This is a genomic window from Pseudarthrobacter sp. HLT1-7 (genome assembly GCF_059383435.1).
Window position 1 is genome coordinate 1 of the sequence record NZ_JBWZCH010000017.1, and the last position, 100,009, is coordinate 100,009.

At 64.2% G+C, this 100,009-nt stretch carries 74 protein-coding genes, 3 tRNA genes and 3 pseudogenes; 58 read left to right on the forward strand and 22 right to left on the reverse strand.

What is annotated here, in order from left to right; translation table 11 throughout:
* Positions 1 to 172: 172 nt before the first annotated feature.
* From AC50X6_RS14960 to AC50X6_RS14970, 3 genes are all read left to right on the forward strand, one after another.
* Positions 173 to 1,843 carry a phosphodiester glycosidase family protein gene (locus AC50X6_RS14960; protein ID WP_494966985.1) on the forward strand — a complete coding sequence of 557 codons (1,671 nt, stop codon included), beginning with the start codon at positions 173 to 175 and terminating at the stop codon, positions 1,841 to 1,843.
* A 36-nt stretch (positions 1,844 to 1,879) separates the two neighbouring features.
* Positions 1,880 to 3,247: an alpha/beta hydrolase family protein gene (locus tag AC50X6_RS14965; RefSeq protein ID WP_494966986.1), complete on the forward strand. Its 1,368-nt coding sequence runs from the start codon at positions 1,880 to 1,882 to the stop codon at positions 3,245 to 3,247.
* A gap of 365 nt (positions 3,248 to 3,612) precedes the next feature.
* Positions 3,613 to 3,750, forward strand: coding sequence for a hypothetical protein (locus AC50X6_RS14970; RefSeq protein ID WP_494966987.1), 138 nt, complete (start codon positions 3,613 to 3,615; stop codon positions 3,748 to 3,750).
* Between the two features lie 548 nt (positions 3,751 to 4,298).
* Here the strand turns inward: AC50X6_RS14970 and AC50X6_RS14975 are convergent.
* A complete protein-coding gene (locus AC50X6_RS14975; RefSeq protein WP_494966988.1) occupies positions 4,299 to 4,778 on the reverse strand; it encodes a MarR family winged helix-turn-helix transcriptional regulator in 480 nt (159 codons plus the stop codon).
* A gap of 64 nt (positions 4,779 to 4,842) precedes the next feature.
* Here AC50X6_RS14975 and AC50X6_RS14980 point away from each other — a divergent pair, with 64 nt between their 5' ends.
* Entirely contained in the window at positions 4,843 to 5,757 is a 915-nt protein-coding gene (locus AC50X6_RS14980; RefSeq protein WP_494967045.1) for an EamA family transporter, read from the forward strand.
* Positions 5,758 to 6,277: 520 nt separating this feature from the next.
* Here AC50X6_RS14980 and AC50X6_RS14985 read toward each other — a convergent pair.
* On the reverse strand, positions 6,278 to 6,436 hold the full coding sequence (locus tag AC50X6_RS14985; protein ID WP_494966989.1) for a hypothetical protein: 159 nt from the start codon (positions 6,434 to 6,436) through the stop codon (positions 6,278 to 6,280).
* A gap of 172 nt (positions 6,437 to 6,608) precedes the next feature.
* Between AC50X6_RS14985 and AC50X6_RS14990 the strand changes: the two genes are divergently transcribed.
* From AC50X6_RS14990 to AC50X6_RS15010, 5 genes are all read left to right on the forward strand, one after another.
* Positions 6,609 to 6,857, forward strand: coding sequence for a hypothetical protein (locus tag AC50X6_RS14990; RefSeq protein WP_494966990.1), 249 nt, complete (start codon positions 6,609 to 6,611; stop codon positions 6,855 to 6,857).
* 166 nt (positions 6,858 to 7,023) lie between these two features.
* Positions 7,024 to 7,368 carry a hypothetical protein gene (locus tag AC50X6_RS14995; protein ID WP_326965546.1) on the forward strand — a complete coding sequence of 115 codons (345 nt, stop codon included), beginning with the start codon at positions 7,024 to 7,026 and terminating at the stop codon, positions 7,366 to 7,368.
* Positions 7,368 to 7,922, forward strand: coding sequence for an RES family NAD+ phosphorylase (locus AC50X6_RS15000; RefSeq protein ID WP_494966991.1), 555 nt, complete (start codon positions 7,368 to 7,370; stop codon positions 7,920 to 7,922). Before AC50X6_RS14995 ends, AC50X6_RS15000 begins: the two co-directional genes overlap by 1 nt.
* A gap of 99 nt (positions 7,923 to 8,021) precedes the next feature.
* On the forward strand, positions 8,022 to 8,150 hold the full coding sequence (locus AC50X6_RS15005; RefSeq protein ID WP_494966992.1) for a hypothetical protein: 129 nt from the start codon (positions 8,022 to 8,024) through the stop codon (positions 8,148 to 8,150).
* 37 nt (positions 8,151 to 8,187) lie between these two features.
* Complete coding sequence (locus AC50X6_RS15010; RefSeq protein ID WP_494966993.1) at positions 8,188 to 8,367, forward strand: hypothetical protein; 180 nt, start codon at positions 8,188 to 8,190, stop codon at positions 8,365 to 8,367.
* A 491-nt stretch (positions 8,368 to 8,858) separates the two neighbouring features.
* Here the strand turns inward: AC50X6_RS15010 and AC50X6_RS15015 are convergent.
* From AC50X6_RS15015 to AC50X6_RS15025, 3 genes are all read right to left on the reverse strand, one after another.
* Positions 8,859 to 8,934 (reverse strand) — tRNA-Lys (locus AC50X6_RS15015).
* A 116-nt stretch (positions 8,935 to 9,050) separates the two neighbouring features.
* The gene (locus AC50X6_RS15020) at positions 9,051 to 10,214 is read right to left on the reverse strand and encodes a PQQ-dependent sugar dehydrogenase (RefSeq protein ID WP_494967046.1); all 1,164 of its coding nucleotides are present in this window, start codon (positions 10,212 to 10,214) and stop codon (positions 9,051 to 9,053) included.
* A 102-nt stretch (positions 10,215 to 10,316) separates the two neighbouring features.
* On the reverse strand, positions 10,317 to 11,378 hold the full coding sequence (locus tag AC50X6_RS15025; RefSeq protein WP_494966994.1) for a sunset domain-containing protein: 1,062 nt from the start codon (positions 11,376 to 11,378) through the stop codon (positions 10,317 to 10,319).
* Between the two features lie 117 nt (positions 11,379 to 11,495).
* Here AC50X6_RS15025 and AC50X6_RS15030 point away from each other — a divergent pair, with 117 nt between their 5' ends.
* Together AC50X6_RS15030 and ilvD are read left to right on the forward strand one after the other, a co-directional pair.
* On the forward strand, positions 11,496 to 12,434 hold the full coding sequence (locus AC50X6_RS15030; RefSeq protein WP_326965541.1) for a LysR family transcriptional regulator: 939 nt from the start codon (positions 11,496 to 11,498) through the stop codon (positions 12,432 to 12,434).
* A 129-nt stretch (positions 12,435 to 12,563) separates the two neighbouring features.
* Positions 12,564 to 14,285 carry a dihydroxy-acid dehydratase gene (gene ilvD / locus AC50X6_RS15035; RefSeq protein ID WP_494966995.1) on the forward strand — a complete coding sequence of 574 codons (1,722 nt, stop codon included), beginning with the start codon at positions 12,564 to 12,566 and terminating at the stop codon, positions 14,283 to 14,285.
* 89 nt (positions 14,286 to 14,374) lie between these two features.
* On the opposite strand, the gene AC50X6_RS15040 is transcribed toward ilvD, so the two are convergent.
* The gene (locus AC50X6_RS15040; protein ID WP_326965539.1) at positions 14,375 to 14,626 is read right to left on the reverse strand and encodes a hypothetical protein; all 252 of its coding nucleotides are present in this window, start codon (positions 14,624 to 14,626) and stop codon (positions 14,375 to 14,377) included.
* A 14-nt stretch (positions 14,627 to 14,640) separates the two neighbouring features.
* On the opposite strand from AC50X6_RS15040, the gene AC50X6_RS15045 reads away from it, so the two are divergent.
* From AC50X6_RS15045 to AC50X6_RS15065, 5 genes and pseudogenes are all read left to right on the forward strand, one after another.
* Entirely contained in the window at positions 14,641 to 16,542 is a 1,902-nt protein-coding gene (locus tag AC50X6_RS15045) for an acetolactate synthase large subunit (RefSeq protein ID WP_494966996.1), read from the forward strand.
* Between the two features lie 2 nt (positions 16,543 to 16,544).
* Positions 16,545 to 17,060 (forward strand): acetolactate synthase small subunit, encoded by a 516-nt coding sequence (gene ilvN / locus AC50X6_RS15050; protein WP_326965537.1) that lies wholly within the window; start codon positions 16,545 to 16,547, stop codon positions 17,058 to 17,060.
* A gap of 75 nt (positions 17,061 to 17,135) precedes the next feature.
* Entirely contained in the window at positions 17,136 to 18,161 is a 1,026-nt protein-coding gene (gene ilvC, locus AC50X6_RS15055; protein ID WP_326965536.1) for a ketol-acid reductoisomerase, read from the forward strand.
* Between the two features lie 128 nt (positions 18,162 to 18,289).
* Positions 18,290 to 19,885: a phosphoglycerate dehydrogenase gene (serA, locus tag AC50X6_RS15060; protein ID WP_494966997.1), complete on the forward strand. Its 1,596-nt coding sequence runs from the start codon at positions 18,290 to 18,292 to the stop codon at positions 19,883 to 19,885.
* Between the two features lie 374 nt (positions 19,886 to 20,259).
* Positions 20,260 to 20,490 (forward strand): annotated as a pseudogene (locus tag AC50X6_RS15065) (IS1380 family transposase); the annotation flags it as partial.
* 180 nt (positions 20,491 to 20,670) lie between these two features.
* Here AC50X6_RS15065 and AC50X6_RS15070 read toward each other — a convergent pair.
* The gene (locus AC50X6_RS15070) at positions 20,671 to 20,904 is read right to left on the reverse strand and encodes a hypothetical protein (protein ID WP_494966998.1); all 234 of its coding nucleotides are present in this window, start codon (positions 20,902 to 20,904) and stop codon (positions 20,671 to 20,673) included.
* 127 nt (positions 20,905 to 21,031) lie between these two features.
* Positions 21,032 to 22,003 carry an NAD(P)-dependent alcohol dehydrogenase gene (locus AC50X6_RS15075; RefSeq protein WP_494966999.1) on the reverse strand — a complete coding sequence of 324 codons (972 nt, stop codon included), beginning with the start codon at positions 22,001 to 22,003 and terminating at the stop codon, positions 21,032 to 21,034.
* A gap of 127 nt (positions 22,004 to 22,130) precedes the next feature.
* On the opposite strand from AC50X6_RS15075, the pseudogene AC50X6_RS15080 reads away from it, so the two are divergent.
* Positions 22,131 to 22,259: pseudogene (locus tag AC50X6_RS15080) on the forward strand (ATP-binding cassette domain-containing protein); the annotation flags it as partial.
* Here the strand turns inward: AC50X6_RS15080 and AC50X6_RS15085 are convergent.
* Positions 22,260 to 22,934 (reverse strand): TetR/AcrR family transcriptional regulator, encoded by a 675-nt coding sequence (locus tag AC50X6_RS15085; RefSeq protein WP_494967000.1) that lies wholly within the window; start codon positions 22,932 to 22,934, stop codon positions 22,260 to 22,262.
* 124 nt (positions 22,935 to 23,058) lie between these two features.
* Between AC50X6_RS15085 and AC50X6_RS15090 the strand changes: the two genes are divergently transcribed.
* The 8 genes from AC50X6_RS15090 to AC50X6_RS15125 all read left to right on the forward strand — a co-directional run bounded on the left by AC50X6_RS15090 (position 23,059) and on the right by AC50X6_RS15125 (position 33,957).
* A complete protein-coding gene (locus tag AC50X6_RS15090) occupies positions 23,059 to 23,823 on the forward strand; it encodes a hypothetical protein (protein WP_494967001.1) in 765 nt (254 codons plus the stop codon).
* A 254-nt stretch (positions 23,824 to 24,077) separates the two neighbouring features.
* Entirely contained in the window at positions 24,078 to 24,569 is a 492-nt protein-coding gene (locus AC50X6_RS15095) for a DUF6326 family protein (protein ID WP_494967002.1), read from the forward strand.
* Between the two features lie 439 nt (positions 24,570 to 25,008).
* Positions 25,009 to 25,812, forward strand: a complete 804-nt coding sequence (locus AC50X6_RS15100) for a CPBP family intramembrane glutamic endopeptidase (RefSeq protein ID WP_494967003.1) — start codon at positions 25,009 to 25,011, stop codon at positions 25,810 to 25,812.
* 557 nt (positions 25,813 to 26,369) lie between these two features.
* Positions 26,370 to 29,159, forward strand: a complete 2,790-nt coding sequence (locus AC50X6_RS15105; protein ID WP_494967004.1) for an ABC transporter permease — start codon at positions 26,370 to 26,372, stop codon at positions 29,157 to 29,159.
* Positions 29,156 to 29,923: an ABC transporter ATP-binding protein gene (locus AC50X6_RS15110; protein WP_442784752.1), complete on the forward strand. Its 768-nt coding sequence runs from the start codon at positions 29,156 to 29,158 to the stop codon at positions 29,921 to 29,923. The genes AC50X6_RS15105 and AC50X6_RS15110 overlap by 4 nt, the downstream gene beginning before the upstream one ends.
* A gap of 9 nt (positions 29,924 to 29,932) precedes the next feature.
* Positions 29,933 to 31,492: a methionine--tRNA ligase gene (metG, locus tag AC50X6_RS15115; protein WP_494967005.1), complete on the forward strand. Its 1,560-nt coding sequence runs from the start codon at positions 29,933 to 29,935 to the stop codon at positions 31,490 to 31,492.
* Positions 31,493 to 31,663: 171 nt separating this feature from the next.
* A complete protein-coding gene (locus AC50X6_RS15120; protein ID WP_494967006.1) occupies positions 31,664 to 32,716 on the forward strand; it encodes a 3-isopropylmalate dehydrogenase in 1,053 nt (350 codons plus the stop codon).
* A 128-nt stretch (positions 32,717 to 32,844) separates the two neighbouring features.
* Positions 32,845 to 33,957, forward strand: coding sequence for a branched-chain amino acid aminotransferase (locus tag AC50X6_RS15125; protein ID WP_494967007.1), 1,113 nt, complete (start codon positions 32,845 to 32,847; stop codon positions 33,955 to 33,957).
* Between the two features lie 70 nt (positions 33,958 to 34,027).
* Here AC50X6_RS15125 and AC50X6_RS15130 read toward each other — a convergent pair whose 3' ends face one another.
* Positions 34,028 to 35,551, reverse strand: a complete 1,524-nt coding sequence (locus tag AC50X6_RS15130) for a SulP family inorganic anion transporter (protein WP_494967008.1) — start codon at positions 35,549 to 35,551, stop codon at positions 34,028 to 34,030.
* A 179-nt stretch (positions 35,552 to 35,730) separates the two neighbouring features.
* Between AC50X6_RS15130 and AC50X6_RS15135 the strand changes: the two genes are divergently transcribed.
* The 7 genes from AC50X6_RS15135 to AC50X6_RS15165 all read left to right on the forward strand — a co-directional run bounded on the left by AC50X6_RS15135 (position 35,731) and on the right by AC50X6_RS15165 (position 41,872).
* Complete coding sequence (locus AC50X6_RS15135; protein ID WP_494967009.1) at positions 35,731 to 36,117, forward strand: helix-turn-helix domain-containing protein; 387 nt, start codon at positions 35,731 to 35,733, stop codon at positions 36,115 to 36,117.
* 126 nt (positions 36,118 to 36,243) lie between these two features.
* Positions 36,244 to 37,626, forward strand: a complete 1,383-nt coding sequence (locus tag AC50X6_RS15140; protein ID WP_494967010.1) for a polysaccharide deacetylase family protein — start codon at positions 36,244 to 36,246, stop codon at positions 37,624 to 37,626.
* A 63-nt stretch (positions 37,627 to 37,689) separates the two neighbouring features.
* Positions 37,690 to 38,481, forward strand: a complete 792-nt coding sequence (locus tag AC50X6_RS15145; protein WP_494967011.1) for an MBL fold metallo-hydrolase — start codon at positions 37,690 to 37,692, stop codon at positions 38,479 to 38,481.
* 32 nt (positions 38,482 to 38,513) lie between these two features.
* Entirely contained in the window at positions 38,514 to 39,290 is a 777-nt protein-coding gene (locus tag AC50X6_RS15150) for a fumarylacetoacetate hydrolase family protein (RefSeq protein WP_494967012.1), read from the forward strand.
* A gap of 22 nt (positions 39,291 to 39,312) precedes the next feature.
* Entirely contained in the window at positions 39,313 to 39,546 is a 234-nt protein-coding gene (locus AC50X6_RS15155; RefSeq protein WP_326965520.1) for a hypothetical protein, read from the forward strand.
* A 35-nt stretch (positions 39,547 to 39,581) separates the two neighbouring features.
* Positions 39,582 to 41,126, forward strand: a complete 1,545-nt coding sequence (gene gltX / locus AC50X6_RS15160; protein ID WP_494967013.1) for a glutamate--tRNA ligase — start codon at positions 39,582 to 39,584, stop codon at positions 41,124 to 41,126.
* On the forward strand, positions 41,126 to 41,872 hold the full coding sequence (locus tag AC50X6_RS15165) for an HAD family hydrolase (RefSeq protein ID WP_494967014.1): 747 nt from the start codon (positions 41,126 to 41,128) through the stop codon (positions 41,870 to 41,872). Before gltX ends, AC50X6_RS15165 begins: the two co-directional genes overlap by 1 nt.
* A gap of 39 nt (positions 41,873 to 41,911) precedes the next feature.
* On the opposite strand, the gene AC50X6_RS15170 is transcribed toward AC50X6_RS15165, so the two are convergent.
* Positions 41,912 to 43,171, reverse strand: a complete 1,260-nt coding sequence (locus AC50X6_RS15170; RefSeq protein ID WP_494967015.1) for a hypothetical protein — start codon at positions 43,169 to 43,171, stop codon at positions 41,912 to 41,914.
* 437 nt (positions 43,172 to 43,608) lie between these two features.
* On the opposite strand from AC50X6_RS15170, the gene AC50X6_RS15175 reads away from it, so the two are divergent.
* The 4 genes from AC50X6_RS15175 to AC50X6_RS15190 all read left to right on the forward strand — a co-directional run bounded on the left by AC50X6_RS15175 (position 43,609) and on the right by AC50X6_RS15190 (position 49,127).
* Positions 43,609 to 43,680 (forward strand) — tRNA-Gln (locus AC50X6_RS15175).
* Between the two features lie 64 nt (positions 43,681 to 43,744).
* A tRNA-Glu gene (locus AC50X6_RS15180) sits at positions 43,745 to 43,817 on the forward strand.
* A 272-nt stretch (positions 43,818 to 44,089) separates the two neighbouring features.
* The gene (locus tag AC50X6_RS15185) at positions 44,090 to 44,677 is read left to right on the forward strand and encodes a hypothetical protein (protein ID WP_494967016.1); all 588 of its coding nucleotides are present in this window, start codon (positions 44,090 to 44,092) and stop codon (positions 44,675 to 44,677) included.
* Between the two features lie 22 nt (positions 44,678 to 44,699).
* Positions 44,700 to 49,127: a glycosyltransferase family protein gene (locus AC50X6_RS15190; RefSeq protein WP_494967017.1), complete on the forward strand. Its 4,428-nt coding sequence runs from the start codon at positions 44,700 to 44,702 to the stop codon at positions 49,125 to 49,127.
* 1,657 nt (positions 49,128 to 50,784) lie between these two features.
* Here the strand turns inward: AC50X6_RS15190 and AC50X6_RS15195 are convergent.
* The 3 genes from AC50X6_RS15195 to AC50X6_RS15205 all read right to left on the reverse strand — a co-directional run bounded on the left by AC50X6_RS15195 (position 50,785) and on the right by AC50X6_RS15205 (position 54,739).
* Positions 50,785 to 52,884: a DUF6270 domain-containing protein gene (locus AC50X6_RS15195; RefSeq protein WP_494967018.1), complete on the reverse strand. Its 2,100-nt coding sequence runs from the start codon at positions 52,882 to 52,884 to the stop codon at positions 50,785 to 50,787.
* A gap of 636 nt (positions 52,885 to 53,520) precedes the next feature.
* Positions 53,521 to 53,910: an ATP-binding protein gene (locus tag AC50X6_RS15200; RefSeq protein ID WP_494967047.1), complete on the reverse strand. Its 390-nt coding sequence runs from the start codon at positions 53,908 to 53,910 to the stop codon at positions 53,521 to 53,523.
* A 145-nt stretch (positions 53,911 to 54,055) separates the two neighbouring features.
* Positions 54,056 to 54,739: a hypothetical protein gene (locus AC50X6_RS15205; protein WP_494967019.1), complete on the reverse strand. Its 684-nt coding sequence runs from the start codon at positions 54,737 to 54,739 to the stop codon at positions 54,056 to 54,058.
* Between the two features lie 881 nt (positions 54,740 to 55,620).
* Between AC50X6_RS15205 and AC50X6_RS15210 the strand changes: the two genes are divergently transcribed.
* On the forward strand, positions 55,621 to 58,404 hold the full coding sequence (locus AC50X6_RS15210) for an FG-GAP-like repeat-containing protein (RefSeq protein ID WP_494967020.1): 2,784 nt from the start codon (positions 55,621 to 55,623) through the stop codon (positions 58,402 to 58,404).
* Positions 58,405 to 58,433: 29 nt separating this feature from the next.
* Here the strand turns inward: AC50X6_RS15210 and AC50X6_RS15215 are convergent, their stop codons facing one another.
* Together AC50X6_RS15215 and AC50X6_RS15220 are read right to left on the reverse strand one after the other, a co-directional pair.
* Complete coding sequence (locus AC50X6_RS15215) at positions 58,434 to 58,970, reverse strand: DUF1697 domain-containing protein (RefSeq protein ID WP_494967021.1); 537 nt, start codon at positions 58,968 to 58,970, stop codon at positions 58,434 to 58,436.
* Between the two features lie 17 nt (positions 58,971 to 58,987).
* The gene (locus AC50X6_RS15220) at positions 58,988 to 59,707 is read right to left on the reverse strand and encodes an IclR family transcriptional regulator (protein ID WP_326965507.1); all 720 of its coding nucleotides are present in this window, start codon (positions 59,705 to 59,707) and stop codon (positions 58,988 to 58,990) included.
* Positions 59,708 to 59,831: 124 nt separating this feature from the next.
* Between AC50X6_RS15220 and leuC the strand changes: the two genes are divergently transcribed.
* The 7 genes from leuC to AC50X6_RS15255 all read left to right on the forward strand — a co-directional run bounded on the left by leuC (position 59,832) and on the right by AC50X6_RS15255 (position 69,197).
* Entirely contained in the window at positions 59,832 to 61,286 is a 1,455-nt protein-coding gene (gene leuC, locus AC50X6_RS15225) for a 3-isopropylmalate dehydratase large subunit (RefSeq protein WP_326965506.1), read from the forward strand.
* A gap of 12 nt (positions 61,287 to 61,298) precedes the next feature.
* Positions 61,299 to 61,901 carry a 3-isopropylmalate dehydratase small subunit gene (gene leuD / locus AC50X6_RS15230; protein ID WP_494967022.1) on the forward strand — a complete coding sequence of 201 codons (603 nt, stop codon included), beginning with the start codon at positions 61,299 to 61,301 and terminating at the stop codon, positions 61,899 to 61,901.
* A 216-nt stretch (positions 61,902 to 62,117) separates the two neighbouring features.
* A complete protein-coding gene (locus AC50X6_RS15235) occupies positions 62,118 to 64,685 on the forward strand; it encodes an AMP-binding protein (protein WP_494967023.1) in 2,568 nt (855 codons plus the stop codon).
* A gap of 150 nt (positions 64,686 to 64,835) precedes the next feature.
* Positions 64,836 to 66,161 (forward strand): UDP-N-acetylglucosamine 1-carboxyvinyltransferase, encoded by a 1,326-nt coding sequence (murA, locus tag AC50X6_RS15240; RefSeq protein ID WP_494967024.1) that lies wholly within the window; start codon positions 64,836 to 64,838, stop codon positions 66,159 to 66,161.
* Between the two features lie 11 nt (positions 66,162 to 66,172).
* The gene (locus AC50X6_RS15245) at positions 66,173 to 66,997 is read left to right on the forward strand and encodes a lysophospholipid acyltransferase family protein (protein ID WP_494967025.1); all 825 of its coding nucleotides are present in this window, start codon (positions 66,173 to 66,175) and stop codon (positions 66,995 to 66,997) included.
* The gene (locus tag AC50X6_RS15250; protein ID WP_494967026.1) at positions 66,994 to 68,046 is read left to right on the forward strand and encodes an NAD(P)H-dependent glycerol-3-phosphate dehydrogenase; all 1,053 of its coding nucleotides are present in this window, start codon (positions 66,994 to 66,996) and stop codon (positions 68,044 to 68,046) included. The genes AC50X6_RS15245 and AC50X6_RS15250 overlap by 4 nt, the downstream gene beginning before the upstream one ends.
* Before the next feature lie 2 nt (positions 68,047 to 68,048).
* A complete protein-coding gene (locus AC50X6_RS15255; RefSeq protein ID WP_494967027.1) occupies positions 68,049 to 69,197 on the forward strand; it encodes a D-alanine--D-alanine ligase family protein in 1,149 nt (382 codons plus the stop codon).
* A gap of 3 nt (positions 69,198 to 69,200) precedes the next feature.
* Here the strand turns inward: AC50X6_RS15255 and AC50X6_RS15260 are convergent, their stop codons facing one another.
* Positions 69,201 to 69,704, reverse strand: coding sequence for a DUF3515 family protein (locus tag AC50X6_RS15260; protein ID WP_494967028.1), 504 nt, complete (start codon positions 69,702 to 69,704; stop codon positions 69,201 to 69,203).
* 1,005 nt (positions 69,705 to 70,709) lie between these two features.
* Here AC50X6_RS15260 and AC50X6_RS15265 point away from each other — a divergent pair.
* From AC50X6_RS15265 to AC50X6_RS15300, 8 genes are all read left to right on the forward strand, one after another.
* Complete coding sequence (locus tag AC50X6_RS15265; RefSeq protein WP_494967029.1) at positions 70,710 to 72,431, forward strand: glycosyltransferase family 4 protein; 1,722 nt, start codon at positions 70,710 to 70,712, stop codon at positions 72,429 to 72,431.
* Positions 72,428 to 73,324, forward strand: a complete 897-nt coding sequence (locus AC50X6_RS15270) for an ABC transporter permease (protein WP_494967030.1) — start codon at positions 72,428 to 72,430, stop codon at positions 73,322 to 73,324. The genes AC50X6_RS15265 and AC50X6_RS15270 overlap by 4 nt, the downstream gene beginning before the upstream one ends.
* 127 nt (positions 73,325 to 73,451) lie before the next feature.
* Entirely contained in the window at positions 73,452 to 74,201 is a 750-nt protein-coding gene (locus AC50X6_RS15275; protein ID WP_494967048.1) for an ABC transporter ATP-binding protein, read from the forward strand.
* 212 nt (positions 74,202 to 74,413) lie between these two features.
* Entirely contained in the window at positions 74,414 to 76,114 is a 1,701-nt protein-coding gene (locus AC50X6_RS15280) for a CgeB family protein (protein ID WP_494967031.1), read from the forward strand.
* Between the two features lie 13 nt (positions 76,115 to 76,127).
* Positions 76,128 to 77,375, forward strand: coding sequence for a UDP-N-acetyl-D-mannosamine dehydrogenase (gene wecC / locus AC50X6_RS15285; protein WP_494967032.1), 1,248 nt, complete (start codon positions 76,128 to 76,130; stop codon positions 77,373 to 77,375).
* A gap of 34 nt (positions 77,376 to 77,409) precedes the next feature.
* Positions 77,410 to 81,810 carry a glycosyltransferase gene (locus AC50X6_RS15290; RefSeq protein WP_494967033.1) on the forward strand — a complete coding sequence of 1,467 codons (4,401 nt, stop codon included), beginning with the start codon at positions 77,410 to 77,412 and terminating at the stop codon, positions 81,808 to 81,810.
* A gap of 148 nt (positions 81,811 to 81,958) precedes the next feature.
* Positions 81,959 to 83,191, forward strand: coding sequence for a hypothetical protein (locus tag AC50X6_RS15295; protein WP_494967034.1), 1,233 nt, complete (start codon positions 81,959 to 81,961; stop codon positions 83,189 to 83,191).
* A gap of 190 nt (positions 83,192 to 83,381) precedes the next feature.
* Complete coding sequence (locus AC50X6_RS15300; protein ID WP_494967035.1) at positions 83,382 to 86,231, forward strand: FG-GAP repeat domain-containing protein; 2,850 nt, start codon at positions 83,382 to 83,384, stop codon at positions 86,229 to 86,231.
* Positions 86,232 to 86,759: 528 nt separating this feature from the next.
* Here AC50X6_RS15300 and AC50X6_RS15305 read toward each other — a convergent pair.
* The 3 genes from AC50X6_RS15305 to AC50X6_RS15315 all read right to left on the reverse strand — a co-directional run bounded on the left by AC50X6_RS15305 (position 86,760) and on the right by AC50X6_RS15315 (position 90,089).
* Entirely contained in the window at positions 86,760 to 88,487 is a 1,728-nt protein-coding gene (locus AC50X6_RS15305) for a DUF6270 domain-containing protein (RefSeq protein ID WP_494967036.1), read from the reverse strand.
* A gap of 3 nt (positions 88,488 to 88,490) precedes the next feature.
* A complete protein-coding gene (gene wecB / locus AC50X6_RS15310; RefSeq protein WP_494967037.1) occupies positions 88,491 to 89,663 on the reverse strand; it encodes a non-hydrolyzing UDP-N-acetylglucosamine 2-epimerase in 1,173 nt (390 codons plus the stop codon).
* A gap of 150 nt (positions 89,664 to 89,813) precedes the next feature.
* Complete coding sequence (locus tag AC50X6_RS15315; protein WP_494967038.1) at positions 89,814 to 90,089, reverse strand: hypothetical protein; 276 nt, start codon at positions 90,087 to 90,089, stop codon at positions 89,814 to 89,816.
* Positions 90,090 to 90,436: 347 nt separating this feature from the next.
* Between AC50X6_RS15315 and AC50X6_RS15320 the strand changes: the two genes are divergently transcribed.
* Positions 90,437 to 91,483 (forward strand): LCP family protein, encoded by a 1,047-nt coding sequence (locus AC50X6_RS15320; RefSeq protein ID WP_494967039.1) that lies wholly within the window; start codon positions 90,437 to 90,439, stop codon positions 91,481 to 91,483.
* Positions 91,484 to 91,695: 212 nt separating this feature from the next.
* Positions 91,696 to 92,892 carry a glycosyltransferase family 4 protein gene (locus AC50X6_RS15325; protein WP_494967040.1) on the forward strand — a complete coding sequence of 399 codons (1,197 nt, stop codon included), beginning with the start codon at positions 91,696 to 91,698 and terminating at the stop codon, positions 92,890 to 92,892.
* Positions 92,893 to 92,919: 27 nt separating this feature from the next.
* On the opposite strand, the gene AC50X6_RS15330 is transcribed toward AC50X6_RS15325, so the two are convergent.
* Positions 92,920 to 93,447, reverse strand: a complete 528-nt coding sequence (locus AC50X6_RS15330; RefSeq protein WP_494967041.1) for a YdcF family protein — start codon at positions 93,445 to 93,447, stop codon at positions 92,920 to 92,922.
* Positions 93,448 to 93,622: 175 nt separating this feature from the next.
* Here AC50X6_RS15330 and AC50X6_RS15335 point away from each other — a divergent pair, with 175 nt between their 5' ends.
* The 4 genes from AC50X6_RS15335 to rsmD are packed head-to-tail and all read left to right on the forward strand — an operon-like array spanning position 93,623 to position 98,796.
* A complete protein-coding gene (locus AC50X6_RS15335) occupies positions 93,623 to 94,672 on the forward strand; it encodes a thiamine-phosphate kinase (protein WP_494967042.1) in 1,050 nt (349 codons plus the stop codon).
* A gap of 22 nt (positions 94,673 to 94,694) precedes the next feature.
* A complete protein-coding gene (locus AC50X6_RS15340; RefSeq protein ID WP_494967049.1) occupies positions 94,695 to 95,762 on the forward strand; it encodes a DAK2 domain-containing protein in 1,068 nt (355 codons plus the stop codon).
* A complete protein-coding gene (locus tag AC50X6_RS15345) occupies positions 95,752 to 98,112 on the forward strand; it encodes an ATP-dependent DNA helicase RecG (RefSeq protein ID WP_494967043.1) in 2,361 nt (786 codons plus the stop codon). Before AC50X6_RS15340 ends, AC50X6_RS15345 begins: the two co-directional genes overlap by 11 nt.
* A gap of 60 nt (positions 98,113 to 98,172) precedes the next feature.
* On the forward strand, positions 98,173 to 98,796 hold the full coding sequence (rsmD, locus tag AC50X6_RS15350) for a 16S rRNA (guanine(966)-N(2))-methyltransferase RsmD (protein ID WP_494967044.1): 624 nt from the start codon (positions 98,173 to 98,175) through the stop codon (positions 98,794 to 98,796).
* Between the two features lie 257 nt (positions 98,797 to 99,053).
* Here rsmD and AC50X6_RS15355 read toward each other — a convergent pair.
* Positions 99,054 to 100,009 (reverse strand): annotated as a pseudogene (locus tag AC50X6_RS15355) (HNH endonuclease signature motif containing protein); the annotation flags it as partial.

Sequence of the window (100,009 nt, forward strand, 5' to 3'; positions counted from 1 at the left end):
GGGGGGGGGGGGGGGGGGGGAGGGCCGGTAAACAGCAGTGAACGGCTACGCCGAGCCCGTAGCTTGGCTGCCCGTTCGGGCCGTGAAACGCCGTGTGAACAGTCGGCAAAGGCCTTCCGAATTGGGGCGCGTGCGTGGCCGGGGCCGGTGCCGGGGAGGGTAGTTTCAAACCATGACAACTCCCTCTTTACGATGGGGCAGGGCTGCGATCGCCGCCGTTGCCCTGGGACTCCCTGCCGCCTTTCTTACCCCGGCAGGCGTGTCCTTTGCAGGCGCCGCAGCGCCGGCATCCCAGCAGGACGGACAGCAGGACGGCCGGAAGCTGGAGCTTGGCGCCCCGGATCTTCCCGAGACGCGCACCGTCACCACGTTGGCCCCTGGACTGACACGGACCTCCATCACCCGCGGCGCTCCGGATGCTTCCCTGTTCTGGACCGCCGAAGTGGCCATCCCGTCCACATCTGCCGATCCTGGCGCCCCGGCCTCTGCGCTGTCCGATGAAGCAACGGCCCAGGCGGTAGCGCTCAAACTCCGGGCCGCCGGAGTCCAGGTCCGGGTTGAGCACGTCCAGTCCCCTCAACTCGCCGACGCCGGCGGAGACCTTGGCTACCGCGTCCGGGCCGGAGCATTTCAATCCAAGGCCGACGGCACAGCCACGATCAGCCAGACCAGGGCAGCAGGCTATAACGCCTCCGCCGTGTACACCGGCTGGGACGGCGACGCCGGGACCACAGGCACAACCCGCGGTCAATGGAAGCTCGAAGTCCTCACCCTCGATCCGAAGCTGTTCCGGGGAGAACTCACCTCAGGCTTTGGCCCGGACCTGCAGGACCGGGAAACCACAAGCGAGCTCGCGACGGCCGAAGATGCCCTGGCGGCGGTGAACGGCGGATACTTCGTCCTGGACCCGAAGGCCGGGGCGCCGGGCGACCCGGCCGGGACCGCCGTCGTCGATGGCAAACTGCTCAGCGAACCGGTCGGCGACCGGCCATCTCTCGTCATCAATGGCAGGAAGAACGAATCTTCAATCAAGCGGCTGACATGGACCGGACGTATCTCGTCGCCTGGCCACGGCACGTCTGTGACCCTTGACGGCCTCAACCGGGTACCGGGGCTGATCCGCAACTGCGGAGGTACCGGTGATCTCCCCACCAATCTGCCGCGCCATGACGCCACCTGCACGGACCCTGACGAGACCGTCGCCTTTAGCGGCGAGTTCGGTCCCGCCACGCCGTCCGGTCCAGGACTGGAAGTTCTCCTGGATCAACACGGCGCGGTGACAGCCATCAACGCCGCCCGGGGTACAGCCGTACCGGCCGGCGGCAGGACCGTGCAGGCCACCGGAGCGGACGCGGCGAAGCTCAAGGACGTGGCAACCCTCGGCAAACGCCTCGATGTCGAGTCCCACCTGACCAATGAAGCCGGCAAGGCAGAGAAGACGGGTGGGGACACATCCGTCGTCAACGGCGGGCCGATGCTCGTGTCCGGCGGCGCCGAGAACATCACGGCCCGACGCGACGGCATGGTCCATTCCGGCGACAGCAACAGCTTCTATTACGGCTGGGTCCACAAACGCAACCCCCGGACCATCGCTGGCGTCGACGCCCGGGGGCGCACCCTCCTGGTCACTGCCGACGGACGTCAAACCACATCGCTAGGGCTGAGCATCAAAGAAGCAGCAGACGTCGCCCGGTCACTGGGGATGGTGGACGCCATCAACCTCGACGGCGGAGGCTCCACCACCATGGTCGCAGACGGCCAGGTGGTCAACGCGCCCTCCGATGCGGCAGGTCAGCGTCCGGTGGGCGACGCGCTGCTGGTCCTCCCGCGCCGCAGGGACTGACGTGACCGCCCGTCCCGCTCGCCACGGATCCTACAAATGCAACTGACAAGTTTCCTGGGCGCTGCGCTGCCAGTGGCTGCTGCCGCGGGGATCGCGGTGAGTGCCGCGTGTGTGCTGGTCCCTGCGCTGCGAGGGAATCTCCATCTCCGCTACGTCCCGCTGGTCGCCCTCCTGGCTTCGCTGCTGGCGCTGCCCACGCCCGGAGCCAGTGCCGCTACGGTGGCCCTTGTCTTCGTGGCGGGCGTGATCGTCGTCGTCCGGGGGCTCGTCCCGCCGGTACGGTTTCCGCGCCCCACAGGACCGTACGGCGTCGGCACGGTTGTCCATCGATGGAGCGACCCGGACCGTCCCGAGATTCTCTCCGAGGACCCGGATGAGATCCGCGAGATTGTTGCGCAGATCTGGTATCCCTCTCGTGCCACGTCGGGGCCGCGGTCCCGGTACATAGAAGATGCGGGCGCCGTCTTCAGCTCCCTGCTCTCGGCGCTCAAAGACGTGACGGGCGGTCGGACTGCCCTGCCCGCGTGTCTGCTCGGGCATCTCGGCCACACAGCCACAAACGCGATCCTCGATGCCAGTATCGCGCCCGAAGAGACCCCATACCCGGTGGTTGTGTACCTGTCGGGCCTTGGTGGCTTTCGCACTTCCAACACGGTGCAGGTCGAGGAACTCGCCTCACACGGCTACGTCGTCGTCGGTATCGACCAGCCGTATATCTCGGCCAGCACGGCCGCCACGTCAGGCGGCCGTCGCATCCCGATGCTTCCGCGCACGCGACTGTATGCCCGCCACGATCCCGGCGTGGTCATCGCGCACTTGGCTGCGGATGTCGATCTCGTGCTCGCGAGACTCGATGACCTGCACGGGGCCGGACAGGACGAGGTGGCGCTCAACGTCGACCTGCGACGCGTCGGCGTGTTCGGAATCTCGCTCGGGGGGAAGATCGCGGCCGAGGCGTGCCGGCGGAACGAGCGCATCGGCGCGTGTCTGATGTACGACGCAGCGATGCCCGCGAGCGTGGTCGCCTCCGGGCTGCGCGCGCCTGCCATGTGGTTGACCCGTCCGGTCGCCGATATGCGGCGGGAGCACCGACGCTCGGGCGGGTGGGACGACGACGTCATCGAAGAGACGATCACCAGCACAGCGCAGACGCTGGCGAAACAGCCGCAGGGCACCGGGTTCCACATCGCGATCTCGGGAATGTCACACATCGACTTCACCGACGCCCCCTCATGGGCGCCGCTCCTCGCCAGAATGGGCCCATCGGGATCGATCGGCGTACGGCGAGCCCGCACGATCGTCAACGCATTCACGCTCGCCTTCTTCGACGCGACCTTGCGGGGCATCGGGGTTCCGCTGCCAGACAACACCCGATTTCCCGAGGTCGAGTGCACCGTGTATTGAGTGCGCAGTTAATTGACTGCACCGGCATTCAATAACTTCCTGACCGCCTGCAGCACACCAACAACCGGCGTTAAGGCCTCAGGCCAACGGGGCGGCCTGCCGTCAACATCGTGTCGGTATCGCCAGATGGGTCAAGTCGTCGTCTTGCCCTGGAGTCCGCCAGGGCCACATCCGACGTCACAACACTGGAGTGCAAATATTCCGAAGCCGTTGGGTGCCCCGTCAAAGTGGAATTAGGGGACGTTGTATCTGCCGGTCCCTGACGGTGACGGCCCCCGGAGTCTTTCCGGTTCGACGGCGGCGGCACCCTCATCGAGTCCGTGTCCCTCACCTGCCCGGCCGACGGCGGCACATAGGCTCGATTCATGGACGCGAACCCGCTGGCGGAACTGAAAGGGCAGACCTCGATTAACGAACTGCTCGAGGAACCCGTCGGAGTCCGCCCGGTCCGGCTGCCGCTACCGATCCAGTTCCAGTTGGTGGCAGTCCGGCGCGTGTCCTGAGACCTTGGCGCATCCCGGGCCCAACGCCTCCGGACGGCAGGCTGGCGAGTAGTCGTGCGCTGGAAACGAGTAGCGGCTACGGTGTTCGAAGCGGCGGCCGTCAGAGGAACATAGGCTTATGACCACCTACATCGTTGAAGCCGCGGCCTTGGATCATCGCTGTCAGTGTTGCGGTGACATTGCGGAAGATCTGTTTTGTGGAGACTGCGACCCTCATCCGGATACGTCCACTGCAGTAGCGGTATCCGCAGCAGAATAGGCACCAAGGTCCGGGGACCAACAGCAGATTCACTCATTTCTGCCGCACAGACCCTCCCGGTCAGTCTCCCAGCGTGCCTACTGGGCAACCCAGCCGAACTTCCGCTGGCTCTCACAGCAGCAGGTCAGGCCATTGGCGGCGCCCGTACCGGGTTTCTTTACAAAACTCGGGGTGCGGCATCAAGGTTCGGCCAACGGGAGACGAGCACGGCCTAGACTGCGAACCGCCTGGTCATCCGGTTGACGCGCCGGTCCTGCTGCGAGCAAATGAGTGCTGCCGTGAGGTCCCCTCAGCTGTTGTCGAGTTTGGTCAAAAGTGATGCAAGAATCTGACGTTCCGTGCTGTCAAGGCCTTGCAGCAGTTCGTGTTCCGTTTGCACGTGGGCGGACAGGGCGCCGTCGACGATGTCCTTGCCGCGGTCGGTGAGCAGGACTTGTTTTCCCCGCCCGTCGACGGTGCTGGGGGTGCGGGAGACGAGGCCCTGGCTTTCCAGCCTGTTCAGCCGCTGGGCGGTGGCACTCGAGGTAACCATTGAACTCGCGGCCAGGTCTTTCGGTGTCAGGACAAACGGGGTTCCCGTGCGGCGCAACGTCGCCAGGACATCGAAACCGGCCGCGTCCAGACCGTGTTCGGCGAAGGTGTGTGCCAGGCGCTCCTCGAAACGCCGGGCAACGCGGGACAGGCGCCCCACGACTGCCATGGGGGACACATCGAGATCCGGCCGTTCTCGGTCCCATTGTTCGAGGATCAAATCCACCTGATCGGTCATAGGATCCACACTAGCAATTAGCTAAGTGCTGAGCTATCTTAGCTAAGTGCTTAGCAATAAATGGATGGTCCTTCTTGTGACCGCTCTCGCGCCCTGTGTGTGGGGGACGACGTATATAGTGACCGCGGAGCTACTGCCTCCTGGCCGGCCCCTCCTGGCAGCAGTGCTGCGTTCGCTCCCTGCTGGACTGGTGCTGCTTGTGATGGTCCGGCGACTGCCCCGGGGGAGCTGGTGGTGGAAGGCGCTGCTATTGGGTGCCTTGAACATCGGGGTCTTCTTTGCGTTGCTGTTTATTGCGGCGTACCGGCTGCCGGGTGGGGTGGCGGCCACGATCGGTGCCGTGCAGCCACTGCTCGTGACAGTATTCGCCTCCCGGTGGATCGGCGAAAAACTCACGACGAAGAAAATTGTCCTGGGCCTTGTCGGAGTGGCGGGGGTCGCTCTCCTGGTCCTGCAGGCTCAGGCGCGGCTGGACACCGTAGGAGTTGCCGCTGCACTGGGCGGTGCGCTGGCGATGGCTGCCGGTGTGGTGTTGAGCAAGAAATGGGGACGGCCCGGCACTCTCCTAACCACCACGTCATGGCAGCTCATCGGCGGTGGCATCGTCCTGACACCCCTGGCTCTGATCATCGAAGGGCCGCCACCGGAATCCTTCACCGCTGCGAACGTCTCCGGCTACCTGTACCTGGGCATCATCGGCACGGCTGTCGCCTACACGCTCTGGTTCCGCGGGATCCATCTCATGCCGGCATCCACCACGGCATTCCTCGGCCTCCTCAGCCCGTTGGTCGCGACACTGTGCGGATGGATCGTCCTCCATGAAACCCTTACCCCCGGGCAGCTCGCCGGAGCAGCCATCATCCTCGCCACGCTCATCACCACCGGGGCAAGCTTCGGGACGGGAAAGAACCGGCCCGAGCCATCCGCGCTCCGGGCCACCGCAACCGGACGGCGCCGGTTCCCGTATATCCGAAGTTGAATATCCCGCAGCTGCCGCTGACGAATGAACTGGCCCATAGTTGACGATCTCCCGCACCGTTCAGTCCACGGAGCTGTCCCGGAATCCGGCAAACGTGTTCAAGGCGGACGAGGAGGGCCTTATCACGATCACCCGCCGGGACGGGGAGCGGCTCACGCTTCTAACGACCAGCGAGTTCGATCGGGAGCATGAGTGCATGGAACCTGCCGCGCATCTGGTGACGGCCTCGCCGGGTAAAGCCCCACGTTCCCCTCGCTGACAGAGTCCATGGACTCTCCCCGTGGGTGGCCTTCCTGAGCGACGAAGATCGAGGCTTTCGCCCTGGAGATTGTGGTCATCATCCGCGTTGCCGCGGATCTTCGGGCCGATCCGCAGGGCGTGCAGCACCAGCAGGTCCCGCGCGGCTCCGTGCCCGCCCCAGGCGTCGGGTCCGGGCGTCTGATGGTCAGTACCCGGCAACGTTGGCGAGCTCCTGATCGACGGCGTCCAGGGTGCCGAGCAAGTCTCTATGCATTGCCCACTACGGCGATGCTGGTCCCGAACCGCTTCCGCTGTCGTTCCGCCGGGCCCAGCGCAGCGTCCGGCGGACGATGAGCGTTGCGACGATGACGACGATGACGACCATCACCATCACCATAATCGCCAGGAGCACCATGACGTGCCATCCTTCGAGTCTCATCGGTTCCCATTCCCCTTCGGATGATTTGAGCCGACTCTACCCCCTGGACGGGTTACCTGGCTGTATGGCCTGCACGACGGCGGCCGGGGCCTTCGACGGCGCGGGTGCACCGCGGCCTGGGCCCGGGTAAGCTGCCCGGCGTCCGGCCGGCGGCGGCACATAGGCTCGATTCATGGACGCGAACCCGCTGGCGGAACCGTTTCCCGCCGCAAACCTATCAACGACCGATTCAGCGGCGGCGTGGCCAGGGGGCCTGGCCGCGGGAGAGGACCTGACCGACTGCTTCCCGCCTGCGTGGGTCGATGTGGTCTACAACGTGGCGCTCCGACACCTGGACCGTGCACCGCTAGGCCGCATCTCTTCCGACTTCGGTGCCCAACAGATAGTGTTGGTTCATGGAGACGAAAAGGACTACCACTGAACAGACGGTCATCCTGAAAAGCGGCGGCCGGGAGTTTACAGTCAAGGTCCGGAACGGGGTCGGGCTGATTCCCAAAGGCCTGGCCCAGGTGCACACGCGCCGGCCGGCGAGTTCCAAAGCGCGCGCGAAGGCGCCGGTAGAGACGATCACAATTAACCTGGGCGGTTTGAAAAAGGACGCTCCGGACTACGGACCGGGCGCCATGACGCAGCGACTCGTCAACGCCCTCGGGAACAACACCGTTGCCGCACTCCTGGGCGTCAACAAGGATCGTCCGAGCCGGTGGGCGTCCGGCAAAGATGCACCGAACGATGAGAACCGTGCCCAGCTGGCCGACCTGGACGCCCTGGTGGGCCATCTCCACAGCGCATTCACCCCGGCCCAAGCCATCTTGTGGCTGGAGGGCCACAACTCCCACCTCGGTGCCCGGCCCATCGATGTCTACCGGCTCGAAGGTGCAGCACCGGTGATCGAGGCGATCCGCGCCCACGAGCAGGGAGCCTTCGCCTAGTGGAATTCTGGCGCGTGCTGAACTATCACCCGGCGGCCGCTGACACCTCCGCGAACGGGCATCCCCTCTACATCTGGCCCAGACAGGGTTCCGGGCGGGTCGATGACCCTGACCGGGACTATCTGGTGCTCTATGTCGGCGATTCTCCGGAGGGTGCCATTGCTGAAGCCCTCGGCGACTACTCGGTCTGGAAGCCGGAAGTCCTGGATCCGTCGCCGGGGACGCCTGCCGGGACGGTAAAAGCCCTTGTGAAGTACGAGGGGGACCCGTCCATCCTGGATCTTGATGATCCGCAGGCGCTGCAGGACTGGTCGCTGCGGCCCAGCAGCGTTGTCTCCAAAGACCGGGCCTCCACCCAGCAGTGGGCGCGGTCCATGTACGACACCGGCGACTACGCCGGCCTGTCCTGGTGCTCCTTCTACGAGCCGCGCTGGGCAAGCTACGGAGTGTGGGACGTTTCAGGGCTCAGTGTGGCCGGTGCCCCGGAGGCGCTCACCCTCAGCCACCCTGCAGTGCAGGACGCGGCGGCCCTGATCCGACGGGTGATCAGCTGACCCGGCAAGACCCGAGGGCCGGTGAGAGGGTTTCCTGACTTCGCACACATGAGCGGTAAGCAAACGGGCAACCGCCCATCTACCTCTTAGGAGAACATCATGGCCTCGATCCACGAATTCCCCGGCTCCCCGTTCCAGCGCGCACTTGCCGCTGGCGTCCAGGCCAACGTCCCGACCGGTGTTATCGGTGAGCCCGGCCAGGGCAAGACGGCCACCATGGAGTCCTAGACCTCCGGGCACCTCCGCCCCGTCCACGATGAAGGGCATGCTCCGCGTCGTGCAGGAACGCTACGTCGGCGACACGAAGCTCAACGACTCCGTCTCCATCGTGGCCCTCCTGATGAACCCGATCGACACCGCGGTGGACGCCTACGACCTCCGGGCCGCAGAAGCCTTCATGGAACTGTTCGGCAACACGAAGTACAAGGTGGCTGTCTCCAAGTAGGCTGGCGAACCACTCTGCTTCACCGGCGGTTCGAGTATGCCGTGCCAAAACTAGAGTTCATGAGACGACCGGCGGCGCGTCATCCGCCCGCTGTGCTTGGCGGGTTGAAGCCGTGACTAACGATGGCGCCGGCAGCGAGGCACCGCCCCCGGAAGTCTGTGAAATATAGAAAAGTTCGGGCAATTCGTCGCCGACCCGGTCTCGGCATGCGGGCGTCTTGAGCACGCCCCGCAGGATGGCTAGGTACGCTGCCTGCGCTGTCACAGTCAGCTGGTCAACGAGCGCGACAGCAATGTTGCGGGAGGGCGTTGAGTCGGAAACTAACGGACATTCGCAGGTCGGTCCGGGCCAGATTTGCGGTTCTTCGACCCAAGCACCTCAGCCGGTGCGGTCGGAATAAGTAGCCCGTAAATAGCCCTTCGTAGGATTGGCAGGCAAAACAAAACCCCGCCTTCATGGCCTAAGGCCAGTAAAAACGGGGTTTTCTCAGTTGGTGCACCCCCCGGGACTCGAACCCGGAACCCATTGATTAAGAGTCAATTGCTCTGCCAATTGAGCTAGAGGTGCCTCTGTTGTTTCGTTCACCGGGGCTTTTCGTTTCCCTGGTTGTTCTCCGCAACGACATGAAACTCTACACGAGATTCGATGTCGTGTGAAATCGACGTTGGCAGGGGTAGTGGTGCCTACCCGGGGAGGTTCAGAACCAGCACAAAATCAGGGTTTTGGTTGTTGGTGAGCACCCAGAGGCGGCCGTCGGGTGACACTGAAACGTTCCGGATCCTGCCGTACTGGCGGGTGAAATAGCTCACAGCTTCGCCCGCAAATTCCCCGCCGAGGGGGACTGCCCAGATCCGCTGGCCGCGGAGGGCGCCCAGGTAGGCCGTATCGCCGACTATTTCGAGTCCGCTTGGGGAGGACTCCGCCGTCGACGGCCACACGAGCTTCGCGTCAAGGAAGCCGCTGCGGTGCGGGGCGCCGGTCACGTCCGGCCAGCCGTAGTTGCCGCCGGGCACAATCAGATTCAACTCGTCGTTCACGTCGGGACCGAATTCGCTGGCCCACAGCCGGCCGGCACTGTCCCACGCGAGCCCCTGGACGTTGCGGTGGCCGAGGCTGTACACCGGGTTGTCCCCGAACGGATTTCCCGGAGCGGGACGGCCCTCGGGCGTGAGGCGCAGGATCTTGCCGCCCAGGGCACCCGAGTTCTGTGGCTGTTCGCGGCGCTGCGAATCGCCCGTGCCGACGTACAGGTACCCGTCCGGCCCGAACCGGATCCGTCCGCCGTTGTGCGTGGATGCCTTCGGGATTCCGGCAAAAATGACCTCCGCCGGCCCCAGCCGCAACTGCCCGCCGCCGTCCTCGAGGCGCATTCGGGCGACTCTGTTGTCAGCCGCCGCCGTGAAATAGGCGTACAGGTACCGGTCCGACGCGAAATCCGGGGAGAGCGCCAGCCCCAGCAGTCCGCCTTCGCCGCCGGGCACGACGTCGGGCACCCGGCCGACGATGCCGGCCCGCCCGCCGCTCACCGGGACGCCGCCCGTCGAGCCGCCGCTCACAGAGCCGCCGCCCGGTCCGCTGCTGATGGACCGGAGCAGCGCGCTGTCGCGTTCGGAAATGATGGCGGTGCCGTCGGGCAGGAAAACCGTCGACCACGGCACACGCAACTCCGCATCGATCCGGCCGGCTACCGTCGGCGGGGCCGTATTCTGCGGGACATCCGATGCGGGGCTGCTGGCCGCCGGGCCGCCGCTGCCTGCCGGGAGAGCCGGGGGCGTGCCGCTGCCAGTGCAGGCCGCCAGCAGAATCGAGGCGGCGGCCATCACCAGGGCACGGACGCCGGCCCGCATCGCAGTCCGGGGCGCAGCTGATGGCCTGCGCCCCGTCCTTGTCGTCATCCGCGCTCCCATTGCGGTGCGGCTCTTCTCTGCGGCCGTCAGCCGTGCCGACGACTACTGCCGTGACCGGCGGGGTGGCCGGAAGCCGGCGGCTTCGGCATGGGCCGGAGACAGGAACCAGACCTCGGCGGTGGTTTCCTCGAAAGCGGGGCTGGTGTCTTCGTGGTAGATCATCGAGGAGGCGTTGCCTTTGACGGTGAACCCTTCGGGGCCGCTGCCGTCGGCCGCGGGTGACGCCGATCCGTCGCCGTAGGGCTGGTCCAGGGCGAGATGGCCGGCCGGTTCGGCGGTGTGGCTCGGGTCGGGATGGCCGGCCGGCTCGGCGGTGTGGCTCGCAGCAGTTTCGGCGGCTGCGGAGGACGCCGCCATCTGCCGGGTTTCGGCCACGGCAAGGGGTGCCGCCTCTGCTGCCGCCGGCCCTGCCGGCCCGGCGGCTGGTGCCGCAGCCGGTTCCGCCTCTGCATCCGGCGCAAAGGCAGCCTCGGCCGCGGCTGACTCCGCGCCGGGCAACGTGGGCGCATGGGGCTCGGTGTACTCGGGGTGATGCACCGGGACGGCCGCCGCCGTTAGCCCGGCAGCCGCCGTCGGCTCTTCCGCCTGCGGCCCGGCAGCCGCGGCCCCTTCCGTCACAGTGCCGACGTGTGCCGTGGATCCGCCGTGAACCGGCTCATGGCGGACCGCCGCCTGCGGCTCGGCCGCTGGTGTCTCCGACCATTGGGTTTCCCACTCGGTGCTCGCCGGTGCCGGGGGCTCGCCCGCACCCGGAACCCTCGGAGCGGCCGCTGCCGGGTCCGGATACGGCTCGTCCGCTGGCGGCTCTGCCGCCGCCGTGTCTTCTGCCGTGGTGGGCGGCTCGGGTTCGGCCTGGCTGAAGCCGGCAGCCGTGGGTATCCCGGTGGTGGCGGCTGCGGTTGCGGACGCCGCGGCACCACCACCGGAGAGGGCGCCGCCGTGTCCGGTATCAGGCATCGAAGCGGGTTTGGAGGCTTGCGCGGAAGCGGTTGTGCCGCCTCCGGCCGTTGAGTCGCTGCCGCCGCGGGAGTTGTTGCGGTTCAGCAGCCACCAGACGACGGCGACAATCGCCACGATGACGACGAGCCAGATAATCCAGTCCATAGCAAGGCCTTTCTGTCCAGAGGGCAGTTCCATAAGGCAAGGTTGCCGTTGCTCGACGGTACGTCTGGGCCGCGCCGGCTGTCCAGCAGTGACGGACGTGCCCTGTAGCCTCACATCATGGATTTCAAGCGACTGCGGATACTCCGGGAGTTGGCGGACCGCGGCACGGTCGGCGCCACCGCCGAGGCCATGAAGGTGACGCCCTCCGCGGTTTCACAACAGCTCAAGACCCTGCAGGAGGAACTCGGGGTGGTCCTGGTGGAGAAATCCGGCCGGGGAGTGCGGCTCACCGAGGCCGGTTTTGCGATGGCCGGAGCCGCCGCCGAGGTGGCCACCGCCATGGCGCGAGCGGAGGCCACCATCGACACGTACCGGCTCGGCTGGCAGACGCACGTCAAAGCGGCCTTCTTTCCCAGCGCCGCCGAAATGTTCCTCCCGGGGCTCCTGCACCGGGTCAAGGCCATTGACGGGCTCCGTTTCGAGGCGCACTTTGAAGACCCGAACGTGGCGGGCTTCGCAGGCCTCACTGCGGACTACGACGTAGTCCTGGCCCACAGCGTGGACGGCCCTGAAGTGTTTGCCCGGTTGGGTCTCACGGTGGTCCCGCTGCTGGATGAGCCGCTCGACGTCGCCATGCCGGAGGGCCATGTGCTCGCCGGCAAAGCTACCCTGCGGGCGGAAGACGTCATCGGCTTCCCCTGGATGGGCGTGCCCGACGGTTTCCCCTTCGACACCGTGCTGCGCCAGATCGAGGTGCAGGCCGATTCCCCGGCCGTCCGCGCCCAGCTCTTCCCCGACCTGCGGGTCCTTGAGGCCCTGGTCAGTGCCGGGCATGGCCTCAGCCTGCTGCCCCGCTACACGGCGCTGAAAAACCAGGGGAGGGGCTTCGTCCTCCGGCCGCTCGCAGGGGTCAAGGCCCGCCGCAGCATCGTCGCCCTGGCACGCCCCGACGTCGCGGCCCGGACCACCATCCAGCAGGTCCTCACTATGCTCAAAGCGGAGGCGCAGGCCGTGGCCGAAGCCCCCGAGCTGCGTGACGCGGCCCACCTGAACTGAGCCGGAACAAACGGCCAAGTCCAACAGGTGAGACGAGAGTCCACTATTTGATCGAAATATTCCTGCTATTACGCTTAATGGTCCGTTCGGGGTCGTCCCCGCCCACGGCGGAGCCCTAGACTTTAGGCCATGAGTGAGGACACCCGAACAGCAGCAGGCACCAAACCGGACATCAAGCCCCGCAGCCGGGTGGTCACCGATGGCATCCACGCCGCACCGTCGCGCGGAATGCTCCGGGCTGTCGGCATGGGGGATGACGACTTCGCCAAACCGCAGATTGGTGTCGCCAGCTCCTGGAACGAAATCACGCCCTGCAACCTCTCCCTGAACCGGCTCGCCCAGGGCGCCAAGGAAGGCGTCTTCGCCGCCGGCGGCTTCCCCATGCAATTCGGCACCATCTCCGTCTCCGACGGCATCTCCATGGGCCACGAGGGCATGCACTTCTCCCTGGTGTCCCGCGAAGTCATCGCCGATTCGGTCGAAACCGTGATGCAGGCCGAGCGGATCGACGGCTCGGTGCTGCTGGCCGGCTGCGACAAGTCACTGCCCGGCATGCTGATGGCAGCCGCCCGGCTGGACCTGGCTTCGGTCTTCCTCTATGCCGGTTCCATCATGCCGGGCTGGGTCAAGCTTGAGGACGGCTCCGAAAAGGAAGTCACCCTGATCGACGCCTTCGAAGCCGTGGGCGCCTGCGCCGCCGGCAAGATGAGCCGCGGGGACCTGGACCGCATCGAACGGGCCATTTGCCCGGGCGAGGGTGCCTGCGGCGGGATGTACACCGCCAACACCATGGCCTGCATCGGCGAAGCACTGGGCATGTCCCTCCCCGGCTCCGCCGCTCCGCCGTCCGCTGACCGCCGCCGCGACGTCTTTGCGCACAAATCGGGCGAGGCCGTGGTGAACCTGCTCCGGCTCGGCATCACCGCCCGCGACATCATGACCAAGAAGGCCTTCGAGAACGCCATCGCCGTTACCATGGCCTTCGGCGGCTCCACCAACGCCGTGCTGCACCTGCTGGCCATCGCCCGCGAAGCAGAAGTGGACCTGAGCCTGGAGGACTTCAACCGCATAGGCGACAGGATCCCGCACCTGGGTGACCTTAAGCCGTTCGGCCGTTACGTCATGACCGACGTCGACAAGATCGGCGGCGTGCCGGTCATTATGAAGGCACTGCTCGACGCCGGCCTGATCCACGGCGACTGCCTCACCGTCACGGGCAAAACGGTGGCCGAGAACCTCGCCGCGATCAACCCGCCGGATCCCGATGGCAAGGTGCTCCGCGCCATGGACAACCCGATCCACAAGACGGGCGGCATCACCATCCTGCACGGTTCCATGGCGCCGGAAGGCGCCGTCGTGAAGAGCGCAGGCTTCGACGCCGACGTCTTCGAGGGTTCCGCCCGCGTGTTCGAGCGGGAACAGGGCGCCCTGGATGCACTCACCAACGGCCAGATCAAGGCCGGCGACGTCGTTGTCATCCGCTATGAAGGCCCCAAGGGCGGGCCGGGCATGCGCGAAATGCTCGCCATCACCGGTGCCATCAAGGGCGCCGGTCTCGGTAAGGATGTCCTGCTGCTGACTGACGGCCGCTTCTCGGGCGGAACCACCGGACTGTGCATCGGCCACGTCGCCCCGGAAGCGGCCGACGGCGGCCCCATCGCCTTCGTCAGGGACGGCGACAGGATCCGCGTGGACATTGCCGCCCGCACCTTCGACCTGCTCGTGGACGACGCGGAGTTCGAGGGGCGCAAGGCAGGCTGGGAGCCCCTGCCGGCGAAGTTCACCAAGGGTGTGCTCGCCAAGTACGCCAAGCTGGTCCACAGCGCCTCCACTGGCGCCTACTGCGGCTAGCGGGTCAGCTAGCGGGTCAGCTTGGGGACCAACAGGTGGACAATGAAGTCCAGATCGTGAGACGAGAGCCGTGCTCGTTGACACTCGTCTCACTCAGAGGGAAAACTGAATGCATGATCGCATTCGTTACCACCGGCGTCGTCGTCGTACTTACCAAGCGCGTGGCTCACTAGCCCGGCCGGTAACGAACCGTCACGCGCAACCCCTCGAAGAGCCGTCAGGCTGAGGGGTTTTTTTGTTTCCCGCAACACAGCCAGCACCACGCACCAGCACAGCGCCTTCACCGCAGTTCCAAGATCACTGAAGATCCACCTCTGCAGTTCCACGATTACCAGATCCACAAAGGAAGAGTCCGATGAGCAAAGGATCGCCGATCAGCCCCGCGCTGATGGCCACGAAGTCCGCTGGAGCCACCAAGGCTCCGGAACGCGCCGAGCGTCCGGCTGCCGCCGGCGTCGACACTGCTGCCGCCGTCTCCCTTGTCCCCGGGCCGAACAACGTCGTACCCCCGACAGCGATGACCGGCTCACAAGCAATTGTCCGCTCGCTCGAGGAACTCGGCGTGGACGATATTTTTGGTTTGCCCGGTGGTGCGATCCTGCCTACCTATGACCCCCTGATGGCCTCCCGAATGAACCACATTCTGGTCCGTCACGAACAGGGCGCCGGCCACGCCGCGCAAGGCTACGCCATGGTCACCGGACGGGTTGGCGTCTGCATCGCCACCTCGGGCCCCGGCGCCACCAACCTGGTGACCGCCATCATGGATGCCCACATGGACTCCGTGCCGATGGTGGCCATCACCGGACAGGTCGCCAGCGCCGTCATCGGCACCGATGCCTTCCAGGAGGCGGACATCGTCGGCATCACCATGCCGATCACCAAGCACTCCTTCCTCGTCACGGACCCGAACGAGATCCCGCACGTTATGGCCGAGGCCTTCCACCTCGCCTCGACGGGCCGGCCGGGCCCCGTGCTGGTGGACGTCGCCAAGGACGCCCAGCAGGGACAGATGACCTTCTCCTGGCCGCCCAAGATCGATCTGCCCGGCTACCACCCCGTGCTCCGCGGCCACAACAAGCAGCTGCGCGAAGCCGCCCGGCTCATCGCGGCGGCCAGCAAGCCCGTGCTCTACGTGGGCGGCGGCGTGGTCAAGGCCCATGCCTCGGCGGAACTGCTGGAACTCGCCGAGCTCTCCGGCGCCCCCGTGGTCACCACCCTGATGGCCCGCGGCGTTTTCCCGGACTCGCACCCGCAGCACGTCGGCATGCCCGGCATGCACGGCACCGTGTCCGCCGTGACCGCGCTCCAGCAGTCCGACCTGCTTATCACCCTCGGCGCGCGCTTCGATGACCGGGTGACGGGCATCCTGAAGTCCTTCGCCCCAAACGCCAAGGTCATCCACGCGGACATCGACCCGGCGGAAATCTCCAAGAACCGCACGGCCGACGTCCCGATCGTCGGCTCGGTCAAGGAGATCATCCCGGAACTGAGCGAGGCCCTGCGGGCGCAGTTCGCGGCCACCGGCGCCCCGGACCTGAGCAACTGGTGGGTGTTCCTGAACAACCTCAAGGAGACCTACCCGCTCGGCTGGACCGAACCGGAGGACGGCCTGGTTGCCCCGCAGCGGGTGATCGAACGTATCGGGGCCCTCACCGGCCCCGAGGGCGTGTACGTCGCCGGCGTGGGACAGCACCAGATGTGGGCCTCGCAGTTCATCAAATACGAACGCCCGCACGCCTGGCTGAACTCCGGCGGGGCCGGCACCATGGGCTACGCCGTGCCGGCGGCCATGGGCGCCAAAGTGGGCGAGCCGGGCCGGGTGGTCTGGGCAATCGACGGCGACGGCTGCTTCCAGATGACCAACCAGGAACTGGCCACCTGCGCCATCAACAAGATCCCGATCAAGGTGGCCATCATCAATAACTCCTCCCTCGGCATGGTGCGCCAGTGGCAGACCCTGTTCTACGAGGGCCGCTACTCCAACACCGACCTCAACACCGGCCACGACACCGTCCGCATCCCGGACTTCGTCAAGCTGGCGGACGCCTACGGCTGCGCGTCGTTCCGCTGCGAGCGCGACGAGGACATCGACGCCACCATCCAAAAGGCGCTGGCGATCAACGACCGCCCCGTGGTGGTTGATTTCGTCGTCAGCCCCAACTCCATGGTGTGGCCGATGGTCCCCGCCGGAGTCAGCAACGACCAGATCCAGGTTGCCCGCAACATGACCCCGGACTGGGAAGAAGAGGACTGAACATGACTACCCGCCACACACTGTCCGTTCTGGTCGAAGACAAGCCCGGTGTGCTGACCCGCGTGGCCAGCCTCTTCGCCCGCCGCGCCTTCAACATCCACTCCCTGGCCGTCGGCCCTACGGAAGTTCCGGGCATGTCCCGGATGACCGTCGTCGTCGACGCCGACGGTGTGCTGGTCGAACAGATCACCAAGCAGCTGAACAAGCTGGTCAACGTGATCAAGATCGTCGAGCTCACCCCCGAATCCTCCGTACAGCGCGACCACATCCTGGTCAAGGTCCGTGCGGACGCCGCAAACCGGCTGCAGGTTACCCAGGCTGCAGACCTGTTCCGCGCTGCCGTGGTGGACGTCTCCACCGAATCGGTGGTCATCGAGGCCACGGGCCACCCCGAAAAGCTCTCGGCCCTGCTCTCTGTGCTGGAGCCTTTCGGCGTCCGCGAAATCGTGCAGTCCGGCACCCTGGCCGTGGGCCGGGGATCCCGCTCCATGAGCGACAGGGCCCTACGCTCCGCGTAAAGGACAGCCTAGGCAGCACCACCACCAGTTTTTCCCGATACGCACCACAAGAATCCACTCAAAGGAGACACCCCAGTGACTGAAATGTTCTACGACGACGACGCCGACCTGTCGATCATCCAGGGCCGTACCGTCGCCGTCATCGGTTACGGCTCCCAGGGCCACGCCCACGCCCTCAGCCTGCGCGATTCCGGTGTTGACGTCCGCGTCGGCCTGAAGGAAGGCTCCACGTCCCGCGCCAAGGCCGAGGCCGAGGGCCTTCGCGTGCTGAACGTCGCCGAGGCCGTAGCCGAAGCCGACCTCATCATGGTCCTCACCCCGGACCAGGTCCAGCGCCACGTCTACGCCGAGGACATCGCCCCGAATCTGCAGCCGGGCGACGCCCTGTTCTTCGGCCACGGCTTCAACATCCGCTACGGCTACATCAAGGCCCCGGCCGACGTCGACGTCGCCCTTGTTGCCCCCAAGGGCCCGGGCCACATCGTCCGCCGCGAGTTCGAGGCCGGCCGCGGCGTGCCGGACCTGATCGCCGTCGAGCAGAACCCGTCCGGCAAGGCCAGGGAACTGGCCCTGTCCTACGCCAAGGCCATCGGCGGCACCCGCGCGGGCGTCATCGAGACCACGTTCACCGAAGAGACCGAAACCGACCTGTTCGGCGAGCAGGCTGTCCTCTGCGGCGGCGCCTCGCAGCTGGTCCAGTACGGCTTCGAGGTCCTCACCGAAGCCGGCTACAAGCCCGAGGTGGCCTACTTCGAGGTCCTGCACGAGCTCAAGCTGATCGTGGATCTGATGGTTGAAGGCGGCATCGCCAAGCAGCGCTGGAGCGTCTCGGATACCGCAGAATACGGCGACTACGTTTCCGGCCCGCGGGTCATCACCCCGGACGTGAAGGAAAACATGAAGGCGGTCCTGGCGGACATCCAGGACGGCACCTTCGCCAAGCGCTTCATCGACGACCAGGACGCCGGAGCCCCCGAGTTCAAGGCCCTGCGCCAGAAGGGCGAGGACCACCCGATCGAGGCGACCGGTCGCGAACTGCGCAAGCTGTTCTCCTGGATCAAGAACGAAGACGACTACACCGAAGGCTCAGTAGCCCGCTAGGCACTGACCGGCAGGGAAGCCGGACACCAACCCTGGGGTCCGGCTTCCCTGCTTTTCTGCACCACCCGCACTGCAGCCGCTGCGCAACAATCCGTACCTGAGATACAAGAGAGCTAAAGAGGTCACCGGTGACTAGCACCAAACCTGTAGTACTCCTCGCTGAGGAACTTTCGCCCGCCACGATCGAGGCCTTGGGCCCGGACTTTGAAATCCGCCAGACCGACGGCGCCGACCGTTCCCAGCTGCTCTCCGCGATCGCCGACGTCGACGCGATCCTGGTCCGCTCCGCCACGCGGCTGGACGCCGAGGCGATTGCCGCCGCGAAGAACCTCAAGGTGATCGCCCGCGCCGGCGTCGGCCTCGACAACGTCGACATCAAAGCCGCCACCCGGGCCGGCGTTATGGTGGTCAACGCGCCCACCTCCAACATCGTCTCCGCCGCAGAACTCACGGTTGGCCACATCCTGAGCCTCGCCCGCCACATCCCGCAGGCGTCCGCCGCGCTCAAGGACGGCGAGTGGAAGCGCTCCAAGTACACCGGCATCGAACTGTTCGAGAAGAAAATCGGCATCATCGGCCTCGGCCGGATCGGCGCCCTCGTAGCGGCCCGCCTTAAGGGCTTCGACACCAGGATCCTCGCCTACGACCCCTACATCACCTCGGCCCGGGCCGCGCAGCTCGGCGTGCAGCTGGTGACCCTCGACGAGCTCCTCGCACAGTCGGACTTCATCACCATCCACATGCCCAAGACGCCCGAGACCGTCGGCATGCTCGGCGCGGAGTCCTTCAAGAAGATGAAGAGCACCGCGTACGTCGTCAACGTCGCCCGCGGCGGCCTGGTGGACGAGGAAGCCCTCTACGCGGCGCTGGAGTCCGGTGAAATCGCCGGCGCAGGCATCGACGTCTTCGTGGCGGAACCCAGCACCGACCTGCCGTTCTTCAAGCTCGACAACGTGGTGGTGACCCCGCACCTGGGCGCCTCCACCGACGAGGCGCAGGAAAAGGCCGGCGTCTCCGTTGCCAAATCCGTCCGACTGGCCCTGGCCGGCGAGCTGGTGCCCGACGCCGTCAACGTTGCCGGCGGCGTCATCGCCCCGGACGTCCGCCCGGGCATCCCGCTGATGGAGAAGCTGGGCCGCATCTTCACCGCCATGACCCACGCCTCGCTCACCCAGTTCGACGTCGAGGTGGCCGGCGAAATCTCCTCCCTCGACGTCAAGGTGCTGGAGCTGGCGGCGCTCAAGGGCATCTTCGCCGACATCGTGACCGAGCAGGTCTCCTACGTCAATGCCCCGGTGATCGCCGAACAGCGCGGCATCAACGTCCGCCTGATCACGACGCCGGACACGGAGTCCTACCGCAACGTCCTGACCCTGCGCGGCGCCCTTAGCGACGGCAGCCAGATTTCGGTGGCCGGCACCCTGACGGGACCCAAGCAGGTCCAGAAGCTGGTGGGAATCAACGGCTTCGAGGTGGAGATCCCCATCAGCGAACACCTCGTTGTGGTTGCCTACTCGGACCGCCCCGGCGTGATCGGCACCATCGGCCACATCCTCGGCATGAACAACATCAACATCGCCGGCATGCAGGTGGCCCGCCAGACGGAGGGCGGCCAGGTGCTCGCCCTGCTGACCATCGACAGCGCGGTTCCGCAGCAGGTCCTGGACGCCATCAAGACCGGAATCGGCGCTGACATGGTACGCGAGGTGGATCTCGAGGACTAGCGAGCATTTTCCTTGGTTCGTCAGAGGTTCAGGCAGCGCCAGGACGTTTTAGCACCGGGGGACATGCCCATTCTTTGCCCCCGTGACAGGACATAACGGGACTTTGTCCACCCGCTGGCTCCGGCGCGGGGCATGTCCAGCCCAGCGGGTCATGTCCCGTGGGTACGCCGCATCCGGTGGGTTTTTTCGTTGGCCTGGCCGGGCGCAGATGGCGGTTGGCGGCGCTCCTGCCCGGTTACCTGCCGTCACACCTCCTTTCGGCCCGGGAATGGCCCGGGTTCCCGCGGGCTTGTGACGCCGGGCGCCGAAGTAACTGGGCAGGAACGTCGCGGCCCGTCGCATCGGCTCAGATCCGACGGTGTCGCGAGGGTGTCAGATTGTTGGCTGCGGACGCGGACCTCGCGATCACCGCGACCACCGCGATCAACACGGCCCGTCACGCAGCGAGGACACGCGCGTGGGCGCTCTCCGGTGCCGATGCCCCCACCGCGGTGGCGACGCCGGACACCCCGATGGTCATCGATCTGGACGCCACGCTGATCACCGCGCACTCGGAGAAAGAAGACGCCCGACCGACAGTCAAACGCGGGTACGGGTTCCACCCCTACGACACCCACCCGATCCGCGAGACCTACGGCAACAAGTACGAATCGCCCCGCAGGCGGATCCCTCAGCGGTACTGCGAGTCGTCGCGGTGAAAGACCGACTTGCGGGCGCAGCGGTTGCAGCTAACGCGGGCTCGTGAAGTGAGGCTCGCTAGCACTGAGCTGGCGGGCTGGCTGAGGTCATGGGCTCGTGTTCCATGCCCAGGCGATCCAGACGACGAGGACGTTCATGCTGAAGCTCAGGACGATCAGCATGTTGTCGAAGAACCCCCGGTATGGCAGGCCCGCAAGGTTGAAGACGACGAGCGCGATCGAGACGGCGATCGTGATCCAGCGGTGGGCTCTGCTGGTACGAGCAGAGAGGTCATGATTATGGCGATTGGCACGATCATTATCACGGCGCTGAGTGTCCACATCCAGTCGGGCGCATGGCGTCCGCCCAGACGTTCCGGCTCGACTTGGCCGGCGAAGATCCTGAGCACGTCGCCGAGCATCAGGCTGACCCAGCCGCCCGCGGGCACGATCCGCTCCCACTCCATCATCATCGCGCGGCGTCGTCTCCCGTGTGTGGGAGGATCACGAGGTTCCCGACCTTCCGGCCCGTGTCGATGCGTCGATGTGCCTCTCGCACGGATTCCAGTCCGCCGACGACCTCGGTGACCGGATCTAGGTCTCCGCTGGCAACGAGATCGAGGAGGAACGCAAAGTCCTCGCCCCGCTGAGGTGCGGGGCCCGCGAGCACACGCCCGCGGGCGCGGACCGTGTCGAGCAGGTCCGCGACCGCCAGGATGAGCGATCCGGTCGGCACGAGAAGGCGCAGGCCTCCTGCCCGGGAGACGTTCCCGACCGCGTCGAAGACGACGTCGAAACGGTCGTCGAGTGTCGCAACGGGGGTCTCGGCATAGTCGACCACCCGGTCCGCCCCCAGACGAACCACAAGATCCCGGTTCCGTGAGCTGGTGACCGCCGTCACTGTGGCGCCAAGGTGCTTGGCGAGCTGCACCGCGCTCGTCCCGACCGCGCCGGACGCTCCGTTGACGAGCACCCGCATTCCGGCCTTCACCCCTGCGCGGTCGCGGAGGAACCACAACGCCGTCGTGCCCCCGAAGAGCACCCCTGCGGCATCCGCGTTCTGCACCTCGACGGGCTTGCGCACGAGCGCGCTCGCCGAGACGGTCACGTACTCGGCGTGCGCACCCATCCTCAAGCCAGTCATTCCAGCGACCTCGTCTCCCGGCAGGAACCGCGTGACATCCGGCGCGACCCGCTCGACGCGGCCCGAGAGCGTACTGCCCAGCACTCGGGCTCTCGGGCCACGGATGCCGACGCCGAGACGCGCGAGCAGGGCGAACCCCTTCGGGAAGCGGCCAGCTCGCAGGCGCGCATCGGCCGCAGTGACCGCAGTGGCCTCGACGCGGACCAACACCTCTCCACGGCGGAGCTCGGGCATCGGCGTGTCGGATACAACGACGTGCTCCGGCGGGCCGTACCGCTCGACAGATGCTGCTCTCATGGAACCTCCTCTATGGCTGTGAATCGCTCTTCGACGAGAGTAGCCTTACGCTCGTAAGAATTCAAGAGGCTTGCGTGAGGCGTTGTTGAAAGCCATCGAGGATGAGGTCGAGACCGACATCGAACTCGGTGCGGGCAAGTCCACGACGATGCCCTTGATCATGGGGCTGGACCGGCCGACGTCGGGCACCGTCACGGTCAACGGCTGGCCCTACGGGCAGCACCGTTCCCCGCAGCGGGAGGTCGGCGCCCTGTTGCTATGCGGAGGCTCTCAGGGGCTCGAGGGCGGCTAGGACGAGGTCGAGGCCGAAGATGAACTGCTCCGCCGGGTCGAAGCCGGCAGCAACGAGCGCCGCGGCGGACTCGTTGAGGTAGGGGAACTCGTCAGGAGGAAGCTGGGGCAGGAAGACGTTCTCGGCCATGTCCGCGAGCTCATCGGCGGTGTCGAACGGCAGGCTGGCTTCCTGTAGGGCGAACCCGTAGACATAGCTGTCGAGCAACCAGTTGGCGTGCGTCGCCATCAAGACCGGGAAGCCAGCCCTCCGCAGGCAGGCGGTGACCGCTTCGTGGTGGCGGAGGTTCGCGGGCCCCGGCGATGTCCGCGACTCCAGCAGGCCGATCGCCCACCGGTGGCGTGCGAGAACCTGTCGGGCGGATACCGCCCGCCGTCGCATCGCCGACTGCCAGTCGGTCTCTTCGGGTGGGAGCTCGATCTCCTCGAACACGATGTCGATCATGGCGTCCAGCAACTCCTCCTTGCTCGCCACGTAGTGGTAGAGCGACATCGCGCCCGCGCCGAGCGCGCCAGCCAGCCGGCGCATGCTCAGCCCGTCGACCCCCTCGCGGTCGGCGAGCCGGACCGCCTCGACCACCACCCGCTGCTTGCTCAGCCCCGCGTTTGACGCGACCTGGCGTTGTTCCCTCGCAGACATGGGTCTCCTCGCTTTCTCGAACCCCTTGACAATCGTACAGCGTACGAGCACAGTATACCGTACAGCGTACGACGTACGGTGTACGGGCCAGCGAGAGTCGCGGCTCGGACGTGAGGAGGCTTCTGTGGGAATCGAACAGCGATCTAATGCCGGAGCACGCCCGGTGTCGGAGGCGAGTCCGGCCGGTGCGGCGACGATGCGGATTGTTGGTGCGACGGCGATCGCGCTCGCAGCGTCGATGGCGATCCAGAACGCGATGTTCGCCGCGACCGGGCCTCCCGCCTACGGGGACCCGATCGAGGAGGTGCTCGCCTGGCACCAGCAGAACCGGGTCGTGGTCGCGATCGCGGTCGGCCAGGAGGCGCTGCACCTGCCGCTGCTGCTCGGGTTCGTGACTGGTCTCCACGGGCTCGTTGGGCGTCGCGGGGGTGCGGGCGCGGACTGGTCGCGCCTCGCCGTGGCCGCGGGAGCGGCTCTCTCGGCGGTCTTCGCAATCTACAGCGTTCTGTGGATCGGAACCGTGCTGTCCGCCGGCGAGCTCGCCGAGCCGAGCCCGACATTCGAGCTCGCCTGGCAGCTGCATGCAGCAGCGTACGCGCTGGCGCTGCCGGCGCTCGGCACCACCTTCATCGGCGCTGCGCTGGCGGCGCATACGAGCCGGCTGACGCCGCCGTGGCAGCGTCTGCTCGGCGTGGCCGGGGGAGGCCTGCTGCTCGCCGCCGGGGCGGCCAGCCTCGCGATCGCGGACGGCTCGGCGCTCCCGTTGGGGGTGGGGCTGGCCGGCCTCGCCGCCTGGCTCGTGTGGCTGCTTGTGACCGGCGTACGGCTGGTGCGCGCTCGAACAGCCCACCGTCCTGACAACGCATCGACCTACGACAAGGAGGAATGATGGGAACCGAAATCAAGGCAGCCGCGTTCGCCGCAACGCTTGGGTCGTTCGTCGGGGTGCGGCGGGGGTGCGATCGCCGATGCCGCGCTCGGGCTCGAGGGAGCGGTAGTGGGCGTCGTCTCGGCAGCACCCGAGGGAAGGTCGTGATCACCGTCTGACGACCGGACCGACGAGAACGACCCAACCCGTGCGAATGCACGCCCAGACCTGCCGCCACTCCGGCGGACGGACCACTCCTCTCGAAAGAAGAACCGATGACCATCCGAACGAACACCCCGAAACTGCTCGACAACCCTCCGATCCCCGTGCAGGCCAAGCTTGCCGCCGCCTGGACCAGCCTCATGTTCCTCGTCATCTACATCGACTACTTCCACCTCTACCAGCCCGGCGAAATCGACGAAATCCGGGGCGGCGTCATCTTTGCGTTCGACATCAGCGCAACTTTGATGTCCATTTTCTTCGTGATCATCGCTATCCCGACCCTGATGGTGCTGCTATCCATGACGCTGCCCGCCCGGGTGAACCGCGCCACGAACCTCGTCGTGGGATCGCTGTACATCCCCATCATGGTGTTCAACGCGGCAGGGGCGTCCTGGGACTGGGCCTTCTACTACGGCCTCACCATCGGAGTCGAGGTGCTGATCCTGGCCTTCATCCTGCGCTCTGCCTGGACCTGGCCCCGCACCGCACTGTCGGCGATCATGCCGACCAGCCGTGAGGCCGATCGCGCCCAGCAGCAAGCGTGAACCCAAGAGCAGTCCCCGTCCTGTTCGGAGCCATCTGCCTCGGTGCCGCGGTGTGGGCCTCCGTGCGGTTTGACACCAACTACCACTGACCTGCCTGCCGGTAGGGGCCTTCCAAGGCCCCTACCGGCAGGTCAGGTCATCGGATGCGCACACAGGCCCACCGCCTCGAAGATACCGACCCCAAGCGCGGCAACGTCGTCGTCCGCCTCACCGACCCGCCACGACGGGCACGCCGTGCCGCTGTATCAGATCCGCCAGTCCCACCATCATCCAGGAAGGTCCCGGTCATGATCGAGGCACAGCACGCCGAGCTGGTGAAGGGATCTCAGCAGGTCATCCATCGACTCTGCATCGCCCCAACCTTCGGATGCCGCAGTCGGAACGCCTCACGACAACGGACACAGACGGCGCCGTCGTGCCACCGGAAAGAAGCACAACCGTGAAATCCCCAACTCAGCGTGACTCAGCCCGTCGCAGCCCGGGCCTCGTTGCAACCGAGAATCCGATCCGTCAACTCACCCTCGCCGGGGTGTCCGGAGTCTGGGCGGCTGCCGCTGTGCCGATGGCCGTGCTGGCATGGGTGATCGCGCCGCTGCTCGCATCCGGTGGGAACTCGCCCGTCGCCCCCGCGCAGGCCCTCATCCTGCTCTTGACTGCGGGCATGGTCTGGCAGTTCGCGCTGGTCCTGATGCTCGTCTACAGGGAACAGCGAACTCTGAAGTGGTCAGTCGTTCGGGACGTGCTCTGGCTGCGGGCTCCCCGCAACCCCAAGACGGGCCGCCGCGGGGGGCACATGTGGCTCGTTGTCCCGATCGTCGTCGTGGCGTTCGCTCTCGAAGAGTTCCTTCCGTTCGAGATCGCACCCGCCGCGGGACGCGACTTTGGTGACTTCCTCGGCTCCTCCGACGGGCAGGCGATGCTCTCAGGCTCGTGGCTGTGGCTGGGCATCCTGCTCGCCTTCTTCGTCTTCAACACCGTGCTGGGTGAGGAACTGCTCTTCCGGGGGTACTTGCTCCCCCGCATGAAGGGCGTCTTCGGGTCGCGGGACTGGATCGCCAACGGTGTTCTCTTCGCCGTCTACCACCTCCACGTCCCGTGGGTGATCCCGATCACCCTCATCGACACGTTTATCCTCTCGCTACCCTCTCGCCGGTATCAGAGCGCCCTCATCGGGATCATCGCGCACAGCGCACAGAGCGTGTTCCTCTTCGCTCTCGTCCTGATGCTCTTCCTGACCCCGTAGTCCTCCGACCAGGATCGGAGGAACCAGACGTGAGGCTCGCGAAACGAGGGCGATAGTTGTCGGATTGATGGTGGCGCAGGCTCGGGTCGGCTGATAGCGGGTCCCCTGACGAACGCGATCAGGCGCTCCTGCCCAGTTACCTGCCGTCACACCTCCTGTCGGCCCGGGCATGGCCCGGGTTCTCGCGGGCTTGTGGCGCCGGGCGCCGAAGTAGCTGAGCAGGAACGTCGCGGCCCGTCGCATCGGGTGGGTCCGGTCAGGCGTTGGGTGGGTCCGTCGGCGTGGAATCTGGCTTCGCCGTCCGCTACCCGGACGCCCGGTGTCCGCCAACCGGACGCCCCGTGTCCGGCGCGCGGACGCCGGCCGCGGCCTGACCGCCGCCGGCGTCCGCGAGCCATCGGCCGGTCTGCGTACAATGGCTACGTCCGAATGTTCGGATCCGGCCGGCAATCCGGCCTTTACTTTTGCACGCCCGGCAGCACGCCCGGCAGGGGACGCCTTCACTTCTTACGGATTGAACAGCGGCGTGCGCACGCAATCCAGCTTTCAGGAGCCCAATGAACGCCGTCCAGAGGTTCATCAGAAGCAGAGTGCTACTGCTGACCGCGTCCATTTTGATCGTGGCCATGTGCCTCTCGGTCCTCGTGCAGGGTCAATCGCAGGCGGCCCTGAACCGGACCGTGGACCAGAACTCCCGGGGGCTCTACGACGTCCTCGTCCAGGCCAAAGCCGACGAAACCGGCGGGCTGATGCAGCCTGAGATCGCCAGCGGCCAGGGCGGCATCAGCTTCGAGCAGCTGGACTCCATCCGCAAGCTCACCGGCACGTCCGTGGCGGCCCCGATCAGCCTGGTTTCCCGTGTCACCCAGAACCTCGAAGCCCCCCGGCTTGAAGCCACCGACTACCTCGGCTACAAGGCCGGACTCGCCGGCAGTGCCGGGGACCCGGGCGCTACCGATCCGAGCAACTGGCCGGCCGCCGAATCGGTCCTGTCCGAGACCCCCAGGAAGTACCGGCTCACCGCCAGCGCCGTCAGCTCCGACGGCCAGTCCGAGCAGACCCTGTTCAAGACCACGGCCGAAGGCTCCCTCGGCAAGGCCAAGCTCATCGAAGAGCAGGTGGCCGGCGGCAAGAACGTCCGCATCGCTGGCCCGGCAGGGGAGACCGGCATCAAGTTCCCCGCCCCGGCCGGCGGCTCTGAGCACAGCCTGTTTAACCTCGCCGTATCGCTGCCGCTTGCACCGCAGGTGACCGAGTCCGTCGTCGCCGTCGACCCCGTTTCCGAGCGTGCCCTGCTCGGCACCGCCGGGGACTTCCTCGCCCCGCTGGAGAAGGCCCCGCCGGCCGACGCCCGCAACGCCGCCGCGATCGGACGCCACTTCGAAAGCCTCTTCACGGGAGGCCTCGGCATGGACCAGCTCAAGGAAGGCCCGGACTTCCTTGGTGTCAAACTCAAGTACTGGGCCCCGCTGATGAGCCAGTACCAGCAGGCGAAGAGCGCCGGGGCGCTGACCGCCGACTCGCAGGCCATCCCGCTGATCGTCCGTTCCGGCACCTCGATGGACCTCAAATACTCGGTCAAGATCGAGGAAATCGACGCGGCCGGGAACGTCACCAAGGATGTGGGCACCGCCGCCCGTTCGCTGGACAAGGATTACCTGCCGTTCGTCTCCAAGTCCCCGTTCGCCCTCGCCTGGCCCGGCTCCAAGGACCTGTCCGCGTTGCTCGGGGACATGGGCAGCTTCAGCCAGGGCCTCTACAACCCCGCCACCTGGAGCACCGACTTCGCCTCCGCCCCCGCGTACAAGGACGGCGACACCGCCGGCAACGGCGCCGTCGACAAGACCGCCACGCCCGGCGACTGGGTGACCGTGAACCGGCTGCCGGAGAAGGCCGCCAACGGAGCCCCCGTGGACCAGACGCAGCGCAAACCCGTCGACGAGCGCTCCTACCGCGGGGACCTGGAGACCGGCAAGAAGCTTGCCACGCCGCTGGCCATGGTCTACGGAACGTTCGACGCCGGCAAGGTCAAAGAGGCTGCCGGCGACGTCAACCGCCTGCCGCTGGGCGGCTACGACCCCACCCCGTTCAGCCTGACGAAGGACGCGGCCGGCAAGGACGTCCCGGACACCGAACTCAAGCCGTCGCTGAGCGCCACGGGACTGGCCAGCCAGTCCGCCGGTGCCATCACCGACTACTACGGCCTCGCGGCCGCCCGCGGCTACGAGCAGAACGCCGCCGCGATCGACGCCGTCCGGGTCCGGGCCAAGGTGCCCGGCAGCTGGAAGCAGGTGCAGCCCGAGGTTGAGAAGCTCGCCGATGAGATCCGCGACATGGGCCTGCAGGCCACCGTCGTCGCCGGTTCCGCCCGCGAGGACGCCAGTATTGCCGTCCCCGGCTACTCCAAGGACGACGCCGGCAAGGAATCGCCGCTGGGCACCGTCCAGCAGTCGTGGGTCCGCCAGGACGCCGCGAATGCCGTGTCCGCTTCGCTGACCGGAACCAATCTGACCCTGCTCTTCCTCACCCTCTGCGGAGCCGCGCTGCTGACCGGCGCCTCGACCGTCAGCTACGTCCGGAAACGGCGCAGCGAGGCCGGGACACTGCGCGCCATGGGATGGACCCAGCGCCGGATCCGCTCCTGGGTGCTGGCGGAATTCGGCGTCGGAGCGGCCCTGCTGGCCGTCGCCGGCATCGCGCTGAGCCTGATCAGCTGGAACGCGGCCACGGCCATTGTTTCGGCGTCCGTCCTGGCCCTGTACGTGGGGGCCGCCTACTTCGCCGCGCAGCAGCTGCGCCACCGCGACGTGGTGGACCAGGAACCGCAGCACGATGAACGCCTCATCGCCGTCGATTCTCCGCTCACGTTCGCCAACCGGCAGCTGAGCACGAACAAGTTCAACACCGGCTCCCTGGCCGTTGCCGTCGGCGTCTTCGGGGCAGCGGCAGGCGGACTGATCGCCCTGCTGATCGACATTCCCCGGACCGCCGGCGCGAGCGCGCTCAGCGGGCTGGCTGCCGCCAGCATCGCGCTGCCCAGCATCGTCCTGGCCCTGTCCGGCGTCGCCGTCGGGCTGCTGCTGACCATGGTCACCGGCCGCTTCGAGCTGCAGGCCAAGCGCCAGTACCTCGGCACGCTGCAGGCCATGGGCTGGAACCCGGACATGCTGGGCCAGGTCCGCTTCTTCGAAAACGCCATGGTGGGGACGGTCGCGCTGCCCCTCGGTGTCCTCGGCGCCCTCGGCATCGGCCTCCTCCTTGCCCCCTACGCCGCACTCTGGGCCGGCCTCGCCGGACTCGTGGCAGTACTTATCTGGATTCCCATTGCAACGAAAGTGGTCCGATGAATAACGACCTGAACCTTGACCGGGACGCTCACGAACGGATGACGGAGAGCACCCGCCGGGGAGCCCACCAGACCCGCGCCAACACGATCGTGAAGGCCACGGACCACGCCACGCCGCTGGAGCTCAGCAACATCACCATCCACTACGGCGGCGGCAAGGGCGGTGCCGAGGCCGTCAACGTGGTGGACGACTTCAATTTGACGCTGCACGCCGGCGAGATGCACTGCGTCGCCGGCCGTTCCGGCTCCGGCAAGACCAGCATCCTGACCGTGGGTGCGGGCCTGACCCTGCCGACGTCGGGCCGGGTGTTCTGGGAGGGCGATTCGCTCGAGACCATGGGCGACGACGAGATCGCCGACCGCCGCCGCGCCCTGATCGGCTACGTTGACCAGGGCGGTGCCCTGATCGACGGGATGAGTGCGCTGGAGAACGTCCTGCTGCCCGCCGTGCCCGACGGCGAGGTGGACCAGCGCCGCGACATGGCCAAGGACCTCCTGGACCTGGTGGGCCTGGGCCGGCGCATGCGCCACCGCCCCGCCCAGCTCTCCGGCGGCGAACGCCAGCGTGTGGCGATCGCCCGGGCCCTGATCCTCGGCACCCGCGTGCTGGTGGTCGACGAACCCACCGCCAGCCTGGACCGGGCATCGGCGAACCGCATCATCAGCATCCTCAAGGACACAACGTCGGACGGCATCGCCGTCCTGGTGGCTTCACATGACCACGAACTAGTCCGCCAGAGCGATACCCTGACCGAACTCATTTAGGTTTAGCACGTGAGAACTTCTGAAAAAATCCCGTTTTACATCACTACGGCCATCACATACCCCAACGGCGTGCCGCACATCGGCCACGCCTACGAGTACATTGCCACCGACGCGATGGCCCGCTTCAAGCGGCTCGACGGGTACGACGTCTTCTTCCTGACCGGCACGGACGAACACGGCATGAAGATTGCGCAGACGGCCGAGCAAGAGGGCGTCACGCCCCAGGAGCTGGTGGACCGCAACGCGGAAATCTACCAGGCGGCCCACGCAGCCCTGGGGATCTCTTATGACCGGTTCATCCGCACCACTGACGCGGACCACTACGCCGCGTCGCAGGCCATCTGGAAGACGATGGAAGCCAACGGGGATATCTACCTGTCCAAGTACGAGGGCTGGTACTCGGTCCGGGACGAAGCGTATTACGTCGAGGACGAGACCGTGGTGAAGGACGACGGCGTCCGCTACTCCCGCGAATCGGACACCGCGGTGACGTGGACTGCGGAGGAGAGCTACTTCTTCCGGCTTTCGGCCTACCAGGACAAACTGCTGGCCATGTATGCGGCCCACCCGGATTTCGGGGCGCCGCAGTACCGCTTCAACGAGGTCATGAGCTTCGTCAGGGGCGGCCTGGAGGACCTGTCCATCAGCCGCACCAGCTTCGACTGGGGTGTCCCGGTGCCCGGCAACCCTGATCACGTCATGTACGTGTGGGTGGACGCGCTGACGAACTACCTCACCGGTGTTGGCTACCCGGACCTGGCATCGGCGTCCTTCAAGAAGTACTGGCCGGCCGACGTCCACGTGATCGGCAAGGACATCTCGCGGTTCCATGCCATCTACTGGCCCGCCTTCCTGATGAGCGCCGGACTGGAACTGCCCAAACGGGTGATGATCCACGGCTTCCTGCAGAACAACGGCGTCAAAATGTCCAAGTCACTGGGCAACGTGGTGGCGCCGGCGGACTTCGTGGCCCAGTACGGCCTGGACCAGGTCCGGTTCTTCCTGCTCCGGGAGGTGCCGTTCGGGGCCGACGGCAACTACAACCACGAGGCGATCGTCGGCCGGATGAACTCGGACCTCGCTAACAACTTCGGCAACCTGGCGCAGCGGTCCCTGTCCATGGTGGCCAAGAACTGTGCGGGTCTGGTTCCCGCTCCGGGTGCCTTCAGCGCCGAGGACACCGCGCTGCTGGGCCAGGCCGGCGGGCTGCTGGAGACCGCGCGTGCTGCCTTCGAAAAGCAGGAATTCAGCCGGGCGCTCGAGGCGATCTGGGGCGTGCTGGGGGACACCAACGCGTACTTCGCCGAGCAGGCACCCTGGGTGCTGCGGAAGACCGACGTCGAACGCATGAATACGGTGCTGTACGTCACCCTCGAGGTGGTACGCATCGTGGCGATCCTCACCCAGCCGGTCATGCCGGCGGCGACGGCGGCCATTCTGGACACTCTGGGCCAGCCCGAGGGTGCGGCGCGCACGTTCGCGGCAATCCCGACGCCGATCGCCGCAGGCACCTCGCTGCCCGCCCCCGCCCCGGTTTTCCCGAAGTACGAGGAGCCCGCCGGGGCCTAACCGCTTCGCCCCTCCGCCGAGGTGAGACTTCGCGCCCATGTGCCGCGTAAACATGGGCGCGAAGTCTCACCTCGGCGGAGTTAGGCGGGCTGGGAAGGTAACGGGGCCGGCGCATGTTCGAATGGTGAGACAACTTGACCAGCATGTGGATGACTTGGCTACGCTGAAATCATGAGCGCATCCACGATTGATCTGGCCGTTATCCCCGGCGACGGCATTGGCCCCGAAGTCACCGCCGAAGCGCTCAAGGTCCTGGCGAAGGCCGCCGCGGCGGAAGGCATCGTGCTGCAGCAGACCCACTACACGCTGGGCGCGCAGCACTGGCTCGAAACGGGGGAGACCCTGCCCGAGGAGACCCTCGCGGACCTCCGCACCCGCGACGCCATCCTCTTCGGCGCGGTGGGGGCGGCCCCGGGTGATACCCGGATCCCTTCCGGCATCATCGAACGCGAACTGCTGCTCAAGCTCCGCTTCAGCCTGGACCACTCCGTTAACCTGCGGCCCTCCCGCCTCTACCCGGGAGTCAGCAGCCCGCTCGCCAACCCCGGCGACATCGACTTCATCGTGGTCCGCGAAGGCACCGAGGGCCCCTACGTAGGCAACGGTGGCACGCTGCGGGCCGGCACCCCGCACGAGGTCGCCACCGAGGTCTCGCTGAACACAGCCCACGGCGTGGAGCGCGTCGTCCGCGATGCGTTCCGCCGCGCCAACGACCGGCCGCGCAAGAAGCTGACCCTGGTGCACAAGCACAATGTGCTGGTGTTTGCCGGCCACCTGTGGAAGCGCACCGTGGAGGCCGTGGCGCAGGAGTTCCCCGACGTCACCCACGACTACCTGCACGTCGACGCCGCCACGATCTTTATGGTCACCGACCCGGCCCGCTTCGACGTGATCGTCACCGATAACCTCTTCGGCGACATCATCACCGACCTCGCCGCCGCCGTCACCGGGGGCATCGGCCTCGCCGCGTCCGGCAACCTCAACATGGAACGGACCGCGCCGTCCATGTTCGAGCCCGTCCACGGCTCCGCCCCGGACATCGCCGGCCAGCAGAAGGCCGATCCCACCGCCGCCATCCTGTCCGCCGCACTGCTGCTGGAGCACCTCGGCTACACCGGCGCCGCGCGGAAAATCGAGGCCGCCGTCGTCGCCGATATCGCGGGCCGGGGCACTGGGGCGCGCAGCACCAGCGCGATCGGCGACGCCATCGCCGCGGCCCTGTAGGCGCCGCCCCATGGGCCCCGCCCTTCGGCCCCGGCAACGGGCGTAAGCTTGTTTCGAATCACCAAAATGCTGCCGTGGCCCGGGGATGAACCACGTCCACACGCCAGGCAGCCGACCGTGGAGGAACCATGACTCAGACTGCCCATGGCGTCGAATTCAGCCAGCAGCCCTCGGCAACCCCGAAGTCCGCTGAAGAACGTGCTGCCATCCTGGCGAACCCGGGTTTCGGCAACTATTTCACCGACCACACGGCGATCGTGGACTACAGCGTTGACGCCGAAGGCAAAGCCAGCTGGCACGACGCCCGCGTTGAAGCCTACGGACCCATCTCCCTGGACCCGTCCGCCGCGGTGCTGCACTACGGCCAGGAGATCTTCGAGGGCCTCAAGGCCTACCGCCACGCCGACGGCTCCATCTGGACCTTCCGGCCCGAAGCCAACGCCGCCCGCCTGAACAAGTCCGCCCGCCGCCTGGCCCTCCCCGAACTCCCGGAAGAATACTTCCTGGCCGCCATCCGCGAACTCGTGTCCGCGGACAAGGAATGGGTTCCCTCCGGCGACGGCGAGGCCCTCTACCTGCGGCCGTTTATGATCGCCACCGAGGCGTTCCTGGGCGTCCGGGCCGCCCGTGAAGTCTCCTTCCGCGTCATCGCCTCCCCGGCAGGCAACTACTTCGGCGGCGAACTCAAGCCCATCTCCATCTGGATCTCCCGCGAATATGCCCGCGCCGGCCGCGGCGGAACCGGCGCCGCCAAATGCGGCGGCAACTACGCCGCCTCGCTGATCGCCCAGATGGAAGCCGAGGAGCACGGCTGCAAGCAGGTCCTCTTCCTGGACCAGTTCAACGACAACGCCGTGGAAGAACTCGGCGGCATGAACGTCTTCTTCGTGATGAAGGACGGTTCGCTGGTCACCCCGGCGCTGACCGGCACCATCCTGGAAGGCGTCACCCGGATGTCCGTCATGCAGGTGGCGAAGGACATGGGCCGCGCGGTCACCGAACGCAAGATCACCCTGGCTGAATGGCGTGACGGCGTGGCCTCCGGGGACATCGCCGAGGTCTTCGCCTGCGGCACCGCCGCCGTCATCACCCCCATCGGCGTGCTCAAGGACAGCACCGAATTCATCGGCTCCGAGGACGCCACGGCGGGGGAGACCACCATGGCCATCCGCGGGCAGTTGCTCGGCATCCAGACCGGAGCCATCGAGGACACGCACGGCTGGCTGACCCGCCTCGCCTAAGCTGCCGGCCTGAGGCAATGGACAGCGTTCGACGGCGGTCCGCACCTTCCAGTGCGGGCCGCCGCCGTCGTTAATGGCCGGCGCCGAGTTTGCCGCCGAGGCGTTCGCGGATCAGGAGGCTGGCGTCATTGAGGCCGATGATCTTTACGTCCTTGCCATAGTGGTGGTACTTCCCGGTGATGGCGTCCAGGGCGGCGATGGTGGAGGCATCCCAGAGGTGGGAGGCGTGCATGTCGATCACCACGTGCTCCGGGTCCAGGGCATAGTCGAACTGGGTGTAGAGGTCGTTGGAGGAGGCGAAGAACAGCTCGCCGTCCACGACGTACGTGGCTGTTTCGCGCCCGCCGATGGTCGTGATCGACCGTTCGACCGTGACGAAGTGCGCCACCCGGCGGGCGAACATCACCATCGCCACCAGGACGCCGACGCCGACGCCGATCGCCAGATTGTGGGTGGCGACGGTGACGGTCACGGTGGCGACCATGACGAAGGTTTCGCTCCTGGGCATTATCGTCAGGGTCCGGGGGCGGATGCTGTGCCAGTCAAAGGTGGCGACGGCGACGAAGATCATCACGGACACCAGGGCGGCCATGGGGATCAGCGAGACGATGTCACCGAGGACCACCACCAGGATGAGCAGGAAGATTCCGGCGAGGAAGGTGGAGATCCGGGTGCGTGCGCCGGAGGCTTTGACGTTGATCATGGTCTGGCCGATCATGGCGCAGCCGCCCATGCCGCCGAAGAAGCCGGTGACAATGTTGGCGACACCCTGACCCCAGGCCTCGCGGGTTTTGTGGGAGCGGGTGTCCGTGACGTCGTCGACGAGCTTGGCGGTCATCAGGGATTCAAGCAGCCCTACAAAGGCCATCGCCAGCGCAAAGGGGAAAATAATCTGCAGGGTTTCGAGACTGATTGGCACGTTCGGGATGATCAGCGACGGCAGCGAATCAGGGAGGTCGCCCTTGTCGCCCACGGTGGGGACAGCGACGGCGGCGAACACGGTGATCAGGGTCAGGACCACGATGGCGACCAGCGGGGCCGGGACAGCCCTGGTCAGCTTTGGCAGCCCGAACACGATGAGCAATCCAAGAGCGGTCAGTGGATAGACCAGCCACGGTACACCGAGCAGTTCCGGGACCTGGGACATGAAGATCAGGATGGCCAGGGCGTTGACGAATCCGACCATGACTGACCGCGGAATGAACCGCATGAGCCTCGCCACCCCGGCCAGGCCCATGACGATCTGGAAGATCCCGGCGAGGATGACGGCGGCGATGAAGTAGTCCACGCCGTGGGATTTCACCAGCGGGGCGATCACCAGGGCTATGGCGCCGGTGGCCGCCGAAATCATCGCGGGACGGCCGCCGACGAAAGCGATGGTGACCGCCATGGTGAAGGAGGCGAAGAGCCCGATCCGCGGGTCGACGCCGGCGATGATCGAGAAAGCGATCGCCTCCGGGATCAGGGCCAGGGCGACGACGAGTCCGGCCAGGACTTCGGTCTTCAGCCGGCGCGGGGACCTCAGGGTACCCCTGACGGATTGCAGCTGTTCAGGCGTGAAGGCGGGGGCATCCCCGACGGTTTTGACGGCCATTGCTGGCTCCGATCGTGGTCAAGAAGACGCGCGTTGGCGTCTTTGCTTTGCTAAAGAGTGAGGGGGCGCAGCGACGCGCCGGAAGAGTGTGGGATTACCCTTGAAGGTCTCACCACAAAGCCAAACTCTACCCTAACGTGATGGTAGGGTTTGAATCGGGAACGGGACGGAGGCCACTGATGACAGCGAAGGCGAACGCTATCACCATGCACATCGGTGAACTGGCGGAACGCACGGGGCTGTCCCTGCGGACCATCCGGCACTATGACGACGTGGGGCTCCTGCCGGCCACAGCACGCACGGATGGCGGCTTCCGGGTCTATTCGGAGGACGACGTCGGGCGGCTGATGGTCATTAAGCAGATGAAGCCCCTGGGGTTTTCGCTGGAGGAAATGGCTGAGATCCTGGGCGTCCTGGCAGCCCCGGGGGACGCGGTCCCCGCGGGATCAGCCAGGCTGGCGCTATTCCTGGAGAAGGCGGTCCAGCAGCGGGCCAAGATGGCCAGGAACCTGGCCCAGGCCGATGAGTTCATCCAGAGGCTCGGCGGACTGGCCGGAAGTCCATAGTCGCTGCCCTGTGCGGATGTGGACTCTAAACGCGGGGTTCTACAACGTGGGCGTGGTAGTGCTGGCTGCTTGTGTGACGGTGCGGTTCAGATCAGGTGCCGGCGGGACATGAGTGATCTATGCTAAATGAATTCACTGCGGAACCGGCATAACGAGCTAAACCTTGGGGAAATTGAAATGTCGATCCACTCGAAGACCTTAAGTCGCCGGAGCTTTCTGTACGCGGGTGCTTTCGGTGCCGCGGCCACCCTGGCGCCCACTAGCGCCGCCAACGGCGCAACCGAAAGTTATCCGTTTACGCCGAACACCGGGCTCGTTGATGCCTTCGTGGCCCGGCGCGGTGGCGCAATCGGGACTGGCGGCAGAGCGGCCGTCGCCTTCCGCTGTGACCACCACCTCAACAAATTTGAATCCCGGCTCCTTCCTCTCCACCAGAAGTACGGAGTTCCGGTCACCATCGCCGCCATGTCGCAGATGTTCAGGGTTGAGACCGGGACCAACGGCAGCACAAACCTTTCGTTCCCCCGCCTTCAGGCGCTGGCTCTTGCCAACGGCCTGGAAATTGCAAATCACGGAGCCACCCACACCGACGCGGACACACCCCAGCGCCTTCGGGAAGAAATCGTGTACTCACGCAATGCACTGTCGGCAGCATTGCCCAAACTTCCCCTGGAGTTGTTCATTCCGCCAGGAGTTGGCGGAACGCAGTACCTCGGGTTCGCTGGCGGCAAAACCCAATATTCGTTCCAGAGGTACCTCGCGGGCCGCCTGATTACCCAACAACACGCAATGTCGACAGGATACGTGCCGGGCTACTGGCCCATGACGGGAAACCCCCTGGACAGCATGGGAAACGTGCATGTCGGCATCGAGAACGCCGACTACGCACGCCGCGGGCCGGACTTTATCGCTGCCGCGCGGAAGCAGGGACGCGGGGTGTGCTTTATGTACCACCCCAGTCTTGTGGACGACACCGATTTGCAGGCCATCGAGGGCTTCTTCGCCTGGTGCGCCCGCGAACGCGATGCGGGTCGGTTGGAGATTCTCACGACCACCGGGCTGATGATGGCAAACTTTTCAACGTCGTCGCGCCACGACGTTATGTCCGCCGGTACAAGCTTCGTTCTCGGATGGAACGGGTGGAACGGGGCAGCGGCCAACTGGGCCCGGCGCACAGACTCAGGAGTCACCTACGCTCGACGCGGCTCACAGTCCCTGGCCTTGTTCAAAGACGTGCCGGTCGGCGCCTACGCTGGCTCGGCCAGGCAGCTTCGCGTCTCGATGCGCTCGACCACCGGGGTGCGGGTCAAAGTGGAGGTTTTTGACCCGGCCAACCAGGCATCATTCAGCGCTGCCAAGACCATCACCTTGTCTCCGGCGGCGGGATTCCAACAGGCGCATCAGTACGTCATCCTGCCGCTCACTGGAACTCCGCGGGTCCGCGTCCGCATAACCCCCCTCTCCGGCGGGGAGCTCCACGTGCAGGAACCCCGTTTGCTCGCTGCATAGTTCTCGGTGCGGTACAGAGGGAACGGCACTGCATCTGGACGGGTTCGGTGCGAAGATGAACCTGTGATCCCGGAACAATCCCACGCCGTCGTGCGAAGCACGGAGCTGACGCGCTTCCGCCTTGCGCCGAACCCGGGTCCGATGAGCCTGCAGGGCACCAGGTCCTATCTGATTTCGGCGCCCGGCGCGGCCGGAACCGTTGTGGTGGACCCGGGACCCCTCGATGAACCGCACCTGCAGGACCTGGCCCGGACCGGCGCCGTCGAACTCATCCTCATCACCCACCGGCATGCCGACCACACGGCCGCCGCCCCCAGGTTCGCTGAACTGACCGGCGCCCCCGTCCGAGCCGCCGATCCGGCCCACTGCCACGGCGGCAGCCCGCTGTCGGACGGCGAAGTCATCCATGCCGCCGGGGTGGAAATCAGGGTCCTCGCGACGCCGGGCCACACCTCGGATTCGGTCTGCTTCCACCTGCCGGACGACGGCCCCCGGGGCTCGGTCCTCACCGGGGACACCATCCTGGGCGCGGGCACCACTGTCCTTGATTACCCTGACGGCACCCTGGGTCACTATTTCGCATCGCTGGACCGGCTGGAGGCACTGGGCTCCGCGACCGTCCTCCCGGCGCACGGCCCCATGCTTCCGGCGCTGGACAGCATCGTCCGCGCCTACCGCGACCACCGGCAGGAACGGCTGACCCAGGTCCGGGCCGCCCTGGCGGATCTCGGCGGGGACGCCGGCGTCGTGGACGTGGCCGACCTCGTCTATGCCGCCGTCGATCCTGCGGTGCGCCCGGCGGCGGAACTCTCGGTGGCCGCGCAGCTCCAGTTCCTGCGCTCCGGCCCTGCCTGAGCGGCCGGGCTGGAGGCGGTACGCTTGGGGCCATGCGTATCGCCCGGTTTGTAGTCGATTCTGATCCCCTCTACGGCATTGTTGACGGTGAGCCCGGCAGCGAGGAAGTCACTGTCATTAACGGCGACCCGTTCTTCCACGGCGTTGAACGCACCGCCGTCAGGCACAAGCTGGAGGACGTGCGCCTGCTGGCCCCGATCATCCCGCGCAGCAAAATCATCGGCGTCGGCCGCAACTTTGCGGAGCACGCCCGCGAACTCGGCCACGAGATTCCCAAGCAGCCGCTGCTCTTCCTGAAGCCCAACACCTCCGTGATCGGACCCAACGATCCAATCGTCCTGCCGGAGTTCTCCGAGGAAGTGTCCTTCGAAGCCGAACTGTGTGTGGTGATCGGCCGGATCTGCAAGGACGTCCCCGAGGAGCGGGTCGACGACGTCATCTTCGGCTACACCTGCGGCAACGACCTCACCGCCCGCGACGTCCAGAAAACGGACCTGCAGTGGGCCAGGGCCAAGGGCTTTGACACCTCGGCACCTCTCGGCCCGTGGATCGAGACCGAACTCGACACTGAGGACCTGCAGATCCAGGGCCGGCTCAACGGCGAGCTGCGCCAGGACGGGAGCACCAGCCAGATGATCCGCGGCGTCCGCGAACTCGTCTCCATCGTCTCGCAGGCTTTCACCCTGCTGCCGGGCGACGTCATCATGACCGGCACCCCGGCTGGCGTGGGCCTGGTCCAGGCCGGCGACCGCTTCGAGGTGGAGATCGAGGGCATCGGCCGCCTCTCCAACCCCGTGGTGCGCCGCTAGGCCGGACGCGGGGGAACGGGACATGAACAACGGCTGGTGGCGCGGCCCCCGGCAGGGCTCCCGGCGAAGCCGTTCCTTCCTGCTCTTCGCCTTGGGGTCCGTCGGCACGTTTTCGATGGCCGCACGCGCCGTCCACTGGCTGGACGGCCCGCTCTGGCTCGCGCTGGCCTTCCTCGGGGCGGGCCTCGCGCTGGCCGGGTACTACCTGGTGCGGGCGCTGGCCCGCCCGCGGGCCGCGCGCGGCGCCAGGCGGTAAAGTGCCCGGCACCAAGCGGTAAAGTTGGTACCACTATGACTACTCCTTCTGCGCCCGACGCCGTCTCCAGCCCCGCCCCCAGCGCGACCAGGGAAGTGACCACCGAAGTCACCGCCGGCACCCCGGTCCGGGTCCGGTTCTGCCCGTCGCCCACCGGCACGCCGCACGTCGGCCTGATCCGCACGGCCCTCTTCAACTGGGCGCACGCCCGGCACACCAAGGGCACCTTCGTGTTCCGCATCGAGGACACGGACGCAGCGCGCGACTCGGAGGAGAGCTACCAGCAGCTGCTGGAGGCCCTCAAATGGCTCGGCATCAGCTGGGAAGAGGGCGTGGAAGTCGGCGGCCCGCACGCCCCGTACCGGCAGTCGCAGCGCCTGGACCTGTACAAGGACGTCGTCGCCAAGCTCATGGAGGCCGGCTACGCCTACGAGTGCTACTCCTCCCCGGCGGAGGTCGAGGCCCGTCACCGCGCCGCGGGCCGGGACCCCAAGCTCGGCTACGACAACTTCGACCGCGAGCTGTCCGATGAGCAGCTGGCCGCGTTCAAGGCCGAGGGCCGCCAGCCGGTGCTCCGGGTGCGGATGCCCGCCGAGGACGTCACCTTCACTGACATGGTCCGCGGCGAGATCACCTTCAAGGCCGGCAGTATCCCGGACTACGTGATTGTCCGCGCCGACGGCTCCCCGCTCTACACCCTGGTCAATCCGGTGGACGACGCCCTGATGGGCATCACGCACGTGCTCCGCGGCGAGGACCTGCTCTCCTCTACCCCGCGCCAGGTGGTGCTTATCCGCGCTCTGATGGAGATTGGCGTCGCCAGCTACATGCCCGTGTTCGCCCACCTGCCCTACGTGATGGGCGAGGGCAATAAGAAGCTCTCCAAGCGCGATCCCGAGTCCAACCTGTTCCTGCTCCGGGACCGCGGCTTCATCCCCGAAGGACTGCTGAACTACCTCTCGCTGCTGGGCTGGAGCCTCTCCGCCGACGAGGACATTTTCACGGTGGACCAGCTGATCGAGAATTTCGATGTCAACGACGTGCTCGCCAACCCGGCGCGCTTCGACATCAAGAAGGCCGAGGCGATCAACGGTACCCACATCCGGATGCTCGACGCTGAGGATTTCCGCACCCGGCTCGTCCCGTACCTGCGCACAGCCGGTTTTGTGGGGGAGACCCTCACCAAGCGGGAGGACGAGATCCTGGCCGAGGCGGCACCCCTGATCCAGGAGCGCATCTCGCTGCTGGGTGAAGCACCCGAGATGCTCGCCTTCCTGTTTAAGAACGACGACGCGATCGACGTCGCCGCCGACGCCCGCAAGGGGCTCCCCGAGAACCTCACCGAGGTCCTCGACGCCGCCCTCGCGGCGCTGGAACCCCTTGCGGACTGGACCGCGGAGAACATCCAGGCCGCCTTGAAGGAGGCCCTCGTGGAGGGCCTCGGCGTGAAGCCTCGGCTGGCCTTCGGCCCGGTCCGCACGGCCATCTCCGGCCGCCGGATCTCCCCGCCGTTGTTCGAATCCATGGTCATCCTGGGCAAGGATTCGTCCCTGGCCCGGCTGCGCGGCTTCCGCGGCTGATGAGCACACCCCGGACCCGGACCGGCACCCAAACTAGCGCCCTGGCCACTAGCCTGGGCGGGATCCGCGGCGTCCTGTTCGACATCGACGACACCCTGGTGGACCTCGAATTCGCCATGACGGCGGCCCTGCGTGACGTCAGCGAACACCTCCTGCCCGGCCTGGACCAGGCCGGGTGGGAGAAGTTCGGGCGGATCTTCACCCGCGAGACCACGCACTTCTACGACCGCTACCTCACCGGCGAATTGAGCTTCAACGAGCAGCGCCTGCTCCGCGGCCGGGCTGCCCTGGGGCATTTCGGCGTGGAGCTGGAAGAGGGGGAGCAGGCCCACCACTGGGTGAGTTCCTATGCCAGCCGGCAGCACGGCTACATTCGCGCCTTCGACGACGTCACCCCGGTGCTGGATGCCCTGGACGCCGCCGGGATCCCCTACGGCGCCGTGAGCAACAACGTCCATGACTACCAGCGGGTCAAGCTGGACGCGGCTGGCCTGGAACGCATTGCCGTTCTGGTGGGCACGGACACCGTGGGCGCCGCGAAGCCGGATCCCGCCATCTACCTTGAGGGCGTCCGGCGCCTCGGCACCGGCGCCGGCGAAACGCTATACATCGGGGACAACCGGTTGCTGGATGCGGAAGGTTCGACGGCGGCCGGCCTGCTGGGCGTCTGGCTGAACCGCGGCGGGGAGCCGGCTCAGGACTTCGCCGGACGCGAGGTCGGCTCCCTGCTGGAGCTGCTGGCCTGACTGACCGACCTAACTCACTGGCTGGCCTGGCTCACTGACTCAAGCCGCGTCCGGCCGCGGGCGCCGGTTCCGCAGCACGAAGAACCCGCCCACCAGCCCCACGGCCATGGCGGCGTCGGACTGCCCCACCATGGTCGACGGCGAGACTGCCGCGGCGCTTGCGTACAGCGTCCCCGTGCCTGCCGCGATCCGGGCATTGCCGGCGGCCAGCTTCTCCGCGCCGGCGGACAGCAGGGTGGAACCGGACGCCAGCTTGGTGTTGCCGGCCGAGAGCTCGGAGGCGCCGGAGGCGAGGGCCAGGGATCCGCTGAGCAGCCCTGGGTTGGCCGGATCTGCCGGATCGCCCTTGATTCCTGCATTCAAGGCCACGGTGCCGTCCGCGAGCCGCGAGCTTCCCTCTGTCATCCTGGCGGCGGCCTTGATCAGTCCCGGACGCTCGGGATTGCCCGGAATACCGTCAATGCCGGTGCGAATCTTGGCCGTGCCGTCAGCAAGCAACCGGGTACCCATCACCACACCGGGGCTGTTGGGGTCCTCGCTGTTGAGCTTGGCGGCCAGCGTGGCGAAGCCCGCCGTCAGCGAGCCGGTTCCGGTGTGAAGCCGGTCCGCGCCTGATTGCAACCGGCCCGCCCCGGACTGGAGCTGGGAGGCCCCGGCGTCCAGCTTCCGGGCACCGGCGGCGATCTTAGCGATTTTTTCCTTGACCACGGCCAATGGCACCAGCCCCTGCGCGGGGTCCGAGGCGGCCGCCTGCAGCAGGTCCAGGGCCTGCGCCAGTGCCGCGGTTCCCGTTCCAGCCTCGGGGTCGTTGTTGGCGCCCCGGTAGCCCTTGAGCTGAACCGTGCCGGAAGCCAGATCCCCGGTCCCGGCTGCCAGCTGGGCGGCCCCGGCATCGAGCCGGGTGGCGCCATCGGCCAGTTTGTTCTCGGCGTTGCCGTTCGCGCTGGGGGTCAGGGCGGCGGAGAGCTGGAGGGCGCCGGCGGCGAGCATCTGCGCGCCGTCGTCCACCTTGTAGACACCGGGAGCGAGCTTGGTATCGACATCGGTTTCTATCTTCACGGCGCCCGTGGCCAGCTGGCCGGCACCGAGCTGGAGCTTATCCGCGCCCGGGGCGAGCTTTTGACTGATGCCCGCGTGGATCTTTTCCGCGCCGGCGGAAAGCTTTCCGGCACCCGTGTCGGCCTGGTCGGCACCAGCGGCAAGTTTCCCGGCGCCGTCCTTGAGTTGCTCGGCTCCGGCGGAGGCCTGACCGGCGCCGTCCTTGAGTTTGGCCGAACCGTCCGTAATGCGGCCGGTCACGAGGGTTTAGAAACCGAGCAGCGCGACCAACAGCAGGGCAGGGGTGGCGATGGCGATCTGTTGGGCACGGGTTCGGGTCTGGCTTGCAGCGGCGGCACGACTCTGTGACACGGATGGTTCCTCTCGACGGCGTTTCCGGCAGCGGCTCCGCCGCCGGTACCCACGCTGTGATGCAGCCAACACTCGCAAATGCCCGTGCAGCTGCCCGCAATGAAGTGGGGGAGGGGTAGCCACTAGGTGGTACCTTACCGAGAGTAAACTTGTTGATGGCGGATTGGCAAGAGTTTCTCGGATTCAGGACGTGCCCCCGGAGGGTGGGGTGCCCGGGGGTTCCGCGGCCGATTTGTGCAAGCGGAAACTCTCGGGTAAAGTCATTACTCGTGCTGAGGCGCCGGGAGCGCGGGTTTAGACCTACGGATCCGGTCCGAAAGTTCCTTTGGGATATGGTGTAATTGGCAACACTACGGTTTCTGGTACCGTCATTCTAGGTTCGAGTCCTGGTATCCCAGCTTGCTGAGTATATGAAGTAATCACTTAGCGCGAACGGCAGCGATGCTGTTCTGGAGAGTACGCGGCCCCATCGTATAGCGGCCTAGTACGCTGCCCTCTCACGGCGGTAACGCGGGTTCGAATCCCGCTGGGGTCACAGCTAAAGCGGTCCCGGGCATTAGCCTGGGGCCGTTTTTTGTCGAGCGTGCCCTCGCCGAGACTCAGTTCTTTCGCGGCATATCGGGCTCAGTCGCAATGTGAAAGTTGGAACGTCCGTTCTGCAACTTTCGAAGAGCACCGCCGAAGGCCGTCCGCAGCGTCTGGGCGAGCTGACGGCGTCGGGCTGTAATATGGTCGGACTAGAGACCAGAGTGCAGGGCCTACTGCATCCAAGTAGTACCCAAGGGGAATTCAGTGAGCCATCCAAGTGTGACCGATCTTGATAAGAGAGTCGGCAACATCGAACACCTGTTGGCCAACAGAGGCCGGTCGTCGACTCCGCCGCCTCCAGGAGGAGCGAAGGTCAAACTTACAGACCTGTTGGGTATCAATTTTCACTCGGCCTCACCATTCCATCCGAAGCTAATGCTCGCAACGATCGTTCACGACGAGCTATACGACGAGCTCGAGAAGTCCTATTCGGTTCTTCCACTAATGCCGTCTTGCCTCGTTGATTCTGTGGATGAAGGACAGCCTCGAATGATCGTAATCCACCGAGCGGCCTTTCAGGAGGGGCCGTGGTTCGGTGCGGAGGATGCGTCAGGTGGCACTGCAGTGGACGTCATCAAGCGTCTCCTCCCATGGAGCAGGAAACTTAAGGTGCCAGTTCTCTTCATAGAAAATGGGGCGCCGGACGGGTTCTACACCAGCGTCCTGCGGGAGATCGGGACGGAAATCTTTGCGTCCGTTGACACATACAACCGAGTACCGGAGGGTGCCCCTCGCAGGGCCGTATTTGACATCGCGCGCAAATATGCGCCCCAGCAGCCGGCCCCACTTCTGAATGGTAATCAATAGCATGCAATTTTTGTATTGCGCAGTGAACACGTCCATTCCAGATGATAGCGGGGATCGTGCGACGGCAGGAGTCTTGCGAGAACTTCGCCAGGCCGGCCACGATGTAAAGGTCCAAGTTGCGGCTGATTCGGGGGCGGCGACGAGAGCCGAATCGTTTTTGGATTTCGGAGGCCCTGCCGACATCGAACCTGGCGGCAACTACAGCACCTCCAAGAGTCCCATAAGTGCTTTTGCGGCAGACGTGGTGGCGGTAGTCAAGGAAGAGCGCTTTGACGTTGTCATCACCCGCGGCGTTGAGCTGAACCGGATCCTAGCTGAGGAACCGGGACTGCCTGTCAGGCTCTGGTCACTTCTGACTTCTGCAGACTTCAAGGCAGAGGTGGATTCAACACGTGAGACACTTCTGCGGACTATAGTCGAAAATAGTCAGCTCATCTTGGTCGACGGTTCGGAGCAGTTACGTTCGGTAAAGAGGGCCGCGCCTTTGGCACATCATAAGGTGTTCAACGTTACCGAAGCCGGCGGTTTGACCGCGGACTCTTTGGCCGCCCGGGTTTCTCTCTCGCGCCTTGCAACGTTGTCCGGTGCACAAAGAAGGGTTCTGGTTTACTGGGATCGTCCAGTCCAGTCGCCCCGGGAATGGGCAGAGCAAACGCATGCCATTGCTAGTTCACTAGCATCGTCGGAAGTCCACATCGTCCTTATGTGCCAAGACGCACTATCCGTATTCGGGCCGGAGTTGGCAACGCGTAGCCCATTCGTGACGACCATTGAGCCACCCAGCGCCGAACACCAATTGGCTGGCGGCCGGCTCTTGCCTAGGTTCGCTGCCTGGCACGTCGGCGTTGCAGCTAGATCACTAGACTGCTCCGTCGTGCTGAGCGACGATCTCGAAACCGTCGTGTACGGCTTCTCAAATGATTATATTCGTGAACGACTGTGGCCAATTATCCGGATTGAGGGCTTTGAAGACTTCAATGAACGCAAGCAAGTTTTCGAGCAATTGGCGACGACGGTAAGCCGCATGGTCTTCGTCGATCACGATACCCGAGCCATGTTTGAAGCCCGGATCCCTTCGGCGACCTCGAAGACCGTAGTGTTCCCTGGTCTTGGCATGGCTGGCACGGACTCGAACAGTCCCATCAGACCGGATGGACAATTAAGTTTGTTGCTTAAGGAGTACTTGGACCGATCTCTTGCGGATTATTTGTCCCTCCCGCGGCGCGACACCAAACGTCGGATCCTTGTAGCTGGACACGACTTCAAATTCGCGGGTGAACTGCTAGGCGTTATTTCCCAGCGCGAAGACGTTGAACTCCGGGCCGACCACTGGGCCACGCAGACTGCGCAAGATGAGTCGCTCAGTCGGACGCTTCTTGATTGGGCAGAAGTGATCTTCTGCGAATTTGCTTCGCATAACGCTGTTTGGTACTCGTGGGAAAAGAAGCAAGGCCAAACTCTCATTGTGCGTTTCCACGGATATGAACTGTGGTCGCCTTGGATCCAAGACATGAACCTCGCCAACGTTGACAGGATTGTGTTTGTTTCTGAGTTCTACCGAGAAAAGGTGATCGAGGAGCTAGGCTGGCCGTGGGAGAAGACCGCGGTCATGCCGAACGTTGTTGACACATTGGACTTAGCCCGGCCAAAGTCCCCTGAGGCGCGGTTCCACTTAGGCATTGCAGGAATCGTCCCCATCCTTAAAAGGCCGGACCGCGCACTGGACTTGCTGGAACGATTGCTAGATTCGGATGGTCGTTACACCTTACACATCCGTGGAAGGGGTCCGTGGGAATACGGTTGGATGTGGCAGCAAGATGATATTCGCGAGGCCTATGAAGCTTTCTACGAGCGTTTGGCCGTTAACCCCAAGCTTCGCCGCCGGGTAGCTTTCGATGAGTTCGGACCGGACATGGCTCGATGGTTCCAAAACATCGGTTGGGCGCTCTCGCCGAGCTATCGCGAAACGTTTCATCTCGCACCAGTAGAAGGTATGGCCTCCGGCGCCATTCCAGTTGTCTGGCAGCGAGAGGGGGCTCAAGAAATATTCGGTCCAGATTGGGTTCATGCAGACACGAATGCCGCTGCCGAATATGTTATTCGCGTAAATGAAGACGCCACGGTGTATAGCGGGATCTCCCAAGCTGCAGTCGAGCAGTCCCGCGGGTTTGACGTCGTGAAAACCGGCCTTGAGTGGCTAAGACTGCTATTCGCTCGCGAAAGCGCCTATTCAGACGTGCCCGCTACGAACATTTTGGCGGAACGGCAGGAAGTGCTTTTTGCCGTCAACAACACCGCGGCCGCTCTGGCGCGGCTTGTGAATGTACTGCGGCGCGACGGTGATTCCAACCGCGTGAAAGAGTTAGTTACGGCTCATCCCAATCTCGCTAAAGAGCTGCCGCTGCACTTGATGTTTGAGTCCAAATGGACGGACGGTGTCGAAGCGCTGAAGGCCGACTTTCCTAGGATTATCGAACGCAGCTCCGGGTCGGCATACCTTGCCCGCCCTAACGCCGTGCTATTCGCCGTCGACGGTTATGGAACCAAGGTGTCTACCCGTCGGCTACCAGCAGCCTGTCGAGGAGAAATTGATGATGGCCTGCTCCGTCTAGTTGTAGTGGCCTCAGGTGCGATTGACCCGCGCTTCGACAGTGAGAAACCCAGCCGGAGCGACTTCGAGGTTGATGGGCTCCCAGCGATACGCCACTCACTGCGTCACTCCGACCAGCTTCGCTTGGACAAACTTGTCATGGCTGCTGCGGATGCAATAGTGCGCGAGGCACGGACATTTCGGCCTGCCGCCATCGCGTCCGGAGGGGAATTCTGGGTCGCGCTCCCCGCGCTATTGGCGGCACGCCGTCTGGGTATCCCCTTCCTTGTAGACGAATCAACAGGACAGGACCAGCGCGGAGATGAAAGCCTCTCTCTTGTATGCCGTTCAGAAGCTGATGCGGTCTTCCGTCCCGGTACGTGCCCGACGCATTGCCTTCAAGAGGCGATTAAGAAGTACAGTAACGCAATAGTCCCGTCGGTGCAGCGTGAACTGTCGACCTTGAAGGTCGGAGTTATTTCGGATCAGTTTACGGCCCTAACGATATCTCACTCATTCGAACTTGTGCCCCTGTCCAGGGCCGGCGGATATGTGCAGGTTGCTACGCTGGACCTGGATGCGGTTTTTGTTGAGTCAGCCTGGGAAGGGCCTGATCATGAGTGGCACAGGGGCGTAGCTTATTACCCCGATCAAAATGATGATCTGCGCAGGATTATCGAAGTAGCTAAAGCGAGGAAAATACCTGTAATTTTCTGGAATAAGGAAGATCCGGTTCATTTCCTTGCTTTTGAGCGAACAGCAGCGATGATGGATCACATATTCACCACGGACGCGGATATGATTGGCAAATATCTCCAAAGCGATGAATCTGAGGCGCTAACAGTTTCTTCGTTACCTTTCTATGCCGAGCCCGCAATTCATAATCCTATGCCGACGGGCAGGTCTTATAGTCATTCTGTTAGTTATGCCGGCACATATTACGGGGATAGGTTCAAGGAACGATCGATGGAGCTTCACAAGATGCTTGACGTCGCAAAGAGCCAAGGCCTTACCATTTACGACCGCCAGGTAAGCGTCCCTAATTCTCCTTATCGTTTTCCCCCAGAGTTGACAGGCTTTGTGCGTGAGGGCGTGCCGTACAACGAGGTATTGGAAGTCTACAAAGCACATCCCGTGAACATAAATGTCAATTCTGCCAATGATTCACCGACGATGTTTTCCAGACGCGTTGTCGAAATTGCTGCCAGCGGCTCTGTTGTGCTGAGCGGCAGGGGTAGAGGAATTACGGAACAGCTCCAAGGCATTGAGGCGAGTGACTCAGCAGAGCGGTGGGCTGAACTTCTAGGGACATGGATGACCGACGAAGGCGGACGTATAGAGGAAGTTTGGCGTCAGTTGCGAACCATCACTCGGTCACATCTGGCCGGCTACTCGCTGACGATTCTGATGCGCACCGCCGGGGTTCCCGTCACCGCTCCTCGGTTATCGGGCTACGCAGTAGTCGTAACTGCCCTAGGGACGGAGACTGTTGAGTCGATACTTCGCCAATCCTGGCGTCCGTCCGTCGTCCATACGGAGATGGCGGACCACCAAGATGTGAAGCGATTAGAAGAGAATGGCATCAATGTGTCTTCATCATCGGAGCTTGACGCGGATGTTGAATGGGTTGCTTCGTGGACCAACGTTCCTACTGACACTTACTTCGAGGACATCCTCCATGCCACAAGGTTCGGAGTTTGGGATTATCTGTCCGGGAGGCCTTACACCGAGGAGGACGGCATAGGCAAACCGATTATAGAGCTAGAGCGAAGTGGCGTCTTTGCTGAGCTCCGAAGGTCAGGTCCTAACGGAGGGGGACGAGATGCGGCGCCGCTAACGTGGGTAATGCCGCGGAACTAACGGACCGAGTGGAGCCTGTCGTTGATTCCTTTAGGACTGATTTTCGGCCAGACTTGAATCATGGTTTAAGTGGCGAAGGCACCAGGGGCTCTTGATATAGCCGCAGGGCAGGTATTTGAGCTTCCCGAACTTCCGGGGTTTCGTTTGGTTGGTGGATGTCAATTCCACCCTCTGAACGATATAGCCTATGTAAGTATGTTAGTCAGTCCTGTGGGAGGGGTGGGGTGATGGCAGTGATGACTGCGCAACTGCCCGCGCCGATGTCCCTGCTGGCAGGTGCGTCACCGATTCGCGCCGTTGTGTCCCTGGTCGAAGACGGCGAGGGCGAGAAGGTCTTCATCCACGGGAGCTGGCCTATGCATGGGTGTTGGGGATGAGGTCCCGGACGCCATGGCCGTCTCGGACACGGCCCGGCCGGAAGTGATGACCGCCGTCCTGCATCTTCTCCCGCAGCCGCCGTGTCGAACGTGCCCGCCGCGGCACCTGCGGCGTCGCCTCGCAAAACTATTTCCGCCCGCACAGGTCCTCGTCACAGAACCAGCCCCTATTGTCGCAGAGCAGCACCACCGCGCCGGCGACCGGAATGTCGCGCAGGCGCTGGCATCGGCGTTCCTTGACTCGGGAGGCGATCACCCCGCAGTTTGGGCACCCGGGCGGGAACGTGGATTCGACGTGATATGGCGCACCCCGCCGGGGAGCAGCGCGGTGCCGGTGCCAAGGTAATCGGGGAGGTTGAAGATCATGCTGGCAGCATCATGGCCAACCACAGTAGGCTCTAACAAGGCTCGTGGTTCCTGTTCAGGTTGAATGCGTAGACAACACTCATCCCAGCAGAACCACGAGTCCTCTGCTATCTACAACACGAACCTATTTCCCCGGGAACCTTGAAGAGCCGACGAAGGCCGTCGCCGAGATCTGCTAACATCTCACCGCACCGAAGCCCGCTACCCCGGCACCGGGCGGGTTCTCCGCTAACCGTCAATAACAGGATGGCAGTCTGCAAAAACTAAATCGATATGTCAAGAGGCCTGGGACCCTGTCCGCTCAATCACCGCGGCGACTCTACCTCTCGGCGGTGAAAACAGCGTGAAAATGCCGACCGAGGCGTGGTTGGCGGATAGCCGGAGTTGGTACGGGCAGTCCACGTAGGTGGTGCTGCTTTCCCTGTAGTTGGTATTGCGGTCGTTTTCGCGTGTTTCTCTTGCGGAACGGCGACGTCAGCCAATCCGGTCCGGCCTACTGGGTCGAAGCTCTGCCCGAGAAGGTCGCCGCCTACTCCACCATGAACCGGCTCGCCAACCAGTCCCGCACACTCAACCTCGGCGAAGTAGACATGCGACGGCTGCACAACCAGGAAGCCAAATCAACCACCAGCTACTGGGAATATACCCCCACCGGACCCGCGGCGAAAACAAGTACCGGCCGGGCCAGCCAAGCCGCCGCCCCGGCCGGTACCAGGTCGCTGGAACAGCAGTACCAACAACATGGACTCCCCGTACCAACTAGTCCTATCCGCCACGTGGTCACGCCACCACTCAGGACCCTCGGGAGTCACTCGTACGCCACGCTCCATGCCAAAAAGTTAATACAAACACACCAAGTAAACAGCAATGTCGTTAGCCCGAATAGGACTGACTCCGCTTCCGTCGCAACCTAACTAGTTTGGCTGGAGTCCATCAAATGGCACGGTCGGAAATGCGCCTACTACGGACCCGTCAGCGGTCTGAGGTTCGAAGCGACTCAGAGAATGCTCGACAATCTTTCGCGCCTGGTGCGGATCCAATTGAAGAACCGAATCCTGCTCAAGATGCCTCATCCATAAATAGCTGGGTACTGTCGAATCTAGGATAACAGGCATCCGCTCGTCTACGGTCGGGTGAGACCCAATAAATGTCTGCTGAATCGTTCCTGTCTGGGCGTCAAAATAGCCAACCGTCATGAGGCCGATAGCGATCTTAGGTTGGACAACACGTCGCAGAGAGGTAACTTTTCCGTCTTCAAATAGTCCAGTCAGTCCTTTAGCCAAAGAAATTGCGTAACCCACGTGATCGCGAGTGAGATAGCGCGAGCAAAGGTCGAAGAAATCGCATGACAATACATCGTCATCGTCTAAGCGTGCATCACCGAAGACCATGTTGGAGCTTTTGGCTGCTCGGGAGATGAACTCTCTGATCATTTCTGGTTTGCCAGGATTGCCCTCTTCGTCGACAAGTTCTAATTGCATGAAAGGATACTGCTCCACGGCTCCCTGAAGTTGTTCCAGGTACTTATCCGGCAGGGATCGAGAATACTGAACACGATGTAGAACCAGATGACGTTCTGCAATCAGCGCAATCGCTGGGAGGGACATGCCAATGAATATCTCCATCCTCGGGTCGAGGCGTCCTGGGCTATACAGATAGGCCGCGTAGTCGTCTGCGCTGGGGAATCTGGACCCATTAGAGGCATACCACGCGGCATTTTGGGGCAGGAAAAGACTGAAGCGCGTCGTGAGAATGAGAGCCCTCGAGTCAGTGTCTCCCCAAACGCGGGGGAGTATGTGACCGTCTTCCGGTGCTCGATCTCCATCGTCCGTGATTTGATCTCCGTGATCATTGCTCGCGGTGTTTCCCTGCGCGGCGAAGGCAGTGAGACCGCGCAGGGAGACGCTGCCGCTGGCGACATGCCAGCCCACAACGGAAATAGAAGTGCAGGTGACGCCTGCTGGGAGGCCGAAAGACGCGAAGTAGGTACGCTGGCCGGCATCGACTTCCACATAGCGGAAGTAACCGATACTCTCATGCCCAGACTTGGAAATACGGCATTCAGAGAGATCTACTTCGGTTGCACCGTGGAGCTCCAAAGAAATCAATAAATGGCGACCTTTCGGGAGGCGGCTATGAGCTTCGAATTCAATGCCAAAAGAACCGGCGCCCGGAGAAACCACCACGCGGAGTGGCGCATCGACTGCGTCATGCCACGTCCCCCTGCCGGACGCGAACTCAGGGCCGTCATTGTCCGCTCTCGGACGGTTAGGCTGCGTAGCCACATGGTTCGGATGTTCCGCAAGGCGGTTGGCAATACCGTCGTATACCGCATCCATATAGTGGTAGGGCGCCAACGACCATTTGTGCTGGCGATTCGATACCGTCGATTGCCAAGGAAGATCAAGGCAAAACACGTCGAGATGCTCGCGTATGACGGCGACGTAACGAGCGAACAGGTTGTTTGCTTCATCCGGTAGCATCGCCCAGTACCTGCCTAGGGCCTTGCCTTCATCGTCATGCATGGACCAAGGGATGTTGAACAGAACAACTTTCGACTCGAGATTGTTTGCTTTGACAAAGTCGGCGAACCGGATCACAGCACTCCTCCAGAGCGCCAAATGTCGGTCGCTACCAAACCGGATCCAGTGGCGATCTGCCTGATCGCCAAGTATTGCGCTCTGAACCAACTCAGTGGAGCGAGTAACGTAAGTGGCGTCGCGAACTTCGATAACTCCTAGTCGCTCATCTGTGAGATCCCAGAAAACGAAATCGGCACGATCAGCCATATCAGTTAGCGTCTGGAATAGATCTCCATCGAAGTCACCTTGAAGGTTTCTGATCTGAAAAGGGCTCGAGAGCTTTCCACTAGCTGCATCAGCTGCATAGGGTTCGTTGACGGCGCTGATTAGTGACTGTCGCGCAGTGTACCCAAGTAACTCGTTGCCCGCTTTGTCCAAATATTCGAACGCGTCACGCGAGACGCAGCTGCCATAAATATAAATACTTGCCATAATCACTCGCCTAAGGTTGCTGCGCTACTTCGCGGATCGCGAGTGCTCGTCCAGCGGTGACAACGACCCGCTAACGTACCGGGTCGCCCTGAATTGCCTTCCTACTAGATGTTGATTCGCTTTCCGATACCCAGTAGCTGCGCGACGGCGGCAACAGTCCGCCCACCCGCCTTGCCGTCTCCATGGGTGTTAACGGCGTTGCCTAAGGTGTCGAAGGGCTCATCGTTGGTCACCTGGCGGTCCACCTATTTGTCCCTCTGCTCTTCGTCGGTGCCAATTAGGGTCACGGTGCCCGCATGCGCTGGTTCAAGCCGTTCGTTGTTGTTCCGCGTGATGGGTACTGGCTGCCGGGTCGACTTCCGCCTCCACTGGGATCAATGGGCACTAAGTGCGCCAATGACGTGTACTTTCCGTAGCCTAGGGATCGGTCGCACGGCGCTCGGTGTCGGCGGACTCTTTCAGGGCCGTGACGCTTAGCGCCATCCCAACCGGACGGGCACCGGACATAGGCATAACGGTATGCATTGATCCCCCTGAAAGGCAATAGCTGACGAGCCGATGCTACCCCACGGTAAATGGAAATGTTTAACCAGCGCTGACTCGTAAAAAATCCTCGGCATAGCCGGATATGATGCCTCACATGAAAACCTCTGCGTAGCGGCGTGTATGACGGGGGAGTAGCAAGGTGATTTGGCCCCGGGTTAGTCGCTCGTTTCGTCCCCCGCCCCCGGTAGGGTTTCCGGCGTGGCCGCCGGCGCGTCGGGGGTATTCTTTCTGTACTTGGCGGGTGGTCTTGAGGCGGTAGGAATCGGTTCCGGTTTTGACGACGTGACCGCGGAACGTGTGCCTGTCCACGATGACCGCCGCGAGGCGGGGGTCGGTGAAGGTCTGGCCCCACTCGCTGAAGTAGGCGTTGGAGGCGAAGGCGATGGATGCCCTTTCTTCCCGGGCGGTGATGATCTGGAAGAGCAGCTCTGCTCCGTGGGTGTCGAGCTCGACGTAGCCCACCTCGTCAAGTATTCGGATATCCGCTTACTTGACGAGTTCGAGCACATGGGTGTACTTGTGGACGGCGCATACGTGAGCCGCGATCCGCCTGCCGTCGGCGAAGACCTCGATGAGTGCCGCCCCGATCCGCACACTGACCCGCCGGCCGGCCTACCGGCACGGACTAATAGCACTGGCGCACACAGACCTCTGCCATTTGGATGGCTGGGACCGAGACGGTGGGCCCCGCCTCGATAACATCCGACGGCAGCGGCAGCGGCAGCGGCACCAGCTCCGGGGTCTCGGCGGCGGCCGCGGCACCGACATGACCGGGCGGGCGGAGATCACCCGGTGGTCGTCCCTGTCCTCGCAGGCAGCAATGAACCCGTTCAAATCCGCCAGCGTCGCGAACCCGGGCGCGGGGGGTGACCCGGTGGCGTCGGAACCGGCCGACCTCGCCCTCCACGCCGCCCTTCTCGTGGGCCCCTTCAATGCGCCGGATGCAACAGAATGAGTCGAAACCGTAGTGGGACCTCCTGGCGATGAACCGCGGGTACTCCACCCGCTCCCGCCCCAACACCACCCGGATCGCAGCCGGGGTCAAGTTGTCGTAGAGGATCATTTTCGACGGGACTCCGCCGAGCCGTTCGAAGGCCACGTTGTGCCCGTCCCAAAAGAATTCCTGGGCCTGATTGGTATACGCCACATGCACTGCCCGGCCCGAATGCAACAGGCGCAGTACGAACATGAACAGCTTGACCATGATCCCGCCGATCAGGACCTGGAACTTACAGAAATCGACCTCCGCTTCCGCGCCGGGGCATGGGTCTGCGGGACCGCGATATCGATGGGGGGCCCACCAGTTCACGCCGGATCTTCGCCACGGCATGGGAGACCGTGAGTTCCGCCACGGCGGCCCCGTGCTCGTACATCAGCCGCTGCCAGACCCGCCGGGCGCCATGGCGCTGCTTGCGCGGCGCTTGCAGATCAGCGTCCAGCCACCCCCTGATGATTTTCAGCCACGGGCCCATGGCCGGGTATCAGCGGACCGGATCCTTGCGCGGCGGCGGCGTTGAGTCGGCCAGCGCGGCACGCTCCGTGCGCGGATGCACACCTTGGACCCGGGCCAGCTCTCGGACAGACATATCTTTTACTTGCATCGCGGCGGATACGCTCGAATTGTTCGACTGTCGTTCTCTCTTTCAAACCCGTTCCGTTCTCTCAGTCTTGGACGTTAGAGGGAACGCTACGGGCGGGTCGAGGGGGCCAACTCAAGCGACTAAAAGCCCCAAAGGTGGGGCCACTACAGAGGGCCATACCCATGCCAACCACCTCGTCAGTCAGAGGCGAAACCTCAGTGGGTGAATGAGGCCGAATAGAATCCATCCCGTTGTAGTGCGAACGGATGGCAAAGCATTGAATATTTAGCCCGGACTGTCCCGGCAAGCTGCGCGGCGGTCGGGTCTTTCCTGCCACGCCGGCTTCGGCTTCTAGGTCTCGTCATCGCGTGATTTGGGGCGTCGGTGGCATCCGGCAGTGAATCGAATCTTGGAACCTTCAGCTTCATTGATTTTTTTCGCCTCCTATTTGGAATATGAAGTCAGAGGTTCGCAGGCCGGGGCACTCCCCTGAAGGTTTTCCCAAGCCCCTCTCGCTAGCGTCACTAGTAAACAACCGGTAGTTCCTTGACGAGGACGGCTAGCCGAGATGTATCCAGTGAGAGATGTAGGGCGACGCAGCTTTCTATCATTGGCCGTCGGCGTAGGGGCAGGTGCAGCACTATATGTCGGAAACAACACCGCCATAGCGAACGTTCCGACGACCTCCCTGGACGCGGTAGGCACCGAAGTTCCGCTGTCCACAGTTGGAACTGAGCCTTCTCTCGTTTTGCGTCGGTACGTAAACGTTTTCAAGAGCAGCCCAAATCCAAACGCCGTCTTCTTCCGAAACCGGGCCGGAGTCCTGAAGCTCGCCGCCGCCTGCCGTGGACTTGCAGGCCAGGTTCAAGTCGTCGATGTCGCTACCGGGCAGCTTGAACTTTCGTCAACACCCTTCCCAGGAGCGGGAGGCGGCGCGGGCCGGGTAGTCTACGAGCCATCGACCGACGCCGTTCTTGCTTTTGGTGCTTCGGCGATAGTCAAGAGCGTGAGCCTTTCAGGGCACGTTACTGACGCTTACAGCGCCGCGCCAGGGACAACCAATGTTGCTTTTGCCAGGGCGGTCGATTCGAAAGGCAGGATTTGGACCGGCAACTATCCGACCGGCAACGCCACCCGGTTCGATCCGACCACGGGCGAGACCGTCCATACGCCACGAGTGCATGCAGCCGCACAGTATGTCCGAAGCCTAGCCATCGACGCTAACGACAATGTTTATGCGGGGACGGGCGCGGCGAACCCTCGTATCGTGGCCTGGCACACGGACCGTCCAGCGGAATTACAGGAAATCGCGCTGCCCGGTGCGGCGACGGAAGGGTTTGTCTACAACATTGCAGCCCATTCCGGAACGCTCTTCGTGTACTATCAAGGCGCCCTCGGCAAGGAATTATTCAGGGTATACGACCTGGCAGCCGCGGCCTGGAAGTCGCCACCGTGGACCTGGATCCCCACGATGCGCAGCTCAGCGGCGTTGCCGGCCGGTGGTCACGTCTATGCAGTTCGGTCCACAGCCGGCACCCACGAACTCATGAAAATTGACCCCAGCACCATGGCGGCCGAGAGCGTTTGCACTGTTCCCGGCGCGCCTAGCGCTTTGAGTGTGGAAAGTTCGAACGGACTCCCGATCGTGAACGTCCTCTGTGCCTCGGGTCATCAGCAAATTTACGCCAAGGTCGCAGTCGCACGGAAAACGGTAATCCAAGCCGTGAAATCTGCCTTTTCTGACACGCCACTCAAAGTTCAGGCCCTCGCAGCGTCACTGTCCGGGACCAGCATATATTTCGGGGGTTCCTTGGGCGACGGAATCGGATCAGTGGACCTAGTCTCACGGGAACTTTGGCGTTCTGCCGCCGATACAGGCATCGTCCAAATCGAAGGGATGTTCCAGTACGACGACACAACCGTTTATGTTGGGTCGTACGGAGCCGGGCGCCTCTTTAGGTTTAATCCTCAGACCAAGAGCATCACAAAGCTCATCGAACTACGCGAGAAATATTTGCAGTCCCGTCCCTTCGCCTGGGCTCGTGCCGCCGACAAAGTGGTCGCGGGCACCGTAGCGGAGTATGGATACAACAACGGCGCTCTGACAATAATCAACCCGCTGAACGATGCAGATATCAACGTGGTCAGCGGCCCCATCCCAGGCCAATCTGTCCTCGGCCTGGCTGGCGAAGGCGACCTTGTCTACGGCACCACGGGGATTAAGGGCGGCTACGGATCGGTGGATGACACTAAGCCGGCACACGTCTTTGCCTGGAACGTCCGGGAAAGCCGTCTCGCTTGGAAGCGGCCGCTGACCGGCGAAGTCGAGATCAACAGCCCTCTCCTTGTTCGGGGACTGCTGTATGTGAGCACCAACAACGGCGTCTTCAGAGTCGACAAGACAAATGGAAATCTGGTGTCCACTTACAAGTTGTTCAATCGGCGCGCGGTAGCGGGCTACAGGACCAGCAGTATCGCCTACCTCCCCCAATTGAATTCGATCGTGCATCTCTGCGGGGGGACGGCGACTGTTCTGGATACTGAATCTCGGACCAGGAAAGAAATCCTCCGGGGGCAGTACACGGACATGTTAGTCACGAGTCGGAACCGGCTGTACTTCGCCGAGAATGGCACTAATGTCGTTGAGATCGATGCGGCCCAGAAGCCGACGATTCGGTCAACCGCCGATCTCGTCACCGTTGGGGCCGACGGCTGGCTTTACGTGGCGCGGTCACTGGGCGAGGGGAAGTTTGCATCGCCGATCCGTGCAGCTCCCGCGTTTGGTACAGATATCCGGTCCTGCCACGTGGTGGATTGGAACGGGGACGGCACACTTGACATCTTGGCTTCCCGCGCTGACGGCAAGCTTCAACTCTTTAAGGGCATCGGCGGAGGTAGTTTTGCTGGCCCGGTGACGCTAGGCGCCAGCGGCTGGCACAACAGGAGGATTGCGGTCGGCGTGTGGGGGACACAACTCGCTGTCGTGTCGGCGGACAGAATCAGCGGACAGTTGCTTTCCTGGCCCATCCTGACGTCAGGCGCACTAGGCCAGTCAACGGCCATTGGCTCGGGCTGGAGCAACAAGCCAATGGTGATGCTGGTGCCGTCCCGAACGACGGCGTCCGCGTTGATAGTAAACGAGGGTGGCTCTCTGTACCGCTATGCCAGGACTACCAGCGGACAGATTTCCCGGTCGCCGGTTCGCCTTAGTACAGGTGGCTACTCCGGCATGTCAGCTTTCTCGCCGGTCGTCGGCCACAAAACCGATCACAACGGAATTGTCGGAATAGATACTGCCGGCGCGGTCGCTTATACCGACGTGGCGGGCGGTGCTGTGGGAACGCCCATCAAGTATGCGTTTCTGATGAAGAGCCACAAGTTGGCCAGCAGTTAACGAATGACCATACATAGCAGCGGGCCCGCCTACAAAAGGGCCGCTGCGTCTCGGACCTTGATCATGGTCCGCAGGTTCCGGGTGGTGGTCGCCGCTCTGTACTTCGTCGTCGAGGAGAGCTTGCTGAAGGGGCTGTCCAGGGTGCCGCCCACCGGCGCCAGCCAGGCCATGGCCTCTGGTCCCAGCCGCGTCTGCTCCGCCCCGTCCAGGGCGCTCCCGGCTTCGAAGAGCTCGGTGAGGACGTCCGTATCCGAGGCCAGCGTGAAATAGGTGTGGGTGGAGGCATCGTCCGCGGGGTAGGGACACGCGGCAACCAGTTCTGCCACCCGGTCAGCGGCCAGGACCACCACCCAGGCGTCGTAGCCGAACGTCTCCCGGAGGCAGGCCTCGAATTCCTGCTTGACCCGCCCGGCATCCAGGTCGCTGGCGAGCACCACGTTTCCGCTGGCCAGGAGCGTTTTGACGCCGGAAAACGGCCGGGACTTGAGGGCCTGCTTCAGTCCGGCCATCTTGATGGTGATGCCGCCGACGTTGACCCCGCGCAGGAAGACCGCATAGCTGTTCATGCGCCCAGCCTACGCAGTCAGTCGCTGGTCTTGCGCAGTGCCTCAGTCAGGACACGCGCGGCGTTGCAGACCACTTCGGCGTGCAGCCGGCCGGGCTGGCGGGTGAGGCGTTCGATCGGGCCGGAGATGGACACCGCGGCGATCACCCGGCCGGACGGACCGCGGACGGGGGCCGACACGGAGGCGACCCCGGGCTCGCGTTCGCCTAGGCTCTGTCCCCAGCCCCGGCGTCGCACTCCGGCCAGCACGGTGGGCGTGAAGCGGGCGGCGTGCAGGCCTTCCAGCAGACGGTCATGGTCCTCCCAGGCGAGCAGTACCTGGGCGGCGGATCCGGCCTTCATGGACAACTGGGTACCGACGGGAATGGTGTCGCGGAGGCCAATGGGCCGTTCGGCGGAGGCGACGCAGACGCGCCACTCACCCTGCCGGCGGAAAATCTGGGCGCTCTCGCCGGTGGCGTCGCGCAGCTGGACAAGGACGGGGCCCGCGGAGGCAATCAGGCGGTCCTCGCCGGCGGCGGAGGCCAGCTCCACAAGGCGGCTGCCGAGCACAAAGCGGCCCTGGATGTCGCGGCTGACCAGCCGGTGATGGACCAGCGCCAACGCCAGCCGGTGCACGGTGGGCCGCGCTAGTCCCGTGGCCGCAACAAGCTGCGCCAGGGTGGTAGGGCCGGCCTCAAGTGCGTCAAGCACATGGGCCGCTTTATCGATGACACCGACTCCACTGGAACTGTCCATGTAATGATATTGCCGTCTCATTATCTGAGATGCAAGTCCACTCGCTGGCGCATTACGCGGGAGTGCTGATTCAGTGGAGATAACCAGCCGGCAAGAATCAACACCGCAGTGAAGGGAGAAGGCCGTGGCACAGACACTGGCCGAGAAAGTCTGGGACGCACACGTGGTGCGCAAGGGCGACGGCGAAGGAGCCAACGCCCAACCGGACATGCTCTTCATCGACCTCCACCTGGTGCATGAGGTGACGTCCCCGCAGGCGTTTGAAGGCCTGCGCCTCGCGGGCCGCAGGCTGCGCCGGCCGGACCTCACCATCGCCACCGAGGACCACAACACTCCCACGCTGGACATCGACAAGCCAATCGCGGATCTGACCAGCCGCACCCAGATCCAGACCCTGCGCAACAACTGCCAGGAATTCGGCGTCCGGCTGCACTCCCTCGGTGATGCCGAACAGGGAATTGTGCACGTGGTGGGCCCGCAGCTCGGTCTCACCCAGCCCGGCATGACCGTGGTCTGCGGCGACTCGCATACCTCCACGCACGGAGCCTTCGGCGCACTCGCGATGGGCATCGGCACGTCCGAGGTGGAGCACGTCATGGCCACCCAGACGCTGTCGCTGAAGCCGTTCAAGACCATGGCCATCAACGTCGAGGGCACCCTGCGGCCCGGTGTGTCCGCCAAGGACATCATCCTGGCCGTCATCGCTAAGATCGGCACCGGCGGAGGCCAGGGCTTCGTGCTCGAATACCGCGGCTCCGCGATCCGGGCGCTGTCCATGGAAGCCCGGATGACCATCTGCAACATGTCCATCGAAGCCGGCGCCCGCGCCGGACTCGTCGCCCCGGACCAGACCACGTACGACTACATGTTCGGTCGCCCGCACGCGCCGCAGGGTGCGGACTGGGACGCCGCCGTCGAATACTGGACCACGCTGCGCACCGACGACGACGCGGCGTTCGACGTCGAGGTGGACCTCGACGCCGACACCCTGGAACCGTTTGTGACGTGGGGGACCAACCCCGGCCAGGGTGTGTCCCTCTCCGCGACGGTGCCCTCGCCCGGGGACTTCGGCGACGAAAACGCCAAGGCCGCGGCGGAACGGGCCCTGCAGTACATGGGGCTGGAAGCCGGCACCCCGATGAAGGACATCCGGGTGGACACGGTCTTCCTGGGTTCCTGCACCAACTCCCGGATGGAGGACCTCCGCGCCGCCGCCGACATCATCCGTGGCCGGACCAAGGACCCTGACATCCGGATGCTCGTGGTGCCCGGTTCCGCCCGGGTCCGCCTTGAAGCCGAGGCCGAGGGGCTGGACAGGGTCTTCACGGACTTCGGGGCCGAGTGGCGTTTTGCCGGCTGCTCCATGTGCCTGGGCATGAACCCGGACCAGCTGGAACCGGGGGAGCGCTGCGCCTCCACCTCCAACCGCAACTTCGAGGGCCGCCAGGGCAAGGGCGGCCGCACCCACCTGGTCTCCCCGGTGGTGGCCGCGGCGACCGCGGTGCGCGGCACCCTGAGTTCGCCCTCGGACCTGGACCCCGCTCCGGAGTCCGCCGCCATCCGCACCGACGCCGCCTAAGAGGATCCCGCCATGGAAAAGTTCACCACCCACACCGGCATCGGTGTCCCGCTGCGCCAGAGCAACGTCGACACGGACCAGATCATCCCGGCCGTCTACCTCAAGCGCATCACGCGCACGGGTTTCGAGGACGCGCTCTTCGCGGGCTGGCGCAAGGATCCGGCGTTTATCCTGAACCAGGAACCCTTCAACGCCGGCTCCGTGCTGGTGGCCGGCCCGGACTTCGGCACCGGCTCCTCCCGGGAACACGCCGTCTGGGCCCTCAAGGATTACGGTTTCAAGACCGTGCTGTCCTCCCGCTTCGCCGACATCTTCCGCGGCAACTCAGGCAAGCAGGGCCTGCTGGCCGCCGAACTGGCCCAGGATGACATCGAACTCATCTGGAAGGAACTGGAAAACGCCCCCGGCACCGCGGTCACTGTGGACCTCGTCTCCAGGACGGTGCAGTGCGGCAACCTCGTGGCGCCGTTCGAGATCGACGACTACACCCGCTGGCGCCTGCTGGAGGGCCTGGATGACATCGGCCTGACCCTCAAGCACGAGCAAGACATCACCGCCTTCGAGGCAACCCGGCCGACGTTTATGCCCAAGACCGTGCCCGCAAAGCTCTCCTGACACTCTCCACCCCACCACCACATAGCAACGCGGGGTCACCTACGGCCCATCCCGAGGCTTCGGATGGGCCGTAGGTGACCCCGCGTTGTTTCTTCGTGCAGCCGGGACGACGGCGGGCCGCCTCCTGGTTCGGGAGGATACCCACCCAGAATGATTACGCAAGCATTCTGTAGCCTAATTTTGTTTAGGTAAGGCTTGTCTAATAACATCGTTCGAGTGACCACGGACCTTCATTTAGCGCAGGTCTCCTTTGCCGCGGAACTTGCGAGCTATGGGGACAGGCCCGCAATTCTCACCGAGAGCCTCACCCTGACCTACCGGGAGCTGGCGGATCGCGTTGATGCCTTCGCCCTCCGCCTCGGCACCGGGAGGCGCCTCGTGGCGCTGACCGCCGCCAACGACGTCGACTCCCTGGTCGCCTACCTGGCAGCCTTGGCAGCCGGGCACCCCCTGATCCTGCTGCCGGAAGACAAACCGGCAGCCTTGGAGTCCCTGGTAGCGGCCTACGATCCTGACGTCCTTGTGCGGTCCGTGAACGGTCAGACCGTCCTGGAGGAGCGCAGGCCCGGCACACGGCACGCGCTGCACCCTGACCTCGCCCTGCTGCTCAGCACGTCCGGCTCCACCGGCTCTCCCAAGCTTGTGCGCCTCTCGCAAGCCAACCTGCAGTCCAACGCGGAGTCCATTGCCCAGTACCTGAGGATAGGCACGGACGACACAGCGGCCACCACCCTGCCGATGTCCTACTGTTACGGGCTTTCCGTGATCAACAGTCACCTGCTCCGCGGGGCGGGCTTGGTGCTCACCGGCCTGTCGGTTGTTGATCCCTGTTTCTGGGACCTGTTCCGCCGTGCGGGTGCGACGTCGTTCGCAGCCGTCCCGTACACGTTCGAACTGTTGGAGCGGGTGGGGTTCGCCGAGATGGAGTTGCCCAGCCTGCGCTACGTGACCCAGGCCGGGGGCCGGCTCGCCCCCGACGCGGTGCGCCGTTTTGCCGAGCTCGGCTGCCGGCGCGGCTGGGACCTCTTCGTTATGTATGGCGCAACGGAGGCCACCGCCCGGATGGCTTACCTGCCGCCGGGACTCGCAGCAGACGTCCCCGGCGCCATCGGCATCGCGGTGCCCGGCGGCTCCTTCCGGATCGACCCGGTCCCCGGGCTGGAGCACGGGGAACTCGTGTACACCGGCCCAAATGTCATGCTCGGCTACGCAGAGAGTCCGGAGGACCTCGGAAAGGGCCGGACCATCGGCGAGCTCCGCACCGGTGACCTCGCCCGGAAGCATCCCGCCGGAGTCTACGAAGTGGTGGGGCGGCGCAGCAGGTTCGTCAAGATCGTGGGGCTGCGCGTTGACCTCGGGCAGGTGGAGAGGATCCTTGCCGACCTCGGAGTACACGCGGCCAGCGCCGGTACCGACGACGGGCTGGTTGTCGCCGTCGAAGGCGGGCACGACCCTCACCTGCTGGCCAAGGTTCTCGCCCAAGGCGTCGGGCTGCCGCGTGCGGCCCTCGAGGTGCACGCCGTCGAACATCTGCCCAGGCTGGCCACCGGCAAACTGGACTACCCCGCGGTCCTTGCGCTCTCGCGGCCTGAACCGGCGGAGCCTGCGCCCGGGAATGGCACTGTCGCGGGTCCGGACAATGTCCGAAAAATCTTCGCGGACACACTGGAGTGCGCTGACATCGCCGACGACGACACATTCGTCTCGCTCGGCGGGGACTCACTGTCCTACGTCGCGGCGTCCGTCAGGCTGGAACAGGTGTTGGGGCACCTCCCGCGGGATTGGCACGTGACGACGGTCCGCGACCTGGAACCAAGCCAGCGGGAAGTGCCGGTCCGGCGGGTGCGACGGTTCTTCGCTCCGATCGAAACCGGCATTATGTTGAGGGCCGTGTCCATCATCCTGATCGTCAGCACCCACGTCGGCTTGTTCAGGTGGCAAGGCGCGGCCCACGTGCTCATGGCGGTGGCGGGTTACAACTTCGCGCGGTTCCAGCTTTCCGGGAAGCGGCTCCCGCGCCTTCGGCGGCAGCTGGCCAGCCTGGCCAGAGTCGTCGTGCCCAGTGTGGCCTTCATCGGTGTGGCCTATCTGATCACGGATAACTACAGCCCTGCCAACATCCTGCTCCTGAACGCCGTCCTCGGACCGGAGACGGTGACCACGCAGTGGCACTTCTGGTTCGTCGAAGTACTTGTCTACCTGCTCGTGGGAATGACTGCCCTGCTCGCGGTTCCCTCGGCGGACCGCGCTGAAAAGCGGTTCCCGCTCCTCTTTCCGCTGGCACTCACAGGAGCCGGGCTGTTGACACGCTATGACGTGATCGATCCTGGTGTGCCGCACACGGCGCCGGCGCTTTGGCTCTTCGCGATGGGTTGGGCCATTGCACGGACCCGGAACGTGGCCCAGCGCTGCGCCGTCTCCGCCGTCGCGGCCCTGACCGTTCCGGGGTTCTTTGAGGACGCAAACCGTGAATACACGTTACTCATCGGAATCCTGCTGCTCATCTGGCTGCCCAGCATTCCCGTGCCGAAAGCCCTCCGACGCGTGACGATACTGCTGGCCAGCGCCTCCCTCTACGCATATCTGGTCCACTGGCTGGTCTACCCGCTGCTGGCCCCGTTCAGTCCTCTGCTGGCCGTGGCAGCCTCGCTTGCCGCCGGGGTGGCATACTGGGCGGTCTGCATGCGCGTGATCAGCATGGTCACCCGTCGTCGGACCCGCCCCGCCACCGCAACGCGGGGTCACCTACGGCCCGTCCTGCGGCTTGGGATGGGCCGTAGGTGACCCCGCGTTGCAGTTTGGATTGAAGGGGTGGGCGGCGGGGATCACACCAGCCGTAAGCACGCAGTATTTCAGATCGGTAACGCAAGCTCCTATGCTTAGCAGGTGCCTTTGTAAGGATTTGGGGGCGAGTAGTCGTGAGGAAACCGGTATATGAGTAGTGTTCTGACAATCCGCGGAGGCGTCCCGCTGACCGGCCGCGTCACCGTGCGGGGGGCCAAGAATCTTGTCCCCAAGGCGATGGTGGCCGCGCTGCTGGGCAATGAACCGTCCGTGCTGCGCAACGTCCCGGAAATCAAGGACGTCGAGGTTGTCACCAGCCTGCTCCAGATCCACGGTGTCACTGTGGAGAAGGACCCCGCCACCGGGGATCTGACCCTGGACCCGAGCAACGCGAAGACGGCCTCCCACACGGCCATCGATGCCCATGCCGGCGACTCCCGCATCCCGATCCTGCTGTGCGGACCCTTGATCCACGCGATCGGCGAGGCCTTCATCCCGGACCTCGGCGGCTGCAAGATCGGCGACCGCCCCATCGACTACCACCTGGATGTACTGCGCCAGTTCGGCGCCGTCGTGGAAAAGCGCCCCGGCGGCATTCACATCTCCGCACCCCACGGCCTCAAGGGCGCCAAAATCTCCCTGCCGTACCCGTCCGTCGGCGCCACCGAGCAGGTCCTGCTGAGCGCCACCCGCGCCGATGGCATCACCGAGCTTTCCGGGGCGGCCACCGAGCCGGAGATCGTGGACCTAATTGCCGTGCTGCAGAAGATGGGCGCAATCATCAGCGTCCAGACGGACCGCACCATCCGGATCGAAGGCGTCCAGAGCCTGGGCGGCTACAACCACCGCGCCCTCTCGGACCGCAACGAATCCGCCTCCTGGGCCTCGGCCGCCCTTGTCACCCGCGGCGACATCTTCGTCGAAGGCGCCACCCAGCGCGACATGATGACCTTCCTCAACACCTACCGCAAGGTGGGCGGCGGCATGGACATCGGCGACGACGGCATCCGCTTCTACCACCGCGGCGGCAAGCTCAACCCGCTGGTCCTCGAAACGGATGTGCACCCCGGCTTCATGACCGACTGGCAGCAGCCGCTGATCGTCGCGCTGACCCAGGCCGAGGGCGTATCGATCGTCCACGAGACCGTCTACGAGAACCGCTTCGGATTCACCGAGGCCCTCATCCGGATGGGCGCCAACATCCAGGTCCACCGCGAATGCCTCGGCAGCGTGCCATGCCGCTTCGGCCAGCGTAACTTCCTGCACTCCGCCGTGATCTCCGGGCCCACCCAACTGACCGGTACCGACATCGACGTGCCGGATCTGCGCGGCGGCTTCAGCCACCTGATCGCGGCCCTGGCCGCCACCGGAACTTCTCGGGTCACCGGAATCGACATCATCAACCGGGGCTACGAGCGCTTCACCGAAAAGCTCGCCGGCCTGGGCGCCGATTTCGACATCACCTCAGATAAGTAGCGGGGACCGAAGTGAAGGAAACGGCCAGGAGCCGCATCACCTTTGTCATCGCGGCCGGAATTGTCCGGCCCGCCATGAACCTGCTGATGGCCAAAAAGTGGATCGGCCTGGAAAAACTGCCCGCCGGGGGCTTCATCGCAGCACCCAACCACTGCACCGAGATCGACCCGCTGGTGGTGGCGCACATGCTCTACAACCAGAAGCGGATGCCGCGATTCCTGGCCAAGGCCGGGCTCTTCAAGGTTCCGGTCCTCGGGACGGTGCTGCGCAACACCAGGCAGATCCCGGTGGAGCGGTCCTCGGCGGGGGCGAACCGCTCGCTGCAGATCGCTAAGGAAGTCGTGGACGGGGGCGGTGCCATCATCATCTACCCCGAAGGCACACTGACCCGCGACCCCGAGCTGTGGCCGATGAAGGGCCACACCGGCGCCGCCCGGATGGCACTTGAGAGCGGCATCCCGGTGGTCCCCATCGCCCACTGGGGAGCCCACGAGGTCTTCCCCCGTTACGCCAAACGCTTCCACATCTTCCCGCGGAAGACCTCGCGCCTGGTAGTCGGCGAACCCGTGGACCTCAGCGCCTTCGCGGGACGGCCCCTGGATGGTGCGACCCTGGGCGAGGCGACAAACGTCATCATGGACGCCATCACCGAGCTGCTCGCCACCCTCCGCGGCGGACAGCCGCCCCTGGTGCGCTGGGACCCCTCGGCACACAAGCAGTCCCCCCACGGCCGCTTCATCGAGCGCGGCGGGGCCGCCGGCGGTTCCGCTGGCGGATCTTCAGGAACTACCGCGGACGACGGCGGCACAGGAACCCCCGCGGACGACGGCAGATGACGGCGGATATCGGCGGAACGGACTCCGCCACCAGGGTGGCCGTCTTCGGGGCCGGTTCCTGGGGCACCACCTTTGCGAAGGTCCTCGCCGACGCCGCCACCGCATCCGGCGTCGAGCGTGAGATCCGCCTCTGGGGCCGCCGTCGCGAAGTCGTGGAGCAGATCAACCTCAAGCACCGCAATGCGCAGTACCTCAAAGACACCCCGCTGCCGCCCAGCATTACCGCGTCCACAGACGTGGCCGAGGTTCTTGCCGGCGCCGAGCTGGTGGTGCTTGCCGTGCCGGCGCAGACCCTGCGGCCGCAGCTGCGCGAATGGAAGGACCTGGTGGCGCCTGGCGCGTTCGTCGTCTCACTGATGAAGGGCCTTGAGCTCCATTCCGATGCGCGGATGAGCGAAGTCATCTGCGAAGAGCTGGGCATCCCGGCAAACCGCGTCGCTGTGGTCTCCGGGCCCAACCTGGCCATGGAGATCGCCCGCGAAGAGCCCACCGCTTCCGTCGTTGCCTGTACAGACCCTTCCGCGGCGGGCTGGATTGCGCGCAGCTGCACCGCCCCGTACTTCCGTCCGTACACCACCGCGGACGTCGTCGGCGTCGAAATCGGCGGGATCGTGAAGAACATCATTGCCCTGGCCGTCGGCATCTGCGAAGGCAAGCAGATGGGCGACAACACCAAGGCATCGGTCATCACCCGCGGCCTCGCGGAAACGTCAAGACTTTCGCTGGCCCTGGGCGGCGAGGCCCAGACGATGGCGGGCCTTGCGGGCCTGGGCGACCTCGTGGCGACCTGTTCCTCTCCGTTGTCCCGGAATCACACCGCGGGGCGGCTGCTCGGTAAGGGGCTGACCCTGGACCAGGTCACGGCGGAAATGACGCAGACGGCCGAGGGCATCAAGTCCGCGCAGGCCGTCCACGAACTTGCCGGTAAACTCGGCGTCGAGATGCCCATCACGGCGGCCGTCGTCGCGGTGCTGGCCGGAAAACTGTCCGTCGACGAACTGGGGCCGCTGCTGCTGTCCCGGAACCTGAAACCCGAAGGCGACTATTGAGCGTGGCGGAAGACAACGTGACCACAGCAGGCCGGACCGGCGAGTCAAGGCCCCGCGTGGCGGTGCTGTTCGGCGGCCGCTCCAGCGAACACGCCGTCAGTTGCGTGACAGCGGCCGGCGTCCTCGGCGCCATCGACCAGACCAAGTACGAGGTCATCCCGATCGGGATCGCCAAAACGGGGCAGTGGGTGCTGGCCACCGGCGACACCCACGACTGGTCACTTTCGGCATCGTCGCTGCCCGAGGTGGCGTCCTCGTCGCAGACCGTGGCGCTGGCCGAAATTGGTGGCGAGCACCAGCTGATCGTGGCCTCCCCGAACGCGGTCCCGCAGGAACTGGGCGCCGTGGACGTAGTCTTCCCGCTGCTGCACGGCCCGTTCGGCGAGGACGGCACCATCCAGGGCTTCCTGGAGCTGTCCGACACCCGTTACGTGGGTGCCGGCGTGCTGGCCTCCGCCGTCGGCATGGACAAGCACTTCATGAAGGTGGTGTTTGAGTCCGCCGGGCTGCGGGTGGGGCCGTACATCGCCGTCACGGACCGGCAGTGGCTCAATGACCCGGAGACCGTCCGCAAGCGCGTGGATCAGCTCGGCTTCCCGGTGTTCGTCAAGCCGGCCCGGGCTGGTTCCTCGATGGGCATCTCCAAGGTGGATTCGCTCCTGGACCTGGACGCCGCGATCGAGGCGGCCCGTGAACATGATCCGAAGCTGGTCATCGAGGCCGGCATTGTGGGCCGCGAGATCGAGTGCGCCGTGCTGGAGGGCCGGGGGACCGACGCTCCGCGGACGTCCATGCCGGGGGAGATTTCCGTGGCCGGCGGCGGCCACGAGTTCTACGACTTTAACGCCAAATACGTGGAGGACGACGCCGCCGCGCTCAGCTGCCCGGCCGACCTCCCCGACGAGGCCATCGCCCGGGTCCGCGAGCTGGCCGCCGTCGCGTTCGACGCCGTCGGCGCCGAGGGGCTAAGCCGGGTCGATTTCTTCTACACGCCCGAGGGCGAACTCATTATCAACGAGATCAACACCATGCCCGGGTTCACGCCCAAGAGCATGTACCCGCAGATGTGGAAGGCCTCCGGTCTGGGCTACGCGGAGCTGATCGACGAACTGATCCACCTGGCGCTGCACCGCAAGACCGGCCTGCGTTAGGGGCTATTTGCTCGGCGGCAGCTTTTGCAGGTCGGCCTGGCCCACGCAGTTCCGGGTCGCGGGGACCTTCGCGGCGGCGGCGGCGAGATCAGCCAGCACAGTGGCCGAACTGATCCTGTCCGGGTCCATCAGGATCTCGGTGGCCGGTTCGCGGCCGAACGTGGTCAGCGTCCAGACCGGGCTGCCCTCCTTGATGACCCAGTCGACGCCGTTGACGCTCACGCAGCGGTCCGTCGTGGGGCCCGGGACGTTCACGCCGCAGCGCAGCACCACAAGGGACGGATCGCCCCACGCAGCGGTGGCCTGGCTGTTGGTCTTGCGCAGCCCGGCTTCGCCGATGGCGTCCGGCAGGGCCACCATCATCGGGGCGCAGGCGGCATTCGCCGCGTCCTTGGCGGGCGCGACGTCGACTACCGGTGCGCAGGCACTCAGGGCGAGCCCCGCGGCTGCCGCGGCCGCCAGAAGCCGGAGCGGACGTGCGGAAGCCGGGGCGCGGAACTGGTGCATTCGTCAAGCCTATCCCTGCCTGACAGCCCCTACCGCCGGGTCCGCCACCCCGGCAGATGCTTTTCTGGCCATCCCGCGCTGTACCGTCTAGTAGACTTGGCGGAACCGTGCAACTCTGCGGCGCTGCCGACAAGAACGTTACTTTTGGCCAGAACCGCGCACATTCTATTCAATCTCGTACGTGGGGGAGGGTCTGTCGATGAAGTCGTGCAGCCAGAAAACAAGGTCAGTACGCGCTGGCTTGGGTGCTCTTCTGCTGGCCCTAAGCCTGGGCGTTGCCGCACCATCAGCCTACGCTGACGACGCTGTTCTCCCGGACCCCTTGACGGTTGTCCTTACTCCAACGCCTCCGGCTCCGGTTGAGCCGACACCGGTTGATCCCGCGCCGGTTGAGCCCGCGCCGGTTGACCCGGCGCCCGTTGATCCCGCGCCGGTTGACCCGCCGCCCGTTGAGCCAGCACCCGTACAGCCCCCCGAGCTCGCCCCGGCTCCGGTGGAAATCCCGCCCGCTTTCATCGCATCCCCGCCGGCCGGCGAGGTGCCCAGTGCGCCTGTCCCCGCCCCACAAGTACCGGCTGCTGTGGTTGCGCCGCTGCCCGGCGTCGTTCCGGCCGTCCAGCCGTCGGCACAGCAGCCGTCCCAAGAGGCAAGCGCAACAGCCGAGGCGACACCTTCTACGACCCCAGCACCGGCACGTACAACGGAACCTGCCGCAGTGGCCGCTCCGGCCGTGCCTCCCACGATTGTCACGGCAGAAATCCAAGCCGCAGTCGCCTCTGTGACCGGCAGTCCGCTGTCGGTGCAAGTTATTACCGTAATGATTCTGCTTGGACTCGGGTTCGCGTATTTCAGGTTTCTTGGCGGGAAGAGCCGCGGCCTGGCCGCAAAGGCAGGAAAGTAACTGATCGTGGTGCCCGAAGAAGCCCTTAGCTGGACTATGGCCGGTCAACCGGGGCCCGGCCGCCTTTGTTTTGCAGCCACTCGATGATCCAATTCCTGACTAACGTGCGGCTCGCCGCGCTCACCGCACTGCAGCACCTCACAGACGATCCCATGGTGCTGTTCCTCCAGTTGTCCAGACGTTTGCCTGCATCGCTTGTCCATCCGCTGGCACGTATTGTTTCTGCGGCGGCAGGGGAGAGTTCTACGGCAATTCCGGCAGTGCTGGCGTCAATCACGAGCGGTGACGAGCGGGATGTGGCCCGCCGGCTCCAGCTCGCCGTCGATCACGAGGTCAGCGGCGAACGGGCGCGGAGGCTCGCCGACATCGCACTCGCCGCGAATCTGCCGGAGTTTTCGGATGCTCTTTTGTCAGGCGCACGGCATTCCCGCGGGCTCAAGGCTGCCCAGGCGCGGAGGCAGTGGCACGACGGCGCCGTGAGTGGCGCCGTGGCCGTCCTCGAAGGCTCTCGTTGGCACAGACGGCGGCAGCTTGCGCGCCTCGTGGGTGAGCTGGCTGTCCTGAAAGGGGCTGCGCCCTCGCTGGTCCGGCACGAATATGTTCCCATCCCCGGAAGGGTGCTTCACTTCCTGACCAACTCCCTGCCCCACACGGCCAGTGGCTACGCTCAGCGTTCCCACTCCATCATGCTGGCCCAGCAGCAGGCTGGGTGGGACATCCTTGCTGTCACGCGTCTCGGCTATCCCGTGCAGGTCGGAAAGCTGCGGGCCGGCTCCAGTGACGTTGTGGACGGCCTGCGCTACCGGCGGCTCCTCCCGGCTCGTCTGGCGGCGACGCTGGATGCTCGTCTCCAGCAACAGGCTGAGGAACTGCTGAGCGTGGCTTTGGAGTTCAGGCCGAGCGTTCTGCATACCACTACCCACTTCGTCAACGGTATGGTGGTCCGGGCGGTGGCGGAGGCACTGGACATCCCCTGGGTCTACGAAGTCCGTGGCCAGTTGGGTGATACTTGGGCTTCCACCCGGGGGAAGGCTGCCCGCGACAGCGAAAAATACCTACTGTTCCAGCAGCGCGAGGCTGAGGTCATGGCCGCGGCGGACCTCGTGGTGACACTGGGGGAGGCTATGAAGGCGAACATCGTTGTCTCCGGCATTGCAGAGGACAGAATCATCATCACGCCGAATGGTGTTGGCGGGGAGTTCCTGGAAGAACCGCTGGACGCACGCACGGCCAGACGAGAGCTGGGCCTTCCCGAACAGGGAACCTACATCGGCACTGTTAGCAGTCTGGTACCGTACGAGGGAATCGATGACCTGATCGCCGCTTTCGGATTCTTGGCACCCAAGATTCCCGACCTTCGTCTGCTGATCGTTGGCGATGGTGCATCGCTGCCATCCCTGAAGCGACTGGCCCGGCGAAGCGGTTTCGACGGCCGCATCATCTTTCCGGGGCGCGTTCCACGCGACAAGGCCCACCTTTTCCATCAGGCTTTGGATGTCTTCGTGGTCCCGCGCAAGGACCTTGATGTCACCCGCTCGGTAACACCACTCAAACCGGTTGAAGCGTTGGCGTGCGCGCGGCCCGTAGTTGCCAGCCGGCTTACAGCCCTGCAAGAAATTGTGACGGACGGCGCGAACGGCCTGATCGCGACGGCGGAGGACCCCCGGGACTTGGCCGCTAAACTGGAACGGCTCCTCGACTCCGAGGAGTTAAGAGCCCTCTTGGGCCAGGCAGGGAGACAGGCCGTGTTGGAAAGCCGGACGTGGGGAGCGAACGCGCTAACCCTGGCCGGCGCCTATGAGCATTTAATGGAGGCTCGAATTTGAGCACTGATACTTCGGCAGTCCCGCAGGGGCCGATACCAACTGCGGTCGCCACTTCAGTCAACCTGCGCGACCTACGCCGGGTCGGTGCCAGGCCGCCTTTCCTCGACTACCTGGTGTCGCTTTGGGACTACCGGCACTTCATCTACTACGATGCACAGTCGCGGGTGCAGACCGGCAACGAGCAAGACCGGCTGGGCCGGGCCTGGCTCGTCCTCGGCCCGCTCCTGAACGGGCTGATGTTCTATCTTATTATGGGGGTGCTGCTGAATTCCGGGGGCGGCATTGACAATTTTGTCGCCTATCTCATAATTGGCGTGTTCCTTTTCCAGATGTCGACTCGTGCCATCACGTCGTCATCCCGCGTTATCACTGCAAACAAGAACGTTATTCACGCGTTCCAGTTTCCACGCGCGAGCATGGTCGTGGCCACCAATGTCCGTGAGTTTCTTTCGAATATTCCGGTTTTGATCACGATGCTCATCCTGGTCATCGTCTTGCCGCCCTCCGAAGAGATTTCCTGGCGATGGCTGCTATTAATTCCTTTAGTCGTGCTGCAATTCATCTTCAATCTAGGCGTTGGCCTCATCCTGGCCAGGGTGGTCTCGGTCTTCAACGACGCCAGCCAGTTGATTTCCTACGCAATGCGGCTATGGATGTATACGTCGTGCCTGTTCTTCTCCATCGACAGATTCGACTCCATGCCGGCCATCAAGACACTCATGGAATACAACCCCCTGTACAACGTCCTATACCTTGCGCGGGAGTGCCTCCTTTACGGGAGCGTCGGTTCGTGGCAGGCTTGGACTATTCTTGCCCTCTGGGCTATTGCCGCCCTTGCCTTGGGGTCGGTCTTCTTCTGGAAGGGAGAGGAAACCTATGGGCGAGAACTCTGACCTGAACTTTATCCAGGGCACGCCGGCCGTCGTCATCGACAAGGTCAGCATGACTTACTGGACGAAGAGCCGCAGCCGGGACGCGTCGTCGTCGTCCTCTTCCATGCAGTGGCGGGGCCTCCGGAATATGGCGAATCGAACCAAAACAGTGGAGGTCTCGGCCCTCAGAGAGCTGTCCCTGGTTGTCGAACATGGTGAATCTGTGGGAATTATCGGCAGGAACGGTTCCGGCAAGAGCACGCTGCTGAAACTGGTTGGTGGCCAGGTCCCTCCGACATCAGGCGCGGTGTATGCCACATCAACACCAGTGATGCTCGGAGTCAACGCGGCGTTGTTGCCGGGCCTCTCAGGAGACCAGAACATCGTTCTTGGTTGCCTGGCCATGGGGATGACTCACCAGCAGATCGACGAGAGATATGACGAGATTGTGGAACTGTCCGGGCTGGGGGAGGCAGTTCACATGCCGATGAAGTCATACTCGGCCGGCATGGGTTCGAGACTCCGGTTCGCAATAGCGGCCAGTATCGACCCCGAAATCCTAATCATTGACGAAGCGTTGAACACGGGCGACGCACAATTCAAAGACAGAACCCGCAAGCGGATGTTGGAACTCCTCGGTCAGGCAGGAACGGTCTTCCTGGTCAGCCACAGCATGCCGACCATCGCCGATCTCTGCAACAGGGCCATATGGATTGACCAAGGGGAGTTGGTCTCGGACGGTGAGCCGGCCGAAGTCATCAAGTGGTACCGGATGTTTACCCAGAAGCTTGCGGCCGGTGACCGCTTCGGAGCCATGAAGCTCCGGCGGCGCATGATCCACGATCTGGAAGTTGCCGACGTCACCGACCGCAACTCAGCGCGGCGGTCAAAGGCGTGAGGGTGGATGTCGCAACGCTGAGGAGACTCATTTGGCATTTCAGGTCTGGCGGGACCCGGCAGGTCCGTACCTGGCTCGCGCGAGAAGCATTTGAGGCGGGCCACCGGAAGCTCGACACAGTACGGGGTGCGGAGGGTGTCTGGGTGGGCCGCGGTAAGAACAAACGCCTCACATTCCGGCCATCGGCGGTGCCTTCGTCCCGCGCCGGCTCCGTGTCCGCTGCACGCGCTGCAGTAATCCTCGACGACTTTTCCGCACTGGCCTTCGGCAACGAATGGACCTGTACGCCTTTGTCGCCCGGTTCCTGGCTGGAACAATTGCTAAATAGTGCGGTTGATTTCCTGTTCGTGGAATCCGCCTGGAATGGAAACAGGGGGCAGTGGACCGGAAAAATTGTCGGCAGGGAACACGCTGCTCCCTCAACACTGGCTCAACTGACGTCTTGGTGCCGCGAGCAGGGGATTCCGACGGTCTTCTGGAATAAGGAGGACCCGCCTCACTACGACGACTTCCTTGCCGCCGCCAAGCTGTTCGACTTCGTGTTTACCAGCGACGCCAACCGGCTGGAAGGCTACGTGAAAGATCTCGGGCACGGACGTGTGGACGTGCTGCCCTTCGCGGCCCAGCCGGCTATTCATAACCCGGTCCGACCGAAACACGGCTGGCATGAGAGGGACGTGGCTTTTGGCGGGATGTATTTCGCTGAAAAATATCCCGAACGCCGAGAGCAGTTGGACCTCCTTCTCGCGGCAGCCGATTCCGCTTCGGGCGTCATGACAACTGGCCTCGAGATTTTTTCCCGGCAAATGGGCGGCGAGCCGAAATATCAGTTCCCACCACCCTTCGCTGAAAGAGTGGTGGGTTCCCTTGACTACCCGGAAATGCTGACCGCCTACAAAGCCTATAAGACGTTTCTCAACGTGAATTCCGTCTTGGATTCCCCAACGATGTGCTCACGGCGAATATTCGAAATCATTGCCTCCGGATCAAACGTCCTGACTACCCCCAGTGCCGCAATCGGAACGCACTTCAGCCCGGATGAAATCTTCACCGTTACCACCGCAACGGAAGCGGAGCAACTCTTGCGCGCATTGCATCGGAACCCGGAGTTGGGCGAGCGCCAACTGCACCGGGGCCAGCGGAGGATATGGCGGGAACATACTTACCGGGCTCGCAGCAACCAAATACTGGCCGCCGTCGCCCCCCAGCTGCCCCATCAAATCCGTCGCCCGACCGTATCACTGCTGGTGTCAACAATTCGGCCCTGGCAGCTTGAGCACGTATTCCAGACTGTCGGCAGCCAGCGCGACGTCGACCCAGAATTGGTGCTCCTGACTCATGGCTTCGCCGCGAACGGCGAAGCCATCCGTCAACTAAAGGAGAAATACGGTGTTCGAGCTGTGACCGTGCTGACAGCGGAGGCGCACGTTTCACTGGGGGAGTGCCTGAATCTGTGCGTGTCAGCGGCAGACGGACAGGTCCTGACCAAGATGGACGACGACGACTTCTACGCCGCGGACTACCTCAGCGATCAGCTTCACGCGTTGGAGTATTCCGCCGCCGACGTGGTCGGCAAGCAGGCGCACTACATGCACCTGACGGACCTGAACGCAACGTTGCTGCGCTTCCCCGAGTGGGAGCACCGGTATACTCGGACGGTCATGGGACCCACGATCATGGGCGATGCGGACATATTCCGGGACAACCCGTTTGCCGCAGTAGGTAACGGAGAAGATACCCGCTTCCTTCGTGATGTCGTTGCCGGCGGAGGTGTGGTCTATGCGTCCGACAGGTTTAACTATTGCCAGCAGCGGGCCTCCGTCGGACACACCTGGAAAGTCAGCCAAAGCGAACTGTTGGCCAGCGGAACATTGAAATTTTTCGGAAATTACAGAGACCAAGTCTCTGTCTGAGTGGGGGTTCTCCTTGAATACTATTGGAACTGTAGCTGTCATCGGACTGGGTTACATCGGGCTGCCGACCGCGGCGATTCTCGCCGGAAACGGCATCCATGTCATCGGCGTCGACGTCAACTCAGGTACTGTCGATTCCGTCAACCGCGGCGAGGTCCCCTTCGTCGAGCCCGACCTGGCGTCATACGTAGCAGGAGCCGTGAGCCAGCACAAGCTCAGCGCATCCGTCGAGACTCCCACTGCCCAGGCATACATCGTGGCCGTCCCCACGCCTTTCAATGCCGACCACACCGCCGACGTGACTTACATTAGGGCGGCGGCGCGTGGCATCGCCCCTCAACTTGTTGGAGGTGAGCTCGTCATTCTTGAGTCCACCTCGCCTCCAGGAACCACGCAGCTCCTCGGTGACTACCTGATCAGCCTGCGGCCGGACTTGAGCCTCGACGGAGCTGACGGCAAAACGTCGATCCATGTGGCCCACTGCCCGGAGCGTGTGCTGCCCGGCCGGATCATGATTGAACTGGTCACCAACGACCGGATTGTCGGCGGCCTGACCCCGGAGGCAGCCCAACTTGCCAAGGCCCTGTACGCCGTCTTTTGCCAGGGCGAGATCCTCGTCACCGATGCCGCCACGGCGGAGATGGCCAAATTGGTCGAGAACTCCTACCGGGACGTCAATATTGCTTTCGCGAATGAGCTTTCGGTAATCAGCGACAAGCTGGGCATCAACGTCTGGGAACTCATCAAACTTGCCAACCACCATCCCCGTGTCAACATCCTGCAGCCGGGTCCCGGCGTGGGCGGACACTGCATCGCCGTCGATCCCTGGTTTATCGTGGCGGCTGCGCCCGAAGAGGCCCAGCTGATTCGTCAGGCGCGGGAAACCAACGACGCAAAGCCCGAGTGGGTAGTCAAGAAAGCCCTGGAGGCCGTTGGGGAAATCGTAGCGCCCAAGATCGCTGTCTTGGGGTTGGCGTTCAAGGCAAACATTGATGACCTGCGGGAGTCGCCTGCAGTGGCGATCGTGCAACAATTGAGCGCCAAAATGAACGTTGCGGAACTTCTGGTTGTGGAACCGCATGTGGATAAACTCCCGCGCCAACTTCTTGGCCTCTCCAACGTCTCCCTGCACGACCTGGAACCGGCTATTGCCGATGCGGACGCCGTACTGCTCCTTGTCGATCACGATGATTTCAAAGAAATGGATGTCAGCGCCTTGGCAGGTAAATCGCTGATCGACACCCGCGGCATCTGGCAGTAGGAAAGCATCCACACAGGGACAGGCAGGACTGGGAATGAAATATTCTGATGAAGTGGCGCAGACCTCGGCGGTAAATCTGGCCAAGCGCAGGCGATACACGCAGGATATTGACTCCCTGATTCAAGACTACGAGCGGCTGGTCAAACGCTCTGCCCGGCAGACTCAAAAAATCGACGACCTTGAAAAGCACTTGCGCGCCATGCAGCGTGCCCGTGACGAATTTAAGGGCAGGTTCTCAGCTGCAAGCAAGGAGAATTTTGAGCTAAAATCGACGTTGCGGCGGCTGCGTTCGTCCGCAAGCCTTCGGCTCGGGAAGCTAATTATTCGTCCCATCCGGGCGCTCTTACGACTTCCCTCGCTCCTGGCGTCGACTGCCACGGCGGTACATGCCCCGAAGGCCCGCGTGGCGACGGGAACAGGGAAGAAGGCGTCCGCGCCAACCACGGTCTCGGCCGCACCTGATCCGGGCCACATCTCAGGGCTGCTACACAGCGAGTTCGCGGCCGCTCCCTCTCGTGGGGCACTCCTGAAACTGGTATCACATGAGTACTTTGTCCGTGGCGCCATAACGGCTCCGGCGGCGATGATTCTCGACCACCCTGAACTCCTTGCTGACGTTTCCGCGACTGAACGGCGACTCCTCGAGAACATTCTGGGCCAGCACACCCTCCTGGAATCGGGAGTGTTTGTCTCGCCCCGCCAACCAAACCCCGGGTACTTGGTTGAGCGAGGCCGGGTAATGTATTGCGCGCACAGCACCGGACACTTCAACAGCAACGGATATTCGACCCGGACAGCCGGACTCGTGGCAGGACTTCGCGCCAGCGGTGAGGACCTCCTGGTGGTGGCGAGGCCCGGTTATCCCTGGGATTCGGCGACTGACGTGCTGGCACCGGGGGAGCAACGGTTTGAGCGAGAAATCGCCGGCGTACCGCACATCTTCAACGCCGGTCCGGATCTAATCGCTGACCGTTTGGACCACTACCTGATGGACGCGGCTGACGTTTTTGTCCGGGAAGCCCAGCGGAGCCGGGTGGCCGTCATCCACGCCGCGTCCAACTACGTGACGGCTCTTCCCGCTATGCTTGCGGCCCGCCGACTGGGGCTGCCTTTTGTTTACGAGGTCCGAGGGATCTGGGAGATCACGGAACTTTCCAACAAACCGTGGTGGGCGCAGAGCGATCGTTACCGCTTGGCCGTGCAGCTTGAAACCTTTGTAGTCGAACAGGCTGACCGGATTCTGGCGATCACCACCCAGGTTCGAGACGAACTGGTTCGACGGGGCGCGGACAACTCAAAGATTGGGCTGCTGCCCAATTCCGTTGACCCGGACAAGTTCAAGCCCATGCCGCCCGTACTTTCACTCCGCGACAAGCTGGGCTTGCCGGAGAAATCCATCGTGTTGGGGTATGCCGGAAGTCTGGTCGCCTACGAAGGTCTTGGCGATCTCTTGGCGGCCACAAAAATCCTTTTGGACCGGAACCTGGATGTGCGGCTGGTCGTCGTTGGGGACGGCAAGCAACTGCCCGAACTGAAGAAATCCGCCAGCGACTTAGGAATTGACGAGCGTGTAACCTTCACCGGCAGGGTGCCCGCGAAGTCCGTCGCCGACTACCTGAGCCTTTTCGATATCGTGCCTTGTCCGAGACGCCGTTTTCCCGTGACGGAAATGGTCTCGCCGCTCAAGCCCCTCGAAGCTATGGCCAGTGGGAAGGCAGTTATCCTTAGTGATCTGGCTCCTTCACGGGATCTCGCCGGGGAGGGCCGGCAACGGGCGCTGCTGTGTCAACCGGGCGACCCGGACTCCTTGGCGGATGCCCTCGCTCGGCTGGTCGCCGACCCCGAACTCCGTACGTCAATAGGTCGCCGCGCGCGGCTCTGGACGCTTGAGGAGCGGACATGGACACGGACAGCTCGGGCAGCAGCCCTGGCTCATCGGGCTGTCCAGGTTGCCTCCTCAGCGGATCCCGCACAAGGACTCAAGACCCAGACGATCGGCATCATCGCTGACCAGTTCACTCTTGAGGGCCTTCTCCCTGAATCGAATTTTGTCGTTCTTCGGCCCGATAGCTGGCGGGATCAACTGGCATCCCAGCCGATTGATGCCTTGCTTGTCGAGTCAGCGTGGGAAGGCGTGGAGGGACTGTGGCACCAGAAAGTTGGCTACTACGGAGAGGAGTCGTTCGCTGTCCTGAAGTCATTGCTCTCGCACTGCAATGCACGGCGGGTGCCGACGATTTTCTGGAACAAGGAAGACCCCGTCCACTTCAACAGGTTCAGGGTTACGGCGAAACACTTTGACCACGTATTTACCACGGATGCCGACTCCATCCGAAAGTATCTGTCGGGAGCAGGCGCCAGGCTCAGGACGGTTGCGTCGCTGCCGTTTTATGCTCAGCCCCAACTTCACAACATCCTGCCCTCGAAACGGCCTTACGAGCACGCCGTCACTTATGCAGGTTCGTACTATGGAGATAAATACCCAAAACGCTCGGCCGAACTTTCCCAACTTTTGACCGCCGCCCGGGACTTCGGCCTCGCGATCTACGACCGGCAGCACTTAAATCCCGATAGCCCGTATCGGTTCCCCCCCGAACTCGGCAGATTTGTAAGAGGTGGGCTGAGCTATCCGGACATGGTGGACGCCTACAAAGCCCACCCGGTCCACGTGAACGTGAACTCCGTGGATGCATCACCAACGATGTTCTCGCGCAGAGTCATGGAAATCGCGGCATCAGGGGGCGCTGTTGTCAGCGGCACCGGTCGGGGAGTGCACGAAGTCCTGAACGGTCTGGTCCCCGTCATCAAAGGAAGGGACGAGGCCGGACTGCTTATGAGCGAGTGGATGGCCAACGAGGACATCCGGGCACGCGACGCCTGGCTGGCCTACAGGTTCATCCACCGTGGACACACGGCAGCCCACCGGCTCGCCTATATGCTCCGCACCGCAGGATTGGTCGTTCGAGCGCCGGAATCCCCGTCTTACGCCGTGTTCCTGGACGAAGCCAGCCCGGAGAGGCTCGCCACTCTACAACTGCAAACCGTGCAACCACACCTCATCTTCAGTCCGGGCCAGGGCGGCCCAGGGGACATGAGGAGAGCCGACGACCTTGCCCAAGCACGCCAGCAGGCAGCAGATGCCGGCGTGGATTTCCTCGGCACCCTGCCCTTGGACCTTGGTGACCGGACGGTCTTCGAAGATCTCCTCACGGCCGCGACCTTTGGCGCCTGGAACAGTATCGGCTTCACCGAGGCTGAACTGAACGTCAGCGGTCTGGGACTTGCGCAGCCTGTGCGCTCTGACATCCGGCTGCCTCGGATCGAAGTTGTGCACCATGCCCCTCCGTCCACAGATCTCACCATGCGCCGTCCGCTGCTCCGCGGGCACGAACCGAAACTTCGCACTGAAAGCGATGCCGCTGCCAAAACGGTGGTCATAGCAGGACACGACTTGAAGTTCGCAACGGGAATAGTCGATGAACTCACGCGGCGCGGACACAAAGTCCTTCTTGACCGCTGGCTGGACCACAACAAGCATGATGTGGAGCAGAGCCAGGCGCTGCTTCAGGATGCTGACATCGTTTTCTGCGAGTGGGCGCTTGGAAATGCCTTGTGGTATTCCACTAACAAGCTGCCCCATCAACGGCTGGTGACAAGGGTGCACTCGCAGGAACTTTTCAGACCGTTCTTGAAGGACCTTAGGTTCCAGAACATCAATTCCGTGATTTTTGTCGGACAGCACATTGCCGACATAGCGACACGGGACCACAACGTGCCGCAAAACAAGTCGATAGTTGTGCCGAACCCGGTCGACACAGACAAACGCCCTGCCTCCAAGTCCGATGATGCCCGCTTCTGTATTGGTCTGGTGGGGATAGTACCAGCGCAGAAACATCTTGATCGGGCTCTGGATGTCCTTAAAGCTTTGCGCGCGGCGGAGCCCCGCTACCGGCTGTTCGTGAAGGGCAAACGGCCGGAGGATTTTGCCTGGATGGCGGGCCGCCCTGAGGAAATGCAGTACTACGAGCAGCAATACGCACGGATTGTCTCCGACCCCGATCTGGCAGGCGCTGTCACCTTTGATCCGCACGGTGACGACATGACGGTGTGGTATGAAAAGGTCGGAATTGTGCTTTCCGTGAGCGACTTCGAGTCGTTCCATTTGACCCTGGCCGATGGTGCGGTGGCCGGTGCCGTGCCCGTCAGCCTTGCTTGGCCAGGATCGGACCAGCTGTATCCCACGTCATGGTTGGCCGCCAGTGTCCCGGAAATGGTTGAGAAGATCATGACGACCAACAGCTCTGCGGGGAGCTGGCGTGAATCCGCTTCGCTGGCCAGGCAGTTTGTTGCCGAGCGGTTCAACAATAGGGACGTACTTGCCGTTCTTTGCGAACACATACTTGGTGCGGCCGTTGGAACTGATCGTGAACTCTAACTTGGTTGTAGCTGCTCAGGACTTCTTAGCTCGGTCCTTCCGGTCAGCGGTTGAAGAAGAATTGGGGCCGGTCGTCCGTCGGGAACTTACTGGCGGTCAGCTAGTCCAATCACGTGAGCACGGTGATGCCCTTTCTGTCGATTGCCAAGTGGCCGCGGAAAATGCCTGGGGGCTGAAAATTGCCGCACCTGCGGGGGTCAGAGTTGTTGCACATGGTCATAGTGTCGCGTTCTGGTTAGAGGACCTGCAGCTGGCTGAATTACACGTCGAATCGACGTCGCCTGCCGCCGTCTCTGTTTCGGAACCTTCGCCGCAGAATCGGGGAGTAGTACTCGGAGGACACGGCGGTGAACTTAGGATTGAACTGAGGTTCGACGGGTTTCTGTTAAAGGATCGCGGGGTGGGCAGGGCTGGTCGGGACTGGCGCCGGCATGAGTCTGGACGGTCGCTCAACTACATCCTGGACAGCCCTGTCTCCGAGCAGTTGCCGAAGAAGCTACTCGTTGTCTTTTCAGCCATCGGAGCCGAGTACGACTTTACCTTCAACTACCGGGCCACGGTCGAAGGCCACAACATGTTCAAGGCTTTCGTTTTGGATGATTTTGGCCGCCAGGGTTCCTACTATTGGGTGGATCATGGTGACAACTCGATATTCCTTGAAACGCAGAATTTCCTGACCAAGTTGCTTAATGACCTTGACGTCGATTTGCGCGACGTCATGTTCGCAGGTTCATCGAAGGGCGGGACGGCTGCCCTGTTGCACGGCGTCACACTCGGGGTAGGGCGAGTACTGCTCGGGGCTCCCCAGTACCGTGTCGGCGACTATCTGCTCAACGCGGCACCCCGGATCCTGAACTTCATGACGGGGGAAACATCCGACGAATCGAGGCAGTCCCTGAACGAACGGGCAAGAGAGATTCTGATACGGGGACAGCGACGGACCGCCATCCGAGTGGCAGTTGGTTCAGGCGATCACCATCTGGTATCCCACGTGGGACCGCTCACTGAGGACGCCCGGGACGCAGGCTACAACGTCTCCAGCCTCGTCCTCCCCGGCGTACCGCATAGCAAGATCGGGTGGGTCTTCAAGCACCTGTTGGCGGCGGAGGCGCTGGATCTCGAACTCGGCACTTGGCAGGACCCACTGCCCTACGCAATTACCCGCAGTAAAGAAACAGTGACTCTGCGCTGCTGGCCAGCTCAGGGGGAGAAACTAGCCGTTCATCTTGTTGGAAAAAAGGCCGTCCTGGAGAAGCGTCCGTACTCGGAGGACGTTGAGTATTCGTTTATATTGCCTCCAAACGAAGGCCACGTGCGGGCGAGGGTTTTCCGCCGTGACGACTCGGACTCCATCCAGGCCTTCACCACGCACTGGGTCTGAAAATCGTTGCTAATCCTGAGCTGAAATTGCGTCTTCTGCCGCCAGGTTTCGGAGTCGTATCCCAGTCACGGCAACTAGTCTCAAGAAGGAACTTCAACGGGAAGAGCTTCACTCGGCATTACCAACAGGTGCATAGTGAAACCGGCGGAGTTAACCTCCCAAAACTCAGTCCAGTAAGGATCCGACAGCAATGCATGAGGCTCAGAACCGGCTAGCGTCAACCTATCCCGTCCTCGGGCGAAGAACGGTGCTGACCTTCGCCCTTGCGGCCGGAACCGGCGCGGCACTCGGGCGCCCTGCCACCGGCGCGAGCGCCGCCGTCGGATTGCAGTCCCTGGACACGGCCAATGGGCCCGTGATTTCCCTGACCACGATCGGAACAGAACCGTCGGTTGTACTCAGGCGCTACCGCAATGTGTTCTCGAGCCTTCCGGACCCGACCGCCACCTTTTTCCGAACGGGCGGGGGAATCCTCAAGATCGCCGGCGGGTGCCCCGGACTCGCTGACCAGCTCCAAATCATTGACGCGGCCACAGGAATTCGGGAGAAATCGCTCACGCCTTTTCCCGGCCAGGGCGGCGGCGTCGGGAATGCAGCGTACGAAGCCGTCACGGGTGCCTTGTTGGCATTCGGGGCGGACAGCACAGTGAAGCGGGTAACACTGTCCGGGACTTTAGCCGACGCCTATGCGGTGGCTCCGCAGTCGACGAATGCATCGTTTGCCGTTGCTACCGATTCCAAAGGGCGATTCTGGAACGGTAATTATCCTACGGGGAACGCCACACGATTCGATCCCGTCACCAAGACAACCTTGCATACGGCCCGCCTTCGAGCTGACACACAATACGTTCGCGCCTTGGCCATCGACGGCGCCGACAACGTCTTCGCTGGCACCGGCGTACAAGCACCGTCCATCTTCACTTGGCACACGGACAGTCCGGATAAGGTACGTGAAATCCGCATACCGGATGCCGCTGCGAAGGGGTTTGTGCAGCGACTACGCGCGCATGGCGACCTCCTCTTTGTGTACTTCGACGGGGGCGACGGACAGGTCAAGTTTAGGGTCTACAATACATCGACAGACACCTGGATGCCTGTCCCTTGGGCGTGGATGCCCTCCGGAATGACCAGCGCATCATCACCCGGCAGTCCGGATGTCTACGCCGTGTGGAACACCGTCGGCGTACACAAGCTCATGCGCATCAGCGCGGGGACCCTGGAAGCCTCATTCGTGTGCCTGGTTCCAGATACGGCCAGGGCCATGGAACTGGAGGTCTCGGGCGCAGACACCCTGGTGAACATTCTATGCGGGGGAGAAGGCCACTACCGATCCGTCAGGGCCTCCGTCGGTGGCCAATCTGTCCTGCGAGACGTAAGAGCCGATTTCGCAGCCCAGACCTTCAAGCTGCAGGGCCTGCTGGCCTCGGCAGCCGAGAACAAAATCTACTTCGGCGGGTATATCGGCGATGGAATCGGCAGCGTTGACATCTCGGCCCGTACAACGTGGAGGTCGGCCCCCGGGACAGGCATCGGGCAAATTGAAGGCATGTTTGAGTATGACGCCAGCACTACCTACGTGGGGTCGTATACCGGCGGGGTGCTCCTAAGGTTTAATCCTCAAACCAGGACTGCCAAGAAACTCATTGAACTGCGGGACGTTTATAATCAGTCCCGCCCCATCGCTTGGGCCTATGCAGGAAACCGAGTGGTGGCCGGAACCATCCCCGAGTACGGGCATACCGGTGGTGCCCTGGCCTTCCTTAACCCTGCCAATGACGCAGACATCAAGGTGGTGAGTGGCCCTGTCCCGGGACAATCCGTGCTAGGCCTTGTCGGCGAAGGGGACATTGTCTACGGAACAACCGGGATCAAGGGCGGTTACGGCGCGCCGGACGACACCAAACCTGCCCATGTGTTCGCCTGGAACGTTCTGCAGGGGAGACTCCTCTGGAAACGGGCCCTGACGGGCGAGGTCGAGATCAACAGCCCAATACTTGTTCGCGGTGTGCTTTACGTCAGCACGAATAACGGAATTCTAAGGCTCAACAAGGGCAGCGGCTCGGTAGTTGCGACCTACCGGCTCCTCGACCGCTCCGCACCTGCCGGATACAAGACGAGCACCATCGCTTACCTCCCCAAGGCAAACGGTATCGCCCATCTTTGCGGCGGCACTGTTACATTGCTGAGTACATACCGGAATACCCGGAAGGAAATCCTCCGCGGCGCCTACACCGAAATGGTCGTCAACAACCAAAGCCGGCTGTTTTTTGCGGAAATCGGTACCAATGTGGTTGAAATCGATGCGGTGCAGAAGCCTACCATACATTCAACCGCGGACCTGGTCTCTGTTGGCCCGAATGGATGGCTGTACGTTTGCCGATCCTCAGGCAGCGGAGCATACGGCGGCCCGATTCGGGCCGACTCCGGATTTGGCGGTTTCGTGCGATCCGCGCATGTTGTGGACTGGAACGGCGATGGAACCCTGGACGTGCTGACGAACCGTGCTGACGGGTCCCTCCAACTCCACCGCGGCTTGCCGGAGGGCGGATTCTTGCCTCCGACGGTTCTGGCAAACGCCGGCTGGGACGCGGTTAACCTGACCGTAGGAATGTGGGGCACGGCCCTGTCCGTCATCGCTGCGGATGCCAGCGGGCTCCTTAAAGCTTGGCCTGTACTCATCTCTGGCGCCTTGGGGTCACCCTCCATCATCGGGTCCGGCTGGAAGGGACGAAAAATGGTGCTCATGGTTCCCTCACGGTCTACCGCGGCGGCGCTGATTGTCAACCAGGCCGGCTCGCTGTACCGATACTCCCGGACGTCCGGAGGAAAAGTAACAACCGGTCCGGTCCGGCTCAGCGCGGGAGGTTTCTCCGAAATGACGGCCTTTTGCCCCGTATATGCGCACCGGCCGGATCTCAACGGCATCGCCTGGATAGATGCTGTGGGAAATGTGAAATACACGGACGTCGCCCCGAGTTCAGTGGGTCGGAATCTCAGTTACCCATTCCTCCTCAAGAGCCACAAGCTCGCGAGCACCTGACCGAGTGGATAGCGACCGCGCTCTCAGACGAGCTGGAGAGTGGGTGTTTGGTCGATGATATTTCCGTTCTTCCGCACGAATACTCGGACCGACCCGCACAGCCTCACCTGCTCCATCCGGCTGATACCGTCACCGACATGGGCCAAATAGCACTGGTATGTTCCCATCGCCGACGGGGAATTTGGGGTCTCCTGGAGGACAACATTGGCAAGAGATGAGATCTGGTCCAGATGGCCTGGCGGGTAGAGATCGTCGTCGCCCAAGGAAATGCGGACTACTGCTGCACAATCGACAGAGTCCGAACTTCGACTTGAATCTGCGAAGAGCCGCTCTCGCCTACCGGGTTGTTTGTTGGGGTTCTTCACACGATCGATGTGCGAGCCTTCAAGGACACCATAACCTTAGGCCGGGTGTTCATAGAAGTGGATAGTGGAGGTAGCTCGCCTTCCGTTGGTGAAGCTGTCGAACGCAGCTTGTATGCCGCGTCGGTTTCGGCGTCACATAAGATCGTGTCCAGCCAGACCAAATCTACTTGTGTGCGTGTGCCGGGACCACGGCTGACGCTTCGCGGTTAGTGACCGGATGGTCCCAAAGCCTTGAAACAGCAACGTTCTCCGGTGAACGGGGATCTTTTCCGAGCGGACAGCCCCAATTGGCCAATGCAAGGTCTATAAAAGGATTCAGGACCACGCGGTAGGGCATGTTGTGGCCTGTGGCGAAGTGCTCGATAATTAGCCTGATATTTCCGTCGTCTGAAATCCCCGTGCACGGCTCTATGCCCCGAGATGCGGCGAAGGGTGCCAGGTGGCTCTCCAAGTGGTGGCCGTCGTCGTGGTTCTGGACATAGAGGATCTGATGGTCGGCTGCGATTTCGGCCGCCTGTCGGGTGGCGAGGTCAGTCCTGACGCCCAATGTGCCGAGCTGGCCGGCGGAATCGAACTCGGGGAAAAGGCGGCTGAGATAGAGCCGAACCGATTTGGCCCAGTACTTTCGAATATTGGTCTGTGGATTGAATACCAGTGCCCGGCTGCCAGGAGTCTTGGCGGCGAGGGCAAGCGAAGCGAACCCGCCGCCCGAACCACCCATGAAGAGGACTTTCGTTGCTCCCAGTTGCCGGGCAGCCTGGAACACCAGCCCGGCATATCGGTTGGTGAGATCGTCCTTTGCGCTACCAGTGAACCAGGCAAGTTCCAGATCGTCGTAGGGTTCAAGAGCAGTGTCGGCCAGGAACATCAAGTTGTCGGCTCGATTCTCGAGACTGGCAAGCCACTCGAATCTTGGGAGGATGTATTTTTCTCGTGGCAAGGCCCCGTGGCTGATCACCAACAACGTGTCGGAGTTGTTGTTCTGGATGAGGCAGCGCAGGGGATGAAGCTGATCTGGGCCGGGCGCCACGACGTGCTGAACTCGGCCCTCGTGGCGCGCGTCGAACTGTTCAATCGTGTTCCACCTGACCACCGCTGCGTGGTGGCGGTCGTCCCGCTCGGGCGTGCGGCGACGAGCGTTCGTATCATGAGTGTCGCTGTGACTTGCAGCGCGCAGCGCCAGATTGAGTTTGGCGGCAACGGCCGCGTAGACATCATCGTGGAAGTTGTAGGGCGCCGGCCCCCACTTGTGTCCGCGCGACGTCCATGTATTCGAGTGGCTGACAACGCGTACCCCCGCGTGTTTCAGGTGGTCGACGTAGCGCGCGAAAGCCGTGTTCGCTTCGGCAGAAGTCAGGCCGAAGGGTAGTTCTGCGTCCTGTCCGTTCTCGTCGGAGTGTGCCCACGCGATATCAAGCAAGTACGTGTGCGGGAGGAGATTCTTGCCGGCAAGAAAGGAAACGAAACGGTCCGCCGCCGCACGCCAGAGCTCGAAGTGCGCATCGTTTCCGAAAGCAACCCGACGGGACAGGCCGCCGGCCGTGGCAACGTATTTCACACGCTCGGCGGAACGAGTGATGTAGGTTCCGTCCTCGAGAAGTTCCACGCCAAAGCGCTCATCAAAAAGATCGATCAGCACAACGTCGGTTTGTTGGGCCGCGGCCGCAATATCGCCGCAGAGGGACCCCCGGATGTCGGCGTTCAGTAAGCGCACTTCCGCGGGTCGCGGCGATGACGCGGGTCCGATGGCCGCCGCACTGGGTCCGCTAAAGGCGCTTATCAGGGACTGGCGTAGAACGAATCCGCTTCGTCGCATTGAACCTTTTGCGGGCTCGTTTGTCAGGGCTGCGGCGGGGCCTCCGCCGTAGACGAAGACGCTGAGAGGGCGCATGAATCAGATGTCCACGGTCAGGTCGGTGGGCGGGCCGTCCCCGAATTCAGACAGGCGGCTACCCAGATCGAGCATTTGGGCGATGGCGGCCACTGAACGGGCCGCGGCCCAGCCGTCGCCATAGGGATTTACCGCGTTGGCCATCGAATCGAAATGATCCTGGTCATGCAGGAGCCGGTCGACTTCCTTTACGATGCGTTCTTCATCAGTACCGATCAGCGCAACAGTGCCGGCGTCGACCGCCTCGGGACGTTCGGTGTTGTCCCGCATAACGAGGACCGGCTTGCCCAGGCTCGGCGCCTCTTCCTGGACTCCGCCTGAATCTGTGAGGACGATGTGCGACAGCGAGAGCATACGGGTGAATTCACCGTAAGCCAAGGGTTCCGTGACAACAACGTTGGGCTTGCCTTCTAGAGCCGGAAGTACCGCTTCTCGGACCACGGGGTTCTTGTGTGCCGGCAAGACGATCACCATGGCAGGTTCGGCGTCGGCGATCCTTGCCAGAGCCCTGCCCACTCCGCGCATGGCATCGCCCTGGTTCTCCCGGCGGTGGGTGGTCACCAATAGGATCTTCCGGCCGCTGGCTGCGAGTTCCTCAAGCTGGGGGTCTGTGAAGGGGATCTGCTTGCCGACCGTCGTCAGCAAAGCATCGATGACCGAGTTGCCGGTGACTACGATGTTTTCCGGATTCACACCCTCAGCGAGAAGATTCGCCCTACTGACGTTGGTAGGCGCGAGATGAAGGCTCGCAATTTGGCTCGTGATCTTGCGGTTGGCCTCTTCGGGGAAGGGAGAGAAGAGATCGCCGCTGCGAAGTCCGGCTTCCACATGCACCACCGGGATTCCATGGTAAAAAGCAGCGATGGCACCAGCGGTAGAAGTCGTTGTGTCGCCCTGCACGATCACGGCGTCGGGCTTGTTCTCGGCGAAGAGCCTGTCCAGCCCGTCAATGGTCCGGGTCATGATGGCGGAGAGCGACTGCCGCTGCTGCAGGATGTTGAGGTCGTGGTCCGGCACAATGCCGAAAAGTTCGTTGACCTGGTCCAGCATCTCGCGATGCTGTCCTGTGACGGTTACGACACAACCAAAGAGATCGGATTCCTGCAGTGCGGCGACGATGGGAGCCATCTTAATTGCCTCGGGACGGGTGCCGAAAATCGGCATGACTGTGGGCATTTAGGGTTCCCCCGAAAGATTTAGGCGCGGACCCTTGAAGCCTACGTGACCCGCGGTCCGATCAGTGAATCCCCGTGGCCGTTCCAGATACCGCAGTCAGTTCGCCCATTACGCGGTGGCCGCGGGTCAGTTGGCCGACTGCCGTCAAATTCAGCCTGCCAGGACCAGCGCGAGGATCAAAGCCGGAATGCTCAGTGTCACCACCACCACCAGGATTAAGGCCACAAGGCGCTTCCGCTGGTAACTGGACTGCGGCGGCTTGGGAGGACGGCTATCAGCCTTCCTCGACGGCGAACTGGCGGGGAGGGCCATGGGTTTGGCGCCCGGTACGAGGAGTTCGTCCGGAATCTCGCCGTGAAGGATACGCTTTCGCAGATGGCGCGGAGCGGCGACCAACTGGGAAGTGTTCGGGGATTCGTCCACCACGTGCTCCTCCTCATCTGATCGGGCTAAGTCGGTTGTGCATGCATCAGCCAAGCTGTCGGAACGTCCACGGCGTCCGCATCAATTCTTGCACCACTGCCCCTGAGGCGCGCATTCCAGCCGCAGACACATGTTAATCTGGCGCCCGGATCTAGCGAGAAACCGGCGCCGTCACTGCTCAGGGCTCAGCGCGGGTGCCATGCACCCATCTGGAGGGCCGCCGTCTTGAACGGCTCCGCCAGACCTGGTCCGGCGTGGGTTGCCGCCTTGAACCGGGACATTCAAGCCGCTATGAAATGATTGTTCAGGGAATTTTGGTCCGCTAGTGGTAAACGTAGGGAAGTCAGCACATGGTCATCGTCGCCGAAAATCTGGCTCCTTACGAGGAGCCGCAGCGGCCCCGGACGAAAAAGCGAAGAACGGCGCGGAACGTGCTCCTCAGCGTCGTGGCGATCTTTCTCGTCGCCGCCGTCGGTGCGGGCATCTTTGCCTTTAACCTCGCCAGCAGCTTCAACTCCAAGTCCCAGAAGATTGAACAGGCGTTCCCCGAGGATGCCGGCCGGCCCGCGAAGGTGCAGCCGGGTGCTACCAACATCTTGCTTTTGGGAAGCGACAGCCGCGCCGTAGCGTTGGGGTCAGCCGAAGCCGGCGGCTCGTCAGACCAGCGCTCGGACACCATGATGTGGGTTCACATTCCCGCGGACCACAAGAACATCTACATGATGTCCATCATGCGCGACACCTGGGTGGAGATCCCCGGTCACGGGGAGGCCAAGATGAATGCCGCTATGGCACTGGGCGGCATTCCGTTGGTGGTGCAGACCCTGGAGGGGATGTTCGGCACCAGGCTGGACCACGTGGCCGTCGTGGACTTTGAAGGCTTCAAGGCCATGACCGATGCCCTGGGCGGAGTCAACGTCAACGTGCCCCAGGCGTTCAACACCCAGCAGTTCTCATTCCCCGCGGGGAGGCAACAGCTGACCGGCGAAGAGGCACTTGCCTTCGTCCGTGAACGCAAGGCCTTCAGTGATGGGGACTATCAGCGCGTCAAGAACCAGCAGCTTTTCCTTAAGGCCCTCTTGACCAAGTTCCTCACCGCGGAGACGCTGACCAACCCAGGAAAAATCAGCAGCCTTGTGGATACCGGCTCGCCCTACATCAGCGTGGACAGTTCTTTGGACGGCGCTGCAGCCGGTGCATTGGGATTCGGTCTTCGCGGTGTCCGGGGTGCCGATGTGATCAGCTACACGCTGCCGACCCTAGGGATTGGCACTTCAGACGATGGCCAGTCCATTGTCCTTCGCGACGATGCGGCTATTGACGGCCTGAGGAAGGCTCTGGCCGACGATTCCCTCGGTTCCTATCTGCAAGGAGCCGGACTCACTGATAAGCGCTAGTGCGGACAGGATGCGGGACAGCGCACATCGCGGAAGGGTTCGGCCGTCGAGTGTGGACGAGCAGGTATCATTGCAAGCTGGCGCTGCTAGGCCCTAGCGACGATTACGTAAAAAGTTCGACGACGAACGCTACGACGTAGCGGACTGGATTGGCTTTGGGGGAGCATTTGAAATCATCACATGGGGCATGCGCCCGGGCTACGCGCGTAACCTTGCTCGCGCACTCATACTGGCCGGAAAACAGCCCGCCCCAGCGCCGGTGGACTGCCCTGCTGAGGGAATTCTGCGCCTCCGGGTGGGAATTCGATGTGGTGACGCCCGTAGCGCATTTCCCCGTGGGCCGGCGTGAGCTTCCCGCCGAACTGGCCGGACGCGCCTTCCGGCGGCAAAAAGGCCAGTTCACCGAGCTGATCCGGCGTGTACCGTACCTACCGCACGGCAACTCGCACCTTGCAAGACTGCTGGACCAGTGCTTCTCCGCGGCCATGTCTGTGCCCCTGGGTCTCCTGACGCGCCGGCCGGATGTGGTGATCGCCACGGCCCCCAGCCTGCCGATCCTCGCCGCAGGTTATGTGCTGGCACGGCTGCGGGGGGTTCCCCTGATCGTTGAAATGCGCGATGCCTGGCCGGATCTGGCCCGGGATTCCCGGATGGTGCGCGGGCGCGTGAAGAGCGTGGTCGAAATGGCGGTCGAGTTCGTCCAGAAGCGTGCGGATCTGGTGGTCACGGTGACCGAGGGCTTCGCGGAGACTCTGCGGGCCCGTGGGCTAAAGAACGTCAAAACCGTGAGCAACGGCCTCCACGTTGACACCATTCCGTTTCTGGGATCCTCGGAGCCGGAGCGGGACGTGTTTGAGGCGCTCTACCTCGGAAACCACGGCGAAAGCCAGCGGCTCGACGTCGTAATCCGGGCCAGTGCGTTGGTGGGGGATGCCATGCACCTGCATCTAGTGGGCCATGGCACCCAGCGCCCTGCGCTGGAAAAACTGGCAGCTGAGCTTGGAGCTCCAGTGACGTTCCATCCTTCGCTGCACGGCCAGGACGTCATGGACCGCTATGCCTCGGCGGACACTTGCATCGTTTCGCTGCGGGATGACTGGAAGTCGTTCGAGACCACCATTCCGTCAAAGACGTATGAGGTCCTGGCCGTCGGCCGCCACGTCACGGCCGTCGTCAAAGGTGAGGCCGCGCGCATTATCGAAGATGCGGACGCCGGCGATATTGTGCACAGCACGCCGCAGGCCGTGGCCGCGCTCTGGCGCGAACTCGCAGCAGACCGCTCACGGCTGGTCCGTTCCGATACCAGCCGCCAATGGGTCAAGGAACACGCTGACTACACGCAACTGGCAGAGCGATACATGGAGCTCATTTCAGGACTCTTGGGCAAAGCGCCGGCCAACCAGGGGTAATCCGGCTCCTTTGTGACCTGCGGTGCATCACTGCCCGCTCCCGGCGCATTCCGGCCGGAAGGACACGTCCAGCAGACCTCCGGTCTCGATCACAAACCGCCGCACCCACTGCCCCAGGCTCAGCTGGGGCTGGGAGTTCACCATCTGCACGTCCGCCGTCGTGCATTGCTCCATCAGGCGTTGCGCCCTGGAAACGTGATAGCTGGACGTCACCACCGTGATGGACTTCCAACCGTTCGCCTCGGCGATTCTTCCGACGGCACGGGCCTCGCCGCGTGTGTCGTACTCATCGGGCCGGAAGCAGAGGAGCGTGGCACTGGGAAAGGCGGCCGAATTGCAGGCAGCATCGGCCGCTATGTTCCCGGGTGTATCCGTGTGGGACAGGACCAGGACGGGGATGTTGTAGTCACGCTGAAGCCGCTGCGCCACCGGTAGCCGCTCACCCGCAGCGCCGCCGAGCATGATGACGGCATCGGTCCGGTGGACGCTCAAGGGATCCACATTGACAAAGAGTTGAAAGGCGAAAATCAGCCAGAGAACAGCGGCCCCGGACATCCAAGCGAGAATCCGAGCAGCCAAGGGATTCAAGCGGGGCAGCGGCGGGGGCATGCCTATGAGTCTCGCACGGGTGCTGCACCGTGGAGAAAATGGCCAGCACGGCGCGCGGCTGGCCGAGACGTCGCCGACGCCTCAGCCCGCCGCCGTCAGCCCTGCGCGGTAGCGTAGAGCTGTGCCTGAATCTGTGCCTGAACCTCTGACATCCCCGTCCCCGACCGTTGCCGGGCTCTCCGAGTCGGAACTCCTCGAACGCATCTTCCCGCGCCTGCACCGCGGTGCGGCCCACAACCCTTCGCTGCTGCTGGGCCCCGGGGACGACGCCGCCATTGTGGCCGCACCGGACGGGCGGACCGTGGTCAGCATCGACACGCAGGTGGAGGACCAGGACTTCCGGCTTGCGTGGAACAACGGCTACCGGACGTCCGGCTACGACGTCGGCTGGAAGGCCGCGGCGCAGAACCTCAGCGACATCAACGCCATGGGGGCCCGCGCCACCTCCCTGGTGGTGAGCCTGACCATGCCCCCGCAGACCCTGGTGTCCTGGGTGGAGGACTTCGCCGACGGGCTGAGCGCCGGCATCCGCGAGCTGGGCGCCCCGGACTGCGCCATAGCCGGCGGAGATCTCGGCCGGGGACGGGAACTTGCCGTCAGCGTGGCCATCCTCGGCACCCTCGACGGCAGGGAGCCCGTGCTGCGCTCCGGAGCCCGTCCGGGGGACACCCTGGCGCTCGCAGGCACCGTCGGCCGCGCCGCCGCCGGCCTGGCCCTGCTGGAGTCGTCCGTCCCCGTGCACGCTCTGACAACCGAACAACGGGCCCTGCTGGACACCCAGTGCCGCCCACAGCCGCCGCTCGCGGCCGGACCGCAGGCCCGCGACGCCGGCGCCACGGCCATGATGGACATCTCCGACGGACTCGTCCGGGACGGCAACCGGATGGCCGCGGCCAGCCATGCCGTGCTCAACCTGGACACCGCGGTGCTCAAGGAACTGGCGGTCCCGCTGCTGCCCGCGGCGGACCTGCTCGGCGCCGACCCCATGGCCTGGGTCCTCGGCGGCGGGGAGGACCACGGGCTGCTTGCCACATTCCCCGCAGGCATTCAGCTGCCTCCCGGGTTCACTGCGCTAGGCTCGGTAGAAGCCCCTGCGCCAACGGACAGCACGGGCGTCAAGATCGCGGGCCGGCCCGCTGACACTGGGGGATGGGATCACTTTGCAGACTAAGATTGCCGCCAACGCGCAAGCGATGAAGCGGTGGTTGGGCAAGGCGGAAATTACGCTGGGGAACCATAGCGACCGCCTGAACGCCATCAATATCTTCCCCGTCGCCGACGGCGATACCGGCACCAACCTCTACCTGACGGTCCGCGCCGCGGCCCACGCCCTCCACGATGCAGCCGCGGATACCGCCGCGAAACCGCAAACCGCCGCAAACCCGACCCTGCACGCGTTCGGCTCGCCAGAGCCGGCCAGGAACGACGTCGGCGCCGTTTTGGCGCGTGCCGGTCAGGCAGCAATGGAGCAGGCCCGCGGCAACTCCGGCACCTTGTTCGCCGTCTTCCTCTGCGCCGCCGCCGAGCCGCTCGCCGGCCACCACCGGCTGAGCGCGCCGCTGCTGGCCGCCGCGCTGAACCGGGCCCAGCTCCGGGCCTGGACCGCGCTGAGCGACCCGGTTCCGGGAACCATGCTCTCGGTGATGGAAGCCGCTGCCCGCGCTGCGGCTGCAGTCGATTCCGCGCACGACGGCGACGACAGCAACCACACGCTGGGGCTGGCACTGGACGCCGCCGTCGAGGCCGCCCTGGACGCCGTGGTCCGCACCGAGGACCAACTCGCAGCCCTGCACGCCGCCCACGTGGTGGACGCTGGCGGCGTTGGCATGCTGCTGATCCTGGACTGCCTCCGCTCCGCGGTGCTCGGCGAAGAACTCCAGGACCAGCTCCTGGACGGCCTGCACGGCTACGACGTCCAGGACCCGCACATCCACGCCGGCATGCCCCGCGACGAGGGCGTGGAAGTCATGTGCACCATCACACTCTCGCCGCTGGACGCCGCCACGATGCGCCAGCGGCTCGACGAAATGGGCGACTCGGTGATCATGAGCCAGGTGGGCCGCGCAGCCGACGAGTCAGGTGCCTACCGTTGGCGCGTCCACGTCCATGTGCCCGACTCCGAGCCTGCCGTGGCGCTGATCCGTTCCCTCGGCGAGCCTTCGGACATCTCGGTGAGCGCGCTCGCCCTGCCGGACGCCGAATCCCACCACGTCAGAGCCCGTGAAGCTGCACTCCAGATCCCGGACGGACATGAACGCTGAACCGCACAGGGCCGCAGGGAACAGCGCGGAACTGGACAGCGCGGAACTAGACAGCGCTAAACACGACAGCGCCAAAATAGACAGTGGTGAACTCGGCCTGGCCCTCGAACGGCGGATCGGCAAGCGCTCCGCTGCCGTCATCGAGAAGCACCTCGGCATCACCACGGTGGGCGGGCTGCTGAACTACTTCCCGCGCCGGTACCTGAACCGCGGCGAGCTGACGCCCATCAGCGAGGTGCCGCTCGATGAGGAAGTCACCCTCATCGCCCGGGTAGTCTCCAACAGCACGCGGTCCATGCGCGCCCGCCGCGGTTCCCTGACCGACGTCGTAATTTCGGACGACGCCGGAGCGCCGGGAACCGGGGGCGGGGGTGCCGCGCGCGCCGCGGGGACCGGGCTGCCGGGTACCCTCAAGGTGAGCTTCTTCAACGGCTTCCGGGCCAAAGCAGAACTCCGGCCCGGCCGGCGCGCCATGTTCTCCGGCAAGGTCACGCGCTACGGCGGCTCGTTGGGGCTGACAAACCCCGACTTCCTGCTCCTCGATGAGGACCCCGAGACCCCGGAAAAGGATCCGGAAAAGCTCGCGGCTATGCCGATCCCGGTCTATCCGGCCACCGCCAAACTCACCAGCTGGTCCATCCAGAAGGTCATCGCCACCCTCCTGGACACCGCGGATCTGGCGGTCCTCGGCGATCCGCTGCCGGCAGCGATCGCCGCCCGGGAGAAGTTCCTGCCAGTGGCGGACGCCTACCGGCTGATCCACGCCCCGCAGACCCCCGCGGACTGGCAGCGCGCCCAAGACCGCTTCCGCTACCAGGAAGCTTTGGTTCTCCAGTCCGCCCTCGCCCGGCGGCGCGCCCAGCTCGCGGCCGAGGAAGCCACGGCCCGCCGCCCGGCGCGGGACGGCCTGCTGACGACTTTCGACCGGCAGCTGCCGTTCACCCTGACCGCCGGCCAGTCCGCCGTCGGCAAGACCCTCGCCGAAGAACTCGCCCAGGACTCGCCCATGAACCGGCTGCTCCAAGGCGAGGTGGGCTCCGGCAAAACGATCGTGGCCCTGCGCGCCATGCTGCAGGTGGTGGACGCCGGGGGACAGGCGGCCCTGCTGGCCCCTACCGAGGTCCTGGCCGCCCAGCACTACGAATCTATCCGCCGCACGCTCGGCCCGCTCTCCCGCGACGGTATGCTGGGCGGCTTCGGCCCCGACGCCGTCCAGGTCACCCTGCTGACCGGCTCCATGCCCACCGCGGCCCGGAAGCAGTCCATGCTGGATGCCGCCTCCGGAACGGCCGGAATTGTGATCGGCACGCACGCCCTGCTGAGCGACAACGTCTCCTTCTACGACCTGGGCCTGATCGTCGTGGACGAACAGCACCGCTTCGGCGTGGAGCAGCGTGATGTGCTCCGGTCCAAGGCCAGCAAACCCCCGCACCTGCTGGTCATGACCGCCACCCCCATTCCCCGGACCGTGGCCATGACCGTGTTCGGCGACCTCGAAACCTCCATCCTGGACGAGCTCCCGGCGGGCCGCGCGCCGATCACCACCCACGTGGTGGGGCTCGCCGAGCACCCGGCCTGGCTCGGCCGGCTCTGGACCCGCTCCCGCGAGGAGATCGACGCCGGCCACCAGGTGTATGTTGTCTGCCCCAAGATCGGCACCGACGACGACGGCGACTTCACCCCCGGCGAGGCCGAGCCGTCCGCAGCGGACCTCGACGGCGATAACGCCGCGCGCGAACTGGCGTCGGTGACCGGCGTCGTCGAACAGCTACGGGACGAACCCGCCCTGGCCGGGGTGCCGGTGGCGCCGCTGCACGGCCGGCAGGACCCGGTGCTCAAGTCCGGAACCATGGCCTCGTTCACCGCCAACCAGACCAAACTGCTGGTCTCCACCACGGTGATCGAGGTGGGCGTGGACGTGCACAACGCCACGCTGATGGTGATCCTCGACGCCGACCGGTTCGGCATCTCGCAGCTTCACCAGCTCCGCGGCCGGGTGGGCCGCGGCGGGCTGCCCGGCACCTGCCTGCTGGTCACTACCCTGGAGCCCGGCCATCCCAGCCGACGCCGGCTCGATGCCGTCGCGGCCACCACGGATGGCTTTGTGCTCTCGCAGGAGGACCTCAAGCTGCGCCGGGAGGGCGACATCCTGGGTGCCTCGCAGTCGGGTGGACGGTCCACGCTGAAGCTGCTGCGGGTGCTGGACCACGAGGACATCATCGCCCGCGCCCGGCAGGACGCCCAGCGGATCGTGGCGGCCGACCCGTCGCTGGCGGCGCATCCCGGACTCGCCGCGGCGATCGACGATTACCTGAACCCCGAGAAGGAGGCGTTCCTTGAACGCGGCTAGCAGGATCCATGCACTGACTTCCCGCGCACCGATCTCCTACGCATCGACGGCGGCCCGACCGTGAGCCGCATCATCTCCGGCGCGGCGGGCGGAACCACGCTGGTCAGCGTGCCGGGGTCCCTCACCCGCCCCACCACGGACCGGGTCAAGGAGGCGCTCTTCTCCCGGCTGGATGCTTTCGAGGTCATTGCCGATGCCCGGGTGCTGGATCTCTATGCCGGTTCGGGATCCCTCGGCGTTGAAAGCGCCAGCCGCGGCGCGATGGCCGTGGACCTCGTGGAGTTTGATGCCAAGGCCAGCGAGGTCTGCCAGCGCAACGCGGACCTCGTCAACACCGTGGCCCGCCGCAAGGTGGTCTCGGTGCACCGCTCCAAGGTTGAGTCGTTCCTTGAGCGGACCCAGGAGGGTACCCGCTGGGACCTCGTCTTCCTCGACCCGCCCTACCCCCTGGACGAACCAGCGCTGGCCGGGGTGCTGGCCAAGCTGCTTCCGCACCTGGCCGAGGGTGCCGTCGTCGTAGTGGAGCGCTCATCCCGGACCCCCGAACCGTCCTGGCCGGACGGCATGGAGCGGTTTGCGGAACGGAAGTACGGGGAGACCAAGCTGTGGTTCGCCGAGCCGGGTGTCGAGGACGGCCCGGCGGAAACCGACCCGGACCAAACAGAGGATCCCGACGGCGTGTAGGGCGTGTCCCCGCAGCGTTTGGGCCCGATAGTGATGCTTCCAAGGCTTCCAAGAAAGACGACGCCGCCGCGGATGCAGCCGCCGTGGGGCAGGGCGAGCTCGTCCTATCGGGTGGCGGGCCAACGATCATCGGTCAAAACGGTAGGAGGTGGCATCCGTCCTCTCGAGGACTCAGCCCCCAAATTTGGTGACCCGCCCTGGGGTCCGCGTGCCACCAATTTCCCTGGACTGACCGTGAACGGCATGCAAATAGTCGATCAGACACGTTGGAGCGTGAGGTCTTCCGGAAAGGTGTCCTCGAGTGGCTCTGGCCAGGCCGGGTCGTCTGTGTCTGGGGCGGGCCATGGGTGTCCGGCCGTGAAGAGGTGCCAGTCAGGGAGAGGGTCCGGGGGCATTCCCGGATCCGTGGGCGGGCCTGGGTCAAGGTCAAGGAGTGTGTCTGTGGCCTGGATATGGTCGGGCCAGTGGGGTGGTTCCCAGTCGTGGTGTTCGCTGGGGTAGTGCCTGTTTGTGGGTGAGGTCCATCCTGGCGGGTGGTTTTTGTCGGCCCCGCTTGGTGTCCAGGCGGTGTTGTGTTTGAGGCGGTGGTGACGGGGCATGCTTGCCCGAGGTTGGCGATGCCGGTGGTGCCGCCGTCGGCCCAGGCCAGGAGGTGGTCCGCGTCGTTGTCCAGGGAGTGGTTGTTGCAGCCGGGGAAGAGGCATCTGCCGTCGCGGAGCCGGAGCCATTGACGCTGGGCTTTGGTGAGGCGGTAGCTGGTCCGTCCGATTTCCAGGGGCGCTCCGTCCCGGGGGTCGGTCAGGACCCGGTGGAAGGACTCGGCGCCGTCGGCGATCAGAGCCCGGGCCATGGACGGCGGGATCGGCCCGTACCCGTCCAGCATGGCCGGTTCCCCGGTGGCGCCGAGGAGGGACAGGACCGGGACGGTGATCAGGACCTGCGCCCGCGGGGACGGGACACCCCCGCACAAGCCGGTCCCGCCGCAGGCCGTCCCGCAGGTAGCCCCGCCTGCGGTGCCGTTGGTGAGGAGCCAGGTGGCGGTGATGTCGGCGCGGAGCTGGGTCAGGGTGCGGGCCTCGTCAGGGGTTTGGAGGGCGCGGGCGGCGGCGGTGGCCCGGTCCCAGATCCCGGCGGCGGCAGCTGCCGGGAGGTAGGCCGAGAGCCAGGCCATGCCGTCCCGGTCCGGGAGGTACTCGACCCGCCGGTCCGCAGC

Coding starts and splice junctions, on each gene's coding strand:
- AC50X6_RS14960 (WP_494966985.1), top strand. CDS start 173: ATGACAACTCCCTCTTTACGATGGGGCAGGGCTGCGATCGCCGCCGTT.
- AC50X6_RS14965 (WP_494966986.1), top strand. CDS start 1,880: ATGCAACTGACAAGTTTCCTGGGCGCTGCGCTGCCAGTGGCTGCTGCC.
- AC50X6_RS14970 (WP_494966987.1), top strand. CDS start 3,613: ATGGACGCGAACCCGCTGGCGGAACTGAAAGGGCAGACCTCGATTAAC.
- AC50X6_RS14975 (WP_494966988.1), bottom strand. CDS start 4,778: ATGACCGATCAGGTGGATTTGATCCTCGAACAATGGGACCGAGAACGG.
- AC50X6_RS14980 (WP_494967045.1), top strand. CDS start 4,843: ATGGTCCTTCTTGTGACCGCTCTCGCGCCCTGTGTGTGGGGGACGACG.
- AC50X6_RS14985 (WP_494966989.1), bottom strand. CDS start 6,436: ATGAGACTCGAAGGATGGCACGTCATGGTGCTCCTGGCGATTATGGTG.
- AC50X6_RS14990 (WP_494966990.1), top strand. CDS start 6,609: ATGGACGCGAACCCGCTGGCGGAACCGTTTCCCGCCGCAAACCTATCA.
- AC50X6_RS15005 (WP_494966992.1), top strand. CDS start 8,022: ATGGCCTCGATCCACGAATTCCCCGGCTCCCCGTTCCAGCGCGCACTT.
- AC50X6_RS15010 (WP_494966993.1), top strand. CDS start 8,188: ATGCTCCGCGTCGTGCAGGAACGCTACGTCGGCGACACGAAGCTCAAC.
- AC50X6_RS15020 (WP_494967046.1), bottom strand. CDS start 10,214: ATGCGGGCCGGCGTCCGTGCCCTGGTGATGGCCGCCGCCTCGATTCTG.
- AC50X6_RS15025 (WP_494966994.1), bottom strand. CDS start 11,378: ATGGACTGGATTATCTGGCTCGTCGTCATCGTGGCGATTGTCGCCGTC.
- AC50X6_RS15030 (WP_326965541.1), top strand. CDS start 11,496: ATGGATTTCAAGCGACTGCGGATACTCCGGGAGTTGGCGGACCGCGGC.
- ilvD (WP_494966995.1), top strand. CDS start 12,564: ATGAGTGAGGACACCCGAACAGCAGCAGGCACCAAACCGGACATCAAG.
- AC50X6_RS15045 (WP_494966996.1), top strand. CDS start 14,641: ATGAGCAAAGGATCGCCGATCAGCCCCGCGCTGATGGCCACGAAGTCC.
- ilvN (WP_326965537.1), top strand. CDS start 16,545: ATGACTACCCGCCACACACTGTCCGTTCTGGTCGAAGACAAGCCCGGT.
- AC50X6_RS15075 (WP_494966999.1), bottom strand. CDS start 22,003: ATGAGAGCAGCATCTGTCGAGCGGTACGGCCCGCCGGAGCACGTCGTT.
- AC50X6_RS15085 (WP_494967000.1), bottom strand. CDS start 22,934: ATGTCTGCGAGGGAACAACGCCAGGTCGCGTCAAACGCGGGGCTGAGC.
- AC50X6_RS15095 (WP_494967002.1), top strand. CDS start 24,078: ATGACCATCCGAACGAACACCCCGAAACTGCTCGACAACCCTCCGATC.
- AC50X6_RS15105 (WP_494967004.1), top strand. CDS start 26,370: ATGAACGCCGTCCAGAGGTTCATCAGAAGCAGAGTGCTACTGCTGACC.
- AC50X6_RS15110 (WP_442784752.1), top strand. CDS start 29,156: ATGAATAACGACCTGAACCTTGACCGGGACGCTCACGAACGGATGACG.
- AC50X6_RS15120 (WP_494967006.1), top strand. CDS start 31,664: ATGAGCGCATCCACGATTGATCTGGCCGTTATCCCCGGCGACGGCATT.
- AC50X6_RS15125 (WP_494967007.1), top strand. CDS start 32,845: ATGACTCAGACTGCCCATGGCGTCGAATTCAGCCAGCAGCCCTCGGCA.
- AC50X6_RS15130 (WP_494967008.1), bottom strand. CDS start 35,551: ATGGCCGTCAAAACCGTCGGGGATGCCCCCGCCTTCACGCCTGAACAG.
- AC50X6_RS15135 (WP_494967009.1), top strand. CDS start 35,731: ATGACAGCGAAGGCGAACGCTATCACCATGCACATCGGTGAACTGGCG.
- AC50X6_RS15140 (WP_494967010.1), top strand. CDS start 36,244: ATGAATTCACTGCGGAACCGGCATAACGAGCTAAACCTTGGGGAAATT.
- AC50X6_RS15150 (WP_494967012.1), top strand. CDS start 38,514: ATGCGTATCGCCCGGTTTGTAGTCGATTCTGATCCCCTCTACGGCATT.
- AC50X6_RS15155 (WP_326965520.1), top strand. CDS start 39,313: ATGAACAACGGCTGGTGGCGCGGCCCCCGGCAGGGCTCCCGGCGAAGC.
- gltX (WP_494967013.1), top strand. CDS start 39,582: ATGACTACTCCTTCTGCGCCCGACGCCGTCTCCAGCCCCGCCCCCAGC.
- AC50X6_RS15165 (WP_494967014.1), top strand. CDS start 41,126: ATGAGCACACCCCGGACCCGGACCGGCACCCAAACTAGCGCCCTGGCC.
- AC50X6_RS15195 (WP_494967018.1), bottom strand. CDS start 52,884: ATGGCAAGTATTTATATTTATGGCAGCTGCGTCTCGCGTGACGCGTTC.
- AC50X6_RS15215 (WP_494967021.1), bottom strand. CDS start 58,970: ATGAACAGCTATGCGGTCTTCCTGCGCGGGGTCAACGTCGGCGGCATC.
- AC50X6_RS15220 (WP_326965507.1), bottom strand. CDS start 59,707: ATGGACAGTTCCAGTGGAGTCGGTGTCATCGATAAAGCGGCCCATGTG.
- leuD (WP_494967022.1), top strand. CDS start 61,299: ATGGAAAAGTTCACCACCCACACCGGCATCGGTGTCCCGCTGCGCCAG.
- murA (WP_494967024.1), top strand. CDS start 64,836: ATGAGTAGTGTTCTGACAATCCGCGGAGGCGTCCCGCTGACCGGCCGC.
- AC50X6_RS15250 (WP_494967026.1), top strand. CDS start 66,994: ATGACGGCGGATATCGGCGGAACGGACTCCGCCACCAGGGTGGCCGTC.
- AC50X6_RS15260 (WP_494967028.1), bottom strand. CDS start 69,704: ATGCACCAGTTCCGCGCCCCGGCTTCCGCACGTCCGCTCCGGCTTCTG.
- AC50X6_RS15275 (WP_494967048.1), top strand. CDS start 73,452: ATGGCGAATCGAACCAAAACAGTGGAGGTCTCGGCCCTCAGAGAGCTG.
- AC50X6_RS15290 (WP_494967033.1), top strand. CDS start 77,410: ATGAAATATTCTGATGAAGTGGCGCAGACCTCGGCGGTAAATCTGGCC.
- AC50X6_RS15300 (WP_494967035.1), top strand. CDS start 83,382: ATGCATGAGGCTCAGAACCGGCTAGCGTCAACCTATCCCGTCCTCGGG.
- AC50X6_RS15305 (WP_494967036.1), bottom strand. CDS start 88,487: ATGCGCCCTCTCAGCGTCTTCGTCTACGGCGGAGGCCCCGCCGCAGCC.
- wecB (WP_494967037.1), bottom strand. CDS start 89,663: ATGCCCACAGTCATGCCGATTTTCGGCACCCGTCCCGAGGCAATTAAG.
- AC50X6_RS15320 (WP_494967039.1), top strand. CDS start 90,437: ATGGTCATCGTCGCCGAAAATCTGGCTCCTTACGAGGAGCCGCAGCGG.
- AC50X6_RS15330 (WP_494967041.1), bottom strand. CDS start 93,447: ATGTCCGGGGCCGCTGTTCTCTGGCTGATTTTCGCCTTTCAACTCTTT.
- AC50X6_RS15340 (WP_494967049.1), top strand. CDS start 94,695: ATGAAGCGGTGGTTGGGCAAGGCGGAAATTACGCTGGGGAACCATAGC.
- AC50X6_RS15345 (WP_494967043.1), top strand. CDS start 95,752: ATGAACGCTGAACCGCACAGGGCCGCAGGGAACAGCGCGGAACTGGAC.